The 114,520-nt window shown below is 71.2% G+C and carries 98 protein-coding genes and 10 pseudogenes (2 of these 108 cut by a window edge); 68 read left to right on the top strand and 40 right to left on the bottom strand.

Going from position 1 to position 114,520, the window contains the following annotated elements:
- The 3 genes in view from OG700_RS02320 to OG700_RS02310 are tightly spaced (at most 54 nt apart) and all read left to right on the top strand, a layout consistent with a single transcriptional unit that may run on beyond the window.
- On the top strand, window positions 1–2 hold a 2-nt sliver of the coding sequence (locus OG700_RS02320) for a TetR/AcrR family transcriptional regulator (RefSeq protein ID WP_405608064.1). Its footprint begins 640 nt before the window's first position; just 2 of its 642 coding nucleotides fall inside the window; its start codon lies beyond the left edge, outside the window; only part of the stop codon is in view: it crosses the left edge, with 2 bases visible at window positions 1–2.
- A 54-nt stretch (window positions 3–56) separates the two neighbouring features.
- Entirely contained in the window at window positions 57–503 is a 447-nt protein-coding gene (locus OG700_RS02315) for an SRPBCC domain-containing protein (RefSeq protein WP_405608061.1), read from the top strand.
- Window positions 500–877, top strand: a complete 378-nt coding sequence (locus OG700_RS02310; RefSeq protein ID WP_405608058.1) for an ArsR/SmtB family transcription factor — start codon at window positions 500–502, stop codon at window positions 875–877. Before OG700_RS02315 ends, OG700_RS02310 begins: the two co-directional genes overlap by 4 nt.
- Window positions 878–959: 82 nt before the next feature.
- Here OG700_RS02310 and OG700_RS02305 read toward each other — a convergent pair whose 3' ends face one another.
- The gene (locus OG700_RS02305) at window positions 960–1,859 is read right to left on the bottom strand and encodes a LysR family transcriptional regulator (protein ID WP_405608055.1); all 900 of its coding nucleotides are present in this window, start codon (window positions 1,857–1,859) and stop codon (window positions 960–962) included.
- A gap of 158 nt (window positions 1,860–2,017) precedes the next feature.
- On the opposite strand from OG700_RS02305, the gene OG700_RS02300 reads away from it, so the two are divergent.
- The 5 genes and pseudogenes from OG700_RS02300 to OG700_RS02280 form a co-directional block, all read left to right on the top strand.
- Window positions 2,018–2,563, top strand: coding sequence for a dihydrofolate reductase family protein (locus tag OG700_RS02300; RefSeq protein WP_405608052.1), 546 nt, complete (start codon window positions 2,018–2,020; stop codon window positions 2,561–2,563).
- Window positions 2,564–2,594: 31 nt separating this feature from the next.
- A complete protein-coding gene (locus tag OG700_RS02295; protein ID WP_405608049.1) occupies window positions 2,595–3,455 on the top strand; it encodes an alpha/beta fold hydrolase in 861 nt (286 codons plus the stop codon).
- A gap of 604 nt (window positions 3,456–4,059) precedes the next feature.
- Complete coding sequence (locus OG700_RS02290; RefSeq protein WP_405608046.1) at window positions 4,060–4,785, top strand: DUF998 domain-containing protein; 726 nt, start codon at window positions 4,060–4,062, stop codon at window positions 4,783–4,785.
- A 383-nt stretch (window positions 4,786–5,168) separates the two neighbouring features.
- Window positions 5,169–5,642, top strand: a complete 474-nt coding sequence (locus OG700_RS02285; protein WP_405608043.1) for a carboxymuconolactone decarboxylase family protein — start codon at window positions 5,169–5,171, stop codon at window positions 5,640–5,642.
- A 346-nt stretch (window positions 5,643–5,988) separates the two neighbouring features.
- Window positions 5,989–6,355 (top strand): annotated as a pseudogene (locus OG700_RS02280) (FAD-dependent monooxygenase); the annotation flags it as partial.
- A gap of 50 nt (window positions 6,356–6,405) precedes the next feature.
- Here OG700_RS02280 and OG700_RS02275 read toward each other — a convergent pair.
- The 4 genes from OG700_RS02275 to OG700_RS02260 all read right to left on the bottom strand — a co-directional run bounded on the left by OG700_RS02275 (window position 6,406) and on the right by OG700_RS02260 (window position 9,951).
- On the bottom strand, window positions 6,406–7,026 hold the full coding sequence (locus OG700_RS02275; RefSeq protein WP_405608040.1) for a CE1759 family FMN reductase: 621 nt from the start codon (window positions 7,024–7,026) through the stop codon (window positions 6,406–6,408).
- Between the two features lie 55 nt (window positions 7,027–7,081).
- Complete coding sequence (locus tag OG700_RS02270; protein ID WP_405621384.1) at window positions 7,082–8,200, bottom strand: LLM class flavin-dependent oxidoreductase; 1,119 nt, start codon at window positions 8,198–8,200, stop codon at window positions 7,082–7,084.
- Between the two features lie 346 nt (window positions 8,201–8,546).
- On the bottom strand, window positions 8,547–9,083 hold the full coding sequence (locus OG700_RS02265) for an EF-hand domain-containing protein (RefSeq protein ID WP_405608037.1): 537 nt from the start codon (window positions 9,081–9,083) through the stop codon (window positions 8,547–8,549).
- A gap of 292 nt (window positions 9,084–9,375) precedes the next feature.
- Complete coding sequence (locus OG700_RS02260; RefSeq protein ID WP_405608034.1) at window positions 9,376–9,951, bottom strand: FABP family protein; 576 nt, start codon at window positions 9,949–9,951, stop codon at window positions 9,376–9,378.
- A 188-nt stretch (window positions 9,952–10,139) separates the two neighbouring features.
- Between OG700_RS02260 and htpX the strand changes: the two genes are divergently transcribed.
- The gene (gene htpX, locus OG700_RS02255; protein WP_405608031.1) at window positions 10,140–11,045 is read left to right on the top strand and encodes a zinc metalloprotease HtpX; all 906 of its coding nucleotides are present in this window, start codon (window positions 10,140–10,142) and stop codon (window positions 11,043–11,045) included.
- A gap of 50 nt (window positions 11,046–11,095) precedes the next feature.
- Window positions 11,096–11,680: a hypothetical protein gene (locus tag OG700_RS02250; protein WP_405608028.1), complete on the top strand. Its 585-nt coding sequence runs from the start codon at window positions 11,096–11,098 to the stop codon at window positions 11,678–11,680.
- On the opposite strand, the gene OG700_RS02245 is transcribed toward OG700_RS02250, so the two are convergent.
- A complete protein-coding gene (locus tag OG700_RS02245) occupies window positions 11,598–12,857 on the bottom strand; it encodes an MFS transporter (RefSeq protein WP_405608025.1) in 1,260 nt (419 codons plus the stop codon). The two genes, OG700_RS02250 and OG700_RS02245, sit on opposite strands and share 83 nt — an antisense overlap.
- 54 nt (window positions 12,858–12,911) lie before the next feature.
- Here OG700_RS02245 and OG700_RS02240 point away from each other — a divergent pair, with 54 nt between their 5' ends.
- Window positions 12,912–13,652 (top strand): AraC family transcriptional regulator, encoded by a 741-nt coding sequence (locus OG700_RS02240; protein WP_405608022.1) that lies wholly within the window; start codon window positions 12,912–12,914, stop codon window positions 13,650–13,652.
- Window positions 13,653–13,715: 63 nt separating this feature from the next.
- Here OG700_RS02240 and OG700_RS02235 read toward each other — a convergent pair whose 3' ends face one another.
- The 3 genes from OG700_RS02235 to OG700_RS02225 all read right to left on the bottom strand — a co-directional run bounded on the left by OG700_RS02235 (window position 13,716) and on the right by OG700_RS02225 (window position 18,452).
- Complete coding sequence (locus OG700_RS02235) at window positions 13,716–14,063, bottom strand: twin-arginine translocation signal domain-containing protein (RefSeq protein WP_405608019.1); 348 nt, start codon at window positions 14,061–14,063, stop codon at window positions 13,716–13,718.
- Between the two features lie 183 nt (window positions 14,064–14,246).
- A complete protein-coding gene (locus OG700_RS02230; RefSeq protein ID WP_405608016.1) occupies window positions 14,247–17,231 on the bottom strand; it encodes an FAD-binding and (Fe-S)-binding domain-containing protein in 2,985 nt (994 codons plus the stop codon).
- Window positions 17,232–17,279: 48 nt separating this feature from the next.
- Window positions 17,280–18,452 carry a pyridoxal-phosphate-dependent aminotransferase family protein gene (locus tag OG700_RS02225; RefSeq protein ID WP_405608013.1) on the bottom strand — a complete coding sequence of 391 codons (1,173 nt, stop codon included), beginning with the start codon at window positions 18,450–18,452 and terminating at the stop codon, window positions 17,280–17,282.
- 97 nt (window positions 18,453–18,549) lie between these two features.
- Here OG700_RS02225 and OG700_RS02220 point away from each other — a divergent pair, with 97 nt between their 5' ends.
- On the top strand, window positions 18,550–19,302 hold the full coding sequence (locus tag OG700_RS02220) for an IclR family transcriptional regulator (RefSeq protein ID WP_405608010.1): 753 nt from the start codon (window positions 18,550–18,552) through the stop codon (window positions 19,300–19,302).
- Window positions 19,303–19,676: 374 nt separating this feature from the next.
- On the top strand, window positions 19,677–21,083 hold the full coding sequence (locus tag OG700_RS02215; RefSeq protein ID WP_405608007.1) for an SLC13 family permease: 1,407 nt from the start codon (window positions 19,677–19,679) through the stop codon (window positions 21,081–21,083).
- Window positions 21,084–21,166: 83 nt separating this feature from the next.
- Here OG700_RS02215 and OG700_RS02210 read toward each other — a convergent pair whose 3' ends face one another.
- Entirely contained in the window at window positions 21,167–21,352 is a 186-nt protein-coding gene (locus OG700_RS02210) for a hypothetical protein (RefSeq protein WP_405608004.1), read from the bottom strand.
- A 247-nt stretch (window positions 21,353–21,599) separates the two neighbouring features.
- Here OG700_RS02210 and OG700_RS02205 point away from each other — a divergent pair, with 247 nt between their 5' ends.
- The 4 genes and pseudogenes from OG700_RS02205 to OG700_RS02190 all read left to right on the top strand — a co-directional run bounded on the left by OG700_RS02205 (window position 21,600) and on the right by OG700_RS02190 (window position 24,282).
- Entirely contained in the window at window positions 21,600–22,400 is an 801-nt protein-coding gene (locus OG700_RS02205; RefSeq protein ID WP_405608001.1) for an SAM-dependent methyltransferase, read from the top strand.
- Window positions 22,401–22,509: 109 nt separating this feature from the next.
- A pseudogene (locus OG700_RS02200) lies at window positions 22,510–23,203 on the top strand (TetR/AcrR family transcriptional regulator).
- A gap of 38 nt (window positions 23,204–23,241) precedes the next feature.
- Complete coding sequence (locus tag OG700_RS02195) at window positions 23,242–23,727, top strand: hypothetical protein (protein ID WP_405607998.1); 486 nt, start codon at window positions 23,242–23,244, stop codon at window positions 23,725–23,727.
- A gap of 114 nt (window positions 23,728–23,841) precedes the next feature.
- Entirely contained in the window at window positions 23,842–24,282 is a 441-nt protein-coding gene (locus OG700_RS02190; protein ID WP_405607995.1) for a hypothetical protein, read from the top strand.
- Between the two features lie 58 nt (window positions 24,283–24,340).
- Here OG700_RS02190 and OG700_RS02185 read toward each other — a convergent pair whose 3' ends face one another.
- Window positions 24,341–24,745, bottom strand: coding sequence for a DUF5997 family protein (locus OG700_RS02185; RefSeq protein WP_405607992.1), 405 nt, complete (start codon window positions 24,743–24,745; stop codon window positions 24,341–24,343).
- 58 nt (window positions 24,746–24,803) lie between these two features.
- Between OG700_RS02185 and OG700_RS02180 the strand changes: the two genes are divergently transcribed.
- A complete protein-coding gene (locus OG700_RS02180) occupies window positions 24,804–25,610 on the top strand; it encodes a LysR family substrate-binding domain-containing protein (protein ID WP_405607989.1) in 807 nt (268 codons plus the stop codon).
- Between the two features lie 121 nt (window positions 25,611–25,731).
- Here OG700_RS02180 and OG700_RS02175 read toward each other — a convergent pair whose 3' ends face one another.
- From OG700_RS02175 to OG700_RS02160, 4 genes and pseudogenes are all read right to left on the bottom strand, one after another.
- Entirely contained in the window at window positions 25,732–26,541 is an 810-nt protein-coding gene (locus tag OG700_RS02175; protein ID WP_405607986.1) for a PrsW family intramembrane metalloprotease, read from the bottom strand.
- A gap of 303 nt (window positions 26,542–26,844) precedes the next feature.
- Window positions 26,845–27,156, bottom strand: a pseudogene (locus OG700_RS02170) (SAM-dependent methyltransferase); the annotation flags it as partial.
- A 112-nt stretch (window positions 27,157–27,268) separates the two neighbouring features.
- Window positions 27,269–28,339 (bottom strand): hypothetical protein, encoded by a 1,071-nt coding sequence (locus tag OG700_RS02165; protein ID WP_405607983.1) that lies wholly within the window; start codon window positions 28,337–28,339, stop codon window positions 27,269–27,271.
- A gap of 80 nt (window positions 28,340–28,419) precedes the next feature.
- Complete coding sequence (locus tag OG700_RS02160; protein ID WP_405607980.1) at window positions 28,420–29,247, bottom strand: aldo/keto reductase; 828 nt, start codon at window positions 29,245–29,247, stop codon at window positions 28,420–28,422.
- Between the two features lie 252 nt (window positions 29,248–29,499).
- Between OG700_RS02160 and OG700_RS02155 the strand changes: the two genes are divergently transcribed.
- Window positions 29,500–30,756 carry a glycosyltransferase family 4 protein gene (locus OG700_RS02155; protein ID WP_405607977.1) on the top strand — a complete coding sequence of 419 codons (1,257 nt, stop codon included), beginning with the start codon at window positions 29,500–29,502 and terminating at the stop codon, window positions 30,754–30,756.
- A complete protein-coding gene (locus OG700_RS02150; protein ID WP_405607974.1) occupies window positions 30,753–31,652 on the top strand; it encodes a hypothetical protein in 900 nt (299 codons plus the stop codon). The genes OG700_RS02155 and OG700_RS02150 overlap by 4 nt, the downstream gene beginning before the upstream one ends.
- A 50-nt stretch (window positions 31,653–31,702) precedes the next feature.
- On the opposite strand, the gene pgm is transcribed toward OG700_RS02150, so the two are convergent.
- A complete protein-coding gene (pgm, locus tag OG700_RS02145) occupies window positions 31,703–33,349 on the bottom strand; it encodes a phosphoglucomutase (alpha-D-glucose-1,6-bisphosphate-dependent) (protein ID WP_405607971.1) in 1,647 nt (548 codons plus the stop codon).
- Between the two features lie 259 nt (window positions 33,350–33,608).
- On the opposite strand from pgm, the gene OG700_RS02140 reads away from it, so the two are divergent.
- The 10 genes and pseudogenes from OG700_RS02140 to clpB all read left to right on the top strand — a co-directional run bounded on the left by OG700_RS02140 (window position 33,609) and on the right by clpB (window position 44,772).
- Entirely contained in the window at window positions 33,609–33,743 is a 135-nt protein-coding gene (locus OG700_RS02140; protein WP_405607968.1) for a hypothetical protein, read from the top strand.
- Window positions 33,744–33,820: 77 nt separating this feature from the next.
- Window positions 33,821–34,399 (top strand): hypothetical protein, encoded by a 579-nt coding sequence (locus tag OG700_RS02135; RefSeq protein WP_405607965.1) that lies wholly within the window; start codon window positions 33,821–33,823, stop codon window positions 34,397–34,399.
- Window positions 34,400–34,551: 152 nt separating this feature from the next.
- Window positions 34,552–34,842 (top strand): annotated as a pseudogene (locus tag OG700_RS02130) (transposase); the annotation flags it as partial.
- A gap of 290 nt (window positions 34,843–35,132) precedes the next feature.
- On the top strand, window positions 35,133–35,894 hold the full coding sequence (locus tag OG700_RS02125) for an HAD family hydrolase (RefSeq protein WP_405607962.1): 762 nt from the start codon (window positions 35,133–35,135) through the stop codon (window positions 35,892–35,894).
- Window positions 35,891–38,245 carry a glycoside hydrolase family 65 protein gene (locus OG700_RS02120; RefSeq protein WP_405607959.1) on the top strand — a complete coding sequence of 785 codons (2,355 nt, stop codon included), beginning with the start codon at window positions 35,891–35,893 and terminating at the stop codon, window positions 38,243–38,245. Before OG700_RS02125 ends, OG700_RS02120 begins: the two co-directional genes overlap by 4 nt.
- A 91-nt stretch (window positions 38,246–38,336) precedes the next feature.
- Entirely contained in the window at window positions 38,337–40,253 is a 1,917-nt protein-coding gene (gene dnaK / locus OG700_RS02115; protein WP_405607956.1) for a molecular chaperone DnaK, read from the top strand.
- Window positions 40,254–40,261: 8 nt separating this feature from the next.
- Window positions 40,262–40,828, top strand: coding sequence for a nucleotide exchange factor GrpE (locus OG700_RS02110; RefSeq protein ID WP_405607953.1), 567 nt, complete (start codon window positions 40,262–40,264; stop codon window positions 40,826–40,828).
- A 7-nt stretch (window positions 40,829–40,835) separates the two neighbouring features.
- Window positions 40,836–41,810 carry a DnaJ C-terminal domain-containing protein gene (locus tag OG700_RS02105; RefSeq protein ID WP_405607950.1) on the top strand — a complete coding sequence of 325 codons (975 nt, stop codon included), beginning with the start codon at window positions 40,836–40,838 and terminating at the stop codon, window positions 41,808–41,810.
- A complete protein-coding gene (locus OG700_RS02100; protein WP_405607947.1) occupies window positions 41,807–42,136 on the top strand; it encodes a chaperone modulator CbpM in 330 nt (109 codons plus the stop codon). Before OG700_RS02105 ends, OG700_RS02100 begins: the two co-directional genes overlap by 4 nt.
- Window positions 42,127–44,772, top strand: a complete 2,646-nt coding sequence (clpB, locus tag OG700_RS02095) for an ATP-dependent chaperone ClpB (protein WP_405607944.1) — start codon at window positions 42,127–42,129, stop codon at window positions 44,770–44,772. The genes OG700_RS02100 and clpB overlap by 10 nt, the downstream gene beginning before the upstream one ends.
- Before the next feature lie 33 nt (window positions 44,773–44,805).
- Here clpB and OG700_RS02090 read toward each other — a convergent pair whose 3' ends face one another.
- Window positions 44,806–45,483 carry an SGNH/GDSL hydrolase family protein gene (locus tag OG700_RS02090; RefSeq protein WP_405607941.1) on the bottom strand — a complete coding sequence of 226 codons (678 nt, stop codon included), beginning with the start codon at window positions 45,481–45,483 and terminating at the stop codon, window positions 44,806–44,808.
- Between the two features lie 237 nt (window positions 45,484–45,720).
- Between OG700_RS02090 and OG700_RS02085 the strand changes: the two genes are divergently transcribed.
- Window positions 45,721–46,677 carry a right-handed parallel beta-helix repeat-containing protein gene (locus OG700_RS02085; RefSeq protein ID WP_405607938.1) on the top strand — a complete coding sequence of 319 codons (957 nt, stop codon included), beginning with the start codon at window positions 45,721–45,723 and terminating at the stop codon, window positions 46,675–46,677.
- Window positions 46,678–46,713: 36 nt separating this feature from the next.
- On the opposite strand, the gene OG700_RS02080 is transcribed toward OG700_RS02085, so the two are convergent.
- From OG700_RS02080 to OG700_RS02060, 5 genes are all read right to left on the bottom strand, one after another.
- Complete coding sequence (locus tag OG700_RS02080; RefSeq protein WP_405607935.1) at window positions 46,714–48,027, bottom strand: hypothetical protein; 1,314 nt, start codon at window positions 48,025–48,027, stop codon at window positions 46,714–46,716.
- Window positions 48,024–49,073, bottom strand: coding sequence for a hypothetical protein (locus OG700_RS02075; RefSeq protein WP_405607932.1), 1,050 nt, complete (start codon window positions 49,071–49,073; stop codon window positions 48,024–48,026). The genes OG700_RS02080 and OG700_RS02075 overlap by 4 nt, the downstream gene beginning before the upstream one ends.
- Before the next feature lie 77 nt (window positions 49,074–49,150).
- Window positions 49,151–53,086 carry a tetratricopeptide repeat protein gene (locus OG700_RS02070; RefSeq protein ID WP_405607929.1) on the bottom strand — a complete coding sequence of 1,312 codons (3,936 nt, stop codon included), beginning with the start codon at window positions 53,084–53,086 and terminating at the stop codon, window positions 49,151–49,153.
- A 380-nt stretch (window positions 53,087–53,466) separates the two neighbouring features.
- Window positions 53,467–54,609: a type III polyketide synthase gene (locus OG700_RS02065; protein ID WP_405607926.1), complete on the bottom strand. Its 1,143-nt coding sequence runs from the start codon at window positions 54,607–54,609 to the stop codon at window positions 53,467–53,469.
- Window positions 54,610–54,619: 10 nt separating this feature from the next.
- Window positions 54,620–55,828 carry a cytochrome P450 gene (locus OG700_RS02060; RefSeq protein ID WP_405607923.1) on the bottom strand — a complete coding sequence of 403 codons (1,209 nt, stop codon included), beginning with the start codon at window positions 55,826–55,828 and terminating at the stop codon, window positions 54,620–54,622.
- A 396-nt stretch (window positions 55,829–56,224) separates the two neighbouring features.
- On the opposite strand from OG700_RS02060, the gene OG700_RS02055 reads away from it, so the two are divergent.
- The gene (locus OG700_RS02055; RefSeq protein ID WP_405607920.1) at window positions 56,225–56,695 is read left to right on the top strand and encodes a hypothetical protein; all 471 of its coding nucleotides are present in this window, start codon (window positions 56,225–56,227) and stop codon (window positions 56,693–56,695) included.
- A gap of 86 nt (window positions 56,696–56,781) precedes the next feature.
- On the opposite strand, the gene OG700_RS02050 is transcribed toward OG700_RS02055, so the two are convergent.
- On the bottom strand, window positions 56,782–57,564 hold the full coding sequence (locus OG700_RS02050; protein ID WP_405607917.1) for a calcium-binding protein: 783 nt from the start codon (window positions 57,562–57,564) through the stop codon (window positions 56,782–56,784).
- A 156-nt stretch (window positions 57,565–57,720) separates the two neighbouring features.
- Here OG700_RS02050 and hemC point away from each other — a divergent pair, with 156 nt between their 5' ends.
- Window positions 57,721–58,656: a hydroxymethylbilane synthase gene (gene hemC, locus OG700_RS02045; protein ID WP_405607914.1), complete on the top strand. Its 936-nt coding sequence runs from the start codon at window positions 57,721–57,723 to the stop codon at window positions 58,654–58,656.
- A gap of 118 nt (window positions 58,657–58,774) precedes the next feature.
- The gene (locus OG700_RS02040; RefSeq protein WP_405607911.1) at window positions 58,775–59,698 is read left to right on the top strand and encodes an LLM class F420-dependent oxidoreductase; all 924 of its coding nucleotides are present in this window, start codon (window positions 58,775–58,777) and stop codon (window positions 59,696–59,698) included.
- Window positions 59,699–59,717: 19 nt separating this feature from the next.
- Here OG700_RS02040 and OG700_RS02035 read toward each other — a convergent pair whose 3' ends face one another.
- Both OG700_RS02035 and OG700_RS02030 read right to left on the bottom strand, forming a co-directional pair.
- Window positions 59,718–60,659 (bottom strand): sigma-70 family RNA polymerase sigma factor, encoded by a 942-nt coding sequence (locus OG700_RS02035; RefSeq protein ID WP_405607908.1) that lies wholly within the window; start codon window positions 60,657–60,659, stop codon window positions 59,718–59,720.
- A gap of 10 nt (window positions 60,660–60,669) precedes the next feature.
- Window positions 60,670–61,878, bottom strand: a complete 1,209-nt coding sequence (locus tag OG700_RS02030; protein ID WP_405607905.1) for an NAD(P)/FAD-dependent oxidoreductase — start codon at window positions 61,876–61,878, stop codon at window positions 60,670–60,672.
- A 348-nt stretch (window positions 61,879–62,226) separates the two neighbouring features.
- Between OG700_RS02030 and OG700_RS02025 the strand changes: the two genes are divergently transcribed.
- Window positions 62,227–62,808, top strand: a complete 582-nt coding sequence (locus tag OG700_RS02025) for a GNAT family N-acetyltransferase (RefSeq protein WP_405607902.1) — start codon at window positions 62,227–62,229, stop codon at window positions 62,806–62,808.
- A gap of 32 nt (window positions 62,809–62,840) precedes the next feature.
- Here OG700_RS02025 and OG700_RS02020 read toward each other — a convergent pair whose 3' ends face one another.
- Window positions 62,841–63,155 carry a nuclear transport factor 2 family protein gene (locus tag OG700_RS02020; RefSeq protein ID WP_405607899.1) on the bottom strand — a complete coding sequence of 105 codons (315 nt, stop codon included), beginning with the start codon at window positions 63,153–63,155 and terminating at the stop codon, window positions 62,841–62,843.
- Between the two features lie 581 nt (window positions 63,156–63,736).
- Here OG700_RS02020 and OG700_RS02015 point away from each other — a divergent pair.
- A complete protein-coding gene (locus OG700_RS02015) occupies window positions 63,737–66,616 on the top strand; it encodes a carbohydrate-binding protein (RefSeq protein WP_405607896.1) in 2,880 nt (959 codons plus the stop codon).
- A 20-nt stretch (window positions 66,617–66,636) separates the two neighbouring features.
- Window positions 66,637–68,364, top strand: a complete 1,728-nt coding sequence (locus tag OG700_RS02010; protein ID WP_405621382.1) for a ThuA domain-containing protein — start codon at window positions 66,637–66,639, stop codon at window positions 68,362–68,364.
- A gap of 136 nt (window positions 68,365–68,500) precedes the next feature.
- Here OG700_RS02010 and OG700_RS02005 read toward each other — a convergent pair whose 3' ends face one another.
- Window positions 68,501–70,231 carry an alpha-glucosidase gene (locus tag OG700_RS02005; RefSeq protein WP_405607893.1) on the bottom strand — a complete coding sequence of 577 codons (1,731 nt, stop codon included), beginning with the start codon at window positions 70,229–70,231 and terminating at the stop codon, window positions 68,501–68,503.
- A gap of 49 nt (window positions 70,232–70,280) precedes the next feature.
- Window positions 70,281–72,476: an alpha-galactosidase gene (locus OG700_RS02000; protein WP_405607890.1), complete on the bottom strand. Its 2,196-nt coding sequence runs from the start codon at window positions 72,474–72,476 to the stop codon at window positions 70,281–70,283.
- Window positions 72,477–72,746: 270 nt separating this feature from the next.
- Here OG700_RS02000 and OG700_RS01995 point away from each other — a divergent pair, with 270 nt between their 5' ends.
- Complete coding sequence (locus OG700_RS01995) at window positions 72,747–73,946, top strand: ROK family protein (RefSeq protein ID WP_405607887.1); 1,200 nt, start codon at window positions 72,747–72,749, stop codon at window positions 73,944–73,946.
- A gap of 64 nt (window positions 73,947–74,010) precedes the next feature.
- Here the strand turns inward: OG700_RS01995 and cynS are convergent, their stop codons facing one another.
- From cynS to OG700_RS01980, 3 genes are all read right to left on the bottom strand, one after another.
- Entirely contained in the window at window positions 74,011–74,454 is a 444-nt protein-coding gene (gene cynS / locus OG700_RS01990) for a cyanase (protein WP_405607884.1), read from the bottom strand.
- A gap of 133 nt (window positions 74,455–74,587) precedes the next feature.
- The gene (locus OG700_RS01985) at window positions 74,588–75,061 is read right to left on the bottom strand and encodes a hypothetical protein (protein WP_405607881.1); all 474 of its coding nucleotides are present in this window, start codon (window positions 75,059–75,061) and stop codon (window positions 74,588–74,590) included.
- A gap of 23 nt (window positions 75,062–75,084) precedes the next feature.
- Window positions 75,085–75,984: an alpha/beta fold hydrolase gene (locus OG700_RS01980; RefSeq protein WP_405607878.1), complete on the bottom strand. Its 900-nt coding sequence runs from the start codon at window positions 75,982–75,984 to the stop codon at window positions 75,085–75,087.
- Between the two features lie 163 nt (window positions 75,985–76,147).
- Between OG700_RS01980 and OG700_RS01975 the strand changes: the two genes are divergently transcribed.
- Window positions 76,148–77,476: a PLP-dependent aminotransferase family protein gene (locus tag OG700_RS01975; RefSeq protein WP_405607875.1), complete on the top strand. Its 1,329-nt coding sequence runs from the start codon at window positions 76,148–76,150 to the stop codon at window positions 77,474–77,476.
- 59 nt (window positions 77,477–77,535) lie between these two features.
- On the opposite strand, the gene OG700_RS01970 is transcribed toward OG700_RS01975, so the two are convergent.
- Window positions 77,536–78,507, bottom strand: a complete 972-nt coding sequence (locus OG700_RS01970) for an acetylxylan esterase (RefSeq protein ID WP_405607872.1) — start codon at window positions 78,505–78,507, stop codon at window positions 77,536–77,538.
- A gap of 161 nt (window positions 78,508–78,668) precedes the next feature.
- Here OG700_RS01970 and OG700_RS01965 point away from each other — a divergent pair, with 161 nt between their 5' ends.
- The 17 genes and pseudogenes from OG700_RS01965 to OG700_RS01885 all read left to right on the top strand — a co-directional run bounded on the left by OG700_RS01965 (window position 78,669) and on the right by OG700_RS01885 (window position 97,737).
- Window positions 78,669–79,769, top strand: a complete 1,101-nt coding sequence (locus OG700_RS01965; protein ID WP_405607869.1) for a LacI family DNA-binding transcriptional regulator — start codon at window positions 78,669–78,671, stop codon at window positions 79,767–79,769.
- A gap of 234 nt (window positions 79,770–80,003) precedes the next feature.
- Window positions 80,004–81,568: pseudogene (locus OG700_RS01960) on the top strand (FAD-dependent oxidoreductase).
- A gap of 165 nt (window positions 81,569–81,733) precedes the next feature.
- Window positions 81,734–83,104: pseudogene (locus OG700_RS01955) on the top strand (hydantoinase/oxoprolinase family protein); the annotation flags it as partial.
- Window positions 83,105–83,444: 340 nt separating this feature from the next.
- Window positions 83,445–84,191, top strand: a pseudogene (locus OG700_RS01950) (hypothetical protein); the annotation flags it as partial.
- 146 nt (window positions 84,192–84,337) lie between these two features.
- The gene (locus tag OG700_RS01945; RefSeq protein WP_405621380.1) at window positions 84,338–85,636 is read left to right on the top strand and encodes an alpha/beta fold hydrolase; all 1,299 of its coding nucleotides are present in this window, start codon (window positions 84,338–84,340) and stop codon (window positions 85,634–85,636) included.
- 38 nt (window positions 85,637–85,674) lie between these two features.
- Complete coding sequence (locus OG700_RS01940) at window positions 85,675–86,421, top strand: PIG-L deacetylase family protein (RefSeq protein ID WP_405607866.1); 747 nt, start codon at window positions 85,675–85,677, stop codon at window positions 86,419–86,421.
- Window positions 86,422–86,560: 139 nt separating this feature from the next.
- Window positions 86,561–87,667 carry a PP2C family protein-serine/threonine phosphatase gene (locus OG700_RS01935; RefSeq protein WP_405607863.1) on the top strand — a complete coding sequence of 369 codons (1,107 nt, stop codon included), beginning with the start codon at window positions 86,561–86,563 and terminating at the stop codon, window positions 87,665–87,667.
- 88 nt (window positions 87,668–87,755) lie between these two features.
- The gene (locus tag OG700_RS01930; RefSeq protein WP_405607860.1) at window positions 87,756–88,736 is read left to right on the top strand and encodes an NADPH:quinone oxidoreductase family protein; all 981 of its coding nucleotides are present in this window, start codon (window positions 87,756–87,758) and stop codon (window positions 88,734–88,736) included.
- Window positions 88,733–89,996: pseudogene (locus OG700_RS01925) on the top strand (acyl-CoA dehydrogenase family protein). The gene OG700_RS01930 and the pseudogene OG700_RS01925 overlap by 4 nt, the downstream one beginning before the upstream one ends.
- Window positions 89,993–91,156 (top strand): acyl-CoA dehydrogenase family protein, encoded by a 1,164-nt coding sequence (locus tag OG700_RS01920; protein WP_405607857.1) that lies wholly within the window; start codon window positions 89,993–89,995, stop codon window positions 91,154–91,156. The pseudogene OG700_RS01925 and the gene OG700_RS01920 overlap by 4 nt, the downstream one beginning before the upstream one ends.
- A 110-nt stretch (window positions 91,157–91,266) precedes the next feature.
- Window positions 91,267–92,865 (top strand): ABC transporter substrate-binding protein, encoded by a 1,599-nt coding sequence (locus OG700_RS01915; RefSeq protein ID WP_405621378.1) that lies wholly within the window; start codon window positions 91,267–91,269, stop codon window positions 92,863–92,865.
- Window positions 92,866–92,888: 23 nt separating this feature from the next.
- Window positions 92,889–93,854 (top strand): ABC transporter permease, encoded by a 966-nt coding sequence (locus tag OG700_RS01910; RefSeq protein WP_405607854.1) that lies wholly within the window; start codon window positions 92,889–92,891, stop codon window positions 93,852–93,854.
- Entirely contained in the window at window positions 93,847–94,734 is an 888-nt protein-coding gene (locus OG700_RS01905; protein ID WP_405607851.1) for an ABC transporter permease, read from the top strand. Before OG700_RS01910 ends, OG700_RS01905 begins: the two co-directional genes overlap by 8 nt.
- The gene (locus OG700_RS01900; protein WP_405607848.1) at window positions 94,731–95,771 is read left to right on the top strand and encodes an ABC transporter ATP-binding protein; all 1,041 of its coding nucleotides are present in this window, start codon (window positions 94,731–94,733) and stop codon (window positions 95,769–95,771) included. The genes OG700_RS01905 and OG700_RS01900 overlap by 4 nt, the downstream gene beginning before the upstream one ends.
- Window positions 95,764–96,426, top strand: a complete 663-nt coding sequence (locus tag OG700_RS01895) for an ABC transporter ATP-binding protein (protein WP_405607845.1) — start codon at window positions 95,764–95,766, stop codon at window positions 96,424–96,426. Before OG700_RS01900 ends, OG700_RS01895 begins: the two co-directional genes overlap by 8 nt.
- A gap of 124 nt (window positions 96,427–96,550) precedes the next feature.
- A complete protein-coding gene (locus tag OG700_RS01890; RefSeq protein ID WP_405607842.1) occupies window positions 96,551–97,408 on the top strand; it encodes a phosphatidylinositol-specific phospholipase C/glycerophosphodiester phosphodiesterase family protein in 858 nt (285 codons plus the stop codon).
- Window positions 97,409–97,542: 134 nt separating this feature from the next.
- Window positions 97,543–97,737 carry a hypothetical protein gene (locus OG700_RS01885; protein WP_405607839.1) on the top strand — a complete coding sequence of 65 codons (195 nt, stop codon included), beginning with the start codon at window positions 97,543–97,545 and terminating at the stop codon, window positions 97,735–97,737.
- A 10-nt stretch (window positions 97,738–97,747) separates the two neighbouring features.
- Here OG700_RS01885 and OG700_RS01880 read toward each other — a convergent pair whose 3' ends face one another.
- Window positions 97,748–98,104 (bottom strand): DUF779 domain-containing protein, encoded by a 357-nt coding sequence (locus tag OG700_RS01880; protein ID WP_405607836.1) that lies wholly within the window; start codon window positions 98,102–98,104, stop codon window positions 97,748–97,750.
- A 206-nt stretch (window positions 98,105–98,310) separates the two neighbouring features.
- Here OG700_RS01880 and OG700_RS01875 point away from each other — a divergent pair, with 206 nt between their 5' ends.
- The 4 genes from OG700_RS01875 to OG700_RS01860 all read left to right on the top strand — a co-directional run bounded on the left by OG700_RS01875 (window position 98,311) and on the right by OG700_RS01860 (window position 100,989).
- Window positions 98,311–98,868, top strand: coding sequence for a methylated-DNA--[protein]-cysteine S-methyltransferase (locus OG700_RS01875; protein WP_405607833.1), 558 nt, complete (start codon window positions 98,311–98,313; stop codon window positions 98,866–98,868).
- A 52-nt stretch (window positions 98,869–98,920) separates the two neighbouring features.
- Window positions 98,921–99,439: an RNA polymerase sigma factor gene (locus OG700_RS01870; protein ID WP_405607830.1), complete on the top strand. Its 519-nt coding sequence runs from the start codon at window positions 98,921–98,923 to the stop codon at window positions 99,437–99,439.
- A complete protein-coding gene (locus OG700_RS01865; RefSeq protein ID WP_405607827.1) occupies window positions 99,420–100,040 on the top strand; it encodes a methylated-DNA--[protein]-cysteine S-methyltransferase in 621 nt (206 codons plus the stop codon). The genes OG700_RS01870 and OG700_RS01865 overlap by 20 nt, the downstream gene beginning before the upstream one ends.
- A gap of 181 nt (window positions 100,041–100,221) precedes the next feature.
- Window positions 100,222–100,989, top strand: a complete 768-nt coding sequence (locus OG700_RS01860) for a S1 family peptidase (RefSeq protein WP_405607824.1) — start codon at window positions 100,222–100,224, stop codon at window positions 100,987–100,989.
- On the opposite strand, the pseudogene OG700_RS01855 reads toward OG700_RS01860, so the two are convergent.
- From OG700_RS01855 to OG700_RS01845, 3 genes and pseudogenes are all read right to left on the bottom strand, one after another.
- Window positions 100,986–101,471 (bottom strand): annotated as a pseudogene (locus tag OG700_RS01855) (enolase C-terminal domain-like protein); the annotation flags it as partial. The gene OG700_RS01860 and the pseudogene OG700_RS01855 sit on opposite strands and share 4 nt — an antisense overlap.
- A gap of 194 nt (window positions 101,472–101,665) precedes the next feature.
- Window positions 101,666–102,277 carry a putative glycolipid-binding domain-containing protein gene (locus tag OG700_RS01850; protein ID WP_405607821.1) on the bottom strand — a complete coding sequence of 204 codons (612 nt, stop codon included), beginning with the start codon at window positions 102,275–102,277 and terminating at the stop codon, window positions 101,666–101,668.
- Entirely contained in the window at window positions 102,274–102,495 is a 222-nt protein-coding gene (locus OG700_RS01845; protein ID WP_405607818.1) for a hypothetical protein, read from the bottom strand. The genes OG700_RS01850 and OG700_RS01845 overlap by 4 nt, the downstream gene beginning before the upstream one ends.
- A 108-nt stretch (window positions 102,496–102,603) precedes the next feature.
- Here OG700_RS01845 and OG700_RS01840 point away from each other — a divergent pair, with 108 nt between their 5' ends.
- Both OG700_RS01840 and OG700_RS01835 read left to right on the top strand, forming a co-directional pair.
- On the top strand, window positions 102,604–103,920 hold the full coding sequence (locus OG700_RS01840; protein WP_405607816.1) for an MFS transporter: 1,317 nt from the start codon (window positions 102,604–102,606) through the stop codon (window positions 103,918–103,920).
- A pseudogene (locus tag OG700_RS01835) lies at window positions 103,899–104,427 on the top strand (SAM-dependent methyltransferase); the annotation flags it as partial. The gene OG700_RS01840 and the pseudogene OG700_RS01835, both read left to right, overlap by 22 nt.
- Window positions 104,428–104,460: 33 nt before the next feature.
- Here OG700_RS01835 and OG700_RS01830 read toward each other — a convergent pair.
- A complete protein-coding gene (locus OG700_RS01830) occupies window positions 104,461–105,669 on the bottom strand; it encodes an MFS transporter (protein WP_405607814.1) in 1,209 nt (402 codons plus the stop codon).
- Window positions 105,670–105,750: 81 nt separating this feature from the next.
- Entirely contained in the window at window positions 105,751–107,001 is a 1,251-nt protein-coding gene (locus tag OG700_RS01825; RefSeq protein WP_405607812.1) for a beta-ketoacyl-[acyl-carrier-protein] synthase family protein, read from the bottom strand.
- An 80-nt stretch (window positions 107,002–107,081) separates the two neighbouring features.
- Here OG700_RS01825 and OG700_RS01820 point away from each other — a divergent pair, with 80 nt between their 5' ends.
- Together OG700_RS01820 and OG700_RS01815 are read left to right on the top strand one after the other, a co-directional pair.
- A complete protein-coding gene (locus OG700_RS01820) occupies window positions 107,082–107,720 on the top strand; it encodes a TetR/AcrR family transcriptional regulator (RefSeq protein WP_405607810.1) in 639 nt (212 codons plus the stop codon).
- 86 nt (window positions 107,721–107,806) lie between these two features.
- Window positions 107,807–109,318: a hypothetical protein gene (locus tag OG700_RS01815; RefSeq protein WP_405607807.1), complete on the top strand. Its 1,512-nt coding sequence runs from the start codon at window positions 107,807–107,809 to the stop codon at window positions 109,316–109,318.
- Between the two features lie 76 nt (window positions 109,319–109,394).
- On the opposite strand, the gene OG700_RS01810 is transcribed toward OG700_RS01815, so the two are convergent.
- The gene (locus OG700_RS01810) at window positions 109,395–109,826 is read right to left on the bottom strand and encodes a Rid family hydrolase (RefSeq protein ID WP_405607804.1); all 432 of its coding nucleotides are present in this window, start codon (window positions 109,824–109,826) and stop codon (window positions 109,395–109,397) included.
- 205 nt (window positions 109,827–110,031) lie between these two features.
- Between OG700_RS01810 and OG700_RS01805 the strand changes: the two genes are divergently transcribed.
- Window positions 110,032–111,021, top strand: a complete 990-nt coding sequence (locus tag OG700_RS01805) for a GlxA family transcriptional regulator (protein WP_405607801.1) — start codon at window positions 110,032–110,034, stop codon at window positions 111,019–111,021.
- A 90-nt stretch (window positions 111,022–111,111) separates the two neighbouring features.
- On the opposite strand, the gene OG700_RS01800 is transcribed toward OG700_RS01805, so the two are convergent.
- Window positions 111,112–111,729 (bottom strand): fasciclin domain-containing protein, encoded by a 618-nt coding sequence (locus OG700_RS01800; protein WP_405607798.1) that lies wholly within the window; start codon window positions 111,727–111,729, stop codon window positions 111,112–111,114.
- Between the two features lie 352 nt (window positions 111,730–112,081).
- On the opposite strand from OG700_RS01800, the gene OG700_RS01795 reads away from it, so the two are divergent.
- From OG700_RS01795 to OG700_RS01785, 3 genes are all read left to right on the top strand, one after another.
- The gene (locus tag OG700_RS01795; RefSeq protein ID WP_405607795.1) at window positions 112,082–112,708 is read left to right on the top strand and encodes an RNA polymerase sigma factor; all 627 of its coding nucleotides are present in this window, start codon (window positions 112,082–112,084) and stop codon (window positions 112,706–112,708) included.
- A gap of 55 nt (window positions 112,709–112,763) precedes the next feature.
- Window positions 112,764–113,807, top strand: a complete 1,044-nt coding sequence (locus tag OG700_RS01790) for a MerR family transcriptional regulator (RefSeq protein WP_405607792.1) — start codon at window positions 112,764–112,766, stop codon at window positions 113,805–113,807.
- A 172-nt stretch (window positions 113,808–113,979) separates the two neighbouring features.
- Window positions 113,980–114,520: the start of an NAD(P)/FAD-dependent oxidoreductase gene (locus tag OG700_RS01785; RefSeq protein ID WP_405607789.1), read on the top strand. Its footprint extends 704 nt past the window's final position; 541 of the gene's 1,245 nt are visible here — the first part of the coding sequence; the start codon lies at window positions 113,980–113,982; its stop codon lies off the right edge, out of view.

The following is a 114,520-nucleotide window of genomic DNA, read 5'->3' as shown; positions in this document are numbered from 1 at the left end:
GATGTGCAACTCTTAAGTTGCACATCAATGGCAGTGACGAGTGACGAAGGAGTCCCATGAGCGAGAACCGGATCGAACGCGAAACCCTGATCGCCGCATCCCTGGAGCGCGTCTGGTCGCTGGTGGCCGAACCCGGTTTCTGGGTGGCCGACAAGGCGAGCCTGCCCGGCACCGTGGCGAAGGAAGGCGAGTCGATGGTGGCGAAGAGCACCGAGTACGGCGATTTCCCGGTGCGCGTGGAGAAGGTCGAGCCGCCGACATACCTCTCGTACCGCTGGGCCAGCGCCTTCCCCGGAGAGGAACTGCGCGAGAACAACAGCACCCTCGTGGAGTTCACGTTGTCCCCGGAGGGCGACGAGACAAGGCTGCGCGTCGTCGAGACCGGATTCGCCACGCTGGGCGGGTCCGAGGAGCTGCGCCTCCAGGCGGTGAAGGACAACAGCATCGGCTGGCCCGAGGAGCTCGGCGCGCTCAAGGCGCGTGCGGAACAGCCTTCGGCGTGACGGACGAAGCCCGAGGCGCCGGCGAGGCCGTCGACAGCGTCCTCGTCGCGCTGGCCGACCCGACGCGACGTCAGTTGCTCGAACTGCTCGCCGCCCAGGGCGAGGTCACCGCGACCACGCTCGCCGAACGGCTTCCCGTCTCACGTCAGGCGGTGGTCAAGCACCTCGTGGTCCTGGACGCCGCCGGACTGGTCTCCGGTGGGCGGGTCGGACGCGAGGTGCGGTACGCGGTGCGGCCCGCGGCCCTGGACGCCACGGCGCGCTGGATGGCCGCGCTCGCGGTCGACTGGGACCGGCGCTTGGCGAACATCAAGCGCGTCGCGGAAGCGGGGGAGCGCGAGGTGGGGCAAGAGAAGAGACAAGGGGAGGGATAAGGGAGGGGCTAAGAGGAGCGGCAGGGCAGGGGACAGGGCAAGGGGCACCCCCGTTCCGGTCACACGACCGGAACGGGGGTGCTCATCGATCGGTGATACAGGCGTCGTGCGCCGCCCGGACGAACTCCTGGACGCGGTGGGTGGTGTTGCTGCGGAGCCACATGGGCGCCCACCGGACCGGCGGGGCGTCGCTGAACGGGAGGTAGGCGATGTCGGAGCGGGGGTAGAGCCGGGCGACGTTCTCCCCGACCGGGAAGACGCCGCGCTGTGCGGCGACCAGGGTGAGGGTCTCGGTGAAGCTGGCGGCGCGCGGGCCGCGGGGGATCGTCGCTCCTGATGGTGTCTGTGCGGGATTGCGGTCGTCCCGGAAGGCGTCGGGCATGTCGGAGGGGACCAGGATCACCGGGTGATGGGCCAACTCCTCCTGGGACACGGAGGGGTGACCGGCCAGCGGGTGCGTACTCGCCACCGCCAGCAGCCGCGGCTCGGACAGCAGGACCGGTCCGGCGGCCACATCGGGCTGGGAGGCGATCAGGACGTCGGTGATCAGGACATCGATCTCCCCGCCGCGCAGCCGGGTCACGGCGTCGTGCCCCTGGGCCTCGTGGATGTGGACCTCGCAGTCGGGGTACCGCTCGCCGAACAGCGCGATCGATCTCAGCAGCAGTTGACCGGCGACGGAGCTGAGGAAGCCCACGTGCAGATCGCCGGTGATTCCGCGACCGGCGTCGACGGCCCGGCGCACGGCGTCGTTCATGCCGGCGACCAGCGGCTCCAGGTCGTCGGCCAACCGCCGGCCGATCGGTGTCAGATCCACCCGGCGGCTCGTGCGCTCGAACAGGGGCGCGCCGATCATCCGCTCCAACTTCTTGACGGTCTGACTCACGCGCCCGGTGGTGATCCCCAGTTGTTCCGCGGTGCGCCCGAAATGCAATTCCCCGGACAGTGCCAGGAACACCTCCACCTCATGCTTCTCCAGCACCGTTCCCGTTCCCCCTTGAGCCCCGCTAAACGATCGTGCCGCGATCGTACGTTGATGGGCGCTGTTCCGAGTGTCATCGTTGATCACACACCACCCCGACGGCTCTGGGAAGCCGAGGGTGGGAGTCGTGACACATCCCCATTTTTCGAGGAGTTTCGATGACCCCTGCCCGCAAGATCGTGGCCGGGCTGTTCATATCGCTGGACGGCGTCGTGCAGGCACCCGAGACCTGGCACTTCCCCTACGTGGACGAGGAGATGGGCACGGCGGTCGATTCGATGCACGACGCCGCGGACACTCTGCTGCTGGGGCGTACGACATACGAGGCCTTCGCCGCCGTCTGGCCTCAGCGGGCCGGCGAACTGGCCGACCGGCTCAACGGCATCCGCAAACTCGTCGCCTCGACCACCCTGGACAAGACCGAATGGGAGAACTCGACCCTGATCGGCGGCGACATCCTTGAGGCCCTGACCGAGCTCAAGCGGCGCCCCGGAAAGAACATTCACCTGTCGGGCAGTCCCACCCTGACCCGGACACTGCTGAACGCCGGTCTCCTCGACGAACTCCGCCTGCTGGTCCACCCGATCGTGCTCGGCACCGGAGGGCGGCTCTTTCCCGAGGGCACCGCCCCGGTGCCCCTCACCCTCACCAGGTCCGCCACCTTCACCACCGGCGTCGTGGACCTGACCTACCGGCCTGCCTGAAACCTCCGCCCCGGCGAGAACGGACATTCACATGCATGACACCCGCACACAGACGCTCCAAGTCCCTGGGGCACGACTGCACTACGAGGTCGGCGGATCGGGTCCGACGCTGCTGCTGATCCCGGGCGGCCCCGCCGACGCCGGCGCGCTGGCCGCGCTCGCCACAGGGCTTCGCGACCGCTACACGGTCGTCTCCTACGACCAGCGCGGGTTCTCCCGCAGCGCGCTCACAGGTCCACCGCGTGCGCAGGACGTCGCGACGTTCGCCGACGACGCCCGCCGCCTCATCGCGGCCCTGGGCGACGAACCCGCGTACGTGTTCGGCAACAGCGGCGGCGCCCTCACCGGCCTCGACCTGGCCGCGCGCCACCCCGGGCACGTCCGCGCGCTGGTGGCACACGAACCGCCGGCCCCCGAACTGCTCCCCGACCGGGCGCACTGGCGCGCGACGTTCCAAGGCGTCCACGACACCTACGTCAGTGAGGGCGCCGGGGCCGCGATGCACCAGTTCGTCGCCACCATCGAAGGCGACAACGACACCATCGCGTCCATGCCGGACTTCTCCCAACTGCCCCCCGAGGCAATGGAGATGATGGGCCGGATCCAGGGCAACCTCGACCACTTCCTCAACCACGTACTGCTGCCCGTGTTGCGCTTCGAACCCGACACGGCCGCCCTGCGTACCGGCCCCGTCCCCGTCACCGTCGGGATCGGGACCACCTCGCCCGCGGTCGGCGTCCCCCTGCGATCCGCCCTGGCGCTCGCGGAGCGCCTCGGCATCGAACCGGTCCGATTCCCCGGTGACCACCAGGGCCCGGCCACCGACGCCGTCGCCTGCGCCGAGCTCGTCCACGACGCCTTCGCCCGGGTGAAGGACGTCGAGCGGCGCTAGGGCGTGTTGCGAAAGTCCCGCCTGGCCGACGACGCCTGGCACGCACACTCGCCGCGTTGTCGGACTCGTCCAAGTACGCCCAGTACGAGCACGATCCTCCGCCTTGCGATCGCACGCACCAGACGCCGTCGGCCCCGCCCTTCGGGCGGACGGCGCTACTTTCGCAACACGCCCTAGGGCCTCTCGTTTGGATCTTGCCGGGCTCGCGGTCCCTGGCACCGCGCCTCGCCGCGTTGATGGCGGAAGGGCAGGCACGGCTCCCGCCATGCCTCCCTCCTCCGCCTCGCGATCCACGGCACCAGACCCCGCTCCCTCATCCGGCCCGATCCAAACGAAAGACCCTAGGCCCTTTCCGGCGGATCTTCGGGGCCCGGGACGCCTGGCACGGCGCCTCGCTTCGTTGTCGGCGTTTTCGAAGGCATCCGAGTACGTCCAGTACGAGGCCGATCCTCCGCCTTGCGACGCACCGAACCGGACGCCCCGGGCTGATCCCCGAAGATCCGCCGGACAGGACTTAGGCCGTGGCTTCCCGGTTCCGAACGCCCATCAGTGCCACACCATCCGATTCCGTGAACTCCGTTCATGCCGAACGAGGAGACTCTCCATGGCCCAACCGATCAGTGCTTCGAACACGAGCGATTCCGTCCTCACCGGTTCCGCGGTGTCGATCCGACCGCGAACACGGACCCTGCTGGGCGCCGGGATCGTCGCAGGCCCGTTGTTCCTGGGCGCGGGTGTTGTCCAAGGTCTTGCCCGAGACGGTTTCGACTTCACCCGCAACGCCATCAGCCAACTCAGCCTCGGCGACCTCGGGTGGATCCAGGTGACCAGCTTTCTCCTCACCGGCATCCTGGCCATCGGGGGCGCGATCGGGATCCGCCAGTACCTGCGCGACACCCCCGGCGGGACCTGGGCCCCCCGGCTGATCGCTGTGTTCGGTGCCTCGTTCCTGGTCTCCGGGATATTCGCCGCCGACCCGGGCAACGGCTTCCCCGCCGGCACTCCGCGGGGATCCACGGGCACGATGAGCGCGCACGGTGCCGTCCATATGGCCGCCGGCATGGTCGGCTACCTCGCCCTGTGCGCCGCGTTCCTCATCCTGGCCCGACACTTCGCCGCCCAGGACAGACGCGGCTGGGCCGTCGCCTGTCGCGTCGTCCCCGTGGCAGTCCTCGCGGGCTTCGCAGGCTCCTCCACCGCCGTCCTGGCCTTCACGGCCGGAGCGGGACTCGGCCTCCTCGCCCTCACCGCGGTGCTGGCCCGGCTGCTCACCACGGCGCCGAGGACCGAATCCCCGCGGCCGGGTCGCTCCGCGGGTTCTCCGGGGTAGACCGCCGGAACCGGCGGTCCGATCACCGGGGCGCGGCGGACGTAGACGGAGATGGGTCCGTGGATCCCCCAGGGGGTCCACGGACCCATGCCTGCCGGACCTCGCCGCGTGATCCCGGCGCGGCCGTGCGAGGATCCCCCGATGCCACCGCCTCCGGACGTCGCCCTGCCCACATCCGCCGAGATCGAGGCACACCTGGCGTGAACGGTAGGGCGACGACGGCCCCGCGACGCCGATGAGCGGTGCCGCGCCGGCCGAATTCGGGCAGGCCGTCCCCGCCGCCGTACGGCAGGGGAGAGGCGCGTCACACCCGTCCCCGTCACATCCTGCCGAGTCGACGCGTCAAGGAGGTGTAACCAGCGACAACGATGGAGGAGTTCATCATGGAAGCTCGTCTGAATCTCTTCGACAACGCGGACGCGGCCAAGGCCCTGAGGTCGTTCGTCTCGGCGGGCAAGGCGGTCGGGGACTCCGCACTGCCGGCCGAGACACAGCAACTGGTGGCGATCCGCGCCAGTCAGATCAACGGCTGCGGCTTCTGCACCGACATGCACACCAAAGACGCCAAGGAGGCGGGGGAGACCTCGCTGCGTCTCAACCTGGTCGCGGTCTGGCGCGAGGCGAAGGTCTTCACCGACGCCGAGCGCGCCGCGCTGGAGCTGACGGAGCAGGGGACCCGTATCGCCGACGCGGCCGGTGGCGTCACGGACGAGGCGTGGGCGAACGCGGCCAAGTACTACGACGAGGAGCAACTCGCCGTCCTGGTCACGCTCATCGCCCTCATCAACGCCTTCAACCGGCTGAACGTCATCATCCAGCAGCCGGCCGGCGACTACCAGCCCGGCCAGTTCGCGTAACGACTGGCCAGTAGCGGCCGGCCGCGCCGCCACCCGCCCGGCGAAGGCACGGAAGATGCCGGGCGGGTGGGGGCGCCGGCTGCCGAACATGTTCGTGACGAACATGTTCGTCACGGTCGGGGTGGGCACCGGGCCGGCGTCCCTGTACGTGGACGTCGCCAACACGGCCGAACTGGACGCCGCGATTCTGGAGGAGTTCCTGGGCGCCGTCGATCTGAGCCCCCCGACGGCACAGGGGGAGTGGCGCGACAGGCTCGCCTCGGTCCTCATCTCCTACCCGCGCGTGCGGTCCACCCGCGCCGAGGACGCCAACGGGCGGGACGTTCACAACGCCCTGGCCCGGACCCTGCACCAGGTCTCGGCCGACACCCACCACCCGATCACCATCATCGGCGGCGGCCTCGGCGACCTGACGCTCGCCCGCGTCCTGCACGTCCACGGCCTCGCCGCCTCGGTCTTCGACCTGGACGCCTTCCCGAACGCGCGGACGCAGGGCGGCATGCTCGACATCCACGAGGAATCAGGTCAGGCCGCTGTGCGCGAAGCGCGTCTGTACGAGGACTTCCTCGCCAAGGGTTCACCCCACAGGCAAGGCGCTGCGGGTGCTGGACAAGCGTGCGCGCGTCCTGCGCGAAGAGGCGGACGACGGTACGGCAGGGCGCCCCGAGATCGACCGGGGAGACCTGCGCGACCTGCTGTTTCCGAGCGCGCCCTGGTCCCTCATCGACATGCTCGCCCAGCTCGACGCCGAACAGAGCTGAGGTCAGGACCGGTCGCCTCCCAGGAGCCGTTCCATGGCGGCGGCGTCTTCGCTGAACGGATCGCGCCTGCGGTGGGGGCCGCAACCCTGCACCAGACGGGCGTAGTCGGAAGCGGCGCGCGTGATGCGGTCGCCCAGGCCCGATCCGTCCGACTGCGCACCGAAGTCGTCGGTCGCCGCGTAGACGCCCCGCGAGGACACGATGGCGTGCAGATACGAGAACATCGGCCGCAGCGCGTGTTCGAGGACGAGTGAGTGCCGTTCGGTGCCGCCGGTGGCGCCCATGAGCACCGGCATGTCCGACAGCGTCTCTTCCGGAAGCACGTCGAAGAACGACTTGAACAGTCCGCTGAACGAGGCGTTGAAGGCGGGCGTGACCGCGATGACTCCGTCGGCGTCCGCGACCGTGCCGAACGCCTTCTCCAGGGGCGCGGCCGGGAATCCGCTGAACATCGCGTCGATGATCGCGTGTCCCAGCGGGCGCAGTTCGACGAACGAGGACTCGACCGTGGCGCCGGAGGCGGTGAGTTCCGCGCGTACCGATGCCTCAAGGCGGTTGGCGAGCATGCGCGTCGACGAGGGTTCCCGCAACCCGCCGGAGATGATCGTGAGTTTGGTCGTCACCGCATCCAACTCCCCACTCCTGTAACGCTCTGACGGCGCTCGGGCAGCGCCCCGGTCAGTCTTGCGTCGGCCGCGGCCCGGGCTGCGCCGTGGCGGCTCTCGCGTCGCGCTCCCGCAGGAGCGACTGGTGCGTGGGGGCCGCCGGCGCGTCGGCGGACCTGCCGACGGCGAACTCCTCGCGGAGTACCGGCACCACCTCTTCGCCCAGGAGGTCCAGCTGTTCCAGCACCGTCTTGAGCGGCAGCCCCGCGTGGTCGAGGAGGAACAACTGGCGCTGGTAGTCGCCCGCGTACTCGCGAAAGCCCAGCGTCTTGTCGATCACCTGACGCGGAGAGCCGACCGTCAGAGGCGTCTGCGAGCTGAACTCCTCCAGGGACGGCCCGTGCCCGTACACCGGCGCGTTGTCGAAGTAGGGCCGGAACTCGCGTATCGCGTCCTGGCTGTTGGGGCGGATGAACACCTGCCCGCCCAGGCCGACAATGGCCGTCTCCGGTGCGCCGTGCCCGTAGTGCGCGAAGCGCCGCCGGTACGTCTCCACCATCTTCCGGGTGTGCGACGAGGGCCAGAAGATGTGGTTGGCGAAGAACCCGTCCCCGTAGTACGCGGCCAGCTCCGCGATCTCGGGGGTGCGGATGGAGCCGTGCCATACGAACGGCGGGATGCCGTCCAGCGGGCGGGGAGCGAGGGTGAAGCCCTGGAGAGGCGTGCGCAGCTTGCCCTCCCAGTCGACCACCTCCTCACGCCACAGACGGCGCAGCAGGTCGTAGTGCTCGACGGTCAGGGGGATGGCCTGACGGATGTCCTGGCCGAACCACGGATAGACCGGGCCGGTGTTTCCGCGGCCCAGCATCACATCGGTCCGGCCGCCGGACAGGTGTTGCAGGACGCTGAAGTCCTCGGCGATCTTCACGGGGTCGTTCGTGGTGATCAGCGTGGTCGATGTCGACAGGATGATCCGCTCGGTCCGCGCCGCGATGTAGCCGAGCAGGGTCGTGGGCGAGGACGGCACGAAGGGCGGGTTGTGGTGCTCGCCCGTGGCGAAGACGTCGAGGCCGACCTCCTCCGCCTTCCGCGCGATGGCCACGGTGGCCCGGATACGTTCCGCCTCGGTAGGAGCACTACCGGTGGTCGGGTCGGGAGTCACGTCACCCACGGTGAAGATTCCGAACTGCATCCCGGTCATGCCACTGACACCTCCCTGCTCGCGCGGGGTGCCGCCCTGGGGTTTTGAGGGATTTCCGGGCGGTCCCACGTCGTCCGGGCGAGTCGGCCCGGGGCAGGTGCGCGTGCCTGGACGGGTGGCCGTGGCATCGGTCCGACGCGATCCCCGCCGCCGATGGCGCGGGGGCGTCCCCTCGGGCGACCCGATGACGGCTGTGGCACGCGACATCCGCCTCTTTGGCCTCACAAGCCACCTCATTTCTACCCCGTGGGCTTCTCCTTGAATCCGGCCGCGCATGCGCCGCGGACGCCTGACGCGTGCGGCGGCGCGCACCCGGCCACGGCGGGAGCCGGTCCGGTCACAGCACCGCGCCCGGGGTCAGGTGGTCGCCGGGGATGCCGGACTTCTCCGGGCGGTAGTAGTCCCTGATGCCCTCCGCCCAGGTGGCCACCGGAATCCGGTCGCCGTCCACGGGGCCGAAGGCGTCGAACAGCGCCTCGATACGGGGCCGCTCGAAACCGATGGCCGTCATCAGGGCGATGAAGGCGGGTCGCGTGACCAGACCGTCGCCCTCCGGGGCGCCGAGCGCGGCGAGCGCTTCGGCGAACTCGTCGATCGTCGCCTCGAACCGCTCCGGGGACAGAACGCAGGCGGTGAACTCCTCCCGGCTGATCCGCCCGTCGCCGTTGGCGTCCAGCTCGGTGACCAGCGTCCGCCAGTACCGCCGCGAGGAGTCGACCATCGCGCTCTTCGCGGCGTCCCCGGCCCAGGGCGCCACCGCGACCACCCGGCTCCCCAGCAGTTCGAAGTCGTCCGCCTCCAGGCAGCCGTTCCCGTCGGCGTCGAGCAGGGCGAAGACGAGCTGGACACGGTTGGTCGCCTCGACGGTACGCATGGCGGTCCCCTTTTCTCTTTCCGGTCTTCCGGGTGGGCGGCCGGAAGCGGGCCGCGACCGCGCCCCCGACCCACCGGGGCCAGTGCCCCGGCGGCTCCTTCACTATCCGGCCGGTGCGGGGGCCACCGTGCGGAAAACCGGTCGCGTGCACACGAACGAAGGCATTCCAACGGTCGGCGCATGAAACGCCGCGTTCAGGAAATCGAAGGCTGCGGTCCTTCGGCCGAATTCTTCGCGGGGCACGGGGGCACGGGGGCACGATGCGCGACGAGAGACGCCCCGACGCGGACCGTTACGCGCCGACCTGCGCCTGCCCCTGCCCCTGGCCCGTACGTCGCAGGCTCGCCGAGAGGTGGTGCTGCAGCGGCCGGCCCACCGCCGCCAGATCGTGGACGAACGTGAGCGTGTCGTCGTCGGTCAGGGCGTAGCGCCTGCGGGTGACGTCGACCTCCTTGGCGGTGGGGGTGCGGGCCACTTCGTGGGTGGCGAGGTCGACCGCGTTGCCCGCCGCCAGGCCCACCGCGATCTCCGCGATCCCGGTGGGCTGGGTGATCAGCGCCTCCACCCGGCCGTCGGGCTGCATCCGCCACCAGCCGCTCTCCCGGGCCGACGGGCGCAGCGGCGCGTCGTCGTCGGCGTCGAGCAGCCAGGCCCGGGTCTCGTAGCGGAGGAAGGGGCGGCCGTCGTGGCTGAAGGTGATCTCCTGCGCGTACGTGAAGTCCCCGGCGAGCGTCGGATACCCGCCGCGCCCCCGGCCGTGCCAGCTGCCCAGCAGGCCGAGCACGGGCGCGAGCAGCGCGTGCGGCGTGGGTGCCCCGTCCGGTCGGTGGCTGTCGGGGTACGGGTTCTCGGGCACGGGGTCGAACACGGTTCGCGCTCCTGGAGTCGGGGCCGGTGCAGGGTGGAAGCGTAGTGCCGGGGGCCGGGGGCCGGGGGCCGGGAAAGTCGTACGGCCCGCGCGGGGGCGGGTTCCGCGCCTCCCTACATTCCATTTACGACATTTTGTCGAGATGAGGAGGAAAATGGCAGGAGAGGCGAGAGCGATGGAGGCGAGCGATGACCCGAACCCGCTACACCCAGGACCGCGGCCTGACCACGCGCATGGTGACCACCATGTTCCTGATCGGCCTGCTGTACGTGGTCCTGGTCGGTGTGCTGCTGGCCGTGCTGGGGAAGTTCTGGCCGGTGATCATGATCTTCGTGGTCGGTCTCTTCGTCGCCCAGTTCTGGTTCAGCGACAAGATCGCGGCCTTCGGCATGGGCGCCCACGAGGTCACCCCCGAGCAGGCACCGGAGCTGCACGGGGCCGTGGACCGTATCTGCGCGCTGGCCGACATGCCCAAACCCAAGGTGGCCATCTCGGACAGTGACATCCCGAACGCCTTCGCCACCGGCCGGAGCGAACGCAGCGCACTGGTCTGCGCCACCACCGGTCTGCTGCGCAGACTGGAACCGGAGGAGCTGGAAGGCGTCCTCGCCCACGAGATGTCGCACGTCGCGCACCGCGATGTCGCCGTGATGACCATCGCGTCGTTCCTGGGTGTGCTGGCGGGCCTGCTGACCCGCTTCGCGCTCTACAGCGGGCTGTCGAGGAGCGCCGGCAACTCCGGTCCGCTAGGTATCGCGTTCCTGGTGATTCCGCTGGTCAGCGCGGTGGTGTACGCGGTCGGCTTCCTGCTCACGCGACTGCTCTCCCGCTATCGCGAGCTGTCCGCGGACCGTACGGCGGCGTTGCTCACCGGACGGCCATCGGCACTCGCGTCGGCGCTGACCAAGGTGGACAGCCAGATGGCGCGGATCCCGACGCGGGACCTGCGGAAGGCGGAGCCGTACAACGCCTTCTTCTTCGTGCCGGCGTTCTCCTCCGGCGAGAGCCTGGGGCGGTTGCTCTCCTCCCACCCGACACTGGAACAGCGGCTGGACCAGCTGGCCCGGATGTCCGCAGACCTCTCCCGTCCGTGAACGAGGCCGATCCCCCCGCCCCCCGATCGTCACCCTGAGGAGCTGGTCCTGTGGGTCTTCTCGACACCATCCTCGGCCGGAGCAAACCGGTCCGCCCCGATCTCGACCAGCTCTTCGCCCTCCCGTCCGCCGCGCTCACCCTCCAGGCCGGGGCCGGCTACACACCCACCGGCCTCGGCTCGGTCTGTTTCGCCGGAGTCGAGGGCGGCGGCTTCGCCCGGATCAGACAGGACGTACGGGAACTGCTCGACGCGGACACCGGCCAGGACAGTCACCCGGTGGAGTTCAGCCAGGACTCGTACGGATACACCTGGCTGCTCGCACGGCGGGCACCCGGCGACACGGCCACGCTGGTCAACGATCTGCACGCGGTCAACACACTGCTCCAGGACGGCGGCTTCGGCCCGCAGCTCCTGTGCTCACTGATGGGTTTCCAGGACGCGGAGCAGCGGCCACTGGCTCTCGTCTATCTCTACAAGCGCGGCACCTTCTACCCCTTCGCGCCCCTGCCCGGCAACGTCGAGAAGCGGGACAACCAGCGCGAGCTCCAGGTCAGAGCGGTTCTGGGGGACGATCTGCGGATCGAGTCAGATCTTGCCCGCTGGTTTCCCGTCTGGGGTGCGCCGGGGCTCTGACCGGCCCCGAGGTACCCGTGGGCTTCGGCTCGGGGGGCTTCGGTACCGGGGGTTCGGGCAGCGTGCGGAAGAGCAGCCAGCTCAGGGCGGGCATCAGGATCAGTGGTGTCAGGGCGGTCCGCAGGGAGGTCGCGTCGGCGAGGCGGCCGATCAGCGGACTGGCCAGACCGCCGATGCTGACGGTCAGCCCGAGGGTGATCCCGCCGGCGGTGCCCACGCGCGTGGGCAGGTAGTCCTGGCCGAGGGTGACCTGGAGCGAGAAGGGCACGTACAGGCCGGCGGAGGTCAGCGCCACGAACACGTACATCGCAGGGCCGGGCACGAACACGATCCCCGCGACCGCGGGGACGCTGACGAGGTACGACCAGCGGGCGACCGCGACCCGGCCCCACCGGTCGGCGAGGCTGCCGCCGAGTACGGAGCCCACCGCGCCGCCGATGTAGAGCACGAACAGCGCCGTGGTGCCCGCCGCCTCACTGCCGCCCGGACGCCGCTGGGCGTAGAGCGAGATGAAGGTGCTCAGGCCGACGAAGACCACGGACCGGCAGACCACGGCCAGCGACAGCTTGACGAACGAGGCCGTGTCGTCGCGTCCCGTCGCGAACGCGGTGCCGGAGCCGCCACGTACCGTCTTCTCCAGCGCGCGCAGGACGGGCAGACACAGCACGCTGCCGGCCAGGGCCGGCACCACGAGCAGCGGCGACAGGCGCAGACCGCCGGTGGCGACGACGGCGGTGACCATGAGCGGCGCGGTCGCGAAGCCGAGATTGCCGCCGAGGGAGAACCAGCCCATCGCGCTGTGGCTGCCCTCGCTGACGAGCCGCGCGACCCGGGCGGACTCGGGGTGGTACGCGGCGACCCCGACACCGGACACCGCGACGAACACCAGCGTCAGCGCGTACGAACCACTCAGACCGCTCAGGGCGATGCCCACACCGCCGAGGATCGTGCCCACCGGCAGGAGCCAGGGCATCGCCCGGCGGTCGGTGAGCGCGCCGAACACCGGCTGAGCCACCGACGACAGCAGGGACGCGGCGAGCACGATGCCCGAGACCGCCGCGTAGCTGTAGGCGCGCTCGGCGACGAAGAACGGCACGAGCGAGGCGACAGCGCCCTGGTAGACGTCCACGCAGGCATGGCCGACCGACAGCAGGAGGATCGATCTGTTTCTTGGCACAACGCCATGGTCGGCGCCGTGTGGCATGTCTCGCTTCCGATAAACTGCCAACCAATGAAGGAAATCCGCCACGAGCCGGTGGCGCCGACCCGCACCCAGTGGCTCGCGCCCGGAGCCGCGATCGACGCCCACCGTCACGACGACCACCAGATCGTCTACGCGGGCCGGGGAGTCCTGGCCGTCACGACCGGTGCGGGCACCTGGATCGCGCCCGGGACCCGCGCCATCTGGGTACCCGCCGGCACCGTGCACGCCCACCAGGCCCACGGCGAACTCGAACTCCACCTGGTCGGCCTGCCCGCGCACGACAACCCGCTCGGCCTGGACGAGCCGACCGTGCTGACCGTCGGGCCCCTCCTGCGTGAACTGATCCTCGCCCACACGCACACCCCGCACGACGACAGCCCCGAACGCGGGCGGCTGCGGGCCGTGTTGCTCGACCAGCTGCGCGTCTCACCCCAGCAGCCCCTGCACCTGCCGACCCCGACCACCCCTCGGCTGACGGCGGTGTGCGAGATCCTGCGTACGAATCCGGCCGATGTCCGCACCTTGGCCGCACTGGGCAGGGAGGCCGGCGCGAGCGACCGTACGCTCTCGCGCCTCTTCAAGGCCGAACTCGGCATGACCTTCCCGCAGTGGCGTACCCAACTGCGCCTGTACCACGCCTTGGTCCTGCTCGCCGCGAACGTCCCGGTGACGACCGTGGCGCACCGGTGCGGCTGGTCGTCCGCCAGCGCGTTCATCGATGTCTTCCGCCGCGCCTTCGGACACACGCCGGGAACACATCAGCGGTGACGGCGGGACGCCCCACCGACGGTGTTCGTGTCGGTGGGGCTCACAAGTCGCCCGCTTTCAGCGTCAGTTCAGCGGGGCCTGCACGGGGGTGCCGTAGAACGTGATGGGCGGCCAGCCCCGGCTCTCGGCGAGCGCCGAGAGCGCTTCCGCGACCTCCAGAGCGGTGACGTCGTTCGCCGCCGGGGCCGCGGTGGTCTGGAGGGTGAACGTCAGCGTCAGGGCCGCGTCGATGGGGCCGATATCGGTGCGGCCCTTGAACTCGGTGCCGTACTGGAACTCGACCGGCCCGGCCTGGGTCTCCGCGGCTGTCTCGGAGCCCGCCGCCGACGCCACCGCCGGCGAGGCAAGTACCGCCCCCGCGGCGGCTGTTCCGGAGTACCCCAGCAGTGAACGTCTGGAAATCTTGGACATGTTCCCCTCCTTGTTCCACCTGCCTCCCCCCGGAGGCTGAGCCGAGAGTATGCGCTGACTCCGTCAGTTGGGGCTGAATACGATCTTCCGGAACGCTTTCGCCGGATGACCGTATATGCCGGGGTGAGGCACCCCCGGCCTGACGCCGAGCCACCGGGACGGCCTCGGCCTCGGCCGCCCCGGTCAGTCGGACGTCACCGCCTCCCACAGCAGTTGGACCGGGTGCCACGCGTCGCGTGCGGTGCCGTGGAAGATCTGCTGTCGGCAGGACACCCCGGTGGCGACCACCACCGTGTCCGGCGGCTCGGCCTCGATCGAGGGGAAGAGCCGGTCCTCACCCACTGTCATCGACACGTCGTAGTGTTCGGACTCGAAGCCGAAGGATCCCGCCATCCCGCAGCATCCCGCGTCCAGTTCGACCACCGTGACGCCCGGAATACGGTTGAGCAGCGCGACCGTCGCGGCGGTACCCACCTCCGCCTTCTGGTGGCAGTGACCGTGGTAGACCAGCGTGCGCCCGGCGAGCCAGGAGTCCTCACGCGGTCGCAGCCGCCCGTCGTCGACGGCTTCGACCAGCAGCTCCTCGACCTGCCGTACCCGCCCGGCGATGTCCTTGACCGCGGGGTCGTCCGGCAGCATCGACAGGTGCTCGTCGCGCAGTGTCATCAGACACGACGGCTCGCAGCCCACGACCGGCGAGCCGGCCTCGGTCGATCGGCTCAGGGTGTCCACCAGATGGCGGGCCTTGTCCTTCGCGTCGTCCACCAGGCCCTTGGAGAGGCTGGACCGGCCGCAGCAGACGCCGCTCTCCAGCCGTACGTCCCAACCCGCCCGCTCCAGCAGCTGGATGGCCGCCCGGCCGATGTCCGGCTCGGTGAACGTGGTGAAGGAGTCGGCGAGATAGGTGACGGTGCCCTGGGTGACCACGTGGGTGGCGGGCGTACGGCGCCGGAACCAGCGCGACAGATTCTGGCGTACGAACACCGGCAGCGGGCGCGCCGGGGCGATGCCCACCGTACGGTCCATGAGCCGGCGCACCAGGGGGATACGCCCCGGCAGGTTGGACAGTGGCGCGGTCGCCGAGCCCATTCGGTTCAGGAACCGGATCGATCCGAAGATCCGGGAGCGCAGCGGCACTCCGTGGATGTCGTGGTGGTGCGAGAGCGCCTCGCTCTTGAGGCTCGCCATGTCGACACCGAGGGGGCATTCGCTCTTGCACGCCTTGCACATCAGGCACAGGTCCAGGACCTCGTGCAGCCGCTCGTCCCCGAGCGCGGCGCGCGGGTCCGGTTCCGACAGGGCCTTGACCAGGGCGGCGGCCCGGCCACGGGTGGAGTCCTCCTCCTTGAGGGTGGCCATGTACGAGGGGCACATGGCGCCGCTGCCGGACTTGCGGCACAGGCCGATGTTCATGCACCGGTCCGCCGCCGCGCGCATGGCGCCCCCGCCACCGTCGTCCGCCCCCTGCCCCGCTCCCGCGCCGATGACCTCGAAGGAGAGCCGGGTGCGCAGGGGCTCCACGGGAAGCAGCGCCGCGTCCCGCAGGTTGTCCGTCATCGACGGGGCGTCCACGATCTTGCCGGGGTTGAGCACGTTGTTCGGGTCGAAGAGCTTCTTGACCTGCCGCATCGCCTCGTACAGCGAGTCGCCGAAGATCTCCCGGTTGAACTCGCTGCGTGCCAGTCCGTCGCCGTGCTCGCTGGAGTTGACGCCGCCGTACTCGGCGACGAGATCCTTGATCTCCACCGCGACGCTGCGCATCTTGACCACGTCCGCCGGGTCGGTGAGGTCGAGATACGGCCGGATGTGCAGACAGCCGACCGAGCAGTGCCCGTAGAAGCCGGCCGTCATCCCGTGCCGGTCGAGGACTTCCTTGAACCTGCGGGTGTACTCGGTGAGATGGACGGGATCGACGGCGGTGTCCTCGACGAAGGCCAGCGGGCGCCGGGTGCCCTCGCTGGCCGCCATCAGCAGCCCGAGCCCCGCCTTGCGGACCTTCAGCAGGGACGACTGCTGGGCCGGGGTGACCGCCCGCAGGGTGTGATAGCCGTGCCCGTGCCGGGACCACAGCGCCGTGAGCCGCTTCAACTGCCCCAGCAGCTCGTCCTCGTCGTCACCGCTGAAGGAGACGAAGAGCAACGCCTCGGGATCTCCGTTCAGCAGCTCGCCGAGTGCCGCGTACTCGATCTTGCGGCGGGACAGATCGAGGATCGTCCGGTCCATCAGCTCCACGGCGGCCGGGTCGCAGGCCAGCGCGTCCTGGGTCGCGTCGATGGCTCCGGCCACCGAGGTGAAGTGGCCGACGGCGATGACCGTACGGCTCGGCTTGGGCACCAGATCGACCAGCGCGCCGGTCGCGACGGCCAGCGTCCCCTCCGAACCGACGACGAATTTGGCCAGGTCGAACACGGTGTCCTCGCGCGCCAGCCGGTCCAGCCGGTAGCCGCAGGCCCGGCGCCAGTGGGCGGGGAAGCCCTCCGCGATGGCCGTCGCGTTGGCCCGTACGATCTCGGGCAACTCCCGGTAGAGCGCGCCCTCCAGGGTGGACCGGGTGGCCCGGTGCGCGCGTTCGGCCTCGTCGACGCGGTTCAGGCGGACCTGACTCGCGTCGGAGAGCACCACGTCGAGTTCACGGACGTGGTCGATGGTCATGCCGTGGCGCACCGATCCGCTGCCCGCCGAGTTGTTGCCGATCATCCCGCCGATGGTGGCCCGGTTGCTGGTCGAGGTGTCCGGGCCGAACATCAGCCCCCAGGGGCTCGCGGCGCGGTTGAGCTGGTCCTGTACGACGCCGGCCTCGACCAGCGCCGTACCGCTGCCGGGGTCCAGCTCCACGATGCGGTTCAGATGCCGGGACAGATCCAGGACCAGGCCGGGACCGACGGTCTGACCCGCCAGACTCGTCCCGGCTCCGCGCGGCACCACGGACACCCCGCGGGCCGCCGCGGCGGCGACCGCCGCGGCGACGTCGTCGGCGGTCCGGGGGAAGACCACCCCGAGCGGGGTGATCGCGTACATGCTCGCGTCCCGGGCGAACAACTGCCTTGTGTAGTCGTCGAATTGGACCTCGCCGTCGAGATCCTTGACGAGATCCCGCTGGAGATCACGGGCCAGCTCCTGGCTCTCCGTGCTCTCGTGGGTGGGGCGCTCGCCCCTGGTGACGGTCATGCCGGGCAACCTCCTGTGTGAACCACGCTCCGCTTCACGCCCACTTCCTCACGCCCACTCGGCGCCCAGGACGTCCAGCGCCGCCGTGAGCCCGCTCGGATCGACGCGTACCCCGGCCAGTTGAAGGCCCATCTGCACGCCGGCGAGCGTGCCCGCGAGCGTCAGGTCGTTGAAGTGGCCGAGGTGGCCGATCCGGAAGATCTGCCCGGCGAGCCTGCCGAGTCCGGCACCCAGGGACATGTCGAACCGGTCGAGGATGATCCCCCGTACCTTGTCGGCGTCCACACCCTCGGGCACGAGCACGGCGGTGAGCGCGGACGAATGCTCCCGCTCGTCGGCGCAGAGCACCTCAAGTCCCCAGCCACGCACGGCTGTCCGGGTCGCCGCCGCATGCCGGTCGTGCCGGGCGAAGACGGCGGGCAGCCCCTCCGCCGCCAGCATCCGCAGCGCCTCGTCGAGCCCGTAGAGGAGATTGGTGGCGGGGGTGTACGGGAAGTAGCCGCGCCTGTTCGCCTCGATGATCGGCTGCCAGTCCCAGTACGAGGTGCGCAGTCCGGAGGTGCGGGAGGCGGTGAGGGCCTTCTCGCTGACCGCGTTGAAGCTCAGGCCCGGTGGGAGCATCAGCCCCTTCTGGGAGCCGGCCACCGTGACGTCGACCCCCCACTCGTCGTGCCGGTAGTCGATCGAGCCGAGCGAGGAGATGGTGTCGACGAGGAGCAGCGCCGGGTGCCCCGTCGCGTCCATCGCCTGCCTGATCTCGGCCACCCGGCTGGTGACGCCGGTCGACGTCTCGTTGTGCACGACGCAGACGGCCTTGATCGTCCGGGCGGTGTCGGCCGCCAGGCGTTCGGCGACGGCCTCCGGGGAGGCGCCGTGCCGCCAGTCGCCCGGCACGAAGTCGACATAGAGGCCGAGTTCGGTCGCCATGCGCTGCCAGAGGGTGGCGAAGTGGCCGGTCTCCACGTGCAGGACCCGGTCGCCGGTGCTGAGGGTGTTGACGAGGGCGGCCTCCCAGGCGCCGGTGCCGGAGCCGGGGAAGACCACGACGGGTCCCGTGGTGCCGAAGACCGGACCGAGCCGGGCGAGCAGGTTGGTGGTGAACGCGGCGAATTCGGGGCCGCGGTGGTCCATCGTCGGTGCCGACATGGCGCGAAGCACCTGGTCGGGGACGTTGGTGGGGCCGGGGATCTGCAAGAAGTGCCGCCCGGTGCGAGTGGTCACGGTGGCCAACTCCCTTGAAAAGCGTGCCGCTATGTGGCACGGTGTGTCGTAAGATGGCACGGCGGAGCATATGAGCCAACTACTCGGGAGTCAACGGATGCAGAGCGTTCTCAACGCACTTCGGGTACTGGAAGAGGTCGCCGCGCGGCAGCCGGTGGGCGTCGCCGACCTGGCCCGCGCTCTCGACCTGCCCAAGAGTTCGGCGCAGCGGGCGCTGCGCACCCTGGACACCGCGGGCTGGATCCGACCGGCCGGCGGCGAGGTCACCCGCTGGGTCCTGACCACCAAGGCGCTGCGGGTCGGACGCCGCGCCACCGGTGAGCTGAGCTTGCGCGACGTGGCCGTACCGCTCATGGAGGAGCTGCGCAGACGCACCGACGAGACCGTTCATCTGACCGTCCCGGACGGGGACAAGGTCGTGCTGATCGAGCGCCTGGAGACCTCGCAGGCGGTACGGATCATCCTGGCGCTGGGCACGCATCTGCCCATCCACGCCTCCGCGAACGGCAAGGCGGTGCTCGCCGCCAGCGCCCCGGCGGTGATCGACCGTCAACTCACCGAAAAGCTGGAGGAGTTCACCGAAGCCACGGTCACGGACCAGGACGTGCTGCGCGCCGAACTGGCGCGGATCCGGGAGCGGGGGTACGCCACCAACAGCGGCGAGTGGCGCTCCGACGTCTCCGCGGTCGCGGCCCCGGTCCTGGGCGAGACCGGTACGCCGGTCGCGAGCATCAGCGTCAACATGCCGACCAGCCGGATGACCCCGGAGTCGACCGCCGCCCACGGCGCGCTGGTGAGCGAGACGGCACGGCAGGTCAGTGCGGCGCTGGGTCACTCACGCGAAGGCTGAACAGGCCGGTGAGGCAACGGACTTGAGCGATGCGGGGCGGGCCGCGGGAAGGGCGGCTGGCCGCCCCGCTCCCGCCGTACGGCACGGGGCCGGGCCACTCCACCCCAGCCCCGTCCGTCGCGAAGGAATTCGGCAGGACCCTTGACGCCGCCGGAAAAGCTCTTCAATACTCCCGACTGCGGAAATCGATTTCCGTCTGGCGGAATGATTCACCCATCCCTGGGCTTCTCCGGGACCCGGTCCGGGACCTGGGCGGAACGTTCGCGCGCCGCCTCGCATTCCGGCATCTCCGCTGCCGCGCGCACCCCTCGTGACGCGCCAACGCGCCCTGATGCACAGCGACATGCCCTTCGGCCGACGGCAAGGGAGCCCTCGTGTCAGATCAAGTCATCTCCATCATCGCCCTGGTAATGATCTTCGCCATCGCGACCTTCTCCTCCGTCCATCTGGGCGTGCTCGCGCTCGTGGCGGCGTTCATCCTCGGTTCCACGGTGGTGGACGAATCCACGGACGATCTCTTCTCCGGCTTCCCCGGCGACCTGTTCGTCGTACTGGTCGGCGTCACCCTGCTGTTCGGGATCGCGAAGAGCAACGGCACGGTCGACTGGCTCGTCAACGCGGCGGTGAAGGCGGTGCGCGGCCGGATCGCCCTCATTCCCTGGGTCATGTTCCTGGTCACCGCCGTCCTCACGGCGGTCGGCGCGGTCGCGCCGGCGGCGGTCGGGATCGTCGCCCCCATCGGGCTCGGTTTCGCCGCCTCGTACGGCATAAGCCCCGTGCTCATGGGGCTTTTCATCGCCAACGGGGCCAGCGCGGGCGGCTTCTCGCCGATCGGCGTGTTCGGCAGCATCACCAACAACGTGGTTGAGCGCAACGACCTCCCCGGCAACCCCGCGCTGCTGTTCACGGCGTCGTTCCTCTTCAACGTCGGCCTGTGCGTCATCATCTTCCTGGTCTTCGGCGGCAGGCAGTTGCTCGGGCGAATAGCGACGAGCGGTGCGAGCGGTGCGAATGGTGGGAGCGGTGGGAGCGGTACGAAGAGGGGCGGCGGTACGGGCGGGCGGAACGGCACGGCCGAAGCGGCCGGCGGGACCGGCGGGGCCACCTCGCTCAAGACCGAGACCGAGACCAAGACCGCGCCCGGGACCGAGACCAAGACCGCGCCCGCGCCCGCGCCTCTGCGCCTCGACCTCCCGCGCGCACTGACCCTCCTCGGACTGCTCAGCCTCGTCGCCGGCGCGCTCTTCTTCGACCTGGACGTCGGTCTGATGGCGCTCACCATCACCGTCGTCCTGTCCCTCGTCTCCCCGCAGTCGGCCAAGGGCGCCGTCGACCGGTGCGCGTGGTCCACCGTGCTGCTGGTCTGCGGAATCGTCACCTATGTGAGCCAGATGGAACGCATCGGCACCATCGACTACCTCGGCGAGCGGGTCGCGGACATCCAGGCGCCGCTCCTCGGTGCCCTGCTGATCTGCCTCATCGGCGCCGTGGTGTCGGCGTTCGCCTCGACCACCGGCATGCTCGGGGCACTGATCCCGCTGGCGGTACCGTTCCTGCTCACCGGCCAGGTGGGAGCCGTGGGGCTCATCACCGCGCTGGCCATATCCGCGTCGGTGGTGGACGCGTCGCCCTTCTCCACCAGCGGTGCGCTGATCACCGCGAACACCCCCACCGACCAGCGCGAGCTGGTCTTCCGTCGCCTCATGGCCTGGGGCCTGGGCATCGCCGTCGTCGGCCCCCTGGTCACCTGGTGCATGTTCGTCGTCCCCGGCTCGCTCTGAGGCCTGCCACCGGCCGCCGGCTCCGCGAACGGCCGCCGGCCCCTCGTGGATCACCACGAGGGGCCGGCGGTGTGCGACAGGGCTCAGATGTTGTCGCCGAAGACCACGACGGTGTTGAAGCTGTCGTGGATCCAGGTGTTGACGAAGTCGCTGTTCACGGCGGAGTTGCCGTCGTGCCCGCCCCGCTCCTGGGCTGCGGCGGCACCCGCGCTGCCCAGCAGGGTGAGAGCGGCGAGCGCGGTGGCGGCGACTGCTGTACGGATACGCATGGGTCTTCTCTCTCTACGGGAACTGTCGGACTCTGCACCCATACACACCGGACGCCGCTCGATAACCGAGTGGCGGGGGAGACCACTCCGATGCCCGGCGGGGGCTCGTGAACCGGGTGTGGCCTCACTTCGGCCCCGCGCTCGACCATCCGGCGGCCGGGCCGCGTTGGCGGGCGGCGAACCGTCGCAGTACCGTTCCGGGACACAGTGGCCCCACCCGTATCCAGGAACCAAGAGGTGACACGACGTGAGTGAACCCCTGCCACCCATCGCGCAGCCCGCCGCCGCGCATCCCGCGCGGGTGTACAACGTGTGGCTGGGCGGCAAGGACCATTACCCCGTGGACCAGGAGGCCGCCGAACTCGCCGCCCGCGCCAACCCGGCCATCGTGCCGTCGGTGCGCGCGAACCGGGCGTTCCTCGGCCGGGCGGTGCGCCACCTGGCGGCGGCCGGCGTACGCCAGTTCCTGGACATCGGCACCGGTGTACCTTCGGCGGACAACACACACGAAGTCGCCCAGCGGGTCGCACCGGACTCCCGTGTCGTCTACGTCGACAACGACCCGATCGTCCTCGCCCACGCACGCGCGCTGCTCGTCAGCGGACCGCGGGGCCGGACCGACTACGTGCAGGCCGACGTACGGGACGTGGACGCCATCCTGGACGCGGCCCGGGAGAGTCTCGACCTCAAGCAGCCGGTCGCCCTCATGCTGATCGCCGTCCTCCAGTACATCAGGGACGACGAAGACCCGTGGGACCTCACCCGCCGCCTGCTGGACGGGCTGGCGCCGGGCAGCTACGTGGCGCTCTCCCACCCGGCGAGCGACATCACCGCTCCCGAAGTCGCCGAGTCCATGCGGATCTACAACGAACGCGCCGCCAGTCACGCCACGGCCACCCCGCGTACGCGCGCCCAGGTGGCGAAGTTCTGCGACGGTCTGGATCCGGTCGATCCCGGCGTCGTACAACTGACCCGCTGGCGCCCCGGCCCCGCCGACGTGCCGGACGACACCCTGCCCATGTGGTGCGCCATGGCACGCAAGATGTGACCGCCGGCGCGCCTACGGGCGCCGGCGTGTACGTCGAAAATGGGTCAGCCACTCGCATCGGTGGAACGAGGGCGGTTGGCTGATCACGTACGCGGAGCCGCCCACGAGGATGTGCGATGAGTCCCCCGCGCGAAGTGCCGGTACGCTCCTGACCGTGACAGGGAAGACCGGCCGTGGAGAACGGGCCGACGCGACACGGGAGTTGATCCTCACCACCGCGGAGCGGCTGTTCGCCGAGCACGGCGTGTTCGCGGTCTCCAACCGGCAGGTCAGCGAAGCCGCCGGGCCGGGCGGCAACGCCGCGGTCGGTTACCACTTCGGTACGAAGACGGATCTCGTACGCGCCATCGTCCGCAAGCACGCGGCGCCGGTCGAACAGCGGCGGCTGCGGATGGTGGCCGAGGTCGGCGATTCCCCCGGCGTGCGGGACTGGGTGAGCTCTCTGGTGCGCCCCGATCACCGACCACCTCGCCGCGCTGGACAGCCCCACGTGGTACGCCCGGTTCGCCGCAGAGGCGACGACCGTTCCCGGCCCGCGGGTGATCGTGGTCAACGACTCGCTCGAAGCGGCGTCGCCGCACCGGATCATCGGAGGGCTGGACGCGTGCCTGCCGGATCTGCCGGCCGAAGTACGGGCCGAGCGCGGTGACATGGCCCGTCAGCTGATGGTGCGCATCTGCGCCGAGCGGGAGCGGGCGCTCGCGCTCGGCGCCGCCACGCCACGGTCGAACTGGCGCGACGCCGGAACGGGCCTGATCGACGCGATCGTCGGGCTGTGGCTGGCCCCCGTCACACGACCCTGACCACCACAGCGACCACCAAAGCCGACTGGCGGTCTCTCATGACCACCCCTCACTCCGGGGCAACCCCCGTACCCTGGACCGGGCACTCGGCCCGGGACCCTGTCGAGGCCACTGCTCAACCGCGGTCGCGGGAAGCCCTGTCGGCGCTGGACGCCGAGTTCATCCTGGGCGGCCCGGAGCACGCCCGCCTGCGGCGCATGGTGCTTCTTCCGGGACAGCAGCGAGATCGGCATCAGACGCGACGCCGAACCCGAGCAGCGGCTCGGCGCCCCCAGCGCGCGCTGGTCGGCCATCTGGACGGCCTCATGGGCAAGAAGCTCGCCGCCCCCGGTGACGACCTGCTGTCCGGCCTCGCCGGGCGGGTGACGGCCGGGGAGTTGACCCGGAGCGAAGCGGCACAGCTGGGAGTGCCGCCGCTGATCGCCGGACACGAGACCACCGCGAACATGATCGCGCTCGGTACGCTCGCGCTGCTCGAACACCCCTCCCGGCTGGACCTCGGTCAGCGGTCCGCCGGTACGTGAGCACTCACTCGAATGGACCAGTCCGGCTGGTCGTCGGCGCGACAGCGGCGGATTGTCGGCCCCATGCCGGAGTGGTCCGGAGAGCGGGTCACGTACTCGGCCGAGGAGGCTGTCATGGCACAGACCGCGACCCCTTCGGGGGCACACCACACACCGTCCCGTAAGGGACACGGCGGCACCGCGTGGGCGACCGGCGGGGCGATGTTCGCCGGGGTGCTGCTGTTCGTGGACGGCGTGCTGGCCGTTCTGAACGGCGTCGTGAGCATCGCACGCGACAACGTGTACACACTCAGCGGCAGCTACACCTACCAGTTCACCCTGACCACGTGGGGCTGGATCCACCTGGCGGTGGGCGTCGTCCTGATCCTCACCGGGCTGGGCATCATCAGCGGCGCGTCCTGGGCACGGGTGCTCGGGGTGGGCATGGCCGCCGTCAGCGTCGTCGCGAACTTCATGTGGCTGCCCTACCAGCCCGTCTGGGCGGTGATCGCCATCGCGATCGGCATCTTCGTCATCTGGTCCCTGCTGACGGACCGCACCAGGGCGGCGCGGTAGGCCCACCCGTACGACGGGCGGCCAGGCACGCCCGGCCGCCCCGCCGTCCCGCGCCCGGTCAGGAGCGCGGGCGGCGGGCCTGGACCTCCCGCTCCGCGTTCTTCTCCTTGATCCGTGCCGCTTCCTTGCGGACCTCGGCCTGGGTGGCGCGCTCGCGCCGCAGCCAGGCGGGAAGCTCCTCCTTGATCGCGTCGATCCGCTCCGTCGTGAGGGCGTCGGTGACGCCGCCACGGGCGAGCCCCGCGATGGAGACGCCCAGTTTGGCCGCGACCACCGGCCGGGGGTGCGGGCCGTCGCGCCGCAACTCCAGCAGCCACTGGGGCGGATCGGCCTGGAGCGCGTTCAACTCGGCGCGCGAGACGACACCCTCCTGGAAATCGGCTGGGGTGGCCTCAAGGTACACACCCAGTTTCTTCGCCGCCGTGGCGGGCTTCATCGTCTGGGTGGTCTGGTGCGACGTCATGGTGACAAGACTATCGAGCGCGTGCGGGGGTCGAGACCACGCCCGGTAGCCTGGCCACGTGACAGGCTCGGAGGTACCCCTCGCGTCCCCCACGTTCCGGCTCGCCTACGTCCCGGGCGTGACCCCCGCCAAGTGGGTGCGGATCTGGCGCGAGCGGTTGCCCGGCGTCCCGCTGACCCTCACCGCGCTGTCCGCCGCCGACGTGGCCGACACACTGCGGTCCGGCGGCGCCGACGCTGGATTCGTACGCCTGCCGGTCGACCGGACGGACCTCAGCGCGATCCCGCTCTACACCGAGACGACCGTGGTCCTCGTCCCGAAGGACCACCTCGTGGCCGCCGTCGACGAGGTGTCCGCGGCGGATCTGGCCGACGACATCGTGCTGCACCCCCTCGACGACACCCTCGACTGGGAGGGGCGCCGCCCCGGACGGCCCGCGAACGAGCGCCCCGCCACGACGCTGGACGCCGTCGAGCTGGTCGCGGCGGGCGTGGGGCTCCTCGTCGTCCCGCAGTCGCTCGCCCGCCTGTACCACCGCAAGGACCTCACCTACCGGCCGGTCTCGGACGCCCCCGAGTCGCGCGTCGCGCTGTCGTGGCCGGAGGAACGGACCACCGACCTGGTCGAGGAGTTCATCGGAATCGTCCGGGGGCGCACCGTCAACAGCTCACGGGGCCGCCGCGCGGCCCCGGCGCAGGAGCAGCCGGCGGCGAAGGCCAAGCCGAAGCCGAAGACCAACCGCTCCGACGCGGGCGGCGCTCGGCGCAAGCCCGCCACCGGCAAGTCGACGGGCAAGCACCCCCGCAGCGGCGGCTCGGGCGGCCCGAAAACCGGCAGGCGCGGCAAACCCGGCCGCCGGTCGTAGCCCACGGGCCGCCTCAGCCGGTACGTGCCGGTGTTCGGCGCCGGCTTCCCGGTGTCCGTCGGGACGTCGCAGGTGGTCGATTACATGCGAACCAACCTGGCCTCGCGGGCGCTGCGCTGCCTCAGGGCCGCGGCGCGCGTCGCGCACGTGCGGGCTGGCTGTCCCAGGACAGGGTGTCGCTCCGGTGAAGTTCGACGAAGAGCCAGGTCAGCGAGATCACGGCCAGCAGGAAGTACGTGAACCGTCCGCTGAGGCCGTCCCACAGCGCGTGCAGGGCGACCGCGAACACGAAGGTGATCAGGAGCCGTACGGTGGCCGCCAGGGTCCAGCGCGCCGCCACGGCCGCCCACAGGGCTCCGCAGACCAGCCCCGTCCACGCCATGTGGGCGGCGGGCGAGGTCAGTCCGCGCAGGAACAGGGTCTGCTCGACGTCACCGATGTTCCCCTGGGACGCCAGCAGCGCCGTGAACGCGTACCCCATGGTCTCCAGCGCGGCGAAGCCCATCCCCGCCGCGATCCCGATCAGCAGTCCGTCCGCCACCCGCACGGTGCCCCGTCGCACCTCCCACAGCAGGATCAGGACGGGCACGATGAGCTTGCACGACTCCTCGATCAGGCCGATGCCGATCAGTGACGTGGTGCCGAGGCCGCGCAGGGTGGCGAACTCCAGCCGTCCGGCGGCCACGATCCCGACCACGCCGCCGAACAGCGCCGCGATCGCCAGCACGAACGGGCCGATCTGCCACTCGCCCGTACGCCCGGCGACGAAGGTGAGGAAGGTGAGGGGGACGACGACCGCGCCCAACAGGATCATGGACGGTACGTAGTTGATGTTGCCGGTGTCGATGAGCGTGCTCTGCACCAGGAGATAGAGCCCGAGCCCCACGGCCAGAACGGGCAGCCATGCCCACTTGCGCATGGTCGTCGGCATCGCACAGCACCTCGGTCTCGCGTCGACGGCAGTGAAGCCACCGCAGCGTAAGCCGCACCGAGCCGTGGGCGTGTGCAGCGACCCGGCCGTGTCAGAACGGCGGCCGGATTGCCACGACGGCCCGCGCCGGGCACGGCCGGCACCGACCGGGGCCACCCGTTACGGGATGCGGGCCACGCCCGCGTAGATGCCGCTCCATCTCCGCCGTGGGGGCTGCCGTGTCCTTGAACCACGCGGGCGCAGTCACCAGTCCGGGCGTGACCAGGTCGTGCCCGTCGAAGAAGCGGCCGACCCCGGCGGGGCGATCTGGCGCGGGTTGGGCCGGGTCGGGATACCGGTGCCGATGTCCAGGAACTGGGTCACGCCGTTGCCGGCCGGCCAGGCGGCGGCGCGGTGCGTGAACGCCCGGTTCTGGCGCGCGCCGTCCCTCGACTCGGGCGGCAGCTTCTCGCCCACCTGACGGTCGACCTCGTCGTTGTCCTGGCCTCCGAGCAGCCAGTCATGGACCCGCGCGGGGTGCGGCTTGCCGGTGTCGACCTGAGGCCTGGGCGTCCCTGCCGTCGTACGGAGCTCTCCGATGGGTGCGTGGCGAGGCGACGGGAGGCGGTACGACATGTTCGGGCGCCGCCGCCGGGTCCCCCGGGCGTCACCGGCCGGCGGGTGAAGTCAGCCACAGCGGCGGCGAGTTGATCAGTTCGCGGTGCTCGACGTGCTTGTCCCGGCCGGCTCAGGCCATCGGCAGCCCCAGGCCGTAGAACGTGACCCGGTACGCCCCCACGTCCCCCGCCTCGGTGCCGATGAGCAGGTCCTCGGGCGACTCCACACCCATCGCGCGGGCCGTCGCCACGATCGTCTCGGCCAGCGCCTGACCGGCGGGCTCGCCCGGACCGCCCGCGTCGATGCGCAGCCGCGGGTGGTTGGCGTCGGGCCAGGGCCTGCCGGTCTTCGGGTGGTCGGCCGCCGTACCCCACCCCAGCGACGGCGGGTCGACGTCGTCGCCCGCGAAGGAGGCGATCATCAGCCGGTCGCCGCAGTCGATGTCGAACAGGATCGGCGCGCCCTTCCCCTTGATCCGGCCGTAGACCGGCATCCACATCGGGGTCCGCAGCGCGGTCGTCTCGGCCGGCAGCGTCGTCAGGAAGGCGGCGAGCGATCTGGTCACCGACTCCCAACTGCGGGTCCGCCAGCCGCCGGGGAAGGTCAGCCCCCCGTTCGCCGGGTCGGACCGGAAGCCGAAGAAGCCGGTGATCCCGTGCTCCTCGCCGTTTCCCTGGCGTACGAACCAGCTCTCCGCCGGGTCGGTGGGCTGGAGGACCAGCTCGGGCCCCGCCGGCCCGGCGCGCAGTTCGAGCGTGTCCGACTCGCCGCGCCAGCGCAGATACGGGGAGCCCCAGCTCTGCACGGCGCCGAGGAACGGCGCCAGCCTGCCGTGCACACCCATGATCGACGGCTCGCCGAGCGCCCCGGTCAGCTCGTCCTTCGCCAGCCGGAACGCCTCCGCCTGGGAGGCCGCGTCCGGCTCGGCGCGCCGTACGGGGACGGCCAGTTCGACGTACGCCTCTCCGCTGACGTGCCGCTCCTCGTACTTCCCGACCGGACGCAGCCGCGCGTCGCCGGTGGTGCGGCCGGTGACGACGACCGGGCTGTCGCTCCAGCCCCAGCCGAGCCGGACGACCAGTGCTCGCGTGGCGTCTCTTGTCCAGCCGCCGGTCTCCGACGCGCGGAGGCGGACCGCCAGGGCCGCGATCGTCTCGTCCGTGGCGCTGTGGTGCGGTGCGCTGCCCCGTTGTTCGGTCATACGACCGATCTTGCCGTACGCACCGGCCGGCGGGTCACGGAGTTGGCACATCGGTCACGGAGCGGGCGGCGGGGCGGGCGTCAGCCGGTCATGAGGTCGGGATCGGGGCCGGTGCGCTCGTCCCGGTTCAGGGCCGAGATCTCGGCCATGTCGGCCTCGCTCAGCTCGAAGTCGAACAGGGCGAAGTTCTCCTCGACGCGCTTTCGGGTCACCGACTTCGGGAAGACGATGTCGCCCCGCTGGAGGTGCCAGCGGAGCGTGACCTGCGCGGGAGTCCGGCCGGCGTCGTTCGCGATACGGGTGATGGTCGGGTCGTCCAGCACCCTGCCCTTGGCGATGGGGGACCAGGACTCGGTGGCGATGCCCTGCTCGGCGTTGAACGTCCGGACCGCGTCCTGGGTCAGATACGGGTGCACCTCGATCTGGTTGACGGCGGGTACGACCACGGAGCCGGCCAGCAGGCGGCGGAGGTGGTTCGGCTGGAAGTTGGAGACGCCGATGGCGCGCGCCCGCCCGGAGCGGTAGATCTCCTCCAGGGCCTTCCAGGTCTCCACGAAGTCCCCGACGCCGGGCAGCGGCCAGTGGATCAGGAAGAGATCGAGATGGCTCAGCCCGAGGTCCGCCAGGCTCTGGTCGAACGCGGCGTGCGCGGCGTCCGGCGCGTGGAAGGGGTTGTTCAGCTTGCTGGTCACGAAGATGTCGTCCCGGTCGAGCCCGGAGTCGCGGACCGCCTGGCCGACCTCCTTCTCGTTGCCGTACATCTGCGCCGTGTCGATGTGCCGGTAGCCGATCTCCAGAGCGGTCAGCGTCGCCTGTCGCGCGTCGGCCGGCGGGATCTGGAAGGTGCCGAAGCCGAGCTGCGGGATCTCCACCCCGTTGTTGAGCGTGATGCCGGGTACCGAGGTCATGGTGGCTCCTTGTCGTGCTGCCTCGACGGCAGCGAGGGGTCGGTCCACAGGGCCGCCTTCCCGATCACATTCCCAACAAAACCGGTAAATGCGGCAAATGGTCCGACGGTCTCCCGTGCGCGTGCCGGGTCGAGGCGTCGGGCGGCGGGGTCGGGCGGCGGGGTCGGGCGGCGGGGTCACGGAGAGGGCTCAACTCCCTACCCAGGGAGGCGCGCAGGCAACCATCCGTAGGTCCAACCCGTCCTGCACGACATGAAGATCTCATTTCTAATACACAACGCGTATGGGATAGGAGGGACGATCACCACTACGTTCAACTTGGCCCGCGCGCTGGCTGATCGGCACGATGTGGAGATCATCTCCGCTCTCCGGCACCGGGAGCGGCCGAACCTCACGCTCGACCCCCGGGTGCGGCTGCGGCCCCTGGTGGACCTGCGGCACGAGAAGGACGATCCACGGCATCTGACACCGGCGAAGGTCTTCCCCTCGGCCGAGTACCGCTACGGGCAGTACAGCGCGCTCACCGACGAGCGCATCGGCGAGGCGCTGGCGTCGCTCGACGCCGACGTCGTCGTGGGCACCCGGCCCGGCCTCAACGTGCACCTCGCCCTCCAGGCCCCCGCCGGCACGGTGCGCGTCGGCCAGGAACACCTCACGCTCGACAACCACCCGCCGCGCCTGCGCAACGCGCTGCGCCGGGTCTATCCCCGTCTGGACGCGATCACCCCCGTCACGGAGGCCGACGCCGCCGCCTACCGGCGCAAGATGCGGCTGCCGGGCGTACGGGTGCAGGCGCTGCCCAACAGCGTCCCGACCCCGACCCTCCCGCCGGCGGACGGCCGCGAGCGCGTCGTGCTGGCCGCCGGACGGCTCGTGGCCGTGAAGCGGTTCGACCTGCTGATCGAGGCCTTCGCCGCGGTCGCCGCCGAGCGGCCCGACTGGCAACTGCGCATCTACGGCAAGGGCGAGGAGCAGGAGCGGCTGCGCGCGCTCATCGACCGGCTCGGCCTGTACAACAACGTCTTCCTGATGGGCGCGGCGATCCCGATGGAAGCCGAGTGGGTCAAGGGCTCGATCGGAGCGGCCACGTCCAACTTCGAGCCGTTCGGCATGACCATCGTCGAGGCGATGCGCTGCGGACTGCCCGTCGTGAGCACCGACTGCGACTACGGCCCCGGCGAGATCATCGCCCCCGGCGAGGACGGCCGACTGGTCCCCGTAGGAGACCGCGACGCGCTGGCCGGCGCCCTGCTGGACCTCGTACGCGACGACGAGCTGCGCCGCCGGATGGGCCGCGCCGCGCTGGACAACTCCCGGCGCTACGCCCCCGGCCCGGTCGTGGCCCAGGCCGAGCGGCTGTTCGAGGATCTGCTGGCGGCCCGGAGCGACGGCAGACCACCGGCGAGCGGGACGGACCATGCCCTGGTGAGCGGCGGTTACGCGGCCAAGGACACCGCGCTCGTCGCGGCCAGCAGCATTGTGCGGACCGTACGGAAGGCGCGGCGATGAGCGACAGCGACAGTGGCAGCGGCGTCGGCAGTGGCGGCGGCAGCGTGAACGGACCGGTGGAGAAGCCCCGCGCGGACGTGGCCGTGGACGAGGAGGGGCGTTTCGTCGTACGCGTACGGCTGCCGCTGCCCGCCTCCGCGCACCCCCGACTGCTGTTCCAACCGCGCCCGGCGAAGGGGCAGCCGAAGGACCGGGCGGAGGAGACCGGCCGCGTCGTCGCGCTGGAGCCCGCAGGTCAGGACCAGTGGCGGGCCGTCCTGGAGGCGGCGCCCGCCCTTACGGAGGGCCGCTGGGACGCGTACGTCCTGGGGATGCCGGGCGAGGAGCGCACACCGCTGCTGCCCGGCCTGCGTGATCTGCGCGCGCTGGTGTCCGGTGCCGGCGACGGCCGGGCGACGCCGCTGGCGGTCCGGATCCCGTACGCCACCAAGGACGGCCGGCTCGCCGTACGGGCCTGGCTGCGGACCACCCACGCGGAGGCAGGCCGGATCGTCTTCGCGGGCCACTCGATGACCGTACGGGCGCGGCTGTTCGGCGCCCGGCTGGGGGAGGGCGCGGCGGCGCTGCTGCACCGACGGGGCCGGGACACCGTCGTACGGCAGCTCGCGCTCCGGGCCGAGGGGGGCCAGGACTTCTCGTTCACCGCCGACTACCAGGATCTCCTGGCGGAACGCGGACAGCCCGGGGACGGTGCGGCCCCGGCGGTCTGGGACGTGTATGTGCTCCCGGCCGCGGGCGCGTCGCGGATCCGGGTGGCCCGGCTGCTGGACGACGTCGCGGACCGCAAGACGGTCTTCGTCTACCCGGCCGCCACGCTCGGCGGGGTGACGGTGCGTCCGTACTACACCGTCGACAACGACCTCGCTGTGGACGTGGCGTTGACGCCCGCCGGGTGAACACCGCTGCTAGCCAGCCGAGTTGACGCACCATCAGAAATGACGGTGCGTCAACTCGTGCCACGCAGTGCCGCCGAGACCAGGGTCTTCGCCTCTTCCTGCACCTCGCCGAGGTGCTCCGGGCCCCGGAAGCTCTCCGCGTACACCTTGTACACGTCCTCGGTGCCCGAGGGCCGCGCCGCGAACCAGGCGCTGTCGGTGCACACCTTCAGGCCGCCGATCGCCGCGCCGTTGCCGGGCGCCTCGGTGAGGACCGCGGTGATCGGCTCGCCCGCCAGGGAGTCGGCGGTGACCTGGTCGGCGGAGAGCTTCGCGAGTACAGCCTTCTCCTGCCGGGTCGCGGGGGCGTCCACGCGGGCGTAGGCCGGGTCGCCGAAGCGGTCGGCGAGCGCCGCGTAGTGCTGGGAGGGGGTGGAGCCCGTGACGGCGGTGATCTCCGAGGCCAGCAGCGCCAGCAGGATGCCGTCCTTGTCGGTGGTCCACACGCGCCCGTCGCGGCGCAGGAAGGACGCGCCGGCGCTTTCCTCGCCACCGAAGCCCAGACTGCCGTCGTACAGACCGTCGACGAACCACTTGAAGCCCACCGGCACCTCCACGAGCGTCCGGCCGAGGTCGTCGGCGACCCGGTCGATCATCGAGGAGGAGACCAGCGTCTTGCCGATCCCGGTGCCGGCCGGCCAGCCCTCGCGGTGCGCGTAGAGGTACTGGATGGCGACGGCCAGATAGTGGTTGGGGTTCATCAGACCGCCGTCCGGCGTGACGATGCCGTGCCGGTCGGCGTCGGCGTCGTTGCCGGTGGCGATCGTGTATTCGTCGCGCCGCTCGATCAGCGAGGCCATGGCGTGCGGCGACGAGCAGTCCATCCGGATCTTGCCGTCCCAGTCCAGCGTCATGAACCGCCAGGTCGGGTCGGCGAGCGGGTTCACCACCGTGAGGTCCAGCCGGTGCCGTTCGGCGATCCGGCCCCAGTACCCGACGGACGCGCCCCCGAGCGGGTCCGCGCCGATCCGGATCCCGGCCTCGCGGACCGCGTCCAGGTCCAGCACGGACGGCAGGTCGTCGACGTACCGGCCCAGGAAGTCGTGCCGGCCCGTGGTGTCCGCCGCCAGCGCCCGCGCGTACGGAATCCGGCGGACGTCCTTGAGACCCGCCTCGATCAGCGCGTTGGCGCGGTCCTGGATCCAGGAGGTGGCGTCCGAGCCGGCCGGGCCGCCGTTGGGCGGGTTGTACTTGAAACCGCCGTCGGCGGGCGGGTTGTGCGACGGCGTGACCACGATGCCGTCGGCGAGGCCCGAGGCGCGGCCCTGGTTGTACGTCAGGATGGCGTGCGAGACGGCGGGGGTGGGCGTGTAGCCGTCGTCCGAGTCGATCAGGACGGTGGCGCCGTTGGCGGCCAGCACCTCCAGCGCGGTGACCCGGGCCGGCTCGGACAGGGCGTGCGTGTCGGCGCCCAGGAACAGCGGCCCGTCGGGGCCCTGGCGGGTCCGGTAGTCGCAGATGGCCTGGGTGGTCGCGGCGATGTGGTCCTCGTTGAACGCCGCCGCCAGGGCGGAGCCGCGGTGGCCCGACGTACCGAAGGTGACCCGCTGCGCGGGCTCGGCCGGATCCGGGTGCAGCGCGTAATAGGCCGTCACCAGCCGTGCCACGTCCACCAGATCGCCGGGTCGCGCCGGCTGCCCCGCCCTGTCGTGCACCATCGGCGAACTCCAAATCATGGTCATGTCGGTCGGTCGGCCGCCGCCCGGAGCGTCGGGCCCGTCGCCCTGGCGCGTGCTACGTAACCCTATGAGGTGAGGCCGCGCCAGTGGGCGACGCCGGCTCGGCGCGCGGCCAGTTCTCCAGCAGGACATGGAGGGCTTCGACACTGAACTGCAGTCGCTCCCAGATGCGCGGTGCGTCAGTGTCTCCCCTTCGTGCACAGCGGTTCGGTTGCATCCACCAGCCCGGCCTGAAACCATGGCTGAACGACTCCGCGCGGAAGCACATCTGGCCAGAACACTCGGCGCCGAGTACTTCCTCGACCGCGCGAACATCAACGGCGAGCGAGTGTCATTGCCATCGCTCACCAGGGCTATGAACGAGGCAGCGTGATACCCGAACCTCCCCCCGGCGGTAGTGAGCCGCCGGGTCATCTGAGACAGCGCGCCTCGCGCGCCGACCATTCATCCATGGTGGCGCTGGCGTATGGCTGTTATCGAGAGGGCCTTCGCCCACAGCAAGTCATTACCGAGTGCTACGGCGTGGAATTTCCGCGAGAGTTCTTCGTGCTCGCAGAGTCGAATCGTGATGACACCGATCTGCTGCTGGAGTTCACGAATCAGCCGTGGGAACTCGCGACACCACCGGAACATGAGGAACCGTCAGGAAACCCCCATGGAACGGATGAAACGGAGCAGCGCTTCCTTGAGGCGGATGCCGACCTCGTCCTGCTTGTGCGTCTTCTCGGTCTGAGGGCCCGGCGTGGCGGAAGCGTTATCTGTTATCGGCTGAGCGAACTGTCCGAAGGACGGGCCGACGTGTTCGAGATCAGGAGAGGAGCGCGGCCCGGGGGCCAAGTGGGCAGGTGCGGAGACACACTCCTCGATGTCCTCCTGGAGCATCACACAGAAGCCTGCGAGGCACTGGAGAAGCAGCGAAGCAGCGAGTCGAACTTCGGCTTCGGGATGGTCGATGACGACGAGGTCGCCGAGGCTCGCGAGCTGGTCCAGCAGGTCACGAAACTGCGTCAGCGAGCCGGCATCTCGTAGCTGACGAGAAAGGGGCCCGCCCTTCCTGAGCCCGTTCCGGCAGTTTGAAGCGGGCAATTCTGCCCCACCGCCGCCAGCCTTCGTCTGATCCCGTGCTCCGGCCAAGGCGCACCGGTCAAGGCGAAGGCCGTGAGGGGTGAGTCTGCTGCCAGATTGCTGTCCGGAGGGAAGCGTTCGCGGAGGCGTCACGCTTCCGGGGGCTTCTACGCGTGTCCGACCGCTCGGCGCGATGAACTGTTCGAGCTGTCCGACGCGGTGCCGTGTGCGGACGGTGCGGTGAAGTCCCCGGTGGATTCAACGCTGTTGCCCGAGCAGCGTCGTGGGCACGGAGCGATGTACGGAGGTCTGGACAACGGCCGCTCGACGTCGACCAGCCGCGGACGGTGCCGGCTGGGCTGAGGCTTCCGCGTTTCGACGGCGGGCGCCTGGTGCCGGCCGTCGATGCCGGTCGGTACGCGTCCCGCCCGGCATCGGGGTGTATACCACCACCGCCGAATGAGCGACTTCCGAACGGTCCACTGAGGGGTTTCGCCGGAACTTTCCCGGAACTTCGCCGTAGCTTTTCCGGGATTCGCTCAGGATTCCCTTGGTATTCGCTCGGGGATTACCCCGCTTTCCGCCCGTCGCGGAGTTCGTACGGCGAATACTCCACAGGACCCGGAAGCGCCTCCGCCCTACGATTGCCTGGAAAGCAGCCCCCTTCCACGGACCTCCTCGGCAGAAGGTGCCCCGCATGACGACACTCGGCCTCCCGGACCGAATCCAGGCCTGCCTGTTCGATCTCGACGGTGTCATCACCAAGACGGCCGTCGTCCACGCGGCTGCCTGGAAGGAGACGTTCGACGAGTTCCTGCGAAAGCGCGGTGACGGGGAATTCCGCCCCTTCGACGCCGTCGCGGACTACAACCAGTACGTCGACGGCCTTCCCCGTGCCGACGGCGTACGCGCCTTCCTCGCCTCGCGCGGCATCGAACTGCCCGAAGGCGCCCCCGGCGACCCGCCCGACCGGGACACCGTCCAGGGGCTCGGCAACCGCAAGAACGAGCGGCTGCTGAAGAGGATCAAGGCCGGCGGCGTCGAGGCGTACGACGGTTCGCTGCGCTACATCCGGGCCGTCCGGGCGGGCGGGCTGCGTACCGCCGTCGTCTCCTCCAGCACCAACTGCCGTGACATCCTCCGGGCGATCGACGCCGAGACCCTCTTCGACACCCGTATCGACGGAGTCGTCGCGGCACAGCGCGGGCTGCCCGGCAAGCCCGACCCCGCACCCTTCCTCGCGGCGGCGGCCGACCTCGGCGTCGGGGCGGCGGACGCCGCCGTGTTCGAGGACGCGCTGGCGGGTATGGAAGCGGGCCGGTCCGGACACTTCGGGTACGTCGTGGGGGTCGACCGGGTGGGCCAGGCCGACGCCCTGCGGGCCCACGGCGCGGACACGGTCGTCACCGATCTGGCCGACCTCGCCAACAATGAGACGGACCAGGAGCCGCAGGCGTGATCACCGACTCGATGTACGCGGTGGAGCCCTGGTCGCTGCGGGAGACGGAACTCAACCTCGACGTGCTGCCGCAGAGCGAGTCGGTCTTCGCCCTCTCCAACGGCCATGTCGGCTGGCGCGGCAATCTGGACGAGGGCGAACCGCACGGTCTGCCGGGCTCCTACCTCAACGGCGTCCACGAACTGCACCCCCTGCCGTACGCCGAAGCCGGCTACGGCTACCCGGAGTCCGGCCAGACCGTCATCAACGTCACCAACGGCAAGATCATCCGCCTGCTGGTGGAGGACGAGCCGTTCGACCTGCGCTACGGGCAACTGCGCTCCCACGAGCGGGTGCTGGACCTGCGCGGCGGCCTGCTGCACCGCACCTGTGAGTGGACCTCACCGGCGGGCAACACCGTACGGGTGCGCTCCACCCGGCTCGTGTCCTTCACCCAGCGCGCCGTCGCCGCCGTCTCCTACGAGGTCGAGGCGGTCGACTCCGAGGTGCGCATCGTCATCCAGTCCGAGCTGGTGGCCAACGAGCAGCTGCCCGACGCCGCGGCCGATCCCCGCACCTCCGTCGCGCTTCAGTCGCCGCTCCAGGCGGAGGAGACCTACGCGTCCGGGAACCGGCTGCGGCTGGTGCACTCCACCCGCCGCAGCGCACTGCGCGTCGGCGCGGCGGCGGACCATGTCGTGACCGGACCCGAGCAGACCACGACGGAGTGCGAGTCCGACGACGACATCGCCCGGCTGACCGTCACCTCGGTCCTGTCCCCGGGCAAGAGACTGCGTGTCGACAAGCTCGTGGCGTACGGCTGGTCCAGCACCCGGTCGCTGCCCGCCGTCAGCGACCAGGTGGACGCCGCTCTCGCCGGTGCCGCGAGTGTCGGCTGGGAAGGGCTCGCCCGGGAACAGCGCGCCTACCTCGACGACTTCTGGCAGTGCGCCGATGTGGAGGTGGACGGCGACGAGGGGATCCAGCAGGCCGTACGCTTCGCCCTCTTCCACGTCCTGCAGGCCGGCGCCCGCGCCGAGCAACGCGGCATCCCCGCCAAGGGGTTGACCGGCTCCGGCTACGACGGGCACGCCTTCTGGGACACCGAGGCGTTCGTCCTGCCGCTGCTCACCTACACCTCACCGGACGCGGTCGCCCAGGCGCTGCGCTGGCGCCAGAGCACCCTGCCGGCCGCGCGTGAGCGCGCCGAGCAACTCGGGCTGCGGGGCGCGGCGTTCCCCTGGCGGACCATCGAAGGATCGGAATGCTCGGCCTACTGGCCGGCCGGCGCGGCGGCCTTTCATGTGAACGCCGGGATCGCCGACGCGGTGGTGGGCTATCTGGACGCCACGCACGACGCGGAGTTCGAGCGTGACTGCGCCGTCGAACTGCTGGTGGAGACGGCACGGTTGTGGAGATCGCTCGGACACCACGACCCCCACGGCGCCTTCCACATCGACGGCGTCACCGGACCCGACGAGTACAGCGCCGTCGTGGACGACAACACGTACACGAACCTGATGGCGCGGACGAATCTGCTGGCGGCGGCCGGCATCGTGGAGGCCCACGCCGACCGGGCGGCCGAACTCGGCGTGGACGAGGAGGAGAGCGCGGCATGGCGCGACGCCGCCGACGCCATGAACATCCCCTACAACAGTGAGCTGCGGGTGCATGAGCAGGACGCCGGATTCACCCGGCACCAGCGCTGGGACTTCGAGGGCACCCGGCCCGACCAGTACCCGCTGCTGCTCCACTTCCCGTACTTCGACATCTACCGCAAGCAGGTCGTCAAACAGGCGGACCTGGTCCTGGCGATGTTCAAGTGCAGTTCGTACTTCGACGCCGAGCACAAGGCGCGCAACTTCGCCTACTACGAACCCCTCACGGTCCGTGACTCCTCCCTGTCGGCCTGCTGCCAGGCGGTCATCGCCGCGGAGACGGGTCATCTGCGCCTCGCCTACGACTATCTGACCGAGGCCGCGCAGATGGACCTGGAGGATCTGGAGCACAACACCCGCGACGGCCTCCACATCGCCTCGCTCGCGGGCGCCTGGATGGCGCTGGTGGCCGGCTTCGGGGGGATGAGGCACACCTGGGACAGGCTGGAGTTCTCGCCCCGGCTGCCGGAGGAAATCAGCCGGCTCGCCTTCACGATGCAGTTCCGGGGCCGCCATCTGCGCGTCGAGATCACGGCGACGACCGCCACGTACACCCTGTCCACCGGTGAGCCGCTGGAGATCCGCCACTACGGCGACTGTGTCACCGTCCACGGCGGGGCCGCCGAGGCCCGGGCGATTCCCGCCGTCGTGGCCGCGCCGACGCCGGAGTACCCGCCGGGGCGCCGGCCCAACGCCGCCGGGCAGCGCCGCTGACCTCAGGCGGCGCGCACTTTCGCGTGTTGTGACAAATGATGTGAAACTGGACGGACGTGAGTAACGGGCGGCTGTTCTGAGGAGTGCTTCCATGGCCAAGGCAGTGGGAATCGATCTGGGTACCACCAACTCGGTGATTGCCGCGTGGGAGGGCGGCGAGGCGAATGTCATCCCCAACGCGGAGGGCACCCGCACCACCCCCTCCGTGGTCGGGTTCACCGACTCGGGGGAACGCCTGATCGGCCAACTCGCCCGACGTCAGGCGATCCTCAATCCGAAGGGCACGATCTACTCGGCCAAGCGCTTCATCGGCCGGCACTACGACGAGATATCCGACGAGGCCAAGGCTGTCGCGTACGACGTGGTCGAGGGGGACGGTGGTGTCGCCCGTATCGACGTACGGGGCAAGCTGTACGCCCCCGAGGAGATCAGCGCGCTCGTGCTGCGCAAGCTCGTCGACGACGCCGGAAAGGCCATGGGTGAGCGGGTCACCGAGGCCGTCATCACCGTGCCCGCCTACTTCAACGACGCGCAGCGCACCGCCACCAAGGACGCGGGCCGGATCGCCGGCCTCGAAGTGCTGCGCATCATCAACGAGCCGACGGCCGCCGCGCTCGCGTACGGGATGGACAAGAAGGAGCACGAGACCGTGCTCGTCTTCGACCTCGGTGGCGGCACCTTCGACGTGAGCGTCCTGGACGTCGGGGACGGGGTGGTCGAGGTACGTTCCACCGCCGGCGACAGCCACCTCGGCGGCGACGACTTCGACCGCCGGCTGGTGGACCATCTCGCCGACACCTTCCAGCGGGACAACGGCATCGACCTGCGGCAGGACCCGCAGGCCCTGCAGCGGCTCTTCGAGGCCGCGGAGAAGGCCAAGACCGAACTCAGCTCGGTCACCCAGACACAGGTCAGCCTGCCCTTCGTCACCGCCGACGCCGCCGGCCCCAAGCATCTGACCGAGACGGTCATGCGGTCCACGTTCGAGCAGATCACCGCCGATCTCGTGGAGCGCTGCCTCGGCCCCGTCCAGCAGGCCCTGACCGACGCCAAGGTGACCGACACGGACATCGACGAGGTCATCCTGGTCGGCGGCTCCACCCGTATCCCCGCCGTACAGGCCCTGGTCCGCCGGCTCACCGGCGGCAAGGACCCCAATATGAGCGTCAACCCGGACGAGGTGGTGGCGCTGGGCGCCGCGATCCAGGCGGGTGTCCTCAAGGGCGAGGTCAAGGACGTCCTGCTGCTCGACGTCACGCCGCTGTCCCTCGGTGTCGAGACGCGCGGCGGAGTCATGACGAAGATCATCGAGCGGAACACCACGATCCCGGTCCGCCGCTCCGAGACGTTCTCCACCGCCGAGGACAACCAGCCGGCCGTCGATGTCGTCGTCGTGCAGGGCGAGCGCGAACTGGCCGCCGACAACCGGGTGCTCGGCCGCTTCCAGCTCACCGACATCCGCCCCGCACCCCGTGGTGAACCTCAGGTCGAGGTCACCTTCGACATCGACGCCAACGGCATCCTCGACGTCACCGCGAAGGACAAGGCCACCGGCAAGGAACAGTCCATCACCATCAGCGAGGGCTCCAACCTCGACCCCTCCGAGGTCGAACGGATGGTCGGCGAGGCCGAAGCAAACCGTGGCGAGGACCAGGCACTGCGCGAAGCCGTCGACGCGCGCAACGAACTCGACACCGCCGCCTACCAGGTGGAGCGCAGCCTCACCGAACTCGGCGACTCGGCGCCCGAACACGAGAGGGCCCGCGCCCAGATGCTGGTGACCGACGCCCGTCAGGCCGTCCAGGACGAGGCGGACCCGGCCAGGGCCAGGTCGCTGACGTCCGAACTCCAGCAGGTGCACGCGGCGCTCGCCGCCCGCCAGGGCGCCGGGCCGGCGCAGGGCGGCGGTGACGGGCCGGACTCCGGGCAGGAGCCGAGGACCGACGACGCCGGGTCCCGTGGCGGCACCGACGACGACGTCATCGACGCCGAATTCGACAAGAGCTGACCGCCGCCATGACCACATCCCCGGAACCGGTGGACGAACCGCCGCCCACCGAGGACAGCGCCGAGCGGCAGCCCACCGAAGCCGCCGCCGCGCCCGAGCCCGCCGAAGCCGCCGCGCCCGCCGAGTCGTCCGTGGCGGCCGAACTGCGGGATCGCTGGCGACGCGCCCTCGCCGACCTGGACAACCTCCGCAAACGCCATACGAGGGAGCTGGCGCACGAGCGCGAGACCGAACGCTCCCGCGTCTGCACCGCCTGGCTGCCCGTGCTGGACAACCTCGAACTCGCCCTGACACATGCCGAGTCGGGCTCCGGCGCCGAGTCCGGTACGGACTCCGTCGTCCAGGGAGTCAAGGCCGTACGTGACCAGGCGGTCGACGTCCTCGACCGGCTCGGCTACCCCAGGGACGACGAGACCGGCGTCCCCTTCGACCCGCTGAGACACGAAGTCGTCAGCGTGGTGGACGATCCCGGCACCGAGCCGGGCACGGTTGTGACGTGCCTGCGCCCCGGCTACGGCACACCCGGCCACCAACTGCGCCCGATGGCCGCCGTCGTCAGCAAGCGGCAGGAGTGACGCGCCCATGGCAGCAGATCTCTACGAAGCCCTGGGGGTGCCGCGTACCGCGAGCGCCGAGGAGATCCAGCAGGCGTACCGCGCCCGCGCCCGGAAGCACCACCCGGACATCAACAAGGACCCCGGCGCCGAAGAACGCTTCAAGGAGCTGAACGAGGCCTACAGCGTGCTCTCCGACCCGAAGACCCGGGCACGTTACGACCGGTTCGGCGCCGACTTCCGGCAGATACCCGAAGGCCACGACCAATACGACGAACGCGTGGCGGCCGGCGCCGGGGGCGCGGGACGGCCCGGCGGCCGGGCGGCCCCCGGCGGCGGGGGACGGGTGCGCTTCGTCCGGGGTTACGGCGACGGCGGCGGCGACCCGTTCGACAGCTCCGGCGGCGTCGACTTCGAAGACCTCTTCGGCGGGATGTTCGGCGCAGGGGGAGGGCGCGGCCGGGTGCCCGGCGCCGACCAGGAGGCCGAACTGCCGCTCACCGTCGAGGAGGCGTACCGCGGTGGCCACCGCGGCGTCACCCTCGGCGGGCCCGACGGACAGCGCACGTACGACGTCACGATCCCGCGCGGCGTCACCGACGGACAGCGGATCCGGCTCGCCGGACAAGGTGGCCGGGGCAGCGGCGACGGACCTGCGGGCGACCTCTATCTGCGGGTGCGCCTCGCCCCACACGACACCTTCCGCGTCAACGGCCGCGACCTGTCGGTCCAACTGCCCCTCACCCCCTGGGAAGCGGCACTGGGAGCGACCCTGCCCGTCCCCACACCGCAGGGCACCGCCAAGGTCACCGTCCCGGCCGGCTCCTCCAGCGGGCGCCGGCTGCGGCTGCGCGGCGAAGGGCTGCCCAACCCGCGCGGGCCGGACGGTGACCTCTACGCCGAGCTGCGGATCACCGTGCCGCCGCACCTCACCGACCGCGAGCGCGAACTCTTCGAACAGCTCGCGGGAGCCTCGGACTTCGACCCGAGGAGGACACCGTGACGACCAACCCGAGCATCGTCTACGCGCTGGCTCCGCTCCCCGGGCTCTCGCTGGAGACCGTCGCCCGCCGGTCGGGGCTGCACCCCGACGTCGTCCGCAAGTTCGTCGCCCTCGGACTCCTTGACGCCCGGCGTGAGGCGTCCGGGCGGCTCCGCTTCGCCCAGAGCGCCCCGCTCGACCTGGCCCGGATGGAACGGCTCCGGGTCGGCCTCAGCCTCAACTACGCCTCGCTCGGCGTGGTGGTCGACCTCCTCGACCGCATCAGCCGCCTCGAAACCGCGCTGCGCCGCAGCGGCACCGGGAGTGATCAGCCGCCATGGACATGAACCGACTCACCCAGAAGTCCGAGGAAGCCCTCCAGGACGCCCAGACCTTGGCCGTACGGCTCGGGCAGAGCGAGGTCGACGGCGACCATCTGCTCCTCGCCCTCCTGGACCAGCGGGACGGTCTCGTACCGCGTCTGCTGGACCAGGCGGGCGCCGACACCGCCGCGCTGCGCACCGCGGTGGAGGCCGAACTCGCGCGCAGGCCCCGAAGCACCGGCCCGGGCGCGGCCCCCGGCCAGGTCTTCGTCACCCAGCGGCTCAGCCGGCTGCTGGACGCCGCCGAACAGGAGGCGCACCGCCTCAAGGACGAGTACGTCTCCGTCGAACACCTCGTGCTCGCGCTTGTCGACGAGGGCTCCGCCACCTCCGCCGGGCGGCTCCTCAAGGAGTACGGCGTCACCAAGGAGAGCTTCCTGGCGGCGCTCACGCGCGTCCGCGGCAACCAGCGCGTGACCTCCGCGACCCCCGAAGGGGCGTACGAGGCCCTGGAGAAGTACGGCCGTGACCTGGTCGGCGAGGCACGGGAGGGGACACTCGACCCGGTGATCGGCCGCGACGCCGAGATCCGCCGCGTCACCCAGATCCTCAGCCGCAAACGCAAGAACAACCCGGTCCTCATCGGAGACCCCGGCGTCGGCAAGACAGCCGTCGTCGAAGGACTCGCCCAGCGCATCGTGCGCGGCGACGTCCCCGAAGGGCTGCGTGACAAGACCGTCTTCTCCCTCGACATGGGGTCCATGGTGGCGGGCGCCAAATACCGGGGCGAGTTCGAGGAACGCCTCACGGCCGTTCTGAACGAGGTCAAGGCCGCCGCCGGGCGGATCCTGCTCTTCGTGGACGAACTGCACACCGTGGTCGGCGCCGGAGGCGGCCCCGAGGGAGCCATGGACGCCGGCAACATGCTCAAACCCATGCTCGCCCGGGGTGAGCTCCATATGATCGGCGCCACCACTCTTGACGAGTACCGCAAGTACATCGAGTCCGACGGCGCCCTCGAACGGCGCTTCCAGCAGGTGGTGGTGGACGAGCCGAGCGTCGAGGACACCGTCTCCATCCTGCGCGGGCTGCGCGAGCGCCTGGAGGTCTTCCACGGCGTACGGATCCAGGACACCGCCCTGGTGGCGGCGGCCACCCTCAGCCACCGCTACATCTGGGACCGCTTCCTCCCCGACAAGGCCATCGACCTGGTGGACGAGGCGTGCGCCCGGCTGCGTACCGAGATCGACTCCATGCCAGCCGAACTGGACGAGGTCACCCGCCGGGTCACCCGCCTGGAGATCGAGGAGGCCGCCCTCTCCAAGGAGACGGACGCCGCCAGCCAGGCGCGGCTCACCGAACTGCGCCGCGAACTCGCCGATCTGCGCGGCGAGGCGGATGCCTCCCAGGCGCAGTGGGAAGCCGAACGCCAGGCCATCCGCCGGGTCCAGGATCTGCGCCAGGAGCTCGAACAGGCGCGGCGCGAGGCGGCGGAGGCCGAACGGAACTACGACCTCGACCGGGCCGCCGAACTGCGCTACGGCAAGATCGTCGATCTCGAACGGCGGCTCGGCGCCGAGGAGGAACAACTCGCCGCCAAGCAGGGCGAGACGCGTCTGCTGCGGGAAGTGGTCACCGAGGACGAGATCGCCGAGATCGTGGCCGCCTGGACCGGTATTCCGGTGGCACGGCTCCAGGAGGGCGAGCGCGAGAAGCTGCTGCGCCTGGACGAGATACTTCAGGAGCGCGTCATCGGCCAGGACGAGGCCGTGCGGCTGGTCGCCGACGCCATCATCCGGGCCCGGTCCGGCATCCGGGACCCGCGCAGGCCCATCGGGTCGTTCATCTTCCTGGGGCCCACCGGCGTGGGAAAGACCGAACTCGCCAAGACGCTGGCCGCCGCCCTCTTCGACTCCGAGGAGAACATGGTCCGCCTCGACATGAGCGAGTACCAGGAGCGGCACACGGTGAGCCGGCTCGTCGGCGCGCCGCCCGGCTATGTCGGGTACGAGGAGGGCGGCCAGCTCACCGAGGCCGTACGCCGCAAGCCGTACTCCGTCGTCCTGTTCGACGAGGTCGAGAAGGCGCACGCCGACGTCTTCAACACCCTCCTCCAGATCCTGGACGACGGCCGGATCACCGACGCCCAGGGCCGGGCCGTCGACTTCCGCAACACGGTGATCATCATGACGTCCAACATCGGGTCGTCCCATCTCCTCGACGGCGCCACCGCCGAGGGCGAGATCAAGCCCGAGGCGCGCGAACTGGTCATGGCGGAGCTGCGCGGCCACTTCCGCCCCGAATTCCTCAACCGGGTGGACGACATCGTGCTCTTCAAGCCTCTGGGCCTCGACCAGATCGAGCGCATCGTGGAGCTCCAGTTCAACGAGCTGCGCGAGCGCCTGGCCGAACGCCGTATCGGCGTCGAACTCACCCCGGGGGCCCGCGACCTCATCGCCCACCAGGGCTTCGACCCGGTCTACGGCGCACGGCCACTGCGCCGCTACATCTCCCACGAGGTCGAGACCCTGATCGGCCGGGCACTGCTGCGCGGTGACGTGGACGACGGCGAGACGATCCTGGTCGACGCCCAGAACGGCGAGCTGGTCATCACGTTCGCGGACAGCCGGCCGCGCGAGTCCGTGGGACAGGGGGTCTGACGGCCTGCCCGGCCTGCCCCGCCTGCACGGCTTTCACGGCCTGAGTGCCTTGACCATCTCGGCCGCCAGCACGGCCTGACCGGACGTCGAGAAGTGGATGCGGTCGGCGCTCAGCAGACCGGGCCGTGAGTTGAGCGGGTGGTCCCACATGTCGACGAGCAGCACGTCGTAATCCACGGCCAAGGCCAGGGTGATGGCGTTGAGCTCGCGCACCCGCTGCGGGAAGTCGGGGAACGCCGGCACGTCGAAGGCCCTGCCGAGCGTGAACGCCGTGAGCCGCGCCCCGGTCCCCGCCGCCCTCTCGAACACCTGCCGCGCCGTGCGCTCGACGCGGTCGAAGTCGGGCCGCCGCCGGAACAGGTCGTTCGCGCCGCACGAGACATGGAGCAGATCGGGGCCGAACTCGACGATCTCGTCCAGCTGTTGGCCCAGCATGTCGGCGCCGGTGGCGCCGATCGTGCCGGTGTTCAGATACGCGAGTTCCGGACAGCCGTGGCGCAGGGCGTCGGCGACCCGGTCGGCCCACGACAGGCTCCCGTAGCCGGGGCTCGGGTCCCCGATCCCGGCGGCCAGGCTGTCACCGGCCACCGCGAACCGTCGCCAGGGTGCTCCGGTGAGGAGCCGTGCGGCGCGCGCCGGTGAGAGGCAGAAGGGGTCGGTCTCTTCGGTGAGGGCCCGGGCCGGGGCCTGGACCTTGGCTGTGGTCGTCATGGCATAAAAGTACGACCGATCGTGCGTGCATTCAAGGAGTCGGGCGTCTGCGGCCCCGGCGTGTCGGCGTGCCGAAGCGCGGGAGGGGGCTGTCGGGGTGGCCGGAAGTCCCGCTATTGGTACGGACCTTGACGCGGTTCGTTGGTGTCCCTACGGTGGCGAGTCAGCTCCAGTGTTCGCAAGCTCATCCCCTGTTCGCATATGAGACCCCACGGCTCCCGCAGGAAGGCGCTTGCGATGCGTGCTCGAAGGCTGTTCCCCACCCTCCTCGCCGTCGTCACGACGGCCGGCGTGCTCTCCGCGACCGCCGCCCCGGCTCACGCGGCCGTCATCAACGTGACGACCGCCGCCGAGCTGAAGTCGGCGCTCACCGCGGCCCGCCCCGGCGACACGATCCAGCTCGCCGACGGCAACTACACCGGAAACTTCAAGGCGCTCGTCGCCGGCACCGCCAACTCCCGTATCACGCTCACCGGTTCGCAGAAGGCCGTACTCAACGCGGGCGGCGGCTACGTGCTGCACCTCAACGGCGCCTCGTACTGGACCGTCAAGGGCATCACCCTCACCGGCGCCCAGAAGGGGATCATGACGGACAGCGCCGACGGCGTCGTCATCGACTCCGTCGTCGTGCACGGCCTGGACATGGAAGGCGTCCACTTCCGTAAGACCAGCCGCGACGGAGTCATCAAGAACTCACGGATCTACAACACCGGCAACGACGGCCGGGGCATGGGCGAGGGCGTCTACGTCGGCTCGGCCGGCGGCACCTCCGACAAGAGCGACAACGCGCAGATCATCGGCAACACGATCGGCCCCGATGTCGGCGGCGAGTCCATCGACATCAAGGAAGGCACCACTGGAGCAAAGATCATCGGAAACACCTTCGACGGCCGGGGGCTGACCGGTGCCAACTTCGACGACTCGTGGGTCGACGTGAAGGGCAACAACACACTCGTCGAGAACAACACCGGCAAGAACACCACCAACAACGGCTTCGAGACCCACACCCAGCAGTCGGGCTGGGGCTGCGGCACCGTATTCCGCGGCAACAGGTCGGACCTGACCGGAGCCACCGGCGCCAAGCAGCTCGCCATCAACGTCACCGCCGACACGGCGAGTTGCCGGACCACGGTCCACTCGGACAACACGGTGACCGGAGGCCGCGGCCTGACGAACATCGCCATCACACCCTGACGGCCACCGCGAGCCCGGCCGGATCCGCGGCAGCGCTCAGCCGCCGGGAGAACTGCCCGGCGGCTTCTCGCACAGGTCGTCCATCACGAACGCGTCGCCCTTCCTCTGCAACACACGCTCCTCCTCCAACTGACGGAGCAGACCGTCGAGAACCGCCGCGTCCCGGGGCTTCTCCAAGAACTCCAGCACGGCCCGCTGGAAGGCGCCCCGCAGTGTCGACGGCATGGCGTCGGACGCGTCGAAGCAGACCTGATCCGCACCGTTGAACAGCCCCAGCACCGCTGCCGCGCCCCCCGTCGGAGCGGCCGTACCCATGGCACCCGTCGTGCCCGTCGTACCGGACGGGAAGGACGGCCGCTCCGCCGGGTCCGCGGCCTCCACCCAATCGGCACGGGCCCGCGGTGAGGTGAGTTCGAGCAGCAACTCCCACGCCGCGGCGCTCGGCTTGAACACCGCGGCCATGTCGCCCGAGACCTCGAACACGTTCCGGTCCGGCAGCCCCTCGACGAAGTCGGAGGTCGGAGCGGGCATCACAGCGGGACCGTAGTGGCGGCGGATGAACGAACCCTGATGCTCGCGGGTGCAGTCCTTGCCGTTCAGCAGCCCGTACCTGTCCGCGCCCAGACTCTCGAAGTGCGTGGTGAGCGAGTCCAGGCCGTTCGACACATCGTCGGTGGCGAGCAGGTCGGACCAGTCCCGCCACGCCCGCCTCACCCGCTCGTCGGTCCACGCGAGGCGCCCGGTCGCCCACTGCTCGTACACGCCGTAGCCCTGCCGTTGCAGCAGCAGATCCTCGATCCAGTCCGTGCCCGGCCAACCGGACGTCGCACCCGACTCCATGCCCAGACACCACACCGCCTCCTCGGCCCCCGCCGTCTCCTCGCCCGCCTTGCTCCAGACGATGGACTTGAGGTCCACCCGCACCGGGACCCAGTACGCGCGCTCCTCCGTGTCCCCGTCGTTGTCCGTCACGGGGAAGCGCGGCGCCCACGGCCCGATGGCCGCGCCCGCCACCTTCGGGGGCAGCGGCTGGGCGTCCCCGTCGAGCGCGTACTCGGCCAACTCGCCGGGGCCGTTGAGGATCGCGACGTCGGGCGGCGCGTCCGTCCGCAACTGGGCGACCAGCGTCTCGCGCAGCGAGCGCGTGCCCTTGTAGACGTAGTGCCGGCCCGTCCGCTCGCCTATCTTCGCGAGCGTCTTCTTGAACGGCTCCTCCTCGCCGTCCGTCCACGGACCGAGGACGACCAGCGTCGGCCTCTCCTGCGCCGCGCAGGCCGCCGACACGACCGCGGCCCCGGCGAGCAGGGCCCCCGCCAGCAGCGAGCGCAGGAGTCGGTACGGCGCTCTCACCGTGTCCTCCAGAGGATCCGAAAATGCCTGCGGCCGTAGTGGAACAGCGTGACACCGGACGCCAGCGCGCCCATCGCCCCCACGGTCAGGGCCAGTTCGGCGGCCCGTGCCCACGCGGCCGGGTGCGTGCCGCGCAGTTCGACGGCCAGTCGCTCGTCCAGCACCTCGATCCGGGACTCCGCCCCGGCCGTCGCACCCACCGCGTTCAGTTCGGCGCCCGCCCGCGACACCCGCTGCTGCCCGCCGTGCTGGCCGACGGCGCCCGGCACCAGTACGCCGATCGCCAGCAGGACCGGCAGCGTGTAGAGCGTCAGCAGCGCTCCGCGCACATGGAGTTGTGTCAGGACGAAGTCGATGGTGCCCGCGACCGCGACCACGAAGACCAGCGCGGCCAGCAGGGCCACCGACGCCGCCCCGGCGGACAGCGCGGTCCAGCCCGAGAGTTCCCGGGCGTCCGCGGTCAACTCCGCTTCCAGGGCGGCGATGCGGTTCAGTACGGCGGTGGGCTCGGCCGGCCTGCCGGTGTCACGCAGCAGACTCGCCGCGTAGTCCAGCCCCGCCGTGCGCAGCACCTCGCTCTCGTGGTGGCTGTCGGCCCAGCCGATCCAGTCGTCGTAGGCCACCACCAGGCCGGACACCACACGCACCTCCTGCTCCTGGTCGGTGCGCAGCGCCTTGGTCTGCGCGGCGTTGTTGAGGCTCTGCGACGCCTCGGTCAGCAGCGACGGGTACTCCTCGCCGAGCCCGACCAGATCGGTCTGGGGCAGCGGCTCCTTGCCGTCCTCACCGAGACGCAGGGTGGCTTCGTCGTGCGCGAGGGCCAACGACGTTCTCGCATGGGCCAGTTCGACCATGGCGGGGGCGTAGCGCACCCGCAGTTGCTCCGTACGGCTGTGGACGTCGAGGTACGCCGTCCCGGCCAGCGCCAGCACGGTGAGGCCGAGTGCCGGCAGCAGCAGCATGCGGCTGAACAGGAACGGGGCGGTGTCCCGCCGCTCGCCCCTGGGCGTGCGACCGCGGGCGCGCTGCCACGTCGGGCGCCACACCGGCAGCCACACCGTCCGCCGCACCACGCGCCCGGCAGTCCGGGGAGACAGAGGCGCGGCGTACCGGGCCCGGCCCATCACCGCTCCCCGGTGGCGGCGGCGTCCCGCTCCCGCTCCCGTTCCCGCTCCCCGGCGTCCGGCGCGGCCGACCGGTCCGTCCGCCGGCCCCGCAGCAGCCGGGGCCGCCAGCCCCGCCACGGGCCCTGGCGCCGCTTCCCCCTGTTGTGGCTGAATCCGAACGGGCGGGTGTGGTAGGCGTTGTCGAGCAGCACCCACTCCAGGGGTGGGCGCTCGTCCAGGGATGTGCGCTCGTCCGGATCGGTGGGCGGCACCTGTTTGGAAAGCAGCTCGAAGTACGTGCCCAGCTGTTCCCGCAGCTCGTGTTCGGTGAGGGGGATCGGGATCTCCTTGTCCAGCGCCTCGCGGAGCTCGCCCAGCGGATCCGGTTCCGCAGCCGCCTTGACCAGCCGGAGCAGCAGCTCCAGCAGGTCGGTGTGCAGCCGCTCCTGTGCGTGCTGGTCCGTCAGTCCCTCGTACCGGTCCAGCCGGTGCAGCGCCTCGTACGCCTGCTTCGCGGTGTCCACGGTCGGCGGGCCGCCGCCGGCCGGCAGGTCCGCGTGGATGCGCACCATGCCCGTGCGGGCGGCGGTGCGATGGCGCGAGTCGCCGGGGACGGCTTCGAGCCGGGCGAGGGCCGACCCGCTGTCGCCGTCGGCCAGATGGATTCGGGCCAGGCCGAAGGCGGCGCTGCCGAGCGCGTGGTTGCGCTCCCACACCGCGCGGTAGAAGACCATCGCCTCCTCCAGGTCGCCGAGGACTTCGTGGCAGTAGCCGAGGGCGAGCTTGGGCGCGAACTCGCCCGGGATCGCCGCGTAGACCTCCGCGAAGAACCGCCGTGCCGACGTCACGTCGTCTCCCGCGAGATGGAGCAGACCCTGGTGCCAGCGCAGCCGCCAGTCGTACGCGGCCAGGGCGCCGACCGCCACCTCCGCCCGCCGCAACTCGGCCGTGGCCGACGCCAGACACCCGCCCGCCCTGTCCGCCGGCTGGTAGCGGGCGACCTCCAGGTGCAGGCGGCAGCGCAGGAGCGCCAGTTCGGGGGAGAGCTGCCAGTCGGCGCTGAGCTGGAGCAGACCGGCAGGATCGTCGTACGACGTGCGCTGCAACTCCTTCCAGTTGATGTCCTGGCGGCTCGCCTTGGGCACGGGCAGGCCCACGGACACCTCGGCCGGCTTGGGCGGCCCTATGGTCAGCGGGCGTTTGCCGTTGCCGCCGTACCGCCACTGTTCGAGCGGCGGCGCCTTGCCGAGTTCGCCGTCGAGCGCGGCGGGCGCGGGTGAGAACAGCGGTGACGGTTCGAACGTCTCCTCGCCGAGCCGCAGCGAGCGCAACTCTCGCAGCACGCCCTGGAGTTGGACGGCCATCTCCTGCGCGTCGGCGAACCGGCCCTCGGGGCGCGCCGCCCGCGCCCGTTGTACGACGTGCTGGAGGGAGGTCGTACCGAGATCGGCCATGTGTGGGGGGACCCGGTCGAGGAGTTCCTGAAGGACCTCCCCGACCGCGAACAGATCTGCCGCCACCGTCACTTCGGCGGGATCGGCGAGTTCGGGGGCCCGATAGGTGAACGGGCCCGCGTCCCCGATCTTCCGTACGCTCGCGACATCGATGAGCTTGATGCCGTCGCGGCAGTGGATGACGTTGGTGAGGGAGAGGTCGCCGTAGACGAATCCCTTCTCTCCGTCTTCCCGATAGTTGTGCAGATAGCTGAGCGCGTTCAGGATCAGCACGCCGTAGGAGGCGATGAACTCATGGACGCGATAGCCGTCGAAGGGCGGCTCCTCGCGGGCGATCTGCTCGGCGACCCATTGGAGCGGCGCGCCGTCGGCGAACTCCATCACGATGAACCGGGCCTGGTTCGACTCGTCTCCCGGTTCCTCGGGACGGCCGGGGTGCCGGGCGTAGTTGAACACCTTGATGATCGAAGGGTGGTTGAGCCGGACCAGCCGGACCAGTTCGAGACGGGCGATCCTGGCGGTCGCGTCGCTGCGGTCCCGTGGACCCTTCAGGGCCACCGGGCGGTCGTCCAGCATCTTGTCGTGAGCGAGATACACCTGGCCGAAACTGCCCTCGCCGAGTAGTCCGACGACCCTGTACTGCTGGTGCAGTTCCTGGCCGGGTACGAGAGGGGATCTCGACTTCGTCAGCGCCTCCGCCTCGGGGTCGACGAGGGTGTCGGGATTGTCGACGGTGATGTGCGGCAGAGCGGTGAGGCCGTCACGGGGCGGTTTGACGACGTATTCGCCCGGTGCGAGGAGCAGTACGGCGGACCATGTCCGCTGGATGGCGTCCTCGACGGCGATGTCGATCAGGAACAGGTCGTAGGCGAGGGTGGCGCTCTTACGGGGCGCCGCGCCGTCGTCCGGTCGTAACTCAGCCAGCCGCGCGGCCAGTTGGCGGTACACCGGTGGTGGTGCGTCGGCGATGTGCGCGGCACCGGGCTGCGCGCGCAGCCTGCGGAACCTTCTCTCCAGGCCGACGAGCGCGGCGAGCCGCGCGGCGACGGCCTTGGTGCGGCGCTCGGCCCACCCGTCGTCGAGCAGTGTGTCCACGACGCGTTCGAGCAACGGGGACGCCGGGTCGCGGAAGACGAGCAGCAACCGGCTCTGCCCGCCCGCCCGCAACGCCTGGAGCAGGGGTAGCGCGGCCTCACCGGTCGGCGCCGTCCGGTCGACCGAGAGGAAGGCGACGGTGATCGGCGGGCTGTCCCTGGTGATCCGTGCCAGCACGCGGTCGTGCTTCTCCGGATCGGCGTGCTCGTCCGGTCCGGCGCGTCCGGCGGGTCCGCCCTGTCGCGCGACCTCGCCCGGTCCCGTGAGGCCGATGCGCTCGGCGGTGAGGTCGATGAGCTGTCCCGCCGTCAAGCCCGTCGTGTCCACGGCGATGTCGATCGAGCCGGCGGGCGGCTCGGTGGCGTCGCCCGAACCCGTGGGCCGCGGATTGCGCTCGCGGTCGGCGAGATTGAGGGTGGCGTGGATCGCCCACATGTCGTCGTGGCGTTCGTCGCGGGCGAAGATCAGCTCGACCGGCTCCGTGGCCGCGCGCCTGCCGGGCGCCGGGTCGGGCGCGGACACCCGCTCGGGGACCTGAACGGCGGCCGTGCCCGTCGTGCGCGTCGCCGGAACCGAGTCGATGAGCCAGTGGGTCACCTTGCGGCGCAGTCCGAGAGCGCGGTTCGAACCGCTCATGGGCGCGCCGCGCGGGATGGTGGGCGACAGGGCGGTGGGTCCCGTCACCTTCAGCTCGTCCAGCCGGCCGGCCGACAGATACCGCAGGATCGTCTCGGTCGGGATCATGTAGGCGTGGCTGACCGCGACGGGGTAGTCGTCGGTGCCGTACCGATGGACCAGGATGCCGAGAACCTCGCCGGATCCGGTGTGGACCACCCCGCTGCCGCTGAAGCCGTGGCGCACCGCGTACGACCCGCCGGCCGGATCGAGCTGGACCCACTCGGGATGGCGCCCGGGGCCGCCGAGCCCCATCAGCCGGGCGTTGACGAACGCGCCGCCCGGCCGCTGGGCCGGGTAGCCGACGCAGTGCACCGGTTCGCCGCGCTTGGGGACCCGGCGGTGCAGCACCGCGGTCTCGACCGGCGGCACGGCGGCCAGCCGCAGCAGGGCGATGTCACCGCTGTAGTGGGAGGCCGGAGGTGTGAGACGGTCGGTCAGTACCTCGGCGCGCAGCCGCACGGGCGGGTCGGCGGCCACGCCGGGGAACTCCGCGTACACCTGCTCGAACGGCCGGGGTGGATCGTCGCGTGAGCCGGCACCCCGTGAACCGTCCATCCCGCGCCGGGGTTTGGCCGTCACCACATGGGCGCAGGTGAGCACCAGCCCGCCCGGCAGCAGCACCCCGGCGCCGAGCGGTGGGGCGGTGCCGGTCTCGTCCTCGACCAGCCGGACGCGCCAAGGCCCGTCCTGCGAGCTGGAGTTGGAAGTGGCTTCGAGCTCCGTCATAGTGCTCAACAATAGCCACGGGGGGTGACAACCGACTCCCGTTGCGTAACGAGAGGTTTGGAACGGGCGCGGGTGACGGGCGTGGTGGATGTGGTGATCACGACGGAACGGAGACCGCCGGTCTCGCCGCGGTGATCGGACGGATCCGCGAGGAGCTGGAAGAGGCCCAGCACAGCGCCCGGGAAGCGGTCTCCAGTTCCGGGTGGAGCGCGTGCGCGTCGAGTTCGCCGTACAGGTCCGGCGTGCGGGCACCGGCCGGCGGGGCCTGGACATCGGCGTCGTCATGGCCGAGCCGGGACTTTCGCAACACGCCCGAGGTGGCGCGCGAGCGCCGGACGGGCCTCATCGGCCCGTCCGGCGCCAGGTTCTGTCCGGGGGCGTCAGCGTTCGCGGTCTGAGCCGACCGCGTCGGACCGGGACATCAGGACCGGCGTCGCGAGGATCACTTCCCGCTCGATCCGGCCGGTGTCCTGGCCGCCCACCGACCAGGTCCCGAGGGTGAGTTCGGCCGTGATGCCCGGGCCGAAGCCCGCGATCACCCCTCGTGCGCCGTGCTCCGCGCCACCGTCCTCGAAGAAGCGGTCCAGCGCGTCGAAGATGACGGCGCTGGCGATGTTGCCGCGCTCGGTGAGGGTCGCCCTGCTGTAGCGGAACATCTCCGCCGGGACGTCGAGGTAGTGGCAGAGGTCGTCGAGGATCCGGGGACCCCCGGCGTGCACGATGTAGAAGTCGAGCCCGGAGACGTCCCAGTCGTGCGGCTCGGCCATCTCCCGCATGGCGGGAGCAAGGACGGACATGGTGCCGGGCACCCGCTTGTCGAGCATGAAGTGGAACCCGGTGTCACGGACCGCGTAGGAGATCCAGTCCTCCGTGTCGGGCACCAGGTGCGAGGCGTTGCGCTCCAGCCGTACGCCGGTGCCGCCCTCGCCACGTACCACCGCGGCGGCGACGGCGTCCCCGAAGAGGCCGTTGGAGAGCAGATTGCCCACCGCGAGGTCTGTCGGCTGATAGCAGAGCGAGCAGAACTCGCAGGACACGATCAGCACGTTCGCCTGCGGGTACGCGGAGCAGAAGTCGTGCGCGCGGTTGATGGCCGCGCCGCCGGCGGCGCAGCCGAGCTGGGCGATCGGCAACTGCCGGGTGTCCGACCCGAAGCCCATGGTGTTGATGAGCCACGCGGTCATCGAGGGCATCATGAAGCCGGTGCACGACACGTAGACGATCATGTCGATGTCCTGCGGCGTGAGTTCGGCGTGGGCCAGTGCCCGCTCCACGACCTCGGGCACCCTCGCCTTCGCCTCCACCTCGTAGGCGTCGTTACGGGCGGTGAAGCCGGGATGGCGAAGGGTCTCCTCGATGGGCCGGACCAGACGTCTGGTCCGGACACCCGTGTTGCTGATCAGCCGCACGGCGAGTTCGAGCTGCGGGTGGTCGGGGTGGAGCGTGCGCGCCAGCTCCACGGTCTGTTCCATGGTGATGACGTGCTCGGGGACGGCGATGGCGGGCCTGCACAGAGTTGCCATGATCAGCTCCTTACCAGGTGACCGGCAGGGCGAGCGGGTATCGCCAGATCGAGACGGTGTTCCACCGCACCTCCTCCGCCGGTACGGCCAGACGAAGGTCGGGGAAACGGGTGAGCAGTGTGCCGATGGAGACCTGGAGCACCATGCGCGCCAGATGAGCGCCCAGGCAGTGGTGGCTGCCGTACCCGAAGGTCATGTGCAGGGCGGGGTCTTCGCGGTGGAAGTCCAGCTCGTCCGGCCGCTCGTAGGCGAGGTCGTCACGGTTGGCGGTCAGGTAGGACACGTGGACCGTGTCGCCCGCCTTGATGACGACACCGTCGAAGTCGACGTCCTCCAAGGCCACACGGGGGATACCGACGCCCTGGCGGAAGGGGATGTAGCGCAGCAGCTCCTCAAGGGCCTGCGGGAGCAGTTCGGGCCGGGCGCGCAGCTCGGCCGCCCGCTCGGGCTGGGTCAGCAACGTGTAGACGATGTTGCTGATGTTGTACGTGGTGGTGTCGTGACCGGTGATCACCAGGAGCATGGCCAGCACGGCCAACTCGTCCTCGTCGAGCATCTCGTCGCCGATCCGCGCGGTGGCGAGGGCGCTGATCAGGTCCTCGCCGGGCGTGCGCCGCCGCTCCGCCGTCAGCTCGGAGAAGTAGGCCCGCAGCCACGCCTTCGCCTCGACGGCCGAGTTCCGGTCGGCGGCGTTCATGGACATCATGTCCATGGCGCGCTGCCGCAGTTGGGAGCGGTCCTCCTCCGGTACGTCCAGCAGTTCGCAGATCGTCATCAGCGGCAGCCGGTCCGCGAGGTGGTCGGCCACGTCGGCCGGTGCGCCGCCCTTGGCCATCGTGTCCAGCAGACCGTCCACGGTCCGCTGGGTCCACGGGCGCAGCGCCTCCACCTGTGGGGTGGTGAAGGCCTTGTTGATCAGCTTGCGCACCCTGTTGAGCGCGGGCGGATCCATCAGGTTGATCGACTCGGACTGCGCGATGGGCGCCGGAGTGATCCGGGGGAAGTCCCGCCCGACCAGGGCGGCTCTGCTGAAGCGGCGGTCCGAGGTGACGGTCTTCACGTCCTCGTACCGGGTCACCAGCCAGCATTCGCCTTCGCCGTACGGCATACGCACCCGGGTGACGGGTGCCTCGGTCCGCATCCGGGTCATGAAGGGGTCGGGTTCCAGGGCCTCGTCATGGCGGAAGGGGCAGGTCTGTACTGAGTCCACGCCGGTCATCACAGCACTCCCACAGCGAAGATGGTCACTTACGGTGACGTTGGCAACTTTGAGTTCATTCCGCGCGGGGGGTGCCGCCATGCGCGGAGATGCCAAGCTCACCTGTACGGGTAACCGGTGGAATCGGGCTCACGCGGCCGACGCGGTGCGCTCACCTCGAAGAGCCGTGACCACACGTTCGGCCATCTGCTTACGGCGCCTTTATGGCGCGGGAAGTCGCGCCCGGCGCGACGGGAGAGCCACCGAACGCGCCGGAGCGCGGCGTTCTGGAGCGGGTCCGCCCCCGCGCTCGCTCGTTCCGGTGGAGCGGCGGACGATCAAGGTTCGCAAGGTGCCGCGGAAGCCAGAACCCCTGTGGTCGGGCGTACAAGGCGCCCCCCAGGTCAGGACTGCACGATGATGCGTACTCTGCTCCACGCCACGGCCGCCGCGGCGGCCCTCACCCTCGGCTGCACCGTCCCGGCGGTCGCGGCACCGGTGCCGGTGCGGGCCCTCAACTGCGACGGAGACACCGGCAGGTGTACCGCCGACCTCAAGTTCGGCGACGGGAACTGGAAGGCCGACTGGCGTGTGAACGTCTTCCACTCCAACGCCCGTGCGGCGGCTGCCGCGCCGGTGCCGGTGACGGGTCTGACGTGTGACGGTGACACGTACAAGTGCACCGCCGACCTCAAGTTCGGCGACGGCCGCTGGAAGGCGGACTGGCGTGTGAACGTGTTCCACGCGAACGCCCGTGCGGCGGCTGCCGCGCCGGTGCCGGTGACGGGTCTGACGTGTGACGGTGACACGTACAAGTGCACCGCCGACCTGAAGTTCGGCGACGGCCGCTGGAAGGCCGAGTGGTCGGTGAACGTCTTCCATCAGTGACCGGGCGGCCCGGGGGAGCGGTCAGGGGTGACATCCGGCCGCCCCCCGGGCCCGCGCCGTCGACGGCGCGGGCCCGATGTCGTCCGTCAGCGGACGTCCACGTAGTCGCCCGCCGCCGTCTTCGGCGCCGTGGTGGTCGTACCGGCGAAGTTCCACCGCCAGTAGCCGTCGGAGGCGGCCTTGACGGTCGTCCGGAGGTTGCCGGTCCCGTCGGTCTTGAGGGTCTTGACGGTGGTGTACGTGCCGCTGTTCTTCGGGCGGAACTGAAGCGCCACCGTCTGGCCGGTGTAACCCGCGTAGCGGTACGTGTCCCAGTTCGCGCGGGTCAGCTTGCCGGTGACCGTGAGGGTGCCGCCCTTCGCGACCGGCTCGGGTGCGGCGTTGACGGTGATCCCGGCGGCGCGCTTGAGCAGGAAGGCGCCGGCGTGCTTGGTGAGGAAGGAGGCGCCGTCGTAGGTGTCCACCAGTGTGTTCACGTACCAGCCGCCCGCGTTGGCGTTGTTGAGATCGGCGTCGTCGTTGTACGGATCGAGGTGGGGGTCGACGGTGAAGGTGGTGGTGCAGGCGGTCGCGGTCTCACAGAAGGTGTCGGTGGTGTAAAAACCGAATTTCGGGCCCAGCAGGTCGACGTCGGCCATCTCAAGCCCGGAGTCGTCGCTCCCGTACACCGTGACGGTGAAGGTCTTGCGTTCGGTCGTGCCGACGACCACGTCCTTGCCGCCGTTGACGGTGACGCCGGTGACCACGGGGTCCGTGGGGACGGCGGCGACAGGGGAGGCGACAGGGGTGCTGTCGGCGAGTGCGGTCGGTGCGGTGAGTCCGCCGACCGCTGCGGCGAGGGTCAGGGCGACAACGGCGTGTCTGGTCATATCAGGTATGACCGCCGAAAGCGGGAAAGGTTGCGGGCCGCCGGCCGCTTCGCTCGTACACCTGCCCGAGGCGCCCAACATTCATGTCGTACGGGGGAGATGGGCCGCCCGGGTCGGATGGCGGGAGCGCCCGCCCGACGCTCTATCGTGAGCGCCATGTCCACCCCTGAACTGATCCGCATCGTCTCCCGCGACTCGCCGATGGCGCTCGCCCAGGTGGAGCGTGTGCGTACCGAACTGACCGCGCTCCACCCCGGCATCGCGACCGAGGTCGTCCCGGTCAAGACGACCGGCGACAAGTGGATGGGCGACCTCTCCCTGGTGGAGGGGAAGGGCGCCTTCACCAAGGAGGTCGACGCCGCCCTCCTCGCCGGACAGGCCGACCTCGCGGTGCACTGCGTCAAGGACGTGCCCGCCGACCGGCCGCTGCCCGCCGGGACGGTCTTCGCCGCCTTCCTCAAACGGGACGACATCCGCGATGCCCTGATCCACCCCGCCGGGCGCACCCTCGACGAACTGCCTGCGGGGACCCGGGTCGGTACGTCGTCGGTCCGGCGCGTCGCCCAACTCGCCTCCTCCCACCCGCAGCTCATCTGCGTACCGATGCGCGGAAACGCCAACCGCCGGCTGGAGAAGCTCGCGGCGGGCGAGGCCGACGCGCTGCTGCTGGCCGTCGCGGGACTGGAGCGCATCGGGCGGAGCGACGTCATCACCGAAGTCCTGCCGGTGGACCTCATGTGCCCGCCCATCGGCGCCGGGATCCTCGCTCTCCAGTGCCGCGAGGACGACACCGACACCATCGACGCCGTCTCCGCGCTCGGCGACCGCGACACCTACAAGGAAGCCTCAGCCGAGCGGATGTTCCTCCACGTACTCCAGGGCCACTGCAACAGCCCGATCGCCGGATTCGCGCACGCCGAGCGCAGCGGTGGACTCTCCCTGCGCGCACGGGTCTTCACCCCGGACGGCAAGACGGTCCTCAACGCGCACGAATGGGCCGGCCCGCTCGACCCGGCGACCCTGGGTACGTCGGTCGCGGTGGCCCTCCTCCGGCAGGGAGCACGCGAGTTGATCGACTCCATCGCGCACTGACGCGCACCGAGTGCCGCCGGACCAGCCGCCGCAGCATGTCCGGCTCCCGAGAGGCGAGTTGACACAGCCGTCACACAACAGGGGAATGCGTGAGCGGCGAGCGCTGGTTCTCGCTGACATGACTGTGGGAGTAGCACTCAACGCGACGGATCCCGACAACCAGGTCGACGCCACCGTACGGCTCGCCGAGGAGGCCTCGGCGGCCGGGCTGCGGTCCGCCTGGTTCGGGCAGACCTTCGGCGCCGACTCGCCGCAACTCGCGGCCGTCGTCGGACGTGCGGTACCCACCCTGCAGGTGGGCACGTCCGCGATCCCCGTCTTCGGACGGCACCCGCTGACCGTGACGAGCCAGGCTCTGACCGCGCAGGCGGCCACCCACGGCCGCTACCACCTCGGCCTCGCGCTCGGCACCAAGCTCCTCACCGAGGGCGGCTACGGCATCCCGTTCGAACGCCCCGTCGCCCGGCTGCGTGAATTCCTCACGGTACTGCGGCAGTTGACCGAGACCGGAACCGCCGACTTCGACGGCGAACTACTCACCGCGCACACCCCCATCCCCGCGCGGGTGCCGGGAGCCGACACCGGAGTGCCGCTGCTCGTCGCCGCGATGGGGCCGCAGGCGCTGCGCGCCAGCGGGGAGCTGGCGGACGGGATCCTGCCGTATCTCGCCGGACCCCGCGCCCTCGCCGAGCACATCGTCCCGGCCGTCACCGCGGCGGCGGAGGCCGCGGGCCGGCCCGCGCCACGGATCGTGGCGCTCGTGCACGGCGTGGTCACCGACGACGTCGACGCGGTCCGCGAGACGGTCACCGACGAGCTCGCGTTCTACGAACAGATCCCGTCCTACGCGCGGGCCATCGAACTGTCCGGCGGCACACGCGCCGCCGACGTCGCCGTCATCGGCGACGAGCGGACGGTCGCCGCCGAGGTGCGGCGCTACCGCGACGCCGGGGCGACGGAAGTGGTGTTCTCCGGCACGGAGACCGCCGGGGACGCCGACCGGCGCCGCACCTGGGACCTCCTCGGGGAACTCGCCGGCTGACCGTCCGGGAGGAAGCCGGTCACCAACGTCCGATGGCCGGCGCGTCGGGTGCGTGCCGCCGCCACATCCCGGTGAGGCGGGCGAGCCGTTCCGCGGCGGCGAAGCCGAGCAGCGCCGACACCTTGCCGTCGCTGACCTCGAACGCCGCGGCGCCCACGATCCGGTCCTCAAGTACGACGAGCACGGCGGGCCAGCCGTTGACCTGCCCGAGGTGGATCGTGGGCGAGCCGCCGACCAGGCGCCGCTTCGCGTCAGTGGGTTTGAAGGCGGTCCGCATGATGGAGGCGATCCGCTCGGGGGTCTCGTAGCGCCGCAGCTTCGTGCCGAGTCCCGCGCCGTCGGAGATCGCCGTCGCGTCGTCGGTGAGCAGCGCCACCAGACGTTCGGTACGACCCGAGGACGCGGCGGCCAGGAACTCCTCAAGGACCTTGAGCGCGGACGCCGGGTCGACCTCTCCGCCGCCGCGCCGCGCGGCGGCGACGCGGTGCCGGGCCCGGTGGACGTGCTGCTGGCTCGCGGACTCCGAGATGTCGAGGATCCCGGCGATCTCGGAGTGGGGGTAGGAGAACACCTCGCGCAGGACGTACACGGCCCGTTCGACCGGCGCGAGTCGTTCCATCAGGGTCAGGACGGCGAGCGACACCGATTCGCGCTGTTCGAAGGTGTCGGCCGGGCCGAGCATCGGGTCGCCGGCGAGAAGCGGCTCGGGCATCCAGGTGCCGGCCGCGCGTTCGCGGCGCACCGGAGCCGAACGGAGCCGGTCCAGGCAGAGGTTGGTGACGACCTTGGCCAGCCACGCCTCCGGCACCTCGATCCGCCCCCGGTCGGCGGCGTGCCAGCGCAGGTACGCGTCCTGCACGACGTCCTCGGCGTCGGCCGCCGAGCCGAGCAGACGGTACGCCAGCGAGGCCAGCCGTGGCCGGCCGGCCTCGAAGCGATCAGCGGCGGTGCTGTCCTCCATGCGGACGACCCTATGCGGCGGCGTTCTCGGGCGTGTTGGCGGTCGCCGGGGCGGCGGCCGTCGTGGTGGTCAGGCGGCGCTTGCGCTTCGGCAGGCCGAAGGTCGGGTAGGAGACGCCCCACAGGCTCCCCTTGAGGACGCCCGCCTTGAACCGCGCGGCCTTCCGGCCACCCACGAACCAGGACTTCGCCCGTGCGTCGCCATCGACCATCTGGAGGATCGCGTCGTACCGCCCGAGGCTGATGTGGTTGCCGACGTAGGTCTTGTCGAACCTCGGAACCCGGCGTCCGGTCAGCCGTCCCACGATCGCGTCCGTCGCCCGCATGTTGGTATGCCCTGCCGTGGCGCAGGACATCGGCAGGGGCCGGCCGTTCCCGCCCATCGCGTACACGCTGTCGCCCGCGGCGTAGACGTCCGGGTGCGAGACCGAACGCATGGTGTCGTCGACGACGATCCGGCCGTCCTCGGTGACCTTGAGACCGGCGGCGGTCGCGAGCGGGGCGACGACGAAACCGGCCGTCCACACGGTCACGTCGGCCGGGATGGTGGTGCCGTCCGGGCCGACCGCGTACGTCGCCCCGACGGCTTCGATCCCGGTGTGCTCGTGGACGGTGACGCCCAGCCGGTCGAAGGCCTGACGCAGGTGCAGCCGGGCCCCCGGGGAGAGCCAGGCTCCCAACTCGCCACGGGCGGCGAGCGCCACGCAGAGACCGGGACGCGACTCGGCGATCTCGGTGGCGGTCTCGATGCCGGTCAGGCCCCCGCCGACGACCAGTACGGTGCCGGTCCCGCCCAGACTGTCCAGACGGGCGCGCAGATGCCGGGCCGACGGCCGCCCCGCGACATCGAAGGCGTGCTCCGCCACCCCGGGGACACCGTGGTCGGCGACCCGGCTGCCGAGCGTGTACAGCAGCGTGTCGTACCCGAGCACGCCGTCACCGTCCTCGCCGGTCACGGCGACGGTCCTGTGCTCCGGGTCGACCGCGGTGACCCGCGCCACGCGCAGCCGTACCCCGGTGCCCGCGAACAGGTCGGCGAGCCGCCGGGGCGCGATTGCCCGGCCCGCCGCGAGCTGGTGCAGGCGCATCCGCTCGACGAAGACCGGCTCGGCGTTGACGACGGTGATCTCGGTGTCGGCGGGCGAGAGGCGCCGGGCCAGGCTCCCGGCGGCGAAGGCCCCGGCGTAACCGGCGCCGAGGACGAGGATGCGGTGCTTCATGGTGTGGCTCCTGTCTGAATCGCTTGCCCCTTGAGCGGGACAGCGTGGCGATTCCTGACAGGTGTCGGGTGTGAGGTGGGTCACGGGACGGGTGCGGGTGGCTCTCCGTACACGCGCCGGTGCCGTCCGACGACCCGCCGCCCTCCGGGGACGGCGAACCGGCCACGTACACCGGTCCGTTGGACGGTTGGCCGCGGTGATGACGGGCGCGACTACGGGATCGCCGACGGGGCTTACGCGCAAGCGTAAGAACGACCTGACCGAGCGGACGAGGGAGCGGGCGGCAGGCGGCAGATTCTCATCCGGTCGCTCCAAGCGGATGCTTCGCGGATCTGTGAGGGTGGCGCCATGCCTTCCCTGGTCCCTCCCGCGATACCTGTCGGCTCGCTCGCCGCCTCCGGCCAGCCGACGCTTGCGGTCGGCGGCGGGGCGCTGCTGCGGCCCTGGCTTCTCAGTGACGCCGAGGCCGTGGCCGAGGCGTTCCGTGATCCGGAGATCCAGCGCTGGCACGTGCGCAGGGCCGATTCCGTGGACGAGGCGCGAGGGTGGATCCAGCGGTGGCAGGGCAGTTGGGGGGAGGAGACCGACGGCCACTGGGCGGTGGCCGGGGCGGGCACCGGCACGCTGCTCGGCCGGCTGTCGCTGAAGGCGTGGAACCTGACCGACGGCTCGGCCGAAGTCGCCTACTGGATGGTTCCGGCGGCGCGCGGCAGCGGAGTCTGCCCCCGCGCGGTCACGGCCTTGGCCGACTGGGCGCTGGGCGAGGGCGGGTTCCACCGGCTCGCGCTGGAGCACTCCACCGCCAACCAGGCGTCATGCCGCGTCGCGGTCAAGGCCGGGTTCGAGGAGGAAGGTGTCAGGCGCGGGGCGGCGCTGCACGCGGACGGGTGGCACGACATGCACCTGCACGCCCGCGTAGGCCGGGACTGACCGGTGGTACCGGCCGGTTGGTTCTCGCCCCGCTACGCCTGGCCCGTCTCGAAGTGGCTGATACGGCCGTCGGTGACGGTGAAGGCCCAGCGCGTGCGCATCGTGCCGTACGTCGAGTTGGTGAACGTCGCCGTCAGGGCGCGGCCCTCGTCGGAAGCCGTCTCGATGTCCATCCGGCCGTCCGCGGAGAAGATCTCCTTGTCCACCCAGGCGGCGAGGTCACGTTCGCTTCCGTCGTCGGACATCGTGGCGTCGGGGGCCAGGACGGCGAAGAAGGCGTCCCGGTTGCCCCCGTTGATCGCGGAGACGAACGCGGCGACCGCCGGGTCCTCGGGGATGGCGCTCATGGGTGGTCCTCCTGGTGGCAGGCCTTCGACCGGGTGGGTCGCGGCGCGGGGACGAGTGCGGCGGGCAGTGTCATCATCACGCCTGCGGCGACGCCGCGCAGCCGGGCGGAACTCGGCCCTCTCCGGCTTCACGCAGGACGCGGCCTGGTCCGTCGACAGCCCGTGGGCCGGCTGAGCGGTGTGCGCGCGTCCTCGACCGCCGGACACCAGCGGGTCCAGGTGCCTCCTCTGCGGCATTTGTTCAACGTGCGAACGCAATCCGAGTTGCGGGTCAACGACCGTGATTCCTCGGCCGGGTCATCGCTTGAGTCCTGTCCGTCCATCAGTGGGTCACGGCAATTTGGTTAGACGCTTGACAAATTATGATCCCGTTGCCAGCATGCGGAACTCTCGCGGGATTCCCGCGAATGTTCGGTGCCGCATCACATGCCCTCGTACGGACGCACGGACCGCACGGCTGCTCACCGGGTGACGGGACATCGCCCGGTCGGCAGGTTCCTCCCTGAGTGAGACACGGTGGCGCGCTCGCCCGCGCTTCCGCCTGCCTCGCTCCCCTTGGATCAGGTAAGGAAGGACGCTCGATGTCAGGACTCTCAGGACGGCCGCGCCCGAGACAGAAGTGGCTGAGGTGGCTCGCGGTACTGGGTCTGGTGGTGGGTGGAGGCGCGATCAGCGTCCCCACCGCCGCCGCCCATGCCGGTCACCCCGGCCACGAGGCAGCACCCGCCGCCGCTGCCGCCATTCCGGCAGGCGACTACCAGCAGGTACAACTCGCGCTCGGATCGGCCGAGTTGGGCGAGGCGATGTCACTCGCCGTGCTGCCCGACCGCGCCGTCGTGCACACAGCGAGGGACGGCACGGTCCGCTACACGGACGCTGCGGGCAACACCAAGTCGGCGGGCAAGCTGGACGTCTACACCCATGACGAGGAAGGTCTCCAGGGGATAGCCGCCGACCCCGGCTTCGCGACCAACCGGTATCTGTACCTGTACTACTCGCCCAAGCTCAGCACGCCGGGCGGCGACGCGCCCGTCACGGGCAACGCCGCGGCCTTCGAGCCGTGGAAGGGCCACCTCAACCTCTCGCGCTTCACGCTCAAGGCCGACAACACGCTCGACCTGGCCAGCGAGAAGGTCGTGCTGGAAGTCCCCAACGACCGTGGCCAGTGCTGCCACGTCGGCGGTGACATCGACTTCGACGCGGCCGGGAATCTGTATCTGACGACGGGTGACGACACGAACCCGTTCGAGTCGGCCGGTTACTCCCCGATCGACGAACGCGCGGACCGCAACCCGCAGTTCGACGCCCAGCGATCCTCGGGCAACACCAACGACCTGCGCGGCAAGGTGCTCCGCATCAAGCCGACCGCGGCCGGCGGCTACACCGTCCCGTCCGGCAACCTCTTCGCCCCCGGCACCGCCAAGACCCGCCCCGAGATCTACGCGATGGGCTTCCGCAACCCCTTCCGGATGTCCGTCGACAAGGCCACCGGCGTCGTCTACCTCGGCGACTACGGCCCCGACTCGGGCGGCACCAGCGCCGACCGCGGCCCCAGCGGCCAGGTCGAGTTCAACCGCATCACCGCGCCGGGCAACTACGGCTGGCCGTACTGCACCGGCACCAACACGGCGAACGAGACGTACGGCGAGTGGGCGTTCCCCAACGGCCCCTCCGCCGGCAAGTACAACTGCGCCGCACCCGCGAACAACTCGTCCCGCAACACCGGACTGCCGACCCTGCCCGCAGCCAAGTCGAGCTGGATCAAGTACGGCGGTGACGCGGGCTCCCCGCCCGAGTTCGGCGGCGGCTCCGAGTCGCCCATGGGCGGTCCCGTCTACCGCTACGACGCCAACCTCAACTCGAACGTGAAGTTCCCGCAGTCGCTCGACGGGCGCTTCTTCGCGGGTGAGTACGGCCGCAAGTGGATCAAGGCCATCGAGGTCAAGGCGGACGGCACCCCGGGTGTCATCGAGGCATTCCCGTGGACCGGTACGCAGGTCATGGACCAGGCGTTCGGCCCGGACGGCGCGCTGTACGTCCTGGACTACGGCACCGGCGCCAACAACCAGGCCCTCTACCGCGTCGAATACCTCGCGGGCGCCAACCGCAACCCGGTCGCCAAAGCCGCCGCCGACAAGGTCTCCGGACCCACCCCGCTGACCGTCGCGTTCTCCTCGGCCGGCAGTGCCGACCCCGAGGGCAAGGCCCTCACGTACTCGTGGAACTTCGGCGACGGCAGCACCTCCACGGCCGCCAACCCGAGCCACACCTACACCACCAAAGGCACCTTCCGGCCGACGCTCACCGTCCGGGACCCGGAAGGGCTGACCGGCACCGCGAGTCTGGTCGTCACGGCGGGCAACACCGCGCCGACCGTGAACCTACAGACCCCCAAGGACGGCCAGCTGTTCTCCTTCGGTGACACCGTGCCCTTCCAGGTCACCGTCAGCGACCCGGAGGACGGAACCATCGACTGCTCCAAGGTCAAGGTCACCTATCTGCTCGGCCACGACGAACACCGCCACCAGATCACCCAGGCCACCGGCTGCTCGGGCAACCTCAGCGTGCCCGCCGACGGCGAGCACGACAGCGCTGCCAACATCTACGGAGTCTTCGACGCCGAGTACACCGACGGCGCCGGGCTGACCACGCACAGCGCCCGTATCCTCCAGCCCCGGCACCGCCAGGGCGAGCACTTCTCCGCCCAGTCCGGCATCCAGGTCGCCGCGCACGGCAACGCCGAGGGCGCCAGCACGGTCGGCTTCACCGACAACAACGACTGGATCTCCTTCAAGCCGTACAACCTCTCCAACGCCAACAAGATCACCGCCCGGGTCGCCTCCGGCGGCGTCGGCGGCACCCTGGAGGTACGCGCCGGGTCCGCGACCGGCACGCTGCTCGGCTCGGTGGCCGTGGCCCCGACCGGCGGCTGGGAGAACTTCGTCGACGTGTCGGCGACCATCGCCAACGCACCCGCCGCGACAACGGAGTTGTTCCTCGTCTTCAAGGGCGTGACCGGTCAGGGCAATCTCTTCGACGTCGACGCCTTCACCTTCGCCACCGGCAGCTCCGGCTCCGGTCAGACCGTCGAGGGCGAGTCGTTCAGCTCGGGGCAGGGGGTCCAGGCGGCCGACCACGCTCCCGCGAGCGGCGGCAAGACCCTCGGCTACATCGAGAACGGCGACTGGGCGGGTTACGCCTCCGTCCCGACGGCCGGGACCAAGACCTTCTCCGCGAAGGTCTCCTCGGCCGGCGCCGGCGGTACGGTGACCATCCGCTCGGGCTCCGCCACCGGCGCCGTCCTCGGCACCGTGGCCGTCCCCAACACCGGTGGCTGGGAGACGTTCCAGAATGTCTCCACCGCGCTGACCGGTACCGGATCGTCCGGGGCGCTGTTCCTCACCTTCACCGGTGGGGCCGGTTCCCTGTTCGACATCGACACCCTCACACTCACCAAGTGACGCGAGTCAAGGAGACGATGATGCTCCGTCAGCTCCGCACGCTGCCGAAGACCGCCGCGGCGGCCTTCGCCCTCACCCTCGGCCTCGCCGCCTCACTTCTGGCACCGGCCACCGCGGCCCAGGCCGCCGACCCCGCCTACAAGGTCCTCGTCTTCTCCAAGACGGCGGGCTTCCGGCACGACTCCATCCCCGTCGGCACCCAGACCATCCGCGACCTCGGCGCGGCCAACAACTTCACCGTCACCGCCACCGAGGACAGCAACGCCTTCACCACCGCCAACCTGGCCAACTTCAAGGCCGTCGTCTTCCTCTCCACCACCGGCGATGTTCTGAACGCCAGTCAGCAGACCGCGCTCCAGGGGTACGTGGACGGTGGCGGCGGCTACTTCGGCATCCACGCCGCGGCCGACACCGAGTACGACTGGCCGCAGTACCAACAGCTCGTCGGCGCCTGGTTCAAGAGCCACCCGGCGATCCAGCAGGCCACGGTGAAGAACGAGGACCGGTCGCACGCGGCCACCTCCCACCTGGGCCAGACCTGGTCCCGTACCGACGAGTGGTACAACTACCGCACCAATCCCCGCCCGCAGGTCCGCGTCCTGCAGAGCCTGGACGAATCCAGCTACAGCGGCGGCGAGATGAGCGGCGACCACCCGATCACCTGGTGCCACCCGCAGGGCAACGGCCGGTCCTTCTACACCGGACTCGGCCACACCCAGGAGTCGTACGCAGACCCCGCGTTCCGTTCGCTGCTGCTCGGCGGCATCCGGTACGCGGCGGGCTTCGCCAAGGCCGACTGCCGCGCGGAGACCGGCTACACCACGCTCTACAACGGCTCGACCACCGGCTGGTCCCAGGCCGGACCGGGCAGCTTCACCAACACCGACGCCACCTTGAACGCGCAGGGCGGCATGGGCCTGTACTGGTACCGGGCGAAGGAGTACGCCTCGTACTCCCTCAAGCTGGACTGGCGCATGGCCGGCGACGACAACTCCGGTGTGTTCGTGGGCTTCCCGGCCTCCGACGACGTCAACACGTCGGTGAACCAGGGCTACGAGATCCAGATCGACGCCACCGACACGGCCGACCGGACCACCGGTTCCGTGTACGGCTTCAAGGCGGCGGATATCGCGGCACGGGACAACGCCCTCAATCCGCCGGGCAGTTGGAACACCTACGAGATCAGGGTGGAGGGGGAGCGGCTCCAGGTCTTCCTCAACGGCGTACGGATCAACGACTTCACCAACACCGACCCGGTGCGTTCCCTGAAGCAGGGGCACATCGGCATCCAGAACCACGGCACCGGTGACGACGTGTCCTTCCGCAACATCCGGATCAAGGAGCTGGGCGGCACCACACCGCCCCCGTCGACCACCTACGAAGGGGAGTCCCACACCTCCGGACAGGGCGTCCAGGCGGCCGACCACGCTCCGGCGAGCGGCGGCCGGACCCTCGGCTACATCGAGAACGGCGACTGGGCGGGCTACTCCCAGGCGTCGCTCACCGGGGCGAAGACCTTCACCGCGAAGGTGTCGTCGGCGGGGGCGGGAGGCACCGTCCAGATCCGCTCGGGCTCGGCGACCGGACCGGTACTCGGCACGGTGGCGGTGCCGAACACCGGCGGCTGGGAGACCTTCCAGAACGTGTCCACCACGCTGACGGGCACGCCGAGCGGACCACTGTTCCTCACCTTCACCGGCGGGGGAGGCTCGCTGTTCGACATCGACACCTTCACGATCGGTACGTAGCGCGTCGGGCGGGTCGGGCGGGTCGGCTCCGGGGGATCCGTCCCCTGGGGCCGACTCAGTCGGTTCCGGCCGGTGGTCGGGTTGTCTTCAGTCGCCGGACGGGCTTGGATGGTTCCGGCCGGTGGTCGGGTTGTCTTCAGTCGCCGGACGGGCTTGGATGGTTCCGGCCGGTGTGCCGGCGGTGAACCCGGGCCTCCCAGGGGGCGAGCCGGACCGTGGCAGTCACCGGGGCGGGGTCCGCGACGTTGCCGATCACCAGCTCGGCGTCCCGCCAGCCGCCGTCCGGCAGTTCGACCCCGGCCGCGTCGCCGGTGAAGTTGCCGACGACCAGCAGCTCGGTCGCCGTACCGTCCGCCGCCGCCAGCCGCCGGGTGAAGGCGTACACGCGCGGGTCGTCCGGCAGCAGCATGGTGAAGTCGCCGTGCGCGACGGCTGGTTCGGTGTGCCGCAGCGCGATCAGCCGGCGGTAGTGGTGGAACACGGACGACGGATCGGCGTACGCCGCAGCCGCGTTGACCTCGGTGTGGTCGGGATGGACCGGGATCCACGGGACGCCGGTGGTGAACCCGGCGTGCGGTGAGGCGTCCCACTGCATCGGCGTACGGGCGTTGTCGCGCCCCATCGCCCGCAGCCCCGCCAGGACCCGCGCCGGGTCGGCGCCCCGGCCGACCGCCTCCGCGTAGTGGTTGAGCGATTCGATGTCCCGGAAGTCGTCGATGGAGGTGAACGGGGCGTTGGTCATGCCCAGTTCCTCGCCCTGGTAGACGTACGGCGTGCCGCGGTGCAGATGCAGGACCGTGGCGAGCATCGTCGCGGACCTGACCCGGTGGCGGGGTCCGTCGTCGCCGAAGCGGGAGACGACACGCGGCTGATCGTGGTTGTTCCAGTACAGGCTGTTCCAGCCGGTCCCGGCGAGGCCGTTCTGCCAGCGGTCGAGTGTCGCCTTCAGGTCGAGCAGATTCAGCGGCCGTACGTCGAACTTGCCGTCGCCGTGGTCGAGTCCGACATGCTCGAACTGGAAGACCATGTCCACCTCGGCGCGCGCCGGATCGGTGAAGAGCCCGGCCTCCTCGACCGTGACGCCCGGCATCTCGCCTACGGTGAGCAGCTGTTCGGGACGCCCGGCGAAGACCTCGCGGTGCATCTCCTGGAGGAATTCGTGGATGCGCGGCCCCGCGCCGTGGTGGGTGCGGTCGGGCAGCGCGGGGTCCTTCGAGATGAGGTTGATGACATCCATCCGGAAGCCGTCAACGCCCCGGTCGAGCCACCAGTTCATCATCCGGTGGACGGCCCGGCGGACCTCGGGATTCTCCCAGTTCAGATCGGGCTGCTTCCGGGAGAAGAGGTGCAGATAGTACGAGCCGCCCGGCTCGTCGTACTCCCAGGCGGAACCGGAGAAGAACGAGCGCCAGTTGTTCGGCTCGGCGCCCGGTGTGCCGGGGTCGGCGCCGTCCCGGGCGGGCCGCCACCAGTACCAGTCACGCCTGGGGCTGTCCGGCCCCTGCCGGGACTCGGTGAACCACGGGTGTTCGTCGGAGGTGTGGTTGACGACGAGGTCCATCACCAGCCTCATGGAGCGCGCGTGGACCGCGTTGAGCAGGTCGTCGAAGTCGGCGAGCGTGCCGAAGGACGGGTCGATGTCCTGGTAGTCGCTGATGTCGTAGCCGTTGTCGTCCTGCGGGGACGGGTACACCGGCGACAGCCACAGGACGTCGACGCCGAGAGCGGCGAGATGGTCCAGTCGGTGGATGATTCCGCGCAGGTCCCCGACGCCGTCGCCGTCGGAGTCGGCGAAGCTGCGCGGATAGATCTGGTAGACGACCGCGGACTTCCACCAGGGTTCGGGGGAGGGGGAGTTGGTACTCATGTGCGTGAACCTCGCGTGATCTCGCGTGATCGCGTACGGGTGGCCGTCGTCAGAGTCCGCGCGCCTCCACGAGCACCAGACGTTCCGGGAAGAGCGTCGGCGCCCGCACCCCGGCGGCTGCCAGCGCCCGGCCGGTCAGCTCCACCCCTTCCGCCCGCCCCCACCACGGCGGGTCGGACCGGTGGGGGCCTTCGGCCCGGTCACCGGGCGCGCGGGGCCGTACCTGGTAACGGGCGTCCGCGTCGAGTCCGGGCAGCCGTACGACGCCTGCCGGGGAGGGCACGCTCGTCGCCGTCTGGACCAGGGCGTACAGCGCGTGGGAGCGGTCGGCGGCCACCACGCCGTGCACCCGCAGCGCCGGATCGGGATGGTCGCCGTGGACGACCGTGCCGGTGTGCAGCAGCGGCCGTAGCTCCTTGTACGCGGCGACCCACTCCGCGAGCCGGGCGCGCTCGCCGGGGTCGGCCGCAGTGAGGTCCCACTCGATGCCGAAGTGCCCGAACAGGGCGGTCCCGGCCCGGAAGTCGAGCGTGTGGGCGCGCCCGGTGGTGTGCGCGACGGGCGAGCCGACGTGCGCCCCGAGGAGTTCGGGCGGCAGCAACAGCCCTGTCCAGCGCTGTATGCGCTGCCGTTCGAGTGCGTCGATGCAGTCACTGGTCCAGACGCGGTCGGTGCGCTCCAGGATGCCGAGGTCGACCCGCCCGCCGCCGGACGAGCAGGACTCGATCTCCAGCCCAGGGTGCCGGGCGCGCAGTTCGTCCAGCAGCCGGTACGCCGCGGCCGTCTGCGCGTGGACACCGGCGGCGCCCGTCGGGCTGTGCCCGGCCTCCACGAGATCCCGGTTGTGGTCCCACTTGAGGTAGTCGATGGCGTACTCGGTGACCAGCGCGTCGAGCCGTTCCAGCAGGTGGTCGTAGGCTCCGGCGTGGCCGAGGTCGAGCACCTGCTGCTGCCGGGACTCCGGCGGTAGCCGGCCGCCAGTCGCCAGGATCCACTCGGGGTGCGCGCGGGCGAGGTCGGAGGCGGGACTGACCATCTCGGGTTCGACCCAGAGCCCGAACTCCAGCCCCAGGGACCGGACATGGTCGACCAGCGGACCCAGCCCGCCGGGCCAGACACTCTCGTCCACGTACCAGTCGCCGAGCCCGGCGCGGTCGTCCCGGCGTCCCTTGAACCAGCCGTCGTCCAGGACGAAACGCTCGGCGCCCACCTCGGCGGCGGTGTCCGCCAGCGCCGTGAGTGTGCCGATGTCCTGCTGGAAGTAGACGGCCTCCCAGGTATTGAGGGTGACCGGCCGGGGCCGGTGCGGGTGGCGGGTCCTGGCGCGCAGATACTGGTGGAACCGCCCGGCCAGCTCGTCGAGTCCGCGGCCGTACGAGCCGATGACCCACGGGCCGGTGTACGACTGGCCTGCCGCCAGCGGGACTTCGCCCGCGAGCAGGGTCTCGCCGCCGCCGAGCAGGGACACCCCGGCCGGGGTGCGTTCGGCGAGGGTGCGGTGGTTGCCGCTCCAGGCCACGTGCAGGCCCCAGACCTCGCCCGTACGGAAACCGAAACCGCCCTCGCCCGCGAGATGCAGCAGCGTCGCGTCGGTGCCCGTGCGGCCCCGGCGGTTCTCACGCAGATGCGTACCGAGCGTGAACTCGTGCCGCTGCGGGCTGCGTTCGCGCAGATGCCGACCGGTGAGGTCGAGGAGTTCGGTGGCGTGGGCGGGTACGAGGAGCGCGAGCAGCAGACCGTCGACGACGTACGGCCGCTCGCCGGGGTCGTGGTTGGTGACGGTGGCGCGCTGCCGTACGAGCCCGGAGGCGGTCAACTCGATCTCCAACACGAGCCCGAGCCGGGCGTGTTCGTCCACGGCGTCGACGGTGAGCTGATGCGCCTCGGGGAGGTCGGGCGTGCGGACGGTGCGGATCGAGCGGACGGTGAACGACGTCGAGAAGTCGGCGCCGTCGCGGTGGCCGGTCAGGCCCGGCGTACCGAGCCAGCCGGCCGAGTGCTCCGGCATGAGGGAGAGCGGCACGGGCAGGTCGAGGGTGTTGGACATCGGCGCGGTGGCGCTCGCGGCGGCCAGGTCGGCGAGACCGGCCCCGCCGGGATCCCCCAGGTCTCCGAGGTCGCCCAGATCGTCGCCCCAGTGGACCACCCGGGGCAGCCGGTCGCCGGTGCAGTCCAGGACCAGGCTCGTACCGGCGGCGCGGAGATGGCGGTAGTCACGGTAGTCACGGGAGTGACCGGTGGGCATACGGAAGCTCCTCGATTTGTCCATCGGCCATCGGCCACCGTCCATCGACGGCCGGGCGGTCCGTGCTCCGTCGCGGCCTGCGCGTTCGTCGCGTTTTAGTTTCGGGGTGGAAGTTTCCGTCCGTCAATAGGTGGGTTCCACACCGCCGATATGGCGAAAACGCACCCTTCGCTGGATGTTTGATTCCGGCATAGAAGTAAATACCGGAGGCTGGCAGGATGGGCGGACCAGTTGTCGGGCGGACTCCCCGCGGAAGGCCATCCCTTGCATGTGACTCCAGCGCCGTGGACCCGCCTCTCGGGAGCCACGCACGCCGTCGCCCTGGAGGTGCTGCTCCGCGGTCCGCTGCCCCGCAGCGAACTCGCCCGCCGGCTCGACCTGTCCGCGGGCAGCCTCACCCGGCTGGCGAAGCCCCTTCTGGACAGCGGGCTCCTCGTCGAGTCGGGTACCAGCCACGAATCGCGGGCCGGCCGGCCCACCCGCCCGCTCGACATCGTCGCCGACGCGCACCGGTTCATCGGCGCCAAGATCACCCACGAGGACGTGCACGCCGTAGTGACCACACTCCGCGCCGAGGTCGTCGCCTCCGCGCGGGCGGACCTGCCGGGACGCGACCCGGCCTCGGTCGTCGCCGTCCTGCGCTCACTCGCGGCCGAACTCGTCACCCGGCTCGGTGCTCAACCAGCCCCGGGAACACCGCACATCACCGCCGCCGGCGTCAGCCTGGGCGGCTGTGTGGCCGACCACGCCACGGTCACCGGAGCACCGTTCCTGGAGTGGGACGACGATGTGCCGCTCGGGGCCATGCTCCGCGACGCGCTCGCAATACCCACGGCCGTCGACAACGACCTGCTCGCGCTCACCCGCGCCGAGCACTGGTTCGGCGCCGCACGCGGCCGCGACCGGTTCGCGGTCCTCACCGTCGGGGCGGGCATCGGCTACGGCCTCGTCGTGCACGACCGCGTCGTGGACAGCCCGGACGCGGGAGTCGGCCTGCTCGGACACTTCCCGCTCGATCCCCTGGGCCCGCCGTGTCCGCGCGGGCACCGCGGCTGCGCCACCGCGATGCTGTCGATGGCCTCCCTCCGCGCCGCCGCGTCGGTGGGACTGCGGCGTGACGTCTCCTACGAGGAGTGCCTCGATCTGGCGGCGGCCGGCGACCCGGTGGCCGGGCCGCTGGTCACGGCGTCGGGACGGGCGCTGGGGCGTCTGATCGCCGCCGTCGCGAACCTCACCCTCACCACGGAGATCGTGCTGACCGGCGAGGGGGTGCGGCTCGCGGAGGTGGCCCGCGAGGCGCTGCGCGAGGGCCTCGCGTACGACCGGGATCCGCGTGCGGCGGACGTCTCGCTCGACGTACGGCCGGTGGACTTCGCCCTGTGGGCGCGCGGCGCGGCGGTCACCGCCATCCAGGCGTATGTACTGGGGAACCGCCGCCGGACGGGCTTGAGGCGCCCGTCCGGCGATTGAGGCCGGAACGCCCGGCCCGTCCGGCGATCGAGCACCCCGACGGGGCCGAGCCGGAGGCCGGCCTTCACCACTGGTACGGGAGGTACTTTCCGTCGAGCGTGATCACCACACGGTCACCGGCCGGGTCGGGCACGCGCCGGACGTCGAGACGGAAGTTGATGGCGCTCATGATGCCGTCGCCGCACTGCTCGTGGATCAGCTCCTTGATGGTCGGACCGTAGACCTGGACGACTTCGTACAGCCGGTAGATCGTCGGATCGACCGGTACGGCCGCGTCCAACGCGCCTCGTGACGGCTGGAGTTGGAAGGCGAGAGCGGCATCGTCCCCGAGTTCGAGGAGCGCCGCCGCCGTCGTGGCCTCGTCCTTGCCCATCGGATGCTGACCGAGGAGCGCGGCCGTGGTCCAGGCGAGCGGTCTGCCTACGGCGTCCGCGAGTTGGGCCCAGGTGATCCCCGTCCGCACCTTTGCCTGGCGGACGGCTTCGGCGGCTTCGTGCTTGCTGAGCATGTGCCTCTCCATTCCCGGACCGCGCCCCGGTGGCGCGCGGCCACAGCTTAGGAGACGGCTGTTCGGTGGCACTCCCGGTCGCGCTCACCCTTCACTGGTCACTGGTCACTGGTCACCGGTCACTGGTCACCGGTCACCCCAGTGAGAGGCGCGCCTTGCGCAGCCCGAAGAGCTGGAGATCGGCGAATCCCAGCACCGCCACCGCCTGAAGCACGATCAGCGTCGTGCCCAGCCCGGTCGGGTCGAGCCACCCCGCGGCGGCCGTCACACCGCTGAGCGCGGACCACACCAGATTGCAGCCGATCACCGCCCGCACCGCACCGCGGTGCGGTGCCCGCGCGGCGCTGACCCGCCACACGAACAGTGCGTAGAGCACCAGGAAGGCGCCGATTCCGGCGAGGAACGCGACAGGCAGTCCGAGCGCCGAGTCCAGCACGGCACAGCCGATCAGCGCGGCGGCGCCCACGGCGCCGGTGGCGACGGCGTCGAGCAGCAGGACCGTGCGCAACAGGCCGGTGTCACCGCGCACGACGGCGGAATCGGTGGAAGCGGCGGACGCGGAGTTACGGGACGGGGCGGGGACACCGAACGAATCCGACGAACTCATGGGTTCCTCCTCGGGGAAGCGGCTCAGGACAGGCCCTGACCCCCCTGATGGTTCTCGAAGCCGCGACGCGGGTCGATTACCGGAGAGGTAATGGGCGGCGGCAGGGAGTCGAGGAACGCGCCGAGCACGGCGTCGAACTCCGCCCGCCGTTCCAGGTTGGGCATATGCCCGGCGCCCTCGATGACCGCGAGCGCCGCGTCCGGTATCCCCTCGCTCATCACCCGCGCGTCGGCGACCGGTGTGTACGCGTCCTCGCTGCCCACCACGACGAGCGCCGGGACCGTGACGCGCCCCAACATGCCGACGTAGTCAGGTCGTTCGGCCCGGCCGCGCAGTGCCGCCGCCGCGCCCTCGGGCGGTGCGCCGCGCATCATGTCCCGTACGTGCCCGGCCACCGCGGGCAGCTCCCGGACGTTGCGCGGCGTCATCATCTTGGTCAGCACCTCGTCCACGTACGGCCCCATGCCCTCCCGCAGCAACCGGTCGGCCATCGCGTTGCGTGCCACCTTGCCCGGCTCCGTCTCGGCGGCGGCGAACGTGTCGGCCAGCACCAGGGCCCGGACCCGCTCCGGGAACAGCCGGTAGAACTCCAGGACGATCTGGCCGCCCATGGACAGCCCGCCCAGCACCACCCGGTCGACGCCCAGCCGGTCGAGCAGCGCGGCGAGGTCCCACGCGAAGGTGGTGAGCGTCGTCTTGCCGGGCAGTACGGTGGCCCCGCCGTAGCCGCGCAGATCGGGGGCGATCACCCGCCGGCCGGGGCCGGCGAACGTGTCGAGCTGGGGCCGCCACATCGAGCGGTCGAACGGGTGGCCGTGCACGAGGACCAGGACGTCACCGCCGCCCTCGCCCGTACGGCCGCCGTCGCCTCCGCCCTCGTCGTCGTACGTGAGGGTGATGTCGTGAAGCGTCATGGTGCTCATGTCCGCGTCCCCGCGTTCTCTGTCCGGGGCTCGGCTCCGCTGGTCGGCTCCGTGCGTTCCCCCTTGCGTTCTCGATGCTAAGTGGTGCAATATCTCGATGCAATGTTGAAATTGAACTTGGTGCAATCTTGTGTCGACGGGAAGCGCCACGCGAGGGAGTGTCATGGAGGACTACCGCCTGATCGCCGACCAGCTCGCGGCCGACATCCAGGCCGGCCGGCTGCGTCCCGGTGAGCGGCTGCCGCCGCAGCGGCCGTTCGCCCGGAGCCGTAACATCGCCAACTCGACGGCGGCCAGGGTCTACGGCGAGCTGATCCGGCGCGGACTCGCCGTCGGCGAGGTGGGCCGGGGGACCTTCGTACGCGCCGCGCCGCCCGGACCGCAGCCGATGCTCACCGAGCCCAGCGAGGCCCGGGTCGATCTGGAGGTCAACTTCCCCGTACTGCCCGAACAGGCCGGGATGCTCGCCGCCGGCATGGCGCGTATGCAGCGCCCCGACGTACTCGCGGCAAGCCTGCGGCCCCTCGGCGGGTCCGGGTCAGCCGCCGCCCGCGAGGCCGCCGCGCCGCTCCTCGCCCGCGCCGGCTGGACGCCCGAACCGGAGCGGATCCTCTTCGCGGGCAACGGCCGTCAGGCGATCGCGGCGGCTCTCGCGGCCAGCGTCCCGGCCGGGGAACGGCTCGGCGTTGAGGAGTTCACCTACCCCGTCGTCAAGGGCATCGCCGACCATCTCGGCATCACCCTCGTCCCGCTCGCCATGGACCGGGACGGACTCCTGCCGGAGGCGGTGGCCGCCGCCCCGCCGCTGCGCGCCGTCTATCTCCAACCCACGCTCCACAACCCGCTGGGCATGACGATGCCGCCCGACCGCAGGGCTCGACTCGTCGAAAAAATCCGTGAGTTGGATCTGTACGTCATCGAGGACGCCATCTACGGATTCCTCCGCGACGATGTGCCGCCACTCGCCGCACTCGCCCCCGAACGCACCGTCGTCCTGGACAGCATGTCCAAGCGGCTCGCGCCCGGACTGACGCTCGGCTTCGCCGTGGCGCCGCCCGCCTTCGAGCAGCGGCTGGCCTCGGCCCTGCGCTCGGGAGCCTGGTCGGCGGCCCGGTTCGCCCTCGACGCCGCGACACAGTGGATGGCCGACGGCACCGCCGCCGCGATCGGCCGGGCCAAGCGCGCCGACGCGGTGGAACGGCAGCGGATCAGGGCCGAGCGCCTGGCCGGCTTCACCGTGCGCGCCGACCCCGGGGGCTACCACTGCTGGTGGGAGCTGCCCGATCACTGGCGCGCCGAGCCCTTCGTCGCCGCCGCCGCCCGCCACGGCATCGCCATCGCGCCCGGCGCCGCGTTCACCGTCGGCACCGGACGCGCCCCGAACGCCGTCCGGCTCGCGCTGGGCACCCCGTCCCACCGCACGCTCACCGACGCCCTCGATCTGCTCGCCGCGCTGGCACGCGGCACACCCGAGGACGCCGCGCCGGAGTGACCGGGGGCCGGGGACCGGGGACCGGGGACCGGCAGGCTGTCAGGCCGGCTGCCGGGTCGTCACGCCGTCAGGCGGCCCGGCAGCCAGGCCAGTTGGGCCTCCTCCTGGTAAGTCTCGCCTCCCTCATGACTGTTGAACTCGTACACCTCGATCGTCCGGTCCTCGTGCGGATAGGCGTTGAAGGCCGCGAACACCGTCGACGGCGGGCAGGTCTGGTCCTCCAGGGCCGTCGAGAACAGCGCGGGTGCCCGGCCGCGCGCCGCGAAGTGAACCCCGTCGAAGTAGCTGAGCGTCCGCCGGACCTGTTCGCCCCGGCGGCGGTAGGTGTTGAGGTACCTGCCCACCTCCCGGTACGGAAGCCGGTCGGTGAGCGTCGTCGCCCGGGGGAAGTCGCAGAGGAACGGCACATCGGGTGATATCGCCACCAGATCCGGTACCAGACCGCCCACCGCCAGTGTGATCCCGCCGCCCTGGCTCTCGCCGATCGCGGCCGTGCGCGAGGCGTCGGCGAGCGGATGGGAGCGGGCGGCCTCCACCGCGCGGACGGCGTCCGTGAAGACGCGGCGGTAGTAGAAGTCGTGCGGGTCCTCGATGCCCCGGGTCAGAAAGCCGGGAACCGCGGACGTGCTGCCCACCGGATCGGGGGTGTCTCCGCCGCCCCACCCGGCGCCCTGTCCCCGCGTGTCCATCACGAAGTGCGCGAAGCCGGCCGACGCCCACAACAGATGCGTGTGCGGCAGCCCGCGCCCGCCGCCGTAGCCGACGAACTCGACCACCACGGGCAGCGGTTCGCGCGTGCCGGCCGGCAGCACGAACCAGCCCTTGACGGAGTGGCCGCCGAAACCGGCGAAGGTCACGTCGTACACCTCGACGGTCGACAGACCCGTCGCGACCGGCGCGAAGCGGGCGTCCAGCTCGTGGGTGCGGGCCTCGGCGAGGGTCGACGTCCAGAAGGCGTCGAAGTCGGCCGGTTCCACGGATTGGCTGCGGTAGTTCCGAAGCTCGTCGAGGGGCAGATCGAACAGGGCCATGTGCGGGATCACCTCTGGTTGCGCGGGCGGACGATCACACCGTACGGCCCGCCCCCGCGCGAAAGGAGTTCGGTGCGATCTCTTGACCGGTGCCGCCCGAAGGGTCCACAGTGCTCGTTAATGCGCATTACTAATACGCATTAACGATCCGGAGGAACACGGTGGAGGAACCCAGGAAGCGGTCCCGGCCCGGCCGGAGCCCCGCACCCACGGGCCGGACGTCCCGGCCGCGCCAGGCCGAGGTCGCCAGGCTCGCCGGGGTCTCGCAGGCCACGGTCTCGCTGGTGCTCGGGGCGCGGAAGCAGGGCGCCACGATCTCGGAGGAGACCCGGCGCAAGGTGCTCGACGCGGTACGCAGCCTCGGCTACGTCCCCGATCCGGCGGCCAGCCGACTGGCCGCCGCGCGCAACAACCTGCTCGGCGTCTTCAGCTTCACGTCCACCTTCCCGACCGATGTGCAGCACTCGTACTACCCGTTCCTCGTCGGCGTCGAGCGGGAAGCGGCGGCACGCGGCTACGACCTGGTGCTCTTCACCGGCTCCAGCACCGGCGGCGCGGGGGCCGCCGGACCGCACGCCCTCAACCGGGTACGGCTCGCCGACGGCTGCCTGTTCCTCGGCCGCCGCGCGCCCGCCGACGAACTGCGCCGGCTGGTCGCCGACGGCTTCCCCGTGGTCCACCTCGGCCGCAGGGACGAGCTGGAGGGGCTGGCCTGGGTCGGCGCCGACTACGTCAGCGCCAGCCGGGAGGTCGTCGCGCACCTCGCCGCGCTCGGCCACCGGCGGATCGTGCTCGTACGGGAGGACGACGAGGCCCTCGCGTCCACCGACCGCGAACACGGCTTCCTCAAAGGGCTGGAGGAGGCGGGACTGCCCGGCGGTCCCGACGCCGTCTTCCGCTCCGCCGACCCGGAGCACGACCTCACCGCCGAGCGGCTGCGCGGCTGGCTCGACGACGGCGTCACCGCGTTCGTCGCCGAGGAGACCGACACCGGCGACGCCTGGCGAGCGCTGCACGGCGCCGCGCACTTCGTCGGCATCGACTGCCCGCGTGACGCCTCGCTCGCCTTGCTCGGCAGCCCGCCGCCGGACCTGTCGGACGGACCGACACCGACCGGATTCGACATTCCCCGGCCGCAGTTGGGCGCCGCCGCCGTGCGGATGCTCGCCGCGCTGGTGGCGGGGGAGCAGGCCACGGAACCGCTGGTGGCCTGCACCTTCCGGCCCGGCACGACGGCGGGACCACCACCCGTCCACCACTGACCTGACCGAATCGACCCTGACCGAATCGACCCCGACCGACTCCCTCGAACACACCGCACCACCCGACGCACACCGCACCCAACGCGCCAAGCACACCCAGCACTTCAAGGAGACCCGTGACATCCGCACCCGACATCCTCATCGTGGGCTCCGGGCTCCGGGCTCCGGGCTCCGGGCTCCGGGCTCCGGGCTCCGGGCTCCGGGCTCCGGGCTCCGGGCTCCGGGCTCGGCGGCGTGGCCGCCGCCCTCGCCGCCTGCCGGGCCGGACGCACCGTCGTCCTCACCGAGGAGACGGACTGGATCGGCGGCCAGCTCACCTCCCAGGCCGTCCCGCCGGACGAACACCCGTGGGTCGAGCAGTTCGGCACCACCGCCTCGTACCGCACCCTGCGCGAGTCCATCAGGGACCACTACCGCCAGTGGTACCCGCTGCGCTCCGAGGCGCTGGCCCTCACCGACCTCAACCCGGGCGCGGGCCGCGTCAGCAAGCTCTGCCACGAGCCGCGCGTCGCGCTCGCCGTCCTGGAGGCGATGCTCGCGCCGCACCGCCCGTCGGGCCGGCTCACGCTCCTGACCGAGCACCGCCCGGTCGCCGCCGAGGCGGGCGACGACGACACCGTACGGTCCGTCACCCTCGCCGACCTGCGCAACGGCAACCGCCTGACGATCGGCGCCCGTTACGTCATCGACGCGACCGAGACCGGTGAACTGCTCGAACTCGCCGGGGTCGAGCACGCGATCGGCGCCGAGGCGCGCGGCGAGTTCGACGAACCGCACGCCCCCGACGAGGCACAGCCCCTCAACCAGCAGGGCATCACGGTGTGTTTCGCGCTCTCCCACCACGAGGGCGAGGACCACACCATCGAGCGGCCGGCCGACTACGACTTCTGGCGCGCCTACCGGCCGGACTTCTGGCCCGGACCGCTGCTCGGCTTCCTCGCGCCCGACCCCCGCACCCTTGAGGCCGTACCGCGCACCTTCGTCCCCAACCCGGACCTCGACCCGCTCGACGTCACCGCCGACCAGTCCGCCGACGCGGGCGACAAGGAGCTGTTCGGCTTCCGCCGGATCCTCGCCCGCAAGCTGCACCGGCCCGGCGCGTTCGACTCCGACATCACTCTCGTCAACTGGCCCCTGAACGACTACTGGTTGAAGCCCCTGATCGGTGCCGGTGAGGAGACGTCCGCCGCCGCGCTCGCCGAGGCGCGCCAGCTGTCGCTGTCGGTCCTGTACTGGCTCCAGACCGAGGCGCCGCGCGCCGACGGCGGCCAGGGATTCCCCGGACTGCGGCTGCGCCCCGACGTCACCGGCACGGCCGACGGGCTCGCCAGGCGCCGTACGTACGCGAGTCGCGCCGTATCAAGGCCGTCACCACCGTCACCGAGCACGATGTCGCGATCGACATCGTCGGCCCCTACGGCGGCACCCGCTACCGGGACTCCGTCGGCGTCGGCAACTACCGCATCGACCTGCACCCCTCGACCGGCGGCGACAACTACGTCGACATCGGCTCGGTGCCCTTCGAGATCCCGCTCGGCGCGCTCGTACCGCGCCGGGTCCGCAATCTGCTGCCCGCCGGGAAGAACATCGGCACCACCCACATCACCAACGGCTGCTACCGGCTCCACCCGGTGGAATGGAACATCGGCGAGGTCGCGGGCGCACTCGCCGCGCACTGTGTCGCCGAGGGCGTCGAACCCCACCAGGTCCAGGCCGAGGACAAGCGGTTCGACCGGTTCGCCCCGCTGCTCGACCGCGAAGGAGTTCAGCGCCACTGGCCCGACGTACGCGGCTACTGACGACACCCGGTCACTGAGGAGCCCCAGCCACCGACGAGCCTTCGGCCACCGACGACACCCGGCACGACCCGAGGCGGTGAACAGCCGGGCAGGAGCAGCTCCACCTGCCCCGCCCGGCCCACCGCCCACGTGCCCGCCAACCCCGCACAAGGAGGTGCCCAAGCCATGAACACCCACCGCATCCGCGTCGGCATCGACGTGGGCGGAACCTTCACCGACGCCGTGGCCGTAGACGCCACGACCCTGCGACTTCTGGGGCAGGTGAAGGTCCCCACCAGCCACCGTCACGAGGACGGCGTCGCCCACGGCATCGTCGAAGCTCTCGCCCGCCTGCTGGAGCAGACCGGACACGCCCCGAAGGACGTGGCCTTCCTGGCCCACGGCACGACCCAGGCTACCAATGCCCTGCTGGAGGGCGATGTCGCCACCGTCGGTCTGATCGGTGTCGGCGGCGGTCCCAGCGCCGCGTTCACCCGCAGACTCGCCGCCTTCCGCAAGCTCGAACTCACGCCCGGCAAACGGCTTCCGCTCGCCTACGCCCATGTCGCCGACCCGGACGACGTGTCCGCCGTACGCGCGGCCGTCGACTCCGTCGTCCGAGAAGGCGCCCAAGTCGTCGTCGCCAGCCAGCCGTTCAGCGTCGACCGCCCGGAGGGCGAGGACGTGGTCGTCGCCGTGGCCGACGAACGCGGTCTGCCGACGACCGCCGCGCACGAGATCACCGCGCTGTACGGGCTCCACAAGCGCACCCGGACCGCCGTCGTGAACGCCGCGATCCTGCCCCGCATGCTCGCCACCGCCGACCTCGTCGACGCCTCCATCACCAAGGCGGGTGTGAGCGCCCTGCTGATGGTGATGCGCTGCGACGGGGGAGTGATGTCGCTGGACGAGATGCGGCGCAGGCCGCTGCTCACCGTGCTGTCCGGACCGGCGGCGGGTGTCGCCGGGGCGCTCATGCAGGAGCGCGTCAGCGAGGGCCTGTTCCTGGAGACCGGTGGCACGTCCACCGACATCAGCGTCGTACGGCGCGGCAAGGTCGCCGTGAGGCACGCCACCATCCTCGGTAGGACGTCGTACCTGTCGGCGCTCGACGTCAGGACCGTCGGTGTCGGCGGCGGCTCGATGGTCCGTATCGGGGGCGGCAAGGTCACCGGCGCCGGACCACGCAGCGCGCACATCGCCGGCCTGCCGTACGCCTGCTACACCACCCTGGACGACCTGCGGGACGCGAAGGTCACCACGATCCGCCCGATGGACGACGACCCCGCCGACTACGCGGTGCTCGACGCCTCCGGCGGACGCTTCGCGATCACCATGACGTGCGCGGCCAACGCGCTGGGCCGGGTCCCCGAAGGGGACTTCGCGCACTGCGACCCGGCCGTGGCGAAGGCCGCGATCGCGCCGCTGGCCGCCGCGCTCGGCACGGACGTCGCCACGGCGGCGGCCCGCGTCCTGGACGCCGGCACCGGCCAGGTGAAGACCGTGGTGGACGCGATGATCCGGGACTACCGGCTGGACAAGGACACCGCCCTGCTCGACCGCGCCGCGCTCGCGGCGATCGAGGCGCTGGCGGCCACCGACGACATCGAGTTCGGCGTCCGGCTGCTCGCGAACACCCCGACCCACGAGGCCCGCGACCCGGCCCTGCTGCGCCAATGGGCGCGTACCGCCGACGAGTTCGGTGCCGCACTGGCACTCGCCCCCGTCGCAGGCACGGCCCGCGTCGTGGAGAGCGCCGACGGCCTGGAGAAGGGCCTCCTCGCCCGCTACACCTCCCGGCCGGTGCCGACCGTCGAACTGTTCACCGACACCCTGGCCCTCGCCGACCAGCTGATCGACCGGCTCGGCTGGCGCCACTGGTATCCGGCCGGTTCGGTACGGTCCGCACGACGCGCCCGGCGGAATCTGCCTGGCCTACGGCGACTCGCTGGAAGGGCCGTTCACCGAGTACACCGCCAACCCGATCGTCTCCAACAACTGGCAGCCGCACTACAAGGTCAGCCGTGTCGCCTCGCCGCACGTCGTCTGGCGAGCGGACCTCAAGGAGCTGTGGCTCTACTTCCACGGCGAGAACGGCACGACCCGCCTCGCCCGTTCCAAGGACGGCATCACCTTCACGTACGACAAGGTGGTGCTCACCACCGCGATGCTGCCCGCCGGCAGCACCGAGACCTCGTACGCCCGTGTCTTCGCGCACGAACTGCCCTCGCGCGGCGCGCACCACGTGATGCTCTTCATGCTCGACAACCAGTCCAACCACCGCGACATCGCCTGGGGTTGGTCGGCGGACGGCCGCAACTGGACCTTCGACCAGACGCCACTGGTCCGCCACTCCGACGTCGGCGCGAACAACATCGGCGGCCCGCACCTGCTGAGCCGCGACGGCAGCACGTATGTCGTCTACAACACCGACAAGGAGCACGGCGGCAATCTGCTGATCACCGAGGTCGGCAACGACTTCAGCCGCCGCGTCCACCTCGGCCTCTTCCACGACTCGGCCAACAGCGCGCCGGACAACGGGCGCAGCGCCTCCCCGAGCTTCGGGACCGACAAGGGGGTGCCGTACATGATCTACGAGGCGGGCGAACGGCTCCAGGGCTCGATCGCGGTGGCACGCGGCTGACCCACCGGCGCCGGGCGGGGCCGCGTCCCGCGCACCCCGTCCGGCGATCGAGGACAAGCCATCGCGTGGTGACTCCGCACGAGGCTGTCGGCGGCTGTCGTACCGTCCGGGTAGACCCTGCCGACCCGCTTGAACCAGGAGCCGCTTTGACCAGCTACCGTCAGCCCGGCGTCACCCTCACCGACCACCGCTTCTCGGTCCCGCTCGACCACGCGAACCAGTCGGGTGAGCGGATCGAGCTGTACGGCCGCGAGGCGGTGGCCACCGCCAAGGCCGACGCCGACCTGCCGTGGCTCGTCTATCTGGAAGGCGGCCCCGGCTTCGGCGCCCGCCGTTTCATCGGCCGGCAGGCATGGCTCGGCCGGGCGCTGGAGGACTTCCGGGTGCTCCACCTCGACCAGCGCGGCACCGGCCTCTCCACGCCCGCCAACCGCCAGACGCTCCCGGCGCGCGGTGACGCCCGCCAACAGGCCGACCACCTCGCCCACTTCAGGTCCGACAACATCGTGCGCGACTGCGAGGCCATCCGGCCCCAGCTGACCGGCGGCGCCCCGTGGACCGTCCTCGGCCAGAGCTTCGGCGGCTTCTGCGCCGTCCGCTACCTCTCCGCCGCGCCCGAGGGCCTGCGCGCCGTACTGATCACCGGCGGCCTGCCCACGCTCGACGGCGGGCCCGACGACGTCTACCGCGCCGCCTACCCGCGTATCGCACGCAAGGTCGCCGCGCACTACGCCCGCTATCCGCAGGACATCGAACAAGCCCGCCGGATCGTCGGACACCTCGCCGAGCACCACCCCGTCCTGCCGAACGGCTACACCCTGACGCCCGAGGCGTTCCAGTCCCTCGGCATCCTGCTCGGCGGCGGCGACGGCACCCACGTACTGCACCACCTGCTGGAGAACGCCTTCGTACGCGCTCCTGGCGGCCACGAACTGTCGGACACCTTCCAGGAGAACGTCGCCGCCCAGCTCTCCTTCGCCGGACACCCGCTCTACGCGCTCGTCCACGAGGCGATCTATGCCCAGGACGACCGCCCCACCGCCTGGTCGGCCGAGCGGGTACGCGCGGAGTTCCCCCGGTTCGACGCGGCGCGGACCCTGGCCGGGGACACCCCGCTGCTCTTCACCGGGGAGACCATCCACCCCTGGCACTTCACCGCCGACCCCGCCCTGCGCCCGCTGCGCGAGACCGCGGAGCTGCTGGCCGCGCGCCGGGACTGGCCCGCGCTGTACGACCCCGACCGGCTGGCCGCCAACGAGGTCCCGGTCGCCGCCGCCGTCTACCACGACGACATGTACGTCGACACCGCCCACGCGCTCGAGACGGCGCGCTCCATCCGGGGGCTGCGCACCTGGGTCACCGACGAGTACGAGCACGACGGACTGCGCTCCTCGGGACCACGTGTGCTCGACCGGCTGCTCGCGCTGGCGCGCGGCGAGATCTGACGAGCACCGCGAGCGCGCACAGCCCTTAACCTGCGGACATGACTGAACCGGAACCGACGCAGCAGCTCGCACCCCTGCCCGCCGACTGGCAGCGCGCCCTCGCCGTGGTCGCGCACCCCGACGACCTGGAGTACGGCTGCTCCGCCGCCGTCGCCGCCTGGACCGACGAGGGCCGTGAGGTCACGTATGTGCTCGCCAGCCGGGGCGAGGCCGGTATCGACACGATCGACCCCGCCACCGCCGCCCCGCTGCGCGAGCGGGAGCAGCGGGCGAGCGCGGCGGTCGTCGGCGTGTCCGAGGTGGTCTTCCTGGACCACAAGGACGGTGTGATCGAGGAAGGGCTCGCGCTGCGCCGCGACATCGCGGCGGCGATCCGCCGCTACCGCCCCGAACTCGTCATCACCCTCAACCACCGGGACACCTGGGGCGGCACCGCCTGGAACACCCCGGACCACCGAGCCGTCGGCCGCGCCACGCTCGACGCCGCCGGTGATGCGGGGAACCGGTGGATCTTCCCCGAACTGGCCGAGCGGGGGCTCCGGCCGTGGGACGGGGTGCGCTGGGTGGCCGTCGCGGGGTCCGCCACCCCGACGCACGCCGTCGACGCGACGGCCGGGCTGGAACGCTCCGTGCAGTCGCTGCTCGAACACCGCAGCTACATCGAGGTACTGACGGACGAGGACCCCGAGGCGTACTGCCGTACGTTCCTGACGGCCAACGCGCACGAGACGGCCGCGCGCTTCGGCGGCCGGCCCGCGGTGGCCTTCGAGGTCTTCGGCCGCTGAACCGGCATTCGAACCGGCAGCCGGTGGCCGAGTTATCCTTTTATGTGGTTTTGGTAGTTTCGTAGCGAGATGAACACGTTGTTCCCGTGATGTGGTGGCTGAACGGAGAGCCGGGCTCGGCAGAGTAAGGACTGGTGACATGGACCAGGGGCATTCACCCATCCAGCGATACCCCTGGCTGCCCCCGGTGCTGCTCGCCGTGTCCGTCGTTCTCGAACTGCTGACGCCGTCGGTCGTCAGCGGCTCCGCGCTCGTCGCGGTCGCCGGCATGGCGGCGGCCATCACGGGCACGTTCCGCTACACCCTGTTGATCGTGGCAGTCGGCGTCGCGATCACCGTCGTCGCCTCGCTGCAGAGCCACTACGGGTACGTCGCCGAGATCGTGCAGCTCTTCGAGGTGCTGCTCGCCGGTGCTCTCGCGCTGGCCGTACGGCGCATGCTCGACAGCCAGAGCGAGAAGTTCTCGGTGGTCAGATCCACCGCCGAGAAGCTTCAGCGGGCCGTGCTGCCACCACCGCCCAAGATCGTCGGGCCGATGGCCGTCGCCTGCCGCTACGAGGCGGCGCACGCAGAGGCCCGGATCGGGGGCGACCTCTACGCCGTGCAGGAGACGCCATTCGGGCTCCGGCTGCTCATCGCCGACGTGCGCGGCAAGGGTCTCGGCGCGGTGTCCGCCGTGTCCATCATCGTCGGCGCGTTCCGTGAACGAGCCGAGTCAGAGCACGAGCTGGCGGGGCTCGCCGAACGGCTCGACCGCGCCGTCGCCCGGTCCGTGGAGCAGTTCGCCGACCCGTTCGCCATTGAGGCGGCCGAGGCGTTCGCCACCGCGCTCCTGGTCGAGATCGACCGGAGCGGGACCACTTTGCGGGTGCTGAGCTGCGGCCACCCCGCGCCCTATCTCGTACGGGACGGCGAGCTGTGCCAGCTGGACACCGGCGAGGCGACGCCGCCGCTGGGGATGCGGGACCTCGCGCCCGGTGTCGGCGGGGCCCACACGTACGCCTTCCCCGCCGGCGCCACCCTGCTCTGCGTCACGGACGGAGTGACGGAGGCACGGAACGCCGCGGGTACCTTCTACGACCCCCTCCTGGGGCTGCGGCCTGCTCCGGGCGGGAATCCGGAGCGGCTGATCGACGACCTGTTCGCGTCGATCGGCCGGTGGACGAAGGGTGGGCGCGACGACGACATGGCGGTGGTCGCCGTCGCCCGCGACGGGGTCGGGACCGGCGTCGGCGACGGGGCGTGACGGCGGCTTCGGGCCTGTTCCCAGAAGGCAAGCGACCGCTTAGTATGCGACCGAGCGTGTACCGACCCCCAGCTGTGGAGGCCCCCGAATGCAGGCATGGCGAGTGCACCGCAACGGCGAGCCGCGCGAGGTGATGCGGCTGGACGAGGTGGACCGGCCGGCACCGGGCGACGGGCAACTCCTGCTGAGGGTCCTCGCCGCGGACATCAACTTCCCCGACGCCCTGCTCTGCCGGGGCCAGTACCAGATCCGCCCGCCGCTGCCCTTCACGCCCGGCGTCGAGGTCTGCGGCGAGACGCCGGACGGGCGGCGCGTCATCGCGACCCCGGCGCTGCCCGACGGCGGGCTCGCCGAGTACGTCGTCGCCGACGAGAGCGCGGTGCTCCCCGCGCCCGACGCCCTCGACGACGCCGAGGCGGCGGCCCTGCACATCGGCTACCAGACGGGCTGGTTCGCACTGCACCGCAGGGCGCGCCTCCAGGCGGGCGAGACGCTGCTCGTGCACGCCGCCGCCGGGGGCGTCGGCAGCGCGGCCGTCCAGCTCGGCAAGGCGGCGGGCGCCACCGTCATCGGCGTGGCCGGCGGCCCGGACAAGGCGCGGGTGGCACGGGAGTTGGGCTGTGACCACGTCGTCGACCGGCGCACCGACGACATCGTGGCCGCTGTGAAGGAGCTGACCGGCGGGCGCGGCGCGGACGTCGTCTACGACCCGGTCGGCGGCGACGCGTACACCAAGTCCGCCAAGTGCGTCGCCTTCGAGGGCCGCATCCTCGTCATCGGCTTCGCGAGCGGCACCATCCCGGCCCCCGCCCTCAACCACGCGCTCGTGAAGAACTACTCGATCGTCGGTCTGCACTGGGGCCTGTACAAGCAGCAGGACCCCGCCGCGATCCTGCGCTGCCACGAGGAGTTGACGGAACTCGCCGCCAAGGGCGTCGTCAAGCCGCTCATCAGCGAACGGGTGCCGATGGCGGACGCCGCGTCGGCCGTCCAGCGCGTGGCCGACGGCACCACCACCGGCCGGCTGGTCGTGCTCCCCGCCCGGACACCGGGGGCGAGCGCCCGGTGACAGCCGTCGACGCTGCCGAACTGCGCCGCCGTACCGAGGACTTGCTCGCCGCACACCCGCCGGCCGGCACGGCGCCGACCGACTTCCTGAAGGCCCGCTTCGACGCCGGACTCGCCTGGGTGCACTTCCCGGCCGGTCTCGGCGGACTCGGCGCCCCGCGCTCCCTCCAGTCGGTCGTCGACGCCGAACTGGCCGCCGCCGGCGCCCCCGACAACGACCCGCGCCGGATCGGCATCGGCCTCGGTATGGCCGCGCCCACCATCCTCGGGTACGGCACCGACGAACAGAAGCGCCGCTTCCTGCGGCCCCTGTGGGTCGGCGAGGAGGTCTGGTGCCAGCTCTTCAGCGAACCCGGGCGCCGGATCCGACCTCGCCGCGCTCGCGACCCGCGCGGTACGGGACAGCGGCGGCGAAAGTGGTGGTGACCGGGGTGGTGACAGCGGCGGCGAAAGTGGTGGCGACAGCGGTGGCGAAAGTGGTGGCGACTGGATCGTCAACGGGCAGAAGGTGTGGACCTCCAGCGCCCATCTCGCGCGCTGGGCCATCCTCATCGCCCGCACCGACCCCACCCTGCCCAAGCACCAGGGCATCAGCTATTTCATCTGCGACATGACCGACCCCGGCGTCGACGTCCGGCCGCTGCGGCAGATAACGGGCGAGGCCGAGTTCAACGAGGTCTTCCTCACCGACGTGCGGATCCCCGACACCCACCGGCTCGGCCCGGTCGGCGACGGCTGGAAGGTCGCCCGGACCACGCTCATGAACGAGCGCGTCTCGATCGGCGGCGCCCGGCTCCCGCGCGAGGGCGGCATGATCGGCCGGGTCTCCCGGACCTGGCGCGAACGGCCCGAACTGCGTACCCACGATCTGCACCAGCGTCTCCTCGCGCTCTGGGTGGACGCCGAAGTGGCGCGGCTGACCGGCGAACGCCTGCGCCAGCAGCTCGCCGTGGGCCGGCCGGGACCCGAGGGCTCGGGCCTGAAGCTGTCGTTCGCCCGGCTCAACCAGGAGATCAGCGGTCTCGAAGTCGAACTGCTCGCAGACGAGGGCCTGTTGTACGACGACTGGACGATGCGGCGCCCCGAACTCGTCGACTACACCGGCCGCGAGGCCGGCTACCGCTATCTGCGCTCGAAGGGCAACTCCGTCGAGGGCGGTACGAGCGAGGTACTGCTCAACATCGTCGCCGAACGGGTCCTCGGGCTGCCCGCCGAGCCGCGCGACGACAAGGACATCGCGTGGAAGGACCTTGCCCGATGAGCGGCCCGGACGATGCGCCCGACCTGCTGTACTCCGAGGCGGAGGACGACCTGCGCGCCGCCGTACGGTCCCTGCTCACCGACCGCGCCGACGTCCCCGCCGCGCTCGCCCGCGCCGAGTCGGGCGCGCCGTACGACACCGCGCTCTGGGCGTCGCTCGCCACCGGGATCGGCGCGGCCGGGCTGCTGGTCCCTCAAGCGCTCGGCGGCCAGGGCGCGAGCCACCGCGAGGCGGCGGTGGTGCTGGAGGAGCTGGGCCGGGCGGTCACGCCCGCGCCGTATCTGACCAGTTCGGTGATCGCGACGCGGACGCTGCTGGCCCTGGGCGAGGCCGTCCCCGGCGTCCCCGGCGTCCCCGCCGTCCCCGCCGTCCCCGCCGTCGCGGAGCTGATCCGCGCGCTGGCCGAAGGCCGTACGGTCGCCGTGCTCGCCGTGCCGTTCTCCACCGGCCCCGACACCCCGCTCCCCGACGCCGTACCGGACGGCGGGATCAGGGCCGTGGCCGAGGCCGCCATCGCCGACGTCCTGCTCGTCCCGGCCGCCGACGGGCTGTACGCGGTCGACCCGGCGGCGCCCGGTGTCACCGTCCGGGCGCGGACCCCGCTCGATCTGACGCGCCCGCTCTCCACCGTCACGGTGGACGCCGGCGCCCTCGCCGCCGGGACCCGGCTCGCCGGCGGCACGGCTCGGGCCGCCGTACGGAGCGGACTGCTCACCGGCGCGGGACTGCTCGCCTCCGAGCAACTCGGGCTCGCCGAAGGGTGCTTGGAGGAGACGGTGCGACACACCCGCGAACGGCACCAGTTCAACCGGCCCATCGGCTCGTTCCAGGCGCTGAAGCACCGGATGGCGCACCTGTGGCTGGAAGTCGTCTCGGCACGCGCCGCGGCCCGCAACGCCGCCGACGCGCTCGCCACCGGCAGCCCGGACGCGCCGATGGCCGTGGCGGTCGCCCAGGCCTACTGCGGCCGGGTCGCCGTGCACGCGGCCGAGGAGTGTGTGCAGCTTCACGGCGGTATCGGCATGACGTGGGAGCACCCCGCGCATCTGTCTCTCAAGCGGGCCAAGTCCGTTGAGATCGCGCTGGGTTCGACGGGATCGCACCGCGAGAAGGTCGCGGCCCTGACCGCTCTGCCCGCGCCCGGCGCCCCGGCGCGGTAGTTCCGGCCGCAGGTCGGCCGACTCGCCACCTGGACAAGCACCCCTTTACGTACTGTTTAATTGCGAGTCGTTCGCAATAACGTTTGATCTTCAGTAGGGGTGTGGAATCCATGACCGCCCGTTCGATACGTGGCACGGCCGCGGCGACGCTGGCCGGTTCGCTGGCCTTCACCGCCGTGGCCTGCTCGAACCCGGACAGCGGCTCCGGCGACGGCGGTGGGGACCAGGAGTCCGCCGTCGTCGGGATCGCCTACGAGCCGGACAGCCTCAGCCCGCTGCTCGGCTACGGCAAGGACGGCAACTCCAAGCTCTTCGACGGACTTCTGACGCTCGACGGCGACATGAATCTGAAGCCCGCGCTCGCCTCCGCGCTGCCCGAGGTCGGCGCGGACGGCACGACCTACACGTACCGGCTGCGCGACGACGTGAAGTTCAGCGACGGCAAGCCCTTCAGCGCGGCGGACGTCGTCTTCACCTACCGCACCATCCTGGACGCGAAGACGAACAACCCGTCCAAGACCGAGCTGGCGGCCATCAAGGACGTCACGGCCAAGGGCGAGAACACCGTCGTCTTCACCCTCAAGTACCCTTACGCGCCCTTCGCCCAGCGCACCGTGCTCCCCATCGCGCCGGAGCACCTGGCGGGCAAGCAGGACGTCAACTCGGGCCCCTTCACCAGCAAGCCCGTCGGCACGGGGCCATATCTCCTCACCAACTGGTCCAAGGGCGAGAAGATCAGCTTCAAGGCCAATCCGGACTACTGGGGCGGCGAGGCCAAGGTGAAGAAGTTCACCATGGCGATCATCAAGGACGACGACGTGCGCGCCACCCGGCTGCGCGCCGGGGACCTCGACGGCGCGATCCTGCCGCCCAACCTCGCCAAGGGCTTCAAGAACGACAAGGGCAGGCAGACGTACGCCGCCACCACGTACGACTACCGCACCGTCACGCTGCCGACCCACAACAAGGTCGCGGGCGACACCGCCGTACGCCGCGCGCTCGACGTCGCCGTCGACCGCGAGACCATGGTCGACAAGATCCTCGACGGCTCGGGCAGGGCCGCCTACGGACCGGTGCCCACCGACAGCGAGTGGTTCACCAAGGGCACCGAGCGCCCGCACGACCTCGCGGCGGCGAAGCGGATCCTCGACGAGGCGGGCTGGAAGGCCGGCCCGGACGGCGTCCGTACGAAGGACGGCGTACGCGCGACCTTCCCGCTCTGGTACCTGACCGGTGACAAGCTCCGCCAGGACCACGCCCTCGCCTACGCCTCCGACGCCAAGAAGGCCGGCATCGACATCAAGACCCAGGCCGGCACCTGGGAGGTCATCGAGCCGCGGATGAAGGTGGACGCCGTCCTGGCCGGTGGCGGAGCCCCCGGCGACCCGGACTTCGACCAGTTCGGCCTCCTCAACTCCGGCCTCGCAGGCGACGGCTTCAACAACATGGCCTGGTACGACAATCCGGCCGTCGACAAGGCCCTCGACGCGGGCCGCGAGAGCGGTGACAAACCGGCCCGCAAGGCCGCGTACGACACCGTCCAGCGTGAGCTGGCGAAGGACCCCGGCTACACCTTCCTCACCCACATCGACCATGTGTACGTCGTGAACGACACCTGGGGCACCCTCACCACCCAGGTCGAACCGCACGACCACGGCCTCGCGTCCGGCCCGTGGTGGAACGTCGAGCAGTGGGCCCGCACGCCGTGACCCGACGCCTCCCGTGGGGGGCGATGGCCCGCATGACGGGGCGGCGGCTGCTGTTCGCCGCCCCCGTCCTGTTGGTCGTCACCTTCGGCGTCTTCGCCGTCGCCGCCGCCTCACCGTTCGACCCCGTCAAGGCGTACGCCGGCACCGCCGGTCTCACCGCCTCGCAGGAAACCCTCGACCAGCTGCGCGCCAACCTCGGCGTCGACCAGCCCCTCGTCTCGCGCTGGTGGGGGTGGCTGACATCGGCCGTCACCGGCGATCTCGGCGACTCCAGCGTCATGCGCAGACCCGTCGCCGACGTGATCACCGAACGCCTCGGCTGGTCCGTACTCCTGGCCACCACCGCCTTCGTCCTCGCGATCCTGCTCGGCACCGCGCTCGGGGTGGCCGCCGCCCGGCGCCCCGGCGGCCCGCTCGACCGCTGCGTCAGTTCGGCCGCGTACACCCTGGAGGCAGCGCCCGCGTTCTGGCTCGGACTGCTCGCCATCTGGTTCTTCGCCCTGCGGCTCGGTGTGCTGCCGGCCGGCGGGCTCACGGACTCGGGGAGCGACACCGTCACCTTCGGCCAGGTCGCCTCGCACCTGGTGCTGCCCGCGGCCGTGCTCGGTGTCTCACAGATGCCGTGGTTCTACCTCTACGTACGGCAAGGGGTCGCCGACGCACTGGAGGAGGACCCCGTACGCGGGGCGCGCGCCCGCGGGCTGAGCGAGCGCACCGTCCTGATCGGGCACGCCTGGCGCTCCGGGATGCTGCCGATGCTCACGCTCATCGGCTCGCGCGTCCCCGAACTCATCACCGGCGCGCTCCTGATCGAGACGGTCTTCAGCTGGCCGGGGATCGCGGCGGCCACCGTCGAGGCGGCCACCTCCGTGGACTTCCCGCTGCTCGCGGCGCTCACCGTGTTCGCCACGGCGGCCGTACTCATCGGCAACCTGCTCTCCGACCTGCTGTACGGACTCGCCGACCCGAGGGTGGGCTTCGATGGCTGACACCACCCACTCCCCGTCCGGCACGGTGTGGCGCTCGCGCGGGCGCAGCCGCCGCTCGACACGATCGGTCCGTGCCGTCACCTCGGCCGTCATCGTCGCCGCCGTGGCGTTGGCCGTCCTGGTCGTCCCGCCGGTCGTCCAGCTCGACGAGCAGGCCGTCGACCTCGCGCTGAAACTCCAACCGCCGTCCCTCGCCCACCCGTTCGGCACCGACGACGTCGGCCGTGATCTGCTCCTGCGCTGTGTGTACGGCCTCCGCGTCTCGCTCCTCGTCGGACTGGTCGCCGCCCTCGTGGCCACCGTCATCGGCACGGCGGTGGGCGCCGCCGCGGCGGCTTTCGGCGGCTGGACCGACCGCGTCGTGATGCGTCTCGTGGACACCTTCTCGTCGGTGCCGCACCTGCTGCTCGGCATCTTCATCGTCGCGATGTTCCGGCCCGGAGTCTGGCCGGTGGTTGTGTCCGTGGCCCTGACGCACTGGGTCTCCACCGCCCGGATCGTCCGCTCCGAAGTCCTGTCGCTGCGCTCGCGGCCGTACGTGGACGCGGCGGTCTCCGGCGGCTCCTCACGGTGGCGGATCACGGTGCGCCATCTGCTGCCGGGGGTCCTGCCGCAGGCGGGGCTCGCCGCCGTACTGATGGTGCCGCACGCCATGTGGCACGAGTCGGCGCTCTCCTTCCTCGGCCTCGGGCTGCCCAGCCACCAGGCGAGCCTCGGCAATCTGGTGCAGACGGCGCGCGGTTCGCTGCTCGCGGGCGACTGGTGGCCGACGCTCTTCCCCGGTCTGTTCCTGATCGTCCCGACCCTCGCCATCGCCGGGCTCGCCGGGGTGTGGCGGGAACGGATCAACCCGCGCCGCCGATCGGAGCTGATGCTTTGACCACGTCCGAGCCCCAGCCCCAGCCTCGTACTCCCGCTTCGGCGGAGTACGAGGCCGCACCATCGCCCGTGCAGTCGCCCGTGCTGTCGGTGCGCGGCCTCGGGGTCCGCTTCCGGATGCGCGGCGGCCGGCACATCGCCGCCGTCACCGACGCCACCTTCGATCTCGCCGTGGGGGAGTGCCTGGCGCTCGTCGGTGAGAGCGGCTGCGGCAAGTCGGTCCTCGCGTCGGCACTGCTCGGCCTGCTGCCGGGCAACGCGCAGACCACCGGCTCCGCCCTGCTGGGCGGCGCCGACCCCGTGGACCTGCTCGCCGCCGACGAACGGACCCTGGCCCGTACGGTACGCGGGCGGCGGATCGGCCTCGTACCGCAGAGCCCGGCGGCACACCTCACCCCCGTACGCACCGTGCGGTCCCAACTGGTCGAGGCGCTGCGTGAGTTGACGGGTACCCGGGGCGCGGCGTCCGCCAAGGGCGCCGAAGCCGCCGCCGAACGGGCGGCCTTCCCAGCCGACCACCTCGACCGCTACCCGCACGAGCTCTCCGGCGGCCTCGCGCAGCGCGCCGCGACCGCCCTCGCGCTCGTCGGCGACGCCCCACTGCTGCTGGCCGACGAACCGACCACCGGACTCGACCGCGAGCTGGTGGACCGTACGGCCGACGAACTGCGCCGCCACACCGACGACGGCCGCGCCCTGCTGATGATCACCCACGACCTGGCGGCGGCCGAGCGGATCGCCGACCGCGTCGCCGTCATGTACGCGGGCCGGATCGTCGAACTCAGCGACGCGGCGACCTTCTTCGGCCCCCGGGGTCCGCGCCACCCCTACGCACGCGGACTGCTCGACGCCCTGCCCGAGCGGGAGTTCACCGCCATCCCCGGAATGCCGCCCGAGCTGGGCGACCTCCCCGACGGCTGCGCCTTCGCCGCCCGCTGCACCCGGGCCACCGACATCTGCGCCACCCTGCCCGCCCTGACACCCGGACAGGGGCCGTCCGTCGCCTGCCACCACGCCGAGGAGCGCGTCGATGCTTGAACTCCTCAAGATCACCGCCGGATACGAGCGCGGCGCCCCCGTCGTCAGGGGCGCGTCGGTCACCGTCGCCCCCGGTGAGTCGGTGGGGCTCCTCGGGCCGAGCGGCTGCGGCAAGTCGACCCTCGCCCGGGTCGCCGCCCTGCTCCACCGGCCCGACGCGGGCACCGTCACCCTCGACGGCGAACGCGCCACCGGCTGGCGCCACCGCGCGCCGAAGGCGCAACGCACCGCGATCGGGGTGGTCTTCCAGCAGCCCCGGCTGTCGGCCGACCCCCGGCTGCGGCTGCGCGACCTGATCGCCGAGCCGCTGCGCGCCAACGGCCGCCGGGACGAAGTGACCGACCGGGTCGCGGAGTTGGCACGGACGGTCGGGCTCACCGACGACCTGCTCGGCCGCCGGCCGCACGAGGTCAGCGACGGTCAGCTCCAACGCGCCTGCCTGGCCCGCGCGCTGGTGCTGCGCCCGCGCTGGCTGGTCTGCGACGAGATGACCGCGATGCTCGACGCGTCGACCACGGCCGCGCTGGTCACCGTGGTCGAGGAGTACCGGCGCGCCCGGGGTGCCGGACTGCTGGCCGTCGGCCACGACCGGGTGCTGCTGGAGCGCTGGTGCGACCGTACGGTCCGCTGGCCGGAGATCGCCGACGCTGCCTGAATCTGCCTGAATCTCTCTGAATCGCAGTTGTCGGGTGGCCGAACTCTCGGTAGGACCCTGCCCTTTGAGGCCGTTGGCGGCGGATACTCGGCGAGTCGTCCGTCCCACACACCTCGGAGGCACCATGGCTTTCACCACCCGACGCAGAGCGGTGACCACCATCGCCGCCGCGTTCGCCGGAGCGGTCGCCGTACCCTCGTACGCGCAGGCGACCGAGCGCGGCGGCGGCCCCGAGCCGCTGCGCCGCGCCCACGCGCACAACGACTACCTGCACGAGCGGCCCCTGCACGACGCGCTGTCGCACCGTTTCACCAGCGTCGAGGCCGATGTCTTCCTGGTCGACGGCGAGTTGCTGGTGGCCCACGAGCCCGAGACGCTGGACCCCACGCGTACGCTCCGCTCGCTCTACCTCGACCCGCTGCGCGACCGCGTCAGGGCCAACGGCGGGGCGGTGTACCGGGGGCACCGCAGGCCGGTGCAGCTGCTCATCGACATCAAGACCGACGGCGCCGCCGCCTACCTGGAGCTGCACCGCCAACTGCGCGCCTACCGCTCGATGTTGAGCACCTACTCGCACGGAGCAGTACGGTACGGCGCCGTCACCCCGGTCATCTCCGGCGACCGCGCCGCCCGTGTCCCGATGGAGGCGCAGCGGGTGCGCCACGCCTTCTACGACGGCAGGCTCGACGACCTCGGCAGCACGGCCCGCGCCTCGTTCGTGCCGCTCATCAGCAGCAACTGGACAACGAGCTTCACCTGGCGGGGAGTCGGCGCGTTCCCCGCCGCCGAACGCGCCGAACTGCACCGCATCGTCCGCACCGCCCACCGGCGGGGCCAACACGTCAGGTTCTGGGCGACCCCCGACCTGGCCGGGCCCGCCCGCGACGCCGTCTGGGCCGAACTGCTCGACGCGGGCGTCGACCACCTCAACACAGACGATCTCGCCGGCCTGGAACGCTTCCTGGACGCGAACGACCGCTAGTCACTCCCTGCTCAACGCGTAGTCAACCCGTAGTCAACCCGTACGGCCTACACGCCAGTTGCTCGAACAGCCCCTCCGCTCCGCCAGACTGACGGCCGAATGCCGCAATTCCGGCGCGGCGGAGGAGGTTGGCCATGGCCATTTCGATCTCACTGGTCCTGCTACTGGTGGTGCTCACCGTGATCTTCGTGCGCAACGGCGGCTTGAAGCTGGGACACGCGATCGTCTGCGTGCTGCTCGGCTTCTTCCTCGCGGGCACGAGCATGGCGCCCACCATCCAGGAGGGGATCAACTCCACGGCGAACGTGGTGAGCAGCCTGCAACCGTAGGCCGTACGCCTCAGATCAACCGGGAGCGGATCAGGAACCGCACCCCTTCCGGCGCCTCCAGTGAGAAGCCGCTGCCACGCCCCTCCACCACGTCGACGATCAGCCGGGTGTGCCGCCACGCCTCGTACTGGCTCACCGACATCCAGAACGGCACCGGCTCCGTGACGCCCTCGACCTCCAGGGACTGGAGCAGTACGTCCGAGTTCCCCGTACGGAATTCGCCGGCCGGGTAGCACATGGGCGCGCTGCCGTCGCAGCAGCCGCCCGACTGATGGAACATCAGCGGCCCGTGGTCCGCCCGCAGTCGCCGGATCAGATCGGCGGCGGCGGGCGTCACCTCCACGCGTGCGGTCTCCTCTTTGCTCATCCCGCCACTGAACCGCACCCAACGTTGCGTGTAGGTTGCGTGCCCGGCGTGGTCCGCCTGAATTGCCATCAGATATTTCTTGGCCGGATATACCGCGCGGCACGTGCCGAACCGCCGCGAAACGCGACCTCACATTCCCCCGCCCCCGTGCGTCTACCTACTGAACAGGCTGAACAGGGACGTCGTACGAGAAGGAGGCCGGGACCATGGCCGACAACGACCAGCCCGGGGACACGGGCACCGTCGCGGGCGCGGGCAGCCGCCACGCGGTCGTCGAGACTTCGCTCGGGGGGCTGACCGTGGTGGCGTCGGGCGACGCGATCACCGGTCTGTACTTCCCGCACCACTGGTACATGCCGTCCGAGGAGAGCCTGGGCAGGCGCGTCGACGTCCACGAGGACGCCCTCCTCGCCCGGACCGCGACCCAGCTCGGCGAGTATCTCGACGGCGACCGGACCGCGTTCGACCTGCCGACGCGGACGAACGGGGACTCGTTCCAGGAACGGGTCTGGGCGATGCTCCGGGAGATCCCGTTCGGCGAGACCACCACGTACGGCGAACTCGCCGAACGGCTGGGCAACAAGGCACTCGCGCAGTCCGTGGGCCAGGCTGTCGGCCACAACCCGCTCTCCATCATCGTGGCCTGCCACCGGGTGGTCGGCAGCAACGGGAAGCTCACCGGCTTCGCCGGCGGCCTCAAGCGCAAGCAGCGACTCCTGGAGATCGAGGAGCCGGAGACCGTGAAGGAGGCGAGGCTCTTCTGAACGGGGAACCCGCACACCGGAAGAGAGTGATCGTCGGCAGAGAATGATCGTCATGAAGAAGCCTTTCGAGCGGGTGGTCGAGGAGCACGCGGACACCGTCCTCCGCGTGTGCCGGGCGGTCGTCGGCGTCCATGACGCCGAAGACGCCTGGTCGGAGACGTTCCTCGCCGCGCTGCGCGCCTACCCGGACCTGCCGGACGACGCCAACGTGGAGGCGTGGCTGGTGACCATCGCCCACCGCAAGGCCATCGACCTCACCCGCGCCGGACAGCGGCGCGCGGTCCCCGTCGCGGACCTGCCCGAGCGCCCGTCGGCCGTCGGACTGCCGGGCGGGACCGACCACGACCTCTGGCGGGCCGTCAAGGCGCTCCCCGAGAAGCAGCGGCAGGCGGTGGCGTACCACCACGTCGCCGGACTGCCCTACCGGGAGGTCGCCGAGATCGTCGGCGGCACTCCGGAGGCGGCGCGGCGCGCCGCGTCGGACGGCATCAAGGCACTGAGAACCGCCCTCTCCTCCGCCCCCTCCGACCGAAGCCGAAAGGAGCGACACCGTGAAGGACACCACCGGTGACCCGGACCTCTCCGCCCTCCTCACCCGCACCGCCGCGGACTCCCAGACCCTCGCCCGGCTGCACACCAGGCTGGAGGACGCGGCGAGCCGCGACGGCCTGCTGGATGTCGCGTACACCGTCGTCGACAGCCCCGTCGGCCCCCTCCTGCTCGCCGCCACCGAGAAGGGCCTGGTCCGGGTGGCCTTCCACAACCAGGACCACGACCAGGTCCTCGACAGCCTCGCCACCACACTCAGCCCCCGGGTGCTGCGCTCCCCGAGGCGCCTGGACGACGCGGCCCGCGAACTCGACCAGTACTTCGGCGGCGCGCGCAGGACGTTCGACCTGCCCCTCGACATGTCGCTCTCGCACGGATTCCGGCAGTTGGTGCAGCGTCACCTCCCGGAGATCGCCTACGGCCGCACGCTGACCTACGCCGAGGTCGCCCGGCTCGTCGGCAATCCGAAGGCGGTGCGCGCGGTCGGCACGGCCTGCGCGACCAACCCGCTCCCCGTCGTCGTCCCCTGCCACCGTGTGCTGCGCAGCGACGGAACGCTCGGCGGATACGCGGGCGGTGCCGCCGCCAAGTCCGTACTCCTGGATCTGGAGGCCGCGGCCTGACACGCCGCACACGAGCCGTGCGGCCGGTGCGGCGCGTGCGGCCCGTGCGGCGTGTCAGGCCGGTTGGCCGCTTCCGGCCGAATGGCGTCTTTCGGACTGACGTATCCCTCCCCGCCCCTCCACAATGGCAGGCACATGACACGCCATCACATGCCATCGCATGGGGAAACGGGGAGGGAACATGAGTCAGCACCGCACCGAGAGACCGTTCCGAAGAGCGTTCCGCACCGCCGCGTCGGCCGTAGCCGCACTGACCCTCCTGCTCGGCTGGTTCGCCGCCACGGGATCGACGGCATACGCGCAGCAGACCGGCGCCACCGCCAAAACAGCCCCTACCGCCCCAACAGCCGTGACCGGCAAGGCCGTCGAGGTGCGTGGCGGCGACGTCCTCTACAGCAGCGGCGGCACTCGCTGCACCGTCGGCTTCAACGCCCGTGGCGGCAGCACCACTTACGGACTCATGACGGGCCGCTGCGGCCAGAGCGGCACCAGTTGGTACGCGGACGCCGCCCTGACCGTCTTCGTCGGCACCACCGCGGGCGTGAGCTTCCCGGGCAACGACTACGCGCTCATCCGCTACACCACCGGCACGGCGGTGACCTTCCCCGGCGAGGTCACGCTCGGCCCCGGCGGCGGTGCGCGGGACATCACCGGCGCCGCGAACCCGACGGTCGGCCAGGCCCTCTGCCACGTCGGCCGGGTGACCGGCTACCGCTGCGGCACGGTCACGGGTGTGAACATCTCGGTGAACTACCCCGAGGGCGTCGTGAGCGGCTTGTTCAGCTCGAACATCTGCGCCGAGCCCGGCGACGTGGGCGGTCCCGCGTTCTCCGGAGGCATCGCACTGGGCGTCATCGCCGCCGCCACCGGAAGCTGCTCCTCGGGCGGTGTCACGTACTACCAGCCCGTCGTGGAGTGGCTGGCGGCGTACGGCCTGTCCCTCTACTAGCCAGAACTACCGGCGGCGGCGCTCGGAGCCCCCGCGAGCGCCGGCCGCTTGTTGTCGAACCGCCAGCCCGGCACCAGATACCGCATGGCCGTCGCGTCGTCGCGGGCCCCCAGCCCCAGACTCCGGTACAGCTCGTGCGCCGCCTCCACCCGATCCATGTCGAGGTCGACACCCAGCCCCGGCCGGTCAGGCACCTCCAGCATGCCGTCCCTGATCTCGAACGGCCGCGCGGTGAGCCGCTGGCCGTCCTGCCAGATCCAGTGCGTGTCGATCGCCGTGATGTCACCGGGAGCGGCGGCGGCGACGTGTGTGAACATCGCCAGCGAGACATCGAAGTGGTTGTTGGAGTGCGACCCCCAGGTCAGCCCCCACGCCTCGCAGAGCTGCGCCACCCGCACCGAGCCGTTCATCGTCCAGAAGTGCGGGTCGGCGAGCGGGATGTCGACCGCGTCGGCGCGTACGGCGTGCCCGAGCTGCCGCCAGTGATGCGACGCCGTGAGGCCGGCGTCAACGACCTGCGGATCGAGGCGTCCGAGCGGCGAATCTTCGGTCCGCGTCCGGAGAGCGAGCACGGGGTCGAGTTCCCGATCCAGTGACGCGTCGGCTGTCGGGTGTCGTCCGCGGCCGTCGTCCGTGGCCGTCGTCCGTGGCCGTCGTCCGTCGACGAACGGCCGCGCTACGCCGCGCGGTTGGCGATCCCCGGGTACGAGAGCACCAGCCCGGCCTCGTCGTAGACCAGCCGGCAGCGGAAGTCGAAGACCGGGGCCGCGTACTCGTAGCACTGCCGCGCCCCCTCGTCGGCGGTGCGCCGGTACTGCTGGTCCAGCCGCTCGACGGAGAGGTCCAGCGCGCGTACGTACGCGGCCGGCGCCGCCGCCGACGCCCCCACGGCGAGCCGGAAACGGTGCACGGGAAGGGCGTTGGTCATCGCCGACGACTCCAGATCGACATCGAGACACCCGTCGAGACGTGGCGCCGCCGCACCGTCCACCCGCCAGCGGCCCGCGCCGTCGGCCTGGAGCACCGTCGAGCGCGTGCCGGCCGCCGACCGCCCGGTGACGACGGCCCGCCGCGTCACCCAGTCCGCGTCAAGGCTGATGTCGTAGTCCACCGTCCAGGTCCGGCCGTCCTCGACGGCCGTGGTGCACCCGACGATGTGCTGCCCGTGCTGTGTCCGCTGACCCGGCGCCACTTCCCCCGAGCGCCGGAAGTAGACGACTTCGAAACCCTGCCGCGCGTGCTCGTGCGCCCATGCCGCGGTCGCCGGAGGCGGTACGAAGGTGTTCATTCCCGTACGGTTTCACGTCCCGTCCGCCCCCGGAGACGGACGCGCCACTCAGGCCGGGCCGCCACGACTGGTCCTGGAACGCGGCCTCCGCGACCGTCGTCACCCCCGGCGCCGGGCGGCCCGCTGACCACGACCAGCGTCGGTTTCGAGTCCAGGCCGGTGTCCAGGCCGGTGTCCAGGCCGGTGTCCAGGCCCGTATCCAGGTCCGTGTTCGTCACGCTTCCAGCGTGAAGGCACATAGGCGTCGGATTGCTGCCAGACAATCCCCACCGGTCGCGCTGGACTTGTCCCTTCGCTCATTCTCCGCGCGCCGCAGGACGAGATCCATGTCGACCAGCACCAATACCAACACCAGCACCGCCACCACCGCCGGCAATGATTCCGACGTGCCGCACGGGCGCTCGCCACTTGTCTCCTGGCTGGCCGTCCTCTCGGTGATGACGGGCATCTTCTCCGTCGTCACCACCGAAATCCTGCCCATCGGCCTGCTCACGTCAATCGGTTCGAGTTTCGGCGTCTCGGACGGAACGGCCGGGCTCATGATGACCGTGCCGGGCGTGCTGGCCGCCGTGTCCGCGCCTCTGGTCACGGTGGCCACGGCGCGCGTCGACCGCCGACTGATGCTCTGCGCGTTCATCCTGCTGCTGGCGCTCGCGAACTTCCTCGCCGCCGTGGCGCCGAGCTACTGGCTGGTTCTGGTGTCCCGGGTCATGGTCGGCGTCGCCATCGGCGGCTTCTGGTCGGTCGGAGTGGGTCTGGCCGGGCGGCTGGTGAGGCGCCGGTCCGTGGGGCGGGCCACAGCGGTGATCTTCGCGGCGGTGCCGCTGGGCTCGGTTCTGGGCGTTCCGCTCGGGACTTTCGTCGGTGAAGTCGCCGGCTGGCGCGCGGCCTTCGCCGGCATGGGCGTATTCACCCTGGGACTGCTCGCTCTGATGCTGCTGGTGATTCCCCCGCTGCCGCCCGTCCGCGTGACGCGGCTGCGTGTGCTGCGGGACACCTTGCGTACGGCCGGCACCCGTGCCGCGCTGGCCATGACCTTTCTCGTCGTGCTCGCCCATTTTGGTACGTACACCTATGTGACCCCGTTCCTGGAACAGGTCACCCGGATCGGGCCCGGCACCGTCACCCTCTTCCTGCTCCTCTACGGCGCGGCCGGGATCGCGGGCAATTTTCTCGGCGGAACGGCGGTGGTACGCCACCCGAGGGCCACCTTCGTGACAGCCGCCGCGCTGATATCCGGCGCGACCCTGCCGCTGCCCGTTCTCGGCCGGTGGGACATCGGCGCGATCGCGCTGCTGACGGTCTGGGGCATCGCGTACGGCGCCGTTCCGGTCTGCTCGCAGACCTGGTTCGCCAACGCCTCCCCGCAGACACCGGAGGCGTCCTCGGTCCTGTTCACCGCGTCGTTCCAGGCGACCATCTCCGTCGGCGCGCTCGTCGGCGGCCTCGCCCTCGACCGTTCCTCGCCGTCCACGGTCATGCTGCTCGGCGGAGGGACGGCGGCGCTCGTCGTACTGCTGGCGGGCGCGTGCCGCGGCAGCGGCGCCCGGCTCCAACAGGCCCACACCACAAAGCAGTTGAAGCCAACCCAGGGGGAGGCCGCGTCATCGGGCGCGCCCCCGTTGACATCATCCGGCCCATGACGTCCGGCACCCCCACCGAGCCCAACCCGCACCAGATCGTGCAGAGGGTCGTCCCGGCCGCACGGATCGTCTACGCGGACAACGACCCGGTCGTCCTCCGGTACGCCGAGGCCCTGCTGGTCAGCGCGGCCGAAGGGGCCACCGACTACCTGGAGACCGACGTACGCGAACCGCGCGGCGTGCTCCAACACGCCTGCGGTTTCCTGGACTTCGAGCGGCCCGTCGCGCTGCCCCTCGTCGCGTCGCTGCACTCCCTCGGGGACGACGACGATCCGTACGGCGTCACCCGGACCCTCGTCGACGCCCTGCCGTCCGGCAGCCTCCTGGTGATCTCGCACGGCACCGCGGACTTCCTGGACCCCGAACAGGCGGAGAAGGTCACCGGTACCTACCGGTCCGGTGGTATCACCCCGCGGCCCCGCGGCCGGGCCGAGGTCGATCGGTTCTCCGCCGGTGCCGGCGAGCGAGGAGAGCGGCTTCCACGTCGGGGTCGCCCGCGTCCGCTGAGTCCCGGCCGGGGTGTGGCGGGGTGCCACCCGCTCAGCCGCCGGACGCGGTGTCCGCGTGCCGCCGGATCCGCAGCTCGTACAGCCCGACACACGCCGCCAGCACCGCCACGCACGCGGTGAAGATCAGCCCGACGACCCGCAGGTTCAGCACCAGTGTCAGCGCGCCGATGCCGATCACCGGCAGCGAGATGCCGATGTACGCGACCACGAAGAACGTCGAGATCGTGCCGCCGCGCGCCTCCGGGGGTGCCGCCGCGCCGATGGCCGTGATCGCGGCGCGAAACGCCAGCCCCTGGCCGAGACCGCCGCAGACCACGCCGATCACCAGCAGCGGCAGCGACTCCACGAACAGGGAAGCGCCCACCAGGACGAGCCCCACCACCAGCACCAGGCTGCCGGCCGGCAGCGCCGCGCCCGCACCCACCCGTCCCATCAGGGACTGACCGACGGTGGAGGCCAGGAAGACCGAGAACACGACGGCGCCCGACACCGCCAGATTGGTCTCGCCCAAGGTCTTCGCGATGAACGTCGGCGTCACCGCCGTGCACAGGCCCAGCAGCGCGAAGCCGGCGAACGCGGCCAGCGCCGCCGGCGCGAAGACCCCGCGTACCTCCGGCGGCACTTTCAGTCCCCGCGGACGGAGCCTGGGCCGGCGCGTCCGGTGCCGCACCGTCTCCGGCAGGAACCACGTGAGGACGGCACCCACGGCCACCAGCGCCAGTGCCGCCACGAACGGCAGCCGCAGCGGATTCGGCGCGTACTGCGCGAGCAGCCCCGCCAGCAGCGGGCCGCACCCGAGGCCGCCCATGTTCGCCGCCGTGGCGGCCAGCCCCGCACGCGCCTCGCGGCCCGGCGGCGCCAGCTCCATCACGGTGGCCGTGGCGGCTCCGCTGAACAGCCCGGCGGCGAAACCCGACAGGAGGCGGCCGGCGAACAGCAGGGGCAGCCCGCCCTGGGTGAGGAAGCAGACCGCGCTGGCGGCGGAGAGACCGAGGCCGATGAACAGCACCGGGCGGCGGCCCGCCTGGTCGGAGAAGTTGCCCGCCAGCAGCAGGACGGCGATGACCCCGAAGGCGTAGACGGCGAAGACGACCGTCACCATGAACTCGGAGAAGCCGAGTTGCTCGCGGTAGAGCCCGTACAGCGGTGTGGGCAGCGTCGTACCCACCATGCCGATCGCGAAGACGACCGCGGCGCCGAGATATCCGACCGACAACCGTCGTGTGGTGCGCTGCGGCATGGGTACGCGCCCTCACCATCCGAAAGGGGATATTTCTCCCCATATCTTCGGTGTAGCGGCACGAGGTGTCCAAACGAGGGATCAGGACACCGCCCCCGCCCCCGCCCCCGCCCGCGACTCTGCCGCGGTGAAGACGAGCGAGACGTTGTGGCCGCCGAAGCCGAAGGAATTGGCGACTCCCGCCGTCCAGGCGCCCCGGCGCGGACCGCCGGATACGACGTCCAGGTCGATCGCCGGATCGAGGGTGTCCAGATTCCGGGTCGCCGGCACCGTCCCGTCGCGCAGCGCGAGCACCGTCGCCATCGCCCCCAGGGCCCCGGACGCGCCCAGCGGATGGCCCGTCATGGACTTGGTGGCGGTGACGACCGGGTGCCTGCCGACCGCCTCGGCGACGGCGTCCGCCTCCGCCACGTCACCCTGCGGTGTCGACGTCGCGTGCGCGTGCACGAGTCCGACATCCCGCGCGGCGAGCCCGCCCGACCTCAGGGCCGTACGGATGGCGCGCACCTGGCCCGTGGTGTCCGAGGCGGTGATGTGCCGCCCGCTCGACGTCACCCCGGCGCCGGCCAGCACCCCGTGGGGACGCGCGCCGCGCGAGCGGGCGAACTCGGCGCGCTCCAGCACCAGTACGGCGGCGCCCTCGCCCAGGACGAAGCCGTCGCGTCCCGCGTCGAACGGTCGCGACGCCCCCGCCGGATCGTCGTTGGCCGTGGACAGCGCCATCATCTGGGCGAACCCCGCCAGCGGCAGCCCGTGCAGACACGCCTCCGTCCCGCCCGCCACGACCACGTCGGCGCGGCCGAGCCGGATCAGATCGAGCCCGGCCGCGATGGCCTCAGCCCCGGACGCGCACGCGCTCACCGGTGTGTGCGCCCCGCCGAGCGCCCCCAGATCGATGCTCACCCAGGCCGCCGGCCCGTTGGCCATCAGCATGGGCACGGTGTGCGGCGAGACCTTGCGCGGCCCGGACTCCTCCAGGATGTCGTCCTGGCCGAGCAGTGACAGTACGCCGCCGACACCCGTGCCGATCACGACCGCGATCCGTTCCGGATCGGCCTCCGGGCGCGCCGCGTCGGCCCACGCCTCGCGGGCGCTGACCAGCGCGGCCTGCTCGCACCGGTCCAGCCGGCGGGCCTCGGTCCGCCGCAGCGCCGTCGCCGGGTCCACCCGCAGCCCGGCCGCCAGCCGGACGGGCAGCCCGGCCGCCCAGTCGTCGTCCAGCACCCCGATCCCGTTCTCCCCGGCCCGCATCGCCGCCCATGTGGTCGCCACGTCACCGCCCAGCGGCGTGGTCGCCCCGAGGCCGGTCACCCATACCTCCGCGTCGGCCATCAGCACTGCTCTCCTCGCGTCGACGTCATGATCGGCACCGTAGCCAACCAACCGTCTGGTCGGCAATGTAGGGTTCCGCCATGCCCCGCACCGATCAACTGGCAGGAACCCGCAACCGGCTGCTCGCCGCGGCCCGCGACGAATTCGCCGCCCACGGCATGGGCGGCGCACGCGTCAGCCGGATCGCCGAGCGGGCGGGCGTCAGCAAGGAACGGATCTACGGCTACTTCGGCAGCAAGGAGAAGCTGTTCGCCGCCGTCATCGCCGAGGCCCTGACCGAGCACGCCGCGCTGCTCGGACCGCCGTCCGGCGATCCGGCCGAGTACGCCGGCCGCATCTACGACCTCCACCGCGACAACCCCCAACTGCTGCGCCTGATGATGTGGGAGGCCCTGCACTACGACGACGGCGGCGGTGACGGCTGCGGTGGCGACGGCCTGCCGAGCGAGCGGTCGCGCACCGTCCGCTACCGGGACATGGTCGGGACGCTCTCCGAGACGCTGGGCTCCGAGTCCGACAGCGAGGCGGCGAGCACGCTCCTCGCGCTCATCGGCCTCGCCATCCTGCCCACCGCCTTCCCGCAGATCACCCGGCTGATTCTGGGCGGCCCGGCCGCCGCCGACGACTCTGATCTGCGGTCCCACATCGTCCAGTTGGCGCGCCGGATGGTCACGGCCCGAGCGGAGCCGCTGACGCCCACATACAAACCGAACGAGTGAATCGTATGCTTTAGATGCGATTTCTTAATATTCGGCCCGTGGCGTGTCCCGTCGGCCCGGTAGGCGCGGCCAGGCAGCTTTGGCCCATGACACAGACCAAGGCCGTCGCGACCGGCCTGCGCGAGACGGGCCGCCCCGGCCGGGACTGGACGGCCGACGGCGGTCTCCTGTGGCTGGCGGTCGTCGCGAGCGTGTACACGATCGTTCAACTCGTCTTCGTCGTACCGGGATCCGGGCTCGGCTGGGACGAGACGGTGTACACCAGCCAAGTCAGCCGCGCCGCCTCCGACACCGCGTTCTTCAGCGCCCCACGGGCACGGGGCATCACCTTCCTCATCGCACCGGTGACCTCCCTCACCTCCTCCATCGACGTACTCCGCGTCTATCTGGCACTGCTCTCGGGCGCCGGACTCTTCCTCGCCCTCTGGGTGTGGCGACGCCTGCTTCCCGCCTCCGTACTCGCCCTCGCCGGCGCCCTGTTCGCCGGACTGTGGATCACCGTCTTCTACGGCCCGCAGGTCATGCCGAACCTCTGGGTCGCCCTCGGCTGCCTCAGCGCCGTCGGCCTCTTCCTGAGGGCCGCGCGTGACCGGACCGACCGCACGGCCCTCGTCGGCCTCGGCGTCGCGGTGGCCTTCGTCGCGCTCATGCGCCCCACCGACGCCTTCTGGCTCACCGCGCCGCTCGCACTCATCGCGCTCGCCGTCGGACGGTGGCGGCGATGGGCACTGTTGGCGGCGCTCGCCGCGGGCGGCGCCATCGGCTGCGCGGAGTGGATCATCGAGGCGTACGTCAGTTACGGCGGGCTCTTCACGCGGCTCGCACGGGCCAGCGAGATCCAGGGCCACCTGGGCTGGCACCTCGTCTTCGGCGACCACATGCGCTCGCTCGACGGGCGGTTGCTCTGCCGCCCCTGCGACGTCAGTTGGCGGCGGCCGGCCACCGCGATCTGGTGGTTCGCCCTGCCGCTGCTCACCCTCGGCGGAGTGCTCGTCGCCGCGCGCCTGCGGCGGCTGCCGCTCGTCCTGGTGCCGACGCTGGTCGGCCTGTCGATGGCCGCGCAGTACCTGCTGCTGATCGGCTACGCCGCGCCGCGCTTCCTGCTTCCCGTGTACGCGCTCTTCGCCCTGCCCGTCGCGCTCTTCCTGACCTGGCTCGTCAGGACCGCCCGGCCCCGCCCGCCGGTCGTGGCGCTGCTGGTTACGGCGGCGGTCGCGCATCTGTGGGTGCAGGGGTCCGTCGTCGCCGACCGGGCAGAGCGCAGCCGTGCCGACCGGATCAAGTTCGACCGGATCGCGGCCGAGTTCGCGCGGCAGGGCGTCCGGCCGCCGTGTGTGGTCAGCGGCACGGAGGCGATCAGGGTCGCCTTCCGGGTCGGCTGCGCGTCACGGCAGACCGGCGGTCACGACGGGAGCATCACCCCCGGTGAACTCGTGGCCGTCGCGCGCCAGCGGCCGGTGGCGTTCGTGGTGGCGGGACCGGCCCGGCCGCCGGCGTACGCGAGGGGCTGGCGGGTCGAGCGGATTCCGGACCTGCCCGGCCTGCGTAACTGCCGCGTATATCTGTCGCCTTCGGCCCGACCCGAACACGGCGCTTGACGGAGCGGCGGTCCGACGGGTCTGACGGACCCGACGGGTCCGACAGGTCCGACGAACGGCCGCGTCCGGCCGTTCGTCAGACCCGGGCGGTGAACTTCACCTCGACCAGCAGCTCCGGGAAGGCCAGCCGAGAGATGCCGACCATGGTGCTGGCCACCTGCGGGTCCGGTCGGCCGTACGCCTCCTTGCGCACCGGTCCCGCCGCGGCGTCCGCCGCGTCTATGTCGATCACGTAGAGGACTTCCTCGACGACGTCGTCCAGCGATGCGCCGAAACGCTTCAGCAATTCCGCCGCGTTGACATAGCACTGGCGCAACTGCTCGCCCATGTTGGTGAAATCGGTGACCGGTCCGGAGTCGTTGAGTGGCGCGGGGGCGACGAGTCGTGTCCCGTCGTGTGCCACCTGACCGGAGAGATGGATGGTGTCGCCGCGCTTGACCGCTTGCGCGTACCCGTAACTCTCTTCCCAGGGGACTCCGAAGCTTTCGACCTGATTCGCGTTGCCCATGGTGCTCCGATCGTCAAAGGTGAGTTCCGCAAAGGGAATTACATAAAAACCGTATCGGAGCGGGTCGGGGTGGACCAGAGCCGGTTGTGCCACTCACCGCAAGGATCGTGCCGGACCGGGGACCAGGTCCGACATCCTTGCTCGTGGGCTAGGTTGGGCGGAAAGCGCGGAAAGCGCGGAAGTACGGAGGGACGAGGGAGCGGAAGTGCGGTCCGGAGAAGAAGGCACGACAGCTGTCGCGATCCTCGCGATGCCACGGGTCTACGCGCTGGACGTCAGCATCGCGGCGCATGTGTTTGGCCGGCATCCGGGCTATCGGGTCTTCGTGTGCGGCGACCATGCTCTCGACCCGGCCGACGACCCGGCCGACGATTCGAGCGACGGACCGGGGCACGTCGATGTGGCCGCGGACATCAGAGTCACGCACTCGCTCTCCGACCTGGAGTGCGCCGATGTCGTCGTGGTGCCGGGATATGAGAATCCGAACCAGCCCCTCCCCGAGGAATATCTGAAAGCGCTGCGGATTTCCGTTGAGCGAGGTGCCCGTGTCGTCGCCGTCTGTACGGGTGTTTTCGCGCTCGCGGCCTGCGGAATGCTGAATGGGAGGACGGCTACGACACATTGGCGCCATACCGATGAACTTCGGTCGATGTATCCCGAGGTCGATGTCGTTGAGAATCGACTGTTCGTCAAGGACGGGACAATCCTTACGTCCGCAGGAGCGGGCGCGGGAATGGACGCGTGCCTCCATGTCATTCAGGCTGATTTCGGGACCACGGTCGCGGACGACGTGGCGAGGGACGTCGTCTTCTCCCCCGTCCGTAGTGCGCACGAGCCGCAGTACAGGGACGCGCCCAGCCCTTCGCGCGCCGGCCTGCGGGCGACTCGGGAATGGGCGATCGAGAACATCGGATCGCCGATCACGGTGCAGCGCCTGGCGGACCACAGCCTGCTGTCGCGGAGAACCTTCATCCGGCGTTTCGTGCGCGAGACGGGAATGCCTCCCATGCACTGGGTCGCCCGCCAGCGGATCCTCGCCGCGCGCCGACTCCTTGAGAGGTCCGACTGGTCCGTCGAGCGGATCGCCGGAGCGACGGGTTTCGGCACGGCGGCGAACTTTCGGAGCCTCTTCCGTAGAGAGGTGGGAGTGACCCCGTCCGCCTACCGGAAGACCCACGGGCCGACGTACCGATGACTCTCCGGGCGCCCGCGCGGGCAGCCGGTCCCCGCCCTCCGGCCGGGCGTCGTCGGACCGGAGGGCGGGGACGAGGTGCGGTACGGGTGCCTACTTGGGCACCAGCACGGTGTCGATGAGGTTGACCGTGCCGTTGGACGTCGTGATGTCACCGCACACGATCGTCGCCGTGCCGTTGACCTTGAACGTGGTGCCCGAACCCGATGTGGTGAGCGTGCCGCCCTCCATCGTCGTGAACGTACCGTTCGCGAGCTGCGACTTGTCGATCTTCTTGTCGACCACGTGGTAGTTCAGCACCTTGGTGAGCTGAGCCTTGTCCGCGAGCAACGCGTCGAGGTCCGCCTTCGGCATCTTGGCGAAGGCGGCGTTCGTCGGCGCGAACACGGTGACGTTCTTGGCGTTGTTGAGCGTGTCCGTGAGCCCGGCCTGCTGGATCGCCGTGGTCAGCGTGGAAAGCTCGGGGTTGTGGGACGCGGCGGTCGCGACCGGCTCGGTGGCCATGCTCGCGGCGCTGCCCGCGCCACTCTGGGGCAGGGACGAACATCCGGAGCCGAACGGATCCGTCGCGGTGCTGCTCGCGAATGCCTGGGGCGCCAGGACTCCCAGCGAAACGGGCAGCACCACGGCGGCAGAGACCGCCACCGCCGTGCGGCCGAAGCGGGAGCCGCGCGGGCTACGAGTGCCGCGAGAGTTGCGGGAGATGTTCATGTGGTGACTCCTCCTGCGGGGAAAGCGGGAACGTCGGACGGATGGGGTTACCGTCCGGCCCAGTCCTGCCTCTGCCGTCCGGTCGAACGACACCCCTCACGGTCGCACGGGCCCGGGCACGTGGCATTTCGTGACGGCGACGGCCAGGCGTACCAGGCCTACTGCGTGCCCCAGGCGTGCCCCAGGCGTTCCCCGGGCGCTCCCGGACCGGCGCGACGCTCGCGTGGCGCGCCCGACACACCAGACGATGCGGAAACGATGCGTGTTGCCCCCGGCGCGTCGTTTTGGCAACAGTGGCCGACGTCTCCGCCCGTTCCCGCCGGCCGGGTGGCTTCCGGCAGGAGGAGCCGCTGTGAACACGACGTACGCCGACACCGCCGCCCGGCCCCACGCATCCGTGCCGGTCGAGGAGATCCGTACCGAGGCAGAACTCGCCGCCGCCCTGCTGCGTGGGGACCCGGACGCGCTCGCCGACGCCTACCGGCGCTGGGGACCGCTGGTGCACACCCTGGCCGCCCGTTCCCTGGGCGACGCGAAAGAGGCCGAGGACATCACCCAGCAGGTCTTCCTCGGCGTGTGGCGGGGGCGGGCCGGCTACCGGCCGGAGCGCGGGCCGATCGCCGCGTGGATCGTGGGCATCACCCGGCGGAAGATCGTCGACGCCCTGGCCGCCCGTACCCGCCGTACCGCGCTCGTCGCCGCGGCGACCGCCGCCGCCGACACCCGCCCGCCGCGCCCCGCCGACCACCCCGAGGCGGTACTGGACCGGGTGCTGGTGCTGCGGGCCATGCGGACGCTTCCCCAGGCCCAACGGCGCCTGCTGTCACTGGCGTTCTTCGACGACCTCACCCAGGTGCAGATCGCCGAGCGGACGGGGCTGCCGCTGGGCACCGTCAAGAGCCATGTACGCCGCGGCCTGCACCGGCTGCGCGGCTGTCTGGAACCGGAAACCGGTGCCTCGCCGGACCCCCGGGGATGACAGCCGTGGCCGGCGGCCCCGGGCGGGTGCCTTCGGCGGCTCGTACAGTGATCACGTGAGCGAATCGACGCACGAGGTCGAGATCGAAGGCGACCGCGCGGACCTCGGAGCGGGCGCGGGCATCGCCACCGGAGCCGTGGCCCGCCGACTCGGCGTCTCACCGACCACGCTGCGCTCCTGGGACCGGCGTTACGGCATCGGCCCCGCCGCACGCCAGGACGGCCGGCACCGCCGCTGGACCCCCGTCGACGTCGCGATGCTCGAACGGATGTGCCGCCTGACCGCCGCCGGGGTCCCTCCGGCCGAGGCCGCCCGTGCGGCCCGCGACCTGAGCGCCGACGCGCCTGGCCCGCCCGGCCCGCCCGCGCCGGCCCACGGCACTCCAACTGGCCGCGCGCTGCCGCTCGGCGATGTACGGCTGGAGTGCCGGGGCCTTTCCCGCGCCGCCGTACGCCTGGACGCGCCCCTCGTGGACGAACTGCTCACGTCGTTCGTCGGCGAGTACGGCCTGGTCGGCGCCTGGGAGGCGGTGATGATGCCGACGCTGCGCGCGGTGGGACGCAAGTGGGCTTCCTCGGGCGACAAGTACGTCGAGGTCGAGCACCTGCTGTCGTGGCACATCTCGTCGGCCCTGCGCCGGGTACGGCCCGCCCCACCCCGCAGGACCGACGCCGGGCCGGTGCTGCTGGCCTGCGTACCGGGCGAGCAGCACACCCTCCCCATCGAGGCACTGACCGCCGCGCTGGGCGAACTGGGCCTGCCCACAAGGATGTTCGGCGCCGCCGTCCCGGTGGCCGCACTGGACGAGGCGGCCCGCCGCACCGGCCCCCGGGCGGTCGTGCTCTGGTCCCAGTCCCGCTCGACGGCGAGCCGCCCGCTGGCACAGCACATCGCCGCCGGCAGTTGGGGCGTGAAGGGGGCGCGCGGCAGCCCCGAGGTCATGCTCGCCGGGCCGGGGTGGGCGGGGCCGCCCCTGCCGGGGATACCACGCGCCCACGGACTGCGCGACGCGGTCGCGACCCTGGCCCGCCTCTACGGCACCGCAGGCACCGGACCGGCCGCGCTGACGTGTCCGGGGCCGGACGCCGAAGGGACGTAGGAAGGACGCAGCACGCAGGAATCGCACGGATCCTTCGAACCACTCGCAACCCTCGAACCATGCGCACTCCGAACGCTCCGAACGCTCCGAACACTCCGAACACTCCGAACGTAGAACCGACGCCGCACGGCCCCCGCCCGCCCGGCACCCGACGCGAAGGACGGTCCTCCTCATGCCCGCATCCCGTGGCGCCCCCGATGTCCTGGTGGTCGGAGCGGGACTCTCCGGCCTCGCCTGCGCGCACGATCTGCTCGCGACCGGTCTGACCGTCGCCGTACTGGAGGCGGCGGACCGCGTCGGCGGGCGCATGCGTACCGATCGCCTCGACGGCTTCGTCATCGACCGGGGCTTCCAGGTCTTCAACACCTCCTACCCGCAGGCCAAACGCCGCCTGGCGCTGCGCGATCTCCGCCTGCGCCCGTTCACACCGGGGGTTCTCGTCCACACCGACCGCGGCCGGGTCCACTTCGCCGACCCCACCCGCGCACCGCGTACGGCCACGAGCCCGCTGGGCGGCCGGTCGGTGGGAGTCCGCGACCTGATCGCCCTCGCGGCGCTGTCCGCCCGCGACATGCTCGGGCCCGTCCGGCCGCTGAAGCGCGCCGAGGACCACACGACGCGGACCGCCCTCGCCGCGGCCGGGATCTCCGAGGAGTTCACCGATCTGTTCTTCCGGCCGTTCCTGTCCGGCGTGTTCCTCGAAGACGAACTGG

The organism is Streptomyces sp. NBC_01508, assembly GCF_045040315.1.
Classification (GTDB): domain Bacteria; phylum Actinomycetota; class Actinomycetes; order Streptomycetales; family Streptomycetaceae; genus Streptomyces.
The sequence above is the reverse complement of the archived record's forward strand: the minus strand, read 5'-3'. Positions and strand labels throughout refer to the sequence as shown.

Coding starts and splice junctions, on each gene's coding strand:
- OG700_RS02175 (WP_405607986.1), bottom strand. CDS start 26,541: ATGCCGACGACCATGCGCAAGTGGGCATGGCTGCCCGTTCTGGCCGTG.
- OG700_RS02000 (WP_405607890.1), bottom strand. CDS start 72,476: ATGCCCACCGGTCACTCCCGTGACTACCGTGACTACCGCCATCTCCGC.
- OG700_RS02020 (WP_405607899.1), bottom strand. CDS start 63,155: ATGAGCGCCATCCCCGAGGACCCGGCGGTCGCCGCGTTCGTCTCCGCG.
- OG700_RS02270 (WP_405621384.1), bottom strand. CDS start 8,200: ATGCAGTTCGGAATCTTCACCGTGGGTGACGTGACTCCCGACCCGACC.
- OG700_RS02300 (WP_405608052.1), top strand. CDS start 2,018: ATGACCCCTGCCCGCAAGATCGTGGCCGGGCTGTTCATATCGCTGGAC.
- dnaK (WP_405607956.1), top strand. CDS start 38,337: ATGGCCAAGGCAGTGGGAATCGATCTGGGTACCACCAACTCGGTGATT.
- OG700_RS02195 (WP_405607998.1), top strand. CDS start 23,242: ATGACCACCCCTCACTCCGGGGCAACCCCCGTACCCTGGACCGGGCAC.
- OG700_RS01870 (WP_405607830.1), top strand. CDS start 98,921: ATGAAGAAGCCTTTCGAGCGGGTGGTCGAGGAGCACGCGGACACCGTC.
- OG700_RS02090 (WP_405607941.1), bottom strand. CDS start 45,483: ATGACGACCACAGCCAAGGTCCAGGCCCCGGCCCGGGCCCTCACCGAA.
- hemC (WP_405607914.1), top strand. CDS start 57,721: ATGTCCACCCCTGAACTGATCCGCATCGTCTCCCGCGACTCGCCGATG.
- OG700_RS02220 (WP_405608010.1), top strand. CDS start 18,550: ATGCAGAGCGTTCTCAACGCACTTCGGGTACTGGAAGAGGTCGCCGCG.
- OG700_RS02150 (WP_405607974.1), top strand. CDS start 30,753: ATGAGCGACAGCGACAGTGGCAGCGGCGTCGGCAGTGGCGGCGGCAGC.
- OG700_RS02160 (WP_405607980.1), bottom strand. CDS start 29,247: ATGACCTCGGTACCCGGCATCACGCTCAACAACGGGGTGGAGATCCCG.
- OG700_RS01985 (WP_405607881.1), bottom strand. CDS start 75,061: ATGAGTTCGTCGGATTCGTTCGGTGTCCCCGCCCCGTCCCGTAACTCC.
- OG700_RS02285 (WP_405608043.1), top strand. CDS start 5,169: ATGGAAGCTCGTCTGAATCTCTTCGACAACGCGGACGCGGCCAAGGCC.
- OG700_RS01890 (WP_405607842.1), top strand. CDS start 96,551: ATGGCTTTCACCACCCGACGCAGAGCGGTGACCACCATCGCCGCCGCG.
- cynS (WP_405607884.1), bottom strand. CDS start 74,454: ATGCTCAGCAAGCACGAAGCCGCCGAAGCCGTCCGCCAGGCAAAGGTG.
- OG700_RS02125 (WP_405607962.1), top strand. CDS start 35,133: ATGACGACACTCGGCCTCCCGGACCGAATCCAGGCCTGCCTGTTCGAT.
- OG700_RS02035 (WP_405607908.1), bottom strand. CDS start 60,659: ATGGAGGACAGCACCGCCGCTGATCGCTTCGAGGCCGGCCGGCCACGG.
- OG700_RS02110 (WP_405607953.1), top strand. CDS start 40,262: ATGACCACATCCCCGGAACCGGTGGACGAACCGCCGCCCACCGAGGAC.
- OG700_RS02135 (WP_405607965.1), top strand. CDS start 33,821: ATGGTGGCGCTGGCGTATGGCTGTTATCGAGAGGGCCTTCGCCCACAG.
- OG700_RS01825 (WP_405607812.1), bottom strand. CDS start 107,001: ATGGCCGACGCGGAGGTATGGGTGACCGGCCTCGGGGCGACCACGCCG.
- OG700_RS01970 (WP_405607872.1), bottom strand. CDS start 78,507: ATGGCCCTGTTCGATCTGCCCCTCGACGAGCTTCGGAACTACCGCAGC.
- OG700_RS01815 (WP_405607807.1), top strand. CDS start 107,807: ATGACACAGACCAAGGCCGTCGCGACCGGCCTGCGCGAGACGGGCCGC.
- OG700_RS02050 (WP_405607917.1), bottom strand. CDS start 57,564: ATGACCAGACACGCCGTTGTCGCCCTGACCCTCGCCGCAGCGGTCGGC.
- OG700_RS02235 (WP_405608019.1), bottom strand. CDS start 14,063: ATGTCCAAGATTTCCAGACGTTCACTGCTGGGGTACTCCGGAACAGCC.
- OG700_RS01830 (WP_405607814.1), bottom strand. CDS start 105,669: ATGCCGCAGCGCACCACACGACGGTTGTCGGTCGGATATCTCGGCGCC.
- OG700_RS02295 (WP_405608049.1), top strand. CDS start 2,595: ATGCATGACACCCGCACACAGACGCTCCAAGTCCCTGGGGCACGACTG.
- OG700_RS02015 (WP_405607896.1), top strand. CDS start 63,737: ATGTCAGGACTCTCAGGACGGCCGCGCCCGAGACAGAAGTGGCTGAGG.
- clpB (WP_405607944.1), top strand. CDS start 42,127: ATGGACATGAACCGACTCACCCAGAAGTCCGAGGAAGCCCTCCAGGAC.
- OG700_RS01905 (WP_405607851.1), top strand. CDS start 93,847: ATGGCTGACACCACCCACTCCCCGTCCGGCACGGTGTGGCGCTCGCGC.
- OG700_RS02005 (WP_405607893.1), bottom strand. CDS start 70,231: ATGAGTACCAACTCCCCCTCCCCCGAACCCTGGTGGAAGTCCGCGGTC.
- OG700_RS01880 (WP_405607836.1), bottom strand. CDS start 98,104: ATGAGCAAAGAGGAGACCGCACGCGTGGAGGTGACGCCCGCCGCCGCC.
- OG700_RS01895 (WP_405607845.1), top strand. CDS start 95,764: ATGCTTGAACTCCTCAAGATCACCGCCGGATACGAGCGCGGCGCCCCC.
- OG700_RS02030 (WP_405607905.1), bottom strand. CDS start 61,878: ATGAAGCACCGCATCCTCGTCCTCGGCGCCGGTTACGCCGGGGCCTTC.
- OG700_RS01935 (WP_405607863.1), top strand. CDS start 86,561: ATGGACCAGGGGCATTCACCCATCCAGCGATACCCCTGGCTGCCCCCG.
- OG700_RS02240 (WP_405608022.1), top strand. CDS start 12,912: ATGAAGGAAATCCGCCACGAGCCGGTGGCGCCGACCCGCACCCAGTGG.
- OG700_RS02165 (WP_405607983.1), bottom strand. CDS start 28,339: ATGACCGAACAACGGGGCAGCGCACCGCACCACAGCGCCACGGACGAG.
- OG700_RS01860 (WP_405607824.1), top strand. CDS start 100,222: ATGAGTCAGCACCGCACCGAGAGACCGTTCCGAAGAGCGTTCCGCACC.
- OG700_RS02070 (WP_405607929.1), bottom strand. CDS start 53,086: ATGACGGAGCTCGAAGCCACTTCCAACTCCAGCTCGCAGGACGGGCCT.
- OG700_RS01980 (WP_405607878.1), bottom strand. CDS start 75,984: ATGAGCACCATGACGCTTCACGACATCACCCTCACGTACGACGACGAG.
- OG700_RS01800 (WP_405607798.1), bottom strand. CDS start 111,729: ATGAACATCTCCCGCAACTCTCGCGGCACTCGTAGCCCGCGCGGCTCC.
- OG700_RS01940 (WP_405607866.1), top strand. CDS start 85,675: ATGACTGAACCGGAACCGACGCAGCAGCTCGCACCCCTGCCCGCCGAC.
- OG700_RS02190 (WP_405607995.1), top strand. CDS start 23,842: ATGGCACAGACCGCGACCCCTTCGGGGGCACACCACACACCGTCCCGT.
- OG700_RS02315 (WP_405608061.1), top strand. CDS start 57: ATGAGCGAGAACCGGATCGAACGCGAAACCCTGATCGCCGCATCCCTG.
- OG700_RS01910 (WP_405607854.1), top strand. CDS start 92,889: ATGGCCCGCATGACGGGGCGGCGGCTGCTGTTCGCCGCCCCCGTCCTG.
- OG700_RS02055 (WP_405607920.1), top strand. CDS start 56,225: ATGATGCGTACTCTGCTCCACGCCACGGCCGCCGCGGCGGCCCTCACC.
- OG700_RS02085 (WP_405607938.1), top strand. CDS start 45,721: ATGCGTGCTCGAAGGCTGTTCCCCACCCTCCTCGCCGTCGTCACGACG.
- OG700_RS02040 (WP_405607911.1), top strand. CDS start 58,775: ATGACTGTGGGAGTAGCACTCAACGCGACGGATCCCGACAACCAGGTC.
- OG700_RS02230 (WP_405608016.1), bottom strand. CDS start 17,231: ATGACCGTCACCAGGGGCGAGCGCCCCACCCACGAGAGCACGGAGAGC.
- OG700_RS01885 (WP_405607839.1), top strand. CDS start 97,543: ATGGCCATTTCGATCTCACTGGTCCTGCTACTGGTGGTGCTCACCGTG.
- OG700_RS02140 (WP_405607968.1), top strand. CDS start 33,609: ATGGCTGAACGACTCCGCGCGGAAGCACATCTGGCCAGAACACTCGGC.
- OG700_RS02065 (WP_405607926.1), bottom strand. CDS start 54,609: ATGGCAACTCTGTGCAGGCCCGCCATCGCCGTCCCCGAGCACGTCATC.
- pgm (WP_405607971.1), bottom strand. CDS start 33,349: ATGGTGCACGACAGGGCGGGGCAGCCGGCGCGACCCGGCGATCTGGTG.
- OG700_RS02060 (WP_405607923.1), bottom strand. CDS start 55,828: ATGACCGGCGTGGACTCAGTACAGACCTGCCCCTTCCGCCATGACGAG.
- OG700_RS02290 (WP_405608046.1), top strand. CDS start 4,060: ATGGCCCAACCGATCAGTGCTTCGAACACGAGCGATTCCGTCCTCACC.
- htpX (WP_405608031.1), top strand. CDS start 10,140: ATGACCCGAACCCGCTACACCCAGGACCGCGGCCTGACCACGCGCATG.
- OG700_RS01875 (WP_405607833.1), top strand. CDS start 98,311: ATGGCCGACAACGACCAGCCCGGGGACACGGGCACCGTCGCGGGCGCG.
- OG700_RS02185 (WP_405607992.1), bottom strand. CDS start 24,745: ATGACGTCGCACCAGACCACCCAGACGATGAAGCCCGCCACGGCGGCG.
- OG700_RS01975 (WP_405607875.1), top strand. CDS start 76,148: ATGGAGGACTACCGCCTGATCGCCGACCAGCTCGCGGCCGACATCCAG.
- OG700_RS02025 (WP_405607902.1), top strand. CDS start 62,227: ATGCCTTCCCTGGTCCCTCCCGCGATACCTGTCGGCTCGCTCGCCGCC.
- OG700_RS01920 (WP_405607857.1), top strand. CDS start 89,993: ATGAGCGGCCCGGACGATGCGCCCGACCTGCTGTACTCCGAGGCGGAG.
- OG700_RS01930 (WP_405607860.1), top strand. CDS start 87,756: ATGCAGGCATGGCGAGTGCACCGCAACGGCGAGCCGCGCGAGGTGATG.
- OG700_RS02010 (WP_405621382.1), top strand. CDS start 66,637: ATGCTCCGTCAGCTCCGCACGCTGCCGAAGACCGCCGCGGCGGCCTTC.
- OG700_RS01915 (WP_405621378.1), top strand. CDS start 91,267: ATGACCGCCCGTTCGATACGTGGCACGGCCGCGGCGACGCTGGCCGGT.
- OG700_RS01840 (WP_405607816.1), top strand. CDS start 102,604: ATGTCGACCAGCACCAATACCAACACCAGCACCGCCACCACCGCCGGC.
- OG700_RS01820 (WP_405607810.1), top strand. CDS start 107,082: ATGCCCCGCACCGATCAACTGGCAGGAACCCGCAACCGGCTGCTCGCC.
- OG700_RS01810 (WP_405607804.1), bottom strand. CDS start 109,826: ATGGGCAACGCGAATCAGGTCGAAAGCTTCGGAGTCCCCTGGGAAGAG.
- OG700_RS02210 (WP_405608004.1), bottom strand. CDS start 21,352: ATGCGTATCCGTACAGCAGTCGCCGCCACCGCGCTCGCCGCTCTCACC.
- OG700_RS01850 (WP_405607821.1), bottom strand. CDS start 102,277: ATGAACACCTTCGTACCGCCTCCGGCGACCGCGGCATGGGCGCACGAG.
- OG700_RS02105 (WP_405607950.1), top strand. CDS start 40,836: ATGGCAGCAGATCTCTACGAAGCCCTGGGGGTGCCGCGTACCGCGAGC.
- OG700_RS02155 (WP_405607977.1), top strand. CDS start 29,500: ATGAAGATCTCATTTCTAATACACAACGCGTATGGGATAGGAGGGACG.
- OG700_RS02265 (WP_405608037.1), bottom strand. CDS start 9,083: ATGCGTACCGTCGAGGCGACCAACCGTGTCCAGCTCGTCTTCGCCCTG.